The organism is Rhodovulum euryhalinum, assembly GCF_004342445.1.
GTDB lineage: Bacteria > Pseudomonadota > Alphaproteobacteria > Rhodobacterales > Rhodobacteraceae > Rhodovulum > Rhodovulum euryhalinum.
The window spans coordinates 55,220-167,400 of sequence record NZ_SLWW01000005.1; the positions used below are offsets into that span (position 1 = coordinate 55,220).

General features: G+C 67.7%; 106 protein-coding genes, 1 tRNA gene and 1 other RNA gene (2 of these 108 running past the window's edge). 58 read left to right on the plus strand and 50 right to left on the minus strand.

Translation table 11 applies throughout. The features are described from left to right. On the minus strand, nt 1–186 hold the 5' portion of the coding sequence (gene rpsU, locus EV655_RS07340) for a 30S ribosomal protein S21 (RefSeq protein WP_005614280.1). 21 nt of this gene lie to the left of the window's left edge; 186 of the gene's 207 nt are visible here — the first part of the coding sequence; its start codon is at nt 184–186; the stop codon falls past the left edge of the window. A gap of 111 nt (nt 187–297) precedes the next feature. On the opposite strand from rpsU, the gene EV655_RS07345 reads away from it, so the two are divergent. The 3 genes from EV655_RS07345 (at nt 298) to EV655_RS07355 (ending at nt 2,772) form a co-directional block, all read left to right on the plus strand. Further along, complete coding sequence (locus EV655_RS07345) at nt 298–1,005, plus strand: COQ9 family protein (RefSeq protein ID WP_243645022.1); 708 nt, start codon at nt 298–300, stop codon at nt 1,003–1,005. A 2-nt stretch (nt 1,006–1,007) separates the two neighbouring features. Then, nucleotides 1,008–1,997 carry an NAD(P)H-quinone oxidoreductase gene (locus EV655_RS07350; protein ID WP_132543364.1) on the plus strand — a complete coding sequence of 330 codons (990 nt, stop codon included), beginning with the start codon at nt 1,008–1,010 and terminating at the stop codon, nt 1,995–1,997. Nucleotides 1,998–2,124: 127 nt separating this feature from the next. Further along, nucleotides 2,125–2,772, plus strand: a complete 648-nt coding sequence (locus EV655_RS07355; protein ID WP_132543366.1) for a PEP-CTERM sorting domain-containing protein — start codon at nt 2,125–2,127, stop codon at nt 2,770–2,772. Nucleotides 2,773–2,923: 151 nt separating this feature from the next. Here EV655_RS07355 and EV655_RS07360 read toward each other — a convergent pair whose 3' ends face one another. After that, nucleotides 2,924–3,553, minus strand: coding sequence for a ribonuclease T2 family protein (locus tag EV655_RS07360; protein ID WP_132543368.1), 630 nt, complete (start codon nt 3,551–3,553; stop codon nt 2,924–2,926). 132 nt (nt 3,554–3,685) lie between these two features. Between EV655_RS07360 and EV655_RS07365 the strand changes: the two genes are divergently transcribed. Next, nucleotides 3,686–4,450, plus strand: coding sequence for a DUF1013 domain-containing protein (locus EV655_RS07365; protein ID WP_132543370.1), 765 nt, complete (start codon nt 3,686–3,688; stop codon nt 4,448–4,450). On the opposite strand, the gene EV655_RS07370 is transcribed toward EV655_RS07365, so the two are convergent. After that, nucleotides 4,447–5,628 carry a glycosyltransferase family 87 protein gene (locus tag EV655_RS07370; RefSeq protein ID WP_132543372.1) on the minus strand — a complete coding sequence of 394 codons (1,182 nt, stop codon included), beginning with the start codon at nt 5,626–5,628 and terminating at the stop codon, nt 4,447–4,449. The genes EV655_RS07365 and EV655_RS07370 overlap by 4 nt on opposite strands. Before the next feature lie 160 nt (nt 5,629–5,788). Further along, complete coding sequence (locus tag EV655_RS07375) at nt 5,789–6,295, minus strand: c-type cytochrome (RefSeq protein WP_165905295.1); 507 nt, start codon at nt 6,293–6,295, stop codon at nt 5,789–5,791. 108 nt (nt 6,296–6,403) lie between these two features. Here EV655_RS07375 and EV655_RS07380 point away from each other — a divergent pair, with 108 nt between their 5' ends. Next, nucleotides 6,404–7,237, plus strand: a complete 834-nt coding sequence (locus tag EV655_RS07380) for a prephenate dehydratase (protein ID WP_132543376.1) — start codon at nt 6,404–6,406, stop codon at nt 7,235–7,237. 7 nt (nt 7,238–7,244) lie between these two features. Here the strand turns inward: EV655_RS07380 and EV655_RS07385 are convergent, their stop codons facing one another. Beyond that, nucleotides 7,245–7,718 (minus strand): SRPBCC family protein, encoded by a 474-nt coding sequence (locus EV655_RS07385; RefSeq protein WP_165905296.1) that lies wholly within the window; start codon nt 7,716–7,718, stop codon nt 7,245–7,247. Between the two features lie 40 nt (nt 7,719–7,758). Next, entirely contained in the window at nt 7,759–8,718 is a 960-nt protein-coding gene (nudC, locus tag EV655_RS07390; RefSeq protein WP_132543380.1) for an NAD(+) diphosphatase, read from the minus strand. 240 nt (nt 8,719–8,958) lie between these two features. On the opposite strand from nudC, the gene EV655_RS07395 reads away from it, so the two are divergent. The 10 genes from EV655_RS07395 to EV655_RS07440 all read left to right on the plus strand — a co-directional run bounded on the left by EV655_RS07395 (nt 8,959) and on the right by EV655_RS07440 (nt 20,629). Next, a complete protein-coding gene (locus tag EV655_RS07395; protein ID WP_243645023.1) occupies nt 8,959–10,869 on the plus strand; it encodes a bifunctional 2',3'-cyclic-nucleotide 2'-phosphodiesterase/3'-nucleotidase in 1,911 nt (636 codons plus the stop codon). Between the two features lie 166 nt (nt 10,870–11,035). Further along, nucleotides 11,036–11,803, plus strand: a complete 768-nt coding sequence (locus EV655_RS07400; protein ID WP_165905297.1) for a VPLPA-CTERM sorting domain-containing protein — start codon at nt 11,036–11,038, stop codon at nt 11,801–11,803. Nucleotides 11,804–11,896: 93 nt separating this feature from the next. Further along, an RNA gene (gene ffs, locus EV655_RS07405) (signal recognition particle sRNA small type) lies at nt 11,897–11,993 on the plus strand. Between the two features lie 72 nt (nt 11,994–12,065). Beyond that, entirely contained in the window at nt 12,066–13,811 is a 1,746-nt protein-coding gene (locus EV655_RS07410) for a DNA polymerase III subunit gamma/tau (RefSeq protein WP_132543386.1), read from the plus strand. Between the two features lie 17 nt (nt 13,812–13,828). Beyond that, the gene (locus EV655_RS07415) at nt 13,829–14,173 is read left to right on the plus strand and encodes a YbaB/EbfC family nucleoid-associated protein (RefSeq protein WP_132543388.1); all 345 of its coding nucleotides are present in this window, start codon (nt 13,829–13,831) and stop codon (nt 14,171–14,173) included. A 5-nt stretch (nt 14,174–14,178) separates the two neighbouring features. Continuing rightward, a complete protein-coding gene (recR, locus tag EV655_RS07420; protein WP_132543390.1) occupies nt 14,179–14,778 on the plus strand; it encodes a recombination mediator RecR in 600 nt (199 codons plus the stop codon). Between the two features lie 114 nt (nt 14,779–14,892). Beyond that, complete coding sequence (locus tag EV655_RS07425; RefSeq protein WP_132543392.1) at nt 14,893–16,797, plus strand: extracellular solute-binding protein; 1,905 nt, start codon at nt 14,893–14,895, stop codon at nt 16,795–16,797. Between the two features lie 16 nt (nt 16,798–16,813). Further along, on the plus strand, nt 16,814–17,896 hold the full coding sequence (locus EV655_RS07430; protein ID WP_132543393.1) for a microcin C ABC transporter permease YejB: 1,083 nt from the start codon (nt 16,814–16,816) through the stop codon (nt 17,894–17,896). Nucleotide 17,897: 1 nt separating this feature from the next. Beyond that, nucleotides 17,898–19,007: an ABC transporter permease gene (locus EV655_RS07435; protein WP_132543394.1), complete on the plus strand. Its 1,110-nt coding sequence runs from the start codon at nt 17,898–17,900 to the stop codon at nt 19,005–19,007. After that, a complete protein-coding gene (locus tag EV655_RS07440) occupies nt 19,004–20,629 on the plus strand; it encodes an ABC transporter ATP-binding protein (RefSeq protein WP_132543396.1) in 1,626 nt (541 codons plus the stop codon). Before EV655_RS07435 ends, EV655_RS07440 begins: the two co-directional genes overlap by 4 nt. A gap of 120 nt (nt 20,630–20,749) precedes the next feature. On the opposite strand, the gene hemN is transcribed toward EV655_RS07440, so the two are convergent. Next, nucleotides 20,750–22,105, minus strand: coding sequence for an oxygen-independent coproporphyrinogen III oxidase (gene hemN / locus EV655_RS07445; protein WP_132543398.1), 1,356 nt, complete (start codon nt 22,103–22,105; stop codon nt 20,750–20,752). Between the two features lie 62 nt (nt 22,106–22,167). On the opposite strand from hemN, the gene fnrL reads away from it, so the two are divergent. After that, nucleotides 22,168–22,914: a transcriptional regulator FnrL gene (gene fnrL, locus EV655_RS07450; protein WP_132543400.1), complete on the plus strand. Its 747-nt coding sequence runs from the start codon at nt 22,168–22,170 to the stop codon at nt 22,912–22,914. Nucleotides 22,915–22,959: 45 nt separating this feature from the next. On the opposite strand, the gene EV655_RS07455 is transcribed toward fnrL, so the two are convergent. Then, entirely contained in the window at nt 22,960–23,799 is an 840-nt protein-coding gene (locus tag EV655_RS07455) for a universal stress protein (protein ID WP_132543402.1), read from the minus strand. Nucleotides 23,800–24,012: 213 nt separating this feature from the next. Here EV655_RS07455 and ccoN point away from each other — a divergent pair, with 213 nt between their 5' ends. The 8 genes from ccoN to ccoS all read left to right on the plus strand — a co-directional run bounded on the left by ccoN (nt 24,013) and on the right by ccoS (nt 32,060). Beyond that, a complete protein-coding gene (ccoN, locus tag EV655_RS07460) occupies nt 24,013–25,611 on the plus strand; it encodes a cytochrome-c oxidase, cbb3-type subunit I (protein WP_132543404.1) in 1,599 nt (532 codons plus the stop codon). An 11-nt stretch (nt 25,612–25,622) separates the two neighbouring features. Further along, on the plus strand, nt 25,623–26,348 hold the full coding sequence (gene ccoO / locus EV655_RS07465; protein ID WP_132543406.1) for a cytochrome-c oxidase, cbb3-type subunit II: 726 nt from the start codon (nt 25,623–25,625) through the stop codon (nt 26,346–26,348). Between the two features lie 10 nt (nt 26,349–26,358). After that, nucleotides 26,359–26,568 carry a cbb3-type cytochrome c oxidase subunit 3 gene (locus tag EV655_RS07470; protein ID WP_132543408.1) on the plus strand — a complete coding sequence of 70 codons (210 nt, stop codon included), beginning with the start codon at nt 26,359–26,361 and terminating at the stop codon, nt 26,566–26,568. Further along, on the plus strand, nt 26,565–27,452 hold the full coding sequence (gene ccoP, locus EV655_RS07475) for a cytochrome-c oxidase, cbb3-type subunit III (protein ID WP_424511306.1): 888 nt from the start codon (nt 26,565–26,567) through the stop codon (nt 27,450–27,452). Before EV655_RS07470 ends, ccoP begins: the two co-directional genes overlap by 4 nt. Before the next feature lie 353 nt (nt 27,453–27,805). Continuing rightward, on the plus strand, nt 27,806–29,239 hold the full coding sequence (gene ccoG / locus EV655_RS07480; RefSeq protein ID WP_132543410.1) for a cytochrome c oxidase accessory protein CcoG: 1,434 nt from the start codon (nt 27,806–27,808) through the stop codon (nt 29,237–29,239). Continuing rightward, complete coding sequence (locus tag EV655_RS07485; protein WP_132543412.1) at nt 29,236–29,700, plus strand: FixH family protein; 465 nt, start codon at nt 29,236–29,238, stop codon at nt 29,698–29,700. Before ccoG ends, EV655_RS07485 begins: the two co-directional genes overlap by 4 nt. Nucleotides 29,701–29,703: 3 nt before the next feature. Beyond that, nucleotides 29,704–31,896 carry a heavy metal translocating P-type ATPase gene (locus EV655_RS07490; protein WP_132543414.1) on the plus strand — a complete coding sequence of 731 codons (2,193 nt, stop codon included), beginning with the start codon at nt 29,704–29,706 and terminating at the stop codon, nt 31,894–31,896. A gap of 5 nt (nt 31,897–31,901) precedes the next feature. Continuing rightward, a complete protein-coding gene (ccoS, locus tag EV655_RS07495) occupies nt 31,902–32,060 on the plus strand; it encodes a cbb3-type cytochrome oxidase assembly protein CcoS (protein ID WP_132543416.1) in 159 nt (52 codons plus the stop codon). Nucleotides 32,061–32,082: 22 nt separating this feature from the next. On the opposite strand, the gene EV655_RS07500 is transcribed toward ccoS, so the two are convergent. Further along, complete coding sequence (locus EV655_RS07500) at nt 32,083–33,531, minus strand: D-alanyl-D-alanine carboxypeptidase family protein (protein ID WP_132543418.1); 1,449 nt, start codon at nt 33,529–33,531, stop codon at nt 32,083–32,085. 225 nt (nt 33,532–33,756) lie between these two features. Further along, entirely contained in the window at nt 33,757–34,464 is a 708-nt protein-coding gene (locus EV655_RS07505; RefSeq protein ID WP_132543420.1) for an HAD family hydrolase, read from the minus strand. A gap of 123 nt (nt 34,465–34,587) precedes the next feature. On the opposite strand from EV655_RS07505, the gene clpS reads away from it, so the two are divergent. The 3 genes from clpS to EV655_RS07520 are packed head-to-tail and all read left to right on the plus strand — an operon-like array spanning nt 34,588 to nt 36,785. Then, nucleotides 34,588–34,908 carry an ATP-dependent Clp protease adapter ClpS gene (clpS, locus tag EV655_RS07510; protein ID WP_132543737.1) on the plus strand — a complete coding sequence of 107 codons (321 nt, stop codon included), beginning with the start codon at nt 34,588–34,590 and terminating at the stop codon, nt 34,906–34,908. A 16-nt stretch (nt 34,909–34,924) separates the two neighbouring features. Continuing rightward, nucleotides 34,925–35,935, plus strand: coding sequence for a class I SAM-dependent methyltransferase (locus tag EV655_RS07515; RefSeq protein WP_132543422.1), 1,011 nt, complete (start codon nt 34,925–34,927; stop codon nt 35,933–35,935). A gap of 40 nt (nt 35,936–35,975) precedes the next feature. After that, complete coding sequence (locus EV655_RS07520; RefSeq protein ID WP_132543424.1) at nt 35,976–36,785, plus strand: SDR family NAD(P)-dependent oxidoreductase; 810 nt, start codon at nt 35,976–35,978, stop codon at nt 36,783–36,785. Between the two features lie 584 nt (nt 36,786–37,369). Here the strand turns inward: EV655_RS07520 and EV655_RS07525 are convergent. Continuing rightward, complete coding sequence (locus tag EV655_RS07525) at nt 37,370–37,762, minus strand: hypothetical protein (protein ID WP_132543426.1); 393 nt, start codon at nt 37,760–37,762, stop codon at nt 37,370–37,372. 120 nt (nt 37,763–37,882) lie between these two features. On the opposite strand from EV655_RS07525, the gene hemF reads away from it, so the two are divergent. Then, nucleotides 37,883–38,776 (plus strand): oxygen-dependent coproporphyrinogen oxidase, encoded by an 894-nt coding sequence (hemF, locus tag EV655_RS07530; protein WP_132543427.1) that lies wholly within the window; start codon nt 37,883–37,885, stop codon nt 38,774–38,776. Between the two features lie 107 nt (nt 38,777–38,883). On the opposite strand, the gene hemE is transcribed toward hemF, so the two are convergent. After that, nucleotides 38,884–39,915 (minus strand): uroporphyrinogen decarboxylase, encoded by a 1,032-nt coding sequence (gene hemE, locus EV655_RS07535; protein WP_132543429.1) that lies wholly within the window; start codon nt 39,913–39,915, stop codon nt 38,884–38,886. 104 nt (nt 39,916–40,019) lie between these two features. On the opposite strand from hemE, the gene hemC reads away from it, so the two are divergent. Then, complete coding sequence (gene hemC, locus EV655_RS07540) at nt 40,020–40,964, plus strand: hydroxymethylbilane synthase (protein WP_132543431.1); 945 nt, start codon at nt 40,020–40,022, stop codon at nt 40,962–40,964. Nucleotides 40,965–41,212: 248 nt separating this feature from the next. Beyond that, the gene (locus EV655_RS07545; RefSeq protein WP_132543433.1) at nt 41,213–41,581 is read left to right on the plus strand and encodes a hypothetical protein; all 369 of its coding nucleotides are present in this window, start codon (nt 41,213–41,215) and stop codon (nt 41,579–41,581) included. Nucleotides 41,582–41,593: 12 nt separating this feature from the next. Here the strand turns inward: EV655_RS07545 and EV655_RS07550 are convergent, their stop codons facing one another. After that, the gene (locus EV655_RS07550) at nt 41,594–42,580 is read right to left on the minus strand and encodes a magnesium transporter (RefSeq protein WP_132543435.1); all 987 of its coding nucleotides are present in this window, start codon (nt 42,578–42,580) and stop codon (nt 41,594–41,596) included. Between the two features lie 96 nt (nt 42,581–42,676). Continuing rightward, nucleotides 42,677–43,375 (minus strand): arylesterase, encoded by a 699-nt coding sequence (locus EV655_RS07555; protein WP_132543437.1) that lies wholly within the window; start codon nt 43,373–43,375, stop codon nt 42,677–42,679. Between EV655_RS07555 and EV655_RS07560 the strand changes: the two genes are divergently transcribed. Both EV655_RS07560 and EV655_RS07565 read left to right on the plus strand, forming a co-directional pair. Next, nucleotides 43,374–44,069, plus strand: a complete 696-nt coding sequence (locus tag EV655_RS07560; protein ID WP_132543439.1) for an ABC transporter ATP-binding protein — start codon at nt 43,374–43,376, stop codon at nt 44,067–44,069. The two genes, EV655_RS07555 and EV655_RS07560, sit on opposite strands and share 2 nt — an antisense overlap. Further along, nucleotides 44,066–46,588 (plus strand): ABC transporter permease, encoded by a 2,523-nt coding sequence (locus EV655_RS07565; RefSeq protein ID WP_132543441.1) that lies wholly within the window; start codon nt 44,066–44,068, stop codon nt 46,586–46,588. The genes EV655_RS07560 and EV655_RS07565 overlap by 4 nt, the downstream gene beginning before the upstream one ends. A 93-nt stretch (nt 46,589–46,681) precedes the next feature. Here the strand turns inward: EV655_RS07565 and EV655_RS07570 are convergent, their stop codons facing one another. Further along, entirely contained in the window at nt 46,682–48,151 is a 1,470-nt protein-coding gene (locus EV655_RS07570) for an ABC transporter substrate-binding protein (RefSeq protein ID WP_132543443.1), read from the minus strand. Nucleotides 48,152–48,293: 142 nt separating this feature from the next. On the opposite strand from EV655_RS07570, the gene panB reads away from it, so the two are divergent. Together panB and panC are read left to right on the plus strand one after the other, a co-directional pair. Then, nucleotides 48,294–49,112: a 3-methyl-2-oxobutanoate hydroxymethyltransferase gene (gene panB, locus EV655_RS07575; RefSeq protein ID WP_132543445.1), complete on the plus strand. Its 819-nt coding sequence runs from the start codon at nt 48,294–48,296 to the stop codon at nt 49,110–49,112. Then, nucleotides 49,109–49,972, plus strand: a complete 864-nt coding sequence (panC, locus tag EV655_RS07580) for a pantoate--beta-alanine ligase (RefSeq protein ID WP_132543447.1) — start codon at nt 49,109–49,111, stop codon at nt 49,970–49,972. Before panB ends, panC begins: the two co-directional genes overlap by 4 nt. A gap of 37 nt (nt 49,973–50,009) precedes the next feature. On the opposite strand, the gene EV655_RS07585 is transcribed toward panC, so the two are convergent. Then, complete coding sequence (locus EV655_RS07585) at nt 50,010–51,299, minus strand: acetylornithine deacetylase/succinyl-diaminopimelate desuccinylase family protein (RefSeq protein ID WP_132543449.1); 1,290 nt, start codon at nt 51,297–51,299, stop codon at nt 50,010–50,012. A 157-nt stretch (nt 51,300–51,456) separates the two neighbouring features. Between EV655_RS07585 and EV655_RS07590 the strand changes: the two genes are divergently transcribed. Both EV655_RS07590 and EV655_RS07595 read left to right on the plus strand, forming a co-directional pair. Beyond that, nucleotides 51,457–51,720, plus strand: a complete 264-nt coding sequence (locus EV655_RS07590; protein ID WP_132543451.1) for a hypothetical protein — start codon at nt 51,457–51,459, stop codon at nt 51,718–51,720. 10 nt (nt 51,721–51,730) lie between these two features. Beyond that, nucleotides 51,731–52,357, plus strand: coding sequence for a DUF1523 family protein (locus EV655_RS07595; protein ID WP_132543453.1), 627 nt, complete (start codon nt 51,731–51,733; stop codon nt 52,355–52,357). A 7-nt stretch (nt 52,358–52,364) separates the two neighbouring features. Here the strand turns inward: EV655_RS07595 and EV655_RS07600 are convergent, their stop codons facing one another. The 3 genes from EV655_RS07600 to EV655_RS07610 form a co-directional block, all read right to left on the minus strand. Continuing rightward, on the minus strand, nt 52,365–54,728 hold the full coding sequence (locus EV655_RS07600) for an aldehyde dehydrogenase family protein (protein ID WP_132543455.1): 2,364 nt from the start codon (nt 54,726–54,728) through the stop codon (nt 52,365–52,367). A 4-nt stretch (nt 54,729–54,732) separates the two neighbouring features. Further along, a complete protein-coding gene (gene deoC / locus EV655_RS07605) occupies nt 54,733–55,743 on the minus strand; it encodes a deoxyribose-phosphate aldolase (RefSeq protein WP_243645024.1) in 1,011 nt (336 codons plus the stop codon). 89 nt (nt 55,744–55,832) lie between these two features. Further along, nucleotides 55,833–56,216 carry a hypothetical protein gene (locus EV655_RS07610; RefSeq protein WP_132543457.1) on the minus strand — a complete coding sequence of 128 codons (384 nt, stop codon included), beginning with the start codon at nt 56,214–56,216 and terminating at the stop codon, nt 55,833–55,835. An 814-nt stretch (nt 56,217–57,030) separates the two neighbouring features. Here EV655_RS07610 and EV655_RS07615 point away from each other — a divergent pair. Together EV655_RS07615 and EV655_RS07620 are read left to right on the plus strand one after the other, a co-directional pair. After that, nucleotides 57,031–58,005, plus strand: coding sequence for an efflux RND transporter periplasmic adaptor subunit (locus tag EV655_RS07615; RefSeq protein ID WP_132543459.1), 975 nt, complete (start codon nt 57,031–57,033; stop codon nt 58,003–58,005). Continuing rightward, on the plus strand, nt 57,998–61,222 hold the full coding sequence (locus EV655_RS07620) for an efflux RND transporter permease subunit (RefSeq protein ID WP_132543461.1): 3,225 nt from the start codon (nt 57,998–58,000) through the stop codon (nt 61,220–61,222). Before EV655_RS07615 ends, EV655_RS07620 begins: the two co-directional genes overlap by 8 nt. A 37-nt stretch (nt 61,223–61,259) precedes the next feature. On the opposite strand, the gene urtE is transcribed toward EV655_RS07620, so the two are convergent. Genes urtE through urtA form a run of 5 tightly spaced genes read right to left on the minus strand, consistent with a single transcriptional unit; the run spans nt 61,260 to nt 67,223 of the window. After that, nucleotides 61,260–61,955 (minus strand): urea ABC transporter ATP-binding subunit UrtE, encoded by a 696-nt coding sequence (urtE, locus tag EV655_RS07625; protein ID WP_132543463.1) that lies wholly within the window; start codon nt 61,953–61,955, stop codon nt 61,260–61,262. Between the two features lie 3 nt (nt 61,956–61,958). Further along, nucleotides 61,959–62,699: an urea ABC transporter ATP-binding protein UrtD gene (urtD, locus tag EV655_RS07630; protein WP_132543465.1), complete on the minus strand. Its 741-nt coding sequence runs from the start codon at nt 62,697–62,699 to the stop codon at nt 61,959–61,961. Continuing rightward, nucleotides 62,696–63,928, minus strand: a complete 1,233-nt coding sequence (gene urtC / locus EV655_RS07635; RefSeq protein WP_132543467.1) for an urea ABC transporter permease subunit UrtC — start codon at nt 63,926–63,928, stop codon at nt 62,696–62,698. Before urtC ends, urtD begins: the two co-directional genes overlap by 4 nt. 3 nt (nt 63,929–63,931) lie before the next feature. Continuing rightward, a complete protein-coding gene (gene urtB / locus EV655_RS07640; RefSeq protein WP_132543469.1) occupies nt 63,932–65,884 on the minus strand; it encodes an urea ABC transporter permease subunit UrtB in 1,953 nt (650 codons plus the stop codon). A 58-nt stretch (nt 65,885–65,942) separates the two neighbouring features. Continuing rightward, nucleotides 65,943–67,223 carry an urea ABC transporter substrate-binding protein gene (urtA, locus tag EV655_RS07645; RefSeq protein WP_132543471.1) on the minus strand — a complete coding sequence of 427 codons (1,281 nt, stop codon included), beginning with the start codon at nt 67,221–67,223 and terminating at the stop codon, nt 65,943–65,945. A 463-nt stretch (nt 67,224–67,686) separates the two neighbouring features. On the opposite strand from urtA, the gene EV655_RS07650 reads away from it, so the two are divergent. The 10 genes from EV655_RS07650 (at nt 67,687) to EV655_RS07695 (ending at nt 75,465) form a co-directional block, all read left to right on the plus strand. Next, nucleotides 67,687–68,460 (plus strand): urease accessory protein UreD, encoded by a 774-nt coding sequence (locus tag EV655_RS07650; RefSeq protein WP_132543473.1) that lies wholly within the window; start codon nt 67,687–67,689, stop codon nt 68,458–68,460. 1 nt (nt 68,461) lies between these two features. After that, nucleotides 68,462–68,764, plus strand: a complete 303-nt coding sequence (locus tag EV655_RS07655; RefSeq protein ID WP_132543475.1) for an urease subunit gamma — start codon at nt 68,462–68,464, stop codon at nt 68,762–68,764. A gap of 21 nt (nt 68,765–68,785) precedes the next feature. After that, nucleotides 68,786–69,355, plus strand: a complete 570-nt coding sequence (locus EV655_RS07660) for a HupE/UreJ family protein (protein ID WP_132543477.1) — start codon at nt 68,786–68,788, stop codon at nt 69,353–69,355. Nucleotides 69,356–69,363: 8 nt separating this feature from the next. Further along, nucleotides 69,364–69,669, plus strand: coding sequence for an urease subunit beta (locus EV655_RS07665; RefSeq protein WP_132543479.1), 306 nt, complete (start codon nt 69,364–69,366; stop codon nt 69,667–69,669). Beyond that, the gene (ureC, locus tag EV655_RS07670) at nt 69,669–71,378 is read left to right on the plus strand and encodes an urease subunit alpha (RefSeq protein ID WP_132543481.1); all 1,710 of its coding nucleotides are present in this window, start codon (nt 69,669–69,671) and stop codon (nt 71,376–71,378) included. The genes EV655_RS07665 and ureC overlap by 1 nt, the downstream gene beginning before the upstream one ends. 146 nt (nt 71,379–71,524) lie before the next feature. After that, on the plus strand, nt 71,525–71,749 hold the full coding sequence (locus EV655_RS07675; protein ID WP_132543483.1) for a DUF1127 domain-containing protein: 225 nt from the start codon (nt 71,525–71,527) through the stop codon (nt 71,747–71,749). Nucleotides 71,750–71,774: 25 nt separating this feature from the next. Then, a complete protein-coding gene (ureE, locus tag EV655_RS07680) occupies nt 71,775–72,293 on the plus strand; it encodes an urease accessory protein UreE (RefSeq protein ID WP_132543485.1) in 519 nt (172 codons plus the stop codon). Beyond that, a complete protein-coding gene (locus EV655_RS07685) occupies nt 72,283–72,930 on the plus strand; it encodes an urease accessory protein UreF (protein ID WP_132543741.1) in 648 nt (215 codons plus the stop codon). The genes ureE and EV655_RS07685 overlap by 11 nt, the downstream gene beginning before the upstream one ends. Then, nucleotides 72,927–73,550 (plus strand): urease accessory protein UreG, encoded by a 624-nt coding sequence (ureG, locus tag EV655_RS07690; protein ID WP_132543487.1) that lies wholly within the window; start codon nt 72,927–72,929, stop codon nt 73,548–73,550. The genes EV655_RS07685 and ureG overlap by 4 nt, the downstream gene beginning before the upstream one ends. Nucleotides 73,551–73,665: 115 nt before the next feature. Continuing rightward, the gene (locus EV655_RS07695; protein WP_132543489.1) at nt 73,666–75,465 is read left to right on the plus strand and encodes an NAD(P)/FAD-dependent oxidoreductase; all 1,800 of its coding nucleotides are present in this window, start codon (nt 73,666–73,668) and stop codon (nt 75,463–75,465) included. A gap of 287 nt (nt 75,466–75,752) precedes the next feature. On the opposite strand, the gene EV655_RS07700 is transcribed toward EV655_RS07695, so the two are convergent. The 7 genes from EV655_RS07700 to EV655_RS07730 form a co-directional block, all read right to left on the minus strand. Further along, complete coding sequence (locus EV655_RS07700; RefSeq protein ID WP_132543491.1) at nt 75,753–76,577, minus strand: XdhC family protein; 825 nt, start codon at nt 76,575–76,577, stop codon at nt 75,753–75,755. A gap of 5 nt (nt 76,578–76,582) precedes the next feature. Next, entirely contained in the window at nt 76,583–77,767 is a 1,185-nt protein-coding gene (locus EV655_RS07705) for a vWA domain-containing protein (protein WP_132543493.1), read from the minus strand. Further along, on the minus strand, nt 77,764–78,642 hold the full coding sequence (locus EV655_RS07710) for an AAA family ATPase (RefSeq protein WP_132543495.1): 879 nt from the start codon (nt 78,640–78,642) through the stop codon (nt 77,764–77,766). The genes EV655_RS07705 and EV655_RS07710 overlap by 4 nt, the downstream gene beginning before the upstream one ends. Nucleotides 78,643–78,691: 49 nt before the next feature. Next, nucleotides 78,692–81,109 (minus strand): aerobic carbon-monoxide dehydrogenase large subunit, encoded by a 2,418-nt coding sequence (locus tag EV655_RS07715; protein WP_132543497.1) that lies wholly within the window; start codon nt 81,107–81,109, stop codon nt 78,692–78,694. Further along, nucleotides 81,106–81,597 carry a (2Fe-2S)-binding protein gene (locus EV655_RS07720; RefSeq protein WP_132543499.1) on the minus strand — a complete coding sequence of 164 codons (492 nt, stop codon included), beginning with the start codon at nt 81,595–81,597 and terminating at the stop codon, nt 81,106–81,108. The genes EV655_RS07715 and EV655_RS07720 overlap by 4 nt, the downstream gene beginning before the upstream one ends. Nucleotides 81,598–81,608: 11 nt before the next feature. Then, nucleotides 81,609–82,460 (minus strand): FAD binding domain-containing protein, encoded by an 852-nt coding sequence (locus tag EV655_RS07725; RefSeq protein ID WP_132543501.1) that lies wholly within the window; start codon nt 82,458–82,460, stop codon nt 81,609–81,611. A 159-nt stretch (nt 82,461–82,619) separates the two neighbouring features. Then, nucleotides 82,620–83,753: an MHYT domain-containing protein gene (locus tag EV655_RS07730; RefSeq protein ID WP_132543503.1), complete on the minus strand. Its 1,134-nt coding sequence runs from the start codon at nt 83,751–83,753 to the stop codon at nt 82,620–82,622. Between the two features lie 170 nt (nt 83,754–83,923). On the opposite strand from EV655_RS07730, the gene EV655_RS07735 reads away from it, so the two are divergent. After that, complete coding sequence (locus EV655_RS07735) at nt 83,924–84,148, plus strand: histone H1 (protein WP_132543505.1); 225 nt, start codon at nt 83,924–83,926, stop codon at nt 84,146–84,148. On the opposite strand, the gene EV655_RS07740 is transcribed toward EV655_RS07735, so the two are convergent. Genes EV655_RS07740 through EV655_RS07750 form a run of 3 tightly spaced genes read right to left on the minus strand, consistent with a single transcriptional unit; the run spans nt 84,145 to nt 86,079 of the window. Next, nucleotides 84,145–84,618 (minus strand): hypothetical protein, encoded by a 474-nt coding sequence (locus EV655_RS07740; RefSeq protein ID WP_132543507.1) that lies wholly within the window; start codon nt 84,616–84,618, stop codon nt 84,145–84,147. The genes EV655_RS07735 and EV655_RS07740 overlap by 4 nt on opposite strands. An 11-nt stretch (nt 84,619–84,629) precedes the next feature. Further along, the gene (locus EV655_RS07745; protein ID WP_207901942.1) at nt 84,630–85,799 is read right to left on the minus strand and encodes a HigA family addiction module antitoxin; all 1,170 of its coding nucleotides are present in this window, start codon (nt 85,797–85,799) and stop codon (nt 84,630–84,632) included. Further along, nucleotides 85,783–86,079, minus strand: a complete 297-nt coding sequence (locus tag EV655_RS07750) for a type II toxin-antitoxin system RelE/ParE family toxin (RefSeq protein WP_132543509.1) — start codon at nt 86,077–86,079, stop codon at nt 85,783–85,785. Before EV655_RS07750 ends, EV655_RS07745 begins: the two co-directional genes overlap by 17 nt. Before the next feature lie 113 nt (nt 86,080–86,192). Between EV655_RS07750 and EV655_RS07755 the strand changes: the two genes are divergently transcribed. Then, nucleotides 86,193–87,086, plus strand: coding sequence for an IS1 family transposase (locus EV655_RS07755; protein ID WP_132543511.1), 894 nt, complete (start codon nt 86,193–86,195; stop codon nt 87,084–87,086). Here EV655_RS07755 and EV655_RS07760 read toward each other — a convergent pair. From EV655_RS07760 to EV655_RS07795, 8 genes are all read right to left on the minus strand, one after another. Beyond that, complete coding sequence (locus EV655_RS07760) at nt 87,071–87,565, minus strand: ImmA/IrrE family metallo-endopeptidase (protein ID WP_132543513.1); 495 nt, start codon at nt 87,563–87,565, stop codon at nt 87,071–87,073. The two genes, EV655_RS07755 and EV655_RS07760, sit on opposite strands and share 16 nt — an antisense overlap. Beyond that, nucleotides 87,562–87,900 carry a hypothetical protein gene (locus EV655_RS07765; protein WP_132543515.1) on the minus strand — a complete coding sequence of 113 codons (339 nt, stop codon included), beginning with the start codon at nt 87,898–87,900 and terminating at the stop codon, nt 87,562–87,564. The genes EV655_RS07760 and EV655_RS07765 overlap by 4 nt, the downstream gene beginning before the upstream one ends. Before the next feature lie 88 nt (nt 87,901–87,988). Further along, a complete protein-coding gene (locus EV655_RS07770; RefSeq protein WP_132543517.1) occupies nt 87,989–91,093 on the minus strand; it encodes an efflux RND transporter permease subunit in 3,105 nt (1,034 codons plus the stop codon). Nucleotides 91,094–91,108: 15 nt separating this feature from the next. After that, nucleotides 91,109–92,257, minus strand: coding sequence for an efflux RND transporter periplasmic adaptor subunit (locus tag EV655_RS07775; protein WP_132543519.1), 1,149 nt, complete (start codon nt 92,255–92,257; stop codon nt 91,109–91,111). Between the two features lie 136 nt (nt 92,258–92,393). Beyond that, the gene (locus EV655_RS07780; protein WP_132543521.1) at nt 92,394–92,909 is read right to left on the minus strand and encodes a DUF2478 domain-containing protein; all 516 of its coding nucleotides are present in this window, start codon (nt 92,907–92,909) and stop codon (nt 92,394–92,396) included. Nucleotides 92,910–93,047: 138 nt separating this feature from the next. After that, on the minus strand, nt 93,048–93,878 hold the full coding sequence (locus EV655_RS07785; RefSeq protein ID WP_132543523.1) for a hypothetical protein: 831 nt from the start codon (nt 93,876–93,878) through the stop codon (nt 93,048–93,050). Further along, on the minus strand, nt 93,875–95,164 hold the full coding sequence (locus EV655_RS07790; protein WP_165905298.1) for a galactosyltransferase-related protein: 1,290 nt from the start codon (nt 95,162–95,164) through the stop codon (nt 93,875–93,877). Before EV655_RS07790 ends, EV655_RS07785 begins: the two co-directional genes overlap by 4 nt. After that, nucleotides 95,164–96,156 (minus strand): radical SAM protein, encoded by a 993-nt coding sequence (locus EV655_RS07795; protein ID WP_165905299.1) that lies wholly within the window; start codon nt 96,154–96,156, stop codon nt 95,164–95,166. The genes EV655_RS07790 and EV655_RS07795 overlap by 1 nt, the downstream gene beginning before the upstream one ends. Nucleotides 96,157–96,358: 202 nt before the next feature. On the opposite strand from EV655_RS07795, the gene EV655_RS07800 reads away from it, so the two are divergent. Genes EV655_RS07800 through EV655_RS07810 form a run of 3 tightly spaced genes read left to right on the plus strand, consistent with a single transcriptional unit; the run spans nt 96,359 to nt 100,649 of the window. Next, entirely contained in the window at nt 96,359–98,464 is a 2,106-nt protein-coding gene (locus tag EV655_RS07800) for a caspase family protein (protein WP_165905300.1), read from the plus strand. Then, nucleotides 98,461–99,795 carry a tetratricopeptide repeat protein gene (locus tag EV655_RS07805; RefSeq protein ID WP_132543531.1) on the plus strand — a complete coding sequence of 445 codons (1,335 nt, stop codon included), beginning with the start codon at nt 98,461–98,463 and terminating at the stop codon, nt 99,793–99,795. The genes EV655_RS07800 and EV655_RS07805 overlap by 4 nt, the downstream gene beginning before the upstream one ends. Further along, a complete protein-coding gene (locus EV655_RS07810; RefSeq protein ID WP_132543533.1) occupies nt 99,792–100,649 on the plus strand; it encodes a hypothetical protein in 858 nt (285 codons plus the stop codon). Before EV655_RS07805 ends, EV655_RS07810 begins: the two co-directional genes overlap by 4 nt. Before the next feature lie 6 nt (nt 100,650–100,655). Here the strand turns inward: EV655_RS07810 and EV655_RS07815 are convergent, their stop codons facing one another. The 3 genes from EV655_RS07815 to EV655_RS07825 all read right to left on the minus strand — a co-directional run bounded on the left by EV655_RS07815 (nt 100,656) and on the right by EV655_RS07825 (nt 102,141). Next, the gene (locus EV655_RS07815; RefSeq protein ID WP_165905301.1) at nt 100,656–101,270 is read right to left on the minus strand and encodes a hypothetical protein; all 615 of its coding nucleotides are present in this window, start codon (nt 101,268–101,270) and stop codon (nt 100,656–100,658) included. Continuing rightward, on the minus strand, nt 101,270–101,578 hold the full coding sequence (locus EV655_RS07820; protein WP_132543537.1) for a hypothetical protein: 309 nt from the start codon (nt 101,576–101,578) through the stop codon (nt 101,270–101,272). The genes EV655_RS07815 and EV655_RS07820 overlap by 1 nt, the downstream gene beginning before the upstream one ends. A 77-nt stretch (nt 101,579–101,655) precedes the next feature. Continuing rightward, nucleotides 101,656–102,141: a hypothetical protein gene (locus EV655_RS07825; protein WP_132543539.1), complete on the minus strand. Its 486-nt coding sequence runs from the start codon at nt 102,139–102,141 to the stop codon at nt 101,656–101,658. A 102-nt stretch (nt 102,142–102,243) separates the two neighbouring features. On the opposite strand from EV655_RS07825, the gene EV655_RS07830 reads away from it, so the two are divergent. The 3 genes from EV655_RS07830 to EV655_RS07840 are packed head-to-tail and all read left to right on the plus strand — an operon-like array spanning nt 102,244 to nt 107,021. Continuing rightward, nucleotides 102,244–104,460 carry a hypothetical protein gene (locus EV655_RS07830; RefSeq protein ID WP_132543541.1) on the plus strand — a complete coding sequence of 739 codons (2,217 nt, stop codon included), beginning with the start codon at nt 102,244–102,246 and terminating at the stop codon, nt 104,458–104,460. 3 nt (nt 104,461–104,463) lie between these two features. Next, nucleotides 104,464–105,723 carry a glycosyltransferase family 2 protein gene (locus EV655_RS07835; RefSeq protein ID WP_132543543.1) on the plus strand — a complete coding sequence of 420 codons (1,260 nt, stop codon included), beginning with the start codon at nt 104,464–104,466 and terminating at the stop codon, nt 105,721–105,723. After that, nucleotides 105,720–107,021, plus strand: a complete 1,302-nt coding sequence (locus tag EV655_RS07840) for a glycosyltransferase family 2 protein (RefSeq protein WP_165905303.1) — start codon at nt 105,720–105,722, stop codon at nt 107,019–107,021. The genes EV655_RS07835 and EV655_RS07840 overlap by 4 nt, the downstream gene beginning before the upstream one ends. On the opposite strand, the gene EV655_RS07845 is transcribed toward EV655_RS07840, so the two are convergent. The 3 genes from EV655_RS07845 to EV655_RS07855 form a co-directional block, all read right to left on the minus strand. Further along, the gene (locus EV655_RS07845; protein WP_165905304.1) at nt 107,012–108,106 is read right to left on the minus strand and encodes a radical SAM/SPASM domain-containing protein; all 1,095 of its coding nucleotides are present in this window, start codon (nt 108,104–108,106) and stop codon (nt 107,012–107,014) included. The two genes, EV655_RS07840 and EV655_RS07845, sit on opposite strands and share 10 nt — an antisense overlap. A gap of 241 nt (nt 108,107–108,347) precedes the next feature. Continuing rightward, nucleotides 108,348–108,423, minus strand: a tRNA-Ala gene (locus EV655_RS07850). Between the two features lie 87 nt (nt 108,424–108,510). Continuing rightward, on the minus strand, nt 108,511–108,849 hold the full coding sequence (locus EV655_RS07855; protein WP_132543549.1) for a TIGR02300 family protein: 339 nt from the start codon (nt 108,847–108,849) through the stop codon (nt 108,511–108,513). Nucleotides 108,850–108,962: 113 nt separating this feature from the next. Here EV655_RS07855 and EV655_RS07860 point away from each other — a divergent pair, with 113 nt between their 5' ends. Both EV655_RS07860 and EV655_RS07865 read left to right on the plus strand, forming a co-directional pair. Continuing rightward, nucleotides 108,963–109,655: a M48 family metallopeptidase gene (locus EV655_RS07860; RefSeq protein WP_132543551.1), complete on the plus strand. Its 693-nt coding sequence runs from the start codon at nt 108,963–108,965 to the stop codon at nt 109,653–109,655. Between the two features lie 31 nt (nt 109,656–109,686). Then, on the plus strand, nt 109,687–110,337 hold the full coding sequence (locus EV655_RS07865) for a GntR family transcriptional regulator (RefSeq protein ID WP_132543553.1): 651 nt from the start codon (nt 109,687–109,689) through the stop codon (nt 110,335–110,337). Between the two features lie 171 nt (nt 110,338–110,508). On the opposite strand, the gene lpdA is transcribed toward EV655_RS07865, so the two are convergent. Next, a complete protein-coding gene (gene lpdA / locus EV655_RS07870) occupies nt 110,509–111,897 on the minus strand; it encodes a dihydrolipoyl dehydrogenase (RefSeq protein WP_132543555.1) in 1,389 nt (462 codons plus the stop codon). 148 nt (nt 111,898–112,045) lie between these two features. Beyond that, nucleotides 112,046–112,181: the final stretch of an MAPEG family protein gene (locus EV655_RS07875; protein WP_132543557.1), read on the minus strand. 260 nt of this gene lie beyond the right edge of the window; 136 of the gene's 396 nt are visible here — the last part of the coding sequence; its start codon lies off the right edge, out of view; it ends in the stop codon at nt 112,046–112,048.

The window sequence follows — 112,181 nt, forward strand, 5'->3', positions numbered from 1 at the left end:
CGCTTTCTTCCGCGCCAGCTTGCGGGCACGGCGGATGGCCTCGGCCTTCTCGCGCGCCTTCTTCTCGGACGGCTTCTCGAAATGCTGCTTGAGCTTCATCTCGCGAAACACGCCCTCGCGCTGAAGCTTTTTCTTCAACGCGCGAAGCGCCTGGTCGACATTGTTGTCGCGAACACTGACCTGCATGTGGGTGTCACCACCTTTCCTGTTAGAGTTTCGATTACAGGCAGGAGGTGGCCGTATAGCAAAGCCCCGCTAACTTGTCTATACAGCGACCCGACAACAGGAGGGCACGGAATGACCGACACGCCGACCGGCATGGATCATGTCAAGGAACAGCTTCTCGATGCGGCCATGCTGCATGTGCCCTTCGACGGCTGGAGCGAGGCCGCCTTTCGCGCGGCGGTGGCCGATTCGGGTGTCGAGCTACAGCTTGCGCGCGCCGCCTGCCCGCGCGGCGGGGTGGATCTTGCCGTGGCCTACCACCGGCGTGGCGACGACGAGATGGCGCGCCGCCTGAACGCCGTCGATCTGGCCGAGATGCGCATCCGGGACAAGGTGGCGCTGGCGATCCGCTACCGGATCGAGGCGGTGGACGACAAGGAGGTGGTCCGCCGCGGCGCGACGCTCTTTGCCCTGCCGCAATACGCCTCTGATGGCTCGCGCCTTGTCTGGGGCACCGCGGACCGGATCTGGATGGCCCTTGGTGACAGCTCGGATGACGTGAACTGGTACACCAAGCGCGCCTCGCTGTCCGCGGTCTATGGTGCGACGGTCCTGTACTGGCTGGGCGACGAGACGCCCGGTCACCAGGCCACGTGGGAGTTCCTGGACCGCCGCATCGAGAACGTGATGCAGTTCGAGAAGGCCAAGGCGCAGGCGCGGAAGAACTGGCTGCTCAAGCCGCTGCTCTTCGGTCCGAACCTGATCGCCAGCCAGATCAGGCCGCCCCACGCCCGGCCCCGCCTTCGCATGCCGGGCTCGCTGACGCCGCGCACGGAGTGAGCATGACCCTTTCCGCAACGATGCGCGCGGTGGAAATCACCGAGGCCGGTGGCCCCGACGTTCTGCGCCCGGCCGAGCGGCCGGTGCCCGTGCCCGGCGCGGGCGAGATCCTGATCCGGCTGGCCTATGCCGGCGTGAACCGGCCCGATGCACTGCAGCGGGCCGGGCTCTACGCGCCGCCGTCCTGGGCCTCGGACCTGCCGGGACTGGAAGGCGCGGGCGAGGTCGTCGCGCTGGGGCCTGACGTGTCCGGGCCGGCGGTCGGCGATCTGGTCTGTGCGCTGTTGCCGGGCGGTGGCTATGCGGAATACGTGGTTACCCCCGCGGCGCATGCGCTGCCGGTGCCCGAGGGACTGGACCTGAAACAGGCCGCCTGCCTGCCCGAGACCTTCTTTACTGTCTGGTCGAACGTCTTCCAGCGCGGCGGGCTGGTGGCGGGCGAGCGGTTCCTGGTCCATGGCGGGTCGTCGGGCATCGGCACCACCGCGATCCAGCTGGCCCATGTCTTCGGCGCGCGGGTCTTTGCGACCGCGGGCAGCCCCGAGAAATGCGCGGCCTGCGTGGCGCTGGGGGCAGAGCGCGCCATCGACTACCGCGAAGAGGATTTCGTCGAGGTGCTGCGCGCCGAGGGCGGGGCCGATCTGATCCTCGACATGGTGGGCGGTGACTACTTGCCCAGGAATGTTCGCGCTCTGGCCGACGAAGGGCGGCTGGTGCAGATCGCCTTTCTCAAGGGGCCGAAGGTGGAACTGAACTTCGCCCAGGTGATGATGCGGCGGCTGACGATCACGGGTTCGACCCTGCGCCCGCAATCGGACCTTGCCAAGGCGCGGATCGCGGCGGACCTGCGCGAGAAGGTGTGGCCTCTGATCGCCGCGGGGCGCGTGCTGCCGGTGATGGACAGCGAATTCCCGCTGGCTGACGCCACTGCCGCCCACGCCCGCATGGAATCGAGCGCCCATGTCGGAAAGATCGTCCTGAAGGTGGCCTGACAGCGACCGGCCTGCGAAACGCATTGTTTCGATCCTGCTTCTGGCCATCTTCCTGCCACAGAATTACCTTGATGGAACTGGCCGCGACCTGCGGCCGGACCTGTAAACGGTGGTCCTGGTGGTGAATATGCGCGTTTTTGGTGTGGCCGGTCTGGCCCTTGTCGGCTCGCTGGCCGTTGCGTCGGCCTCGACGATCGATCTCGACTATGTCGGGCAGGAAAAAGGGGCGGTGAATACCTATTTCCGCTTCCTGGGAAAGAACATGGGGGCCAGTGCGGGCGGGTTCACCTTTGACGTGGCCGGCACGGGCGACCGGCTGCTGGGCTGGTGCGTCGATATCGACCATGTCCTGATCCAGAGCGCGACGCCCTACACGCCCAATCCCGGCCTTTTCGGCAGCGAGGTGGTCACCAATCTCGACCGGCTGTTCACCCAGCACTACGCCGACGTGGTGGATGCGGTCAGTTCGGCGGCGTTCCAGGTGGCGATCTGGGAACTGGTCTATGATGGCGGCAATGTCAGCCTTGGCGGGGGTGCGTTCTCGCTGCGCGGCGCGACGCCCGACAGCGTCGAGGACAAGGCTGCCGATTTCCTGGTGCTCGACGAACGGGCAGGGGGGTATCTCCTGACCTTCCTCGACTCGCAGGCGAGCCCGGTCAAGAGCCAGAACCTCGTGACGGCCGCACCGGCCCCGGTTCCGCTGCCGGCCTCGGCGGCGCTGATGCTTGCCGGTCTGGCCGCGTTCGCATTTGCACGGCAGGGCCGCCGCGCCTGATCGGCGCGCAGGCGGCCCGGGCCGGCAAAAGGCCGCCGCCCGCTCTCGATCCCGGGCGTGTTTGGGGGAACGCGCTCGTGGCGTCGGCGGGACAAGGCGGCCGGCCCCGCCCTGATCGGGCGGGGCCGGCGAGTTTCGCGCCGGGCGTTTCCTAGTGGATTGCCTCCATCAGCGCGTCACGCAGGTCGCAATCCTCGATCACGTCATCGCCGCAGAGCCGGGGCTTTAGATCGCGGGTCAGGCAAAGCCGCGCCTCCTGGATGCGGCCGGCCTTGCAGGTGATCGTCAGCATGTCGGGCCGCCACCCGGGGTTGGCCTGCAGGAACGCCTCTTCCACCACGGCGGCGGGCAGGCGCACGCCATCGGGCAGCTTGCCGAAAACGTCGGGCCGATTGACCGTGTCGTAGGCGCGCCGGGAAAGCGCGAAATATTCTGCCGAGGACAGACCGGAACAGCGCCCGTGCTTGTTCCACTGGTGCCAGGCGGCGCCGGGGCTGCCCATGATGTCGGCCATTGCGCGGGTTTCGCGTCGCGAGGGCCTGGGCTTCGTTGTCGGGCAGTTGCTGGGCCAGCCGCGTTCGTATTGCGGCCAAAGCCCGTGCAAGACCCAGCCGCGGCTGGCGCCATCGTCGCATTGCGGACTGTCGCGGCGCTCGCCTTCGAGCGTGCACCATGTCGGGGACCAGCTGAGCGACAGCACGTAGTAATCGAATGCCCCGGCCGTTTCACCTTCGGCGCGGGCGATCGTGGCAGTCAGAACCAGCAGGACGAGCCAGCGCATTTTCTCTTTTCTCCGGACCCGTTGCCGACTATATACGCGGTCAATCTCCCCGAAAACGAGGATTGGCGCCACACCGGCGCAGCCGTTTTCCCGGCTGGGGAGCCTTTTGTTTGTTCGAGAGGAGTTTCACCCATGAACAAGCCGATCATGGCCAAGGCCACCGCAGTCTGGCTGGTAGACAACACGACGCTGAGTTTCAAGCAGATCGCCGAATTCTGCGGCATGCATGAACTCGAGGTCCAGGGGATCGCCGATGGCGATGTCGCCACGGGCGTCAAGGGCTTTGACCCGATCGCCAACAGCCAGCTTGACCCGGTCGAGATCCGCAAGGGCGAGGCCGATCCGCTCTACCGGCTCAAGCTCAAGTTCAATCCCGCCGCCGTCGGCGAGGAGAAGCGGCGCGGGCCCCGCTATACCCCGCTGTCCAAGCGTCAGGACCGGCCTGCGGCGATACTGTGGCTGGTCAAGTTCCATCCCGAACTGTCGGACGGCCAGATCTCCAAGCTGGTCGGCACCACCAAGCCGACGATCCAGTCGATTCGCGAACGGACCCACTGGAACATCTCGAACATCCAGCCGATCGACCCCGTGGCGCTGGGGCTCTGCCGGCAGAGCGAGCTTGACGCCGCCGTGCAGAAGGCGGCCAAGGCCAGGGCGGCCGACGGCGCGCTGATGTCGGACGACGAGCGGCGCAAGCTGGTGTCGACCGAACAATCGCTCGGGATGGATCCCGAGCCGCGCCTTCCGACCGCGATCTCGGGGCTTGAGACCTTCACGCTGTCGGGTGCGCGGGACGACGACGAGGAAGACGACACGATCCCCGACGCGGACAGCTTCTTCAACCTGCCCGATGCGGACGATGACGAGGACGACGAGGACGACGAGGACCGGCGCTAGGCGAGGTCCCGGTCAGGATCGCGCGCCCGGACCGCCCGGCGCGCGATCACGGCCATCAGCGCCAGGGGAACCACCACGCCCGGCGACATCGTCATGCCGATCGGCAGGCTGCCAAGCGGCAGGGCGGCGATGAAAACGGCCAGCATGACCGCCTTTTCGAACGCCAGCGCGCCCGTGCGTTCGATCTCGCGGAACAGCACCAGCATCGGCACCACCAGAACCGTCCAGTCGTAAAGGAAGTTGTGCGGCGAAGCGGGCACCATCGCGGCCACCGTGAACGCGAACAGCAGCGGGAGCGGTACCCGCCGGCGCGCCATCAGCAGGATCGCCGCGGCCACGGCCGCGATGAAGCCAAGCTGCACCAGCCGGGCGGTTCCGGCCCCGGCCCCCATCCCGAGTACCAGCGCATGGGGCGAGGCGATCCGCGCCATCGGAAAGCTGCCCGCCGTGCCGTGGAACTGCGAGAGATTGCGCAGGTTCTCGGCGAAGAAGGCCTGCCAGGGGGCGACGCCGTAGGCGACCAGCGACAGGCCAACCGCTACGGCGACGGTCGCGGCGGCGGCGCCGATCGCCCGCCACTGGCCAAGAGCCGCCAGGAGCACCGGGAACAGGATGGCGAGGTGCGGCTTGTAGCACAGGCAGCCCAATGCGACGCCGGCCAGCGCGGGGCGGACGGCCAGCGCGCGGAAGGCCCAGATGACCAGCGCCGCCGTCAGAAATCCGTTCTGTCCGTCGAAGAGGTTGTAGAACACCGGGGCCGAGGCCGCGATCGCCCAGGCCTCGTCCCGATGGCGGATCAGCGGGCGCACAGCCAGCGCGAACAGGGCCGCCGTGACGGTGGTCCAGGCCGCAAGCGCGGCGAAATAGGGCAAGTGCGCCAGAGGTTCCAGCGGCAGGAAAAAGACTGGCGGGTAGTACCAGCCCAGGAGGTTGTCCATGCCCGGCAGGATCGTCGAATAGACCTGCTTCAGCGCGTCCGGATCATAGGCCTGGGCCGCGGCACCGCTGGCGGCCATCCGGGCGGCGGCGTGGAAGACGATGAAATCCCCGCCCGGGTTCGCCACGCCCGACAAGGGCCGCGCGAGCCAGTAGCCGATGGTCAGCACGGCCGAAACGAGATAGCCCAGCACGATGATGCGCGGATAGGTGCGCAGGCGGTCTTCGTTGAAAAAGGCCAATGGCAAACTCGTCCGGGAAATCCGACCTGATGACAGGCTGCCCGCTGCGGCCCATGCAAGTCAACGGCGGGAATGACGCGCGCCACCCGACTGTCGGACACCCGTTTGCGGGCGCCGTCGTCCGGCCCCGCACTGCTGCCCGCCAGCCGAGGCGCCGCGATCACATGCCGAGGCTTTGCAGGTAGGCAATCACCGCCGCACGATCCGCCGCCTTGTCAAGGCCGGCGAAGGTCATTGCCGTGCCCGGGGCGTAGTCCCGGGGATTGGTGATGAACGCGTCGATCCGCTCGGGCGTCCATTCGCCGTCGAGACCTGTCATCGCATCAGAGTACTTGAACTCCGACACCGACGCCACCGCGCGGCCCACCACGTTGTAGAGCGATGGGCCAACCATGTGGACCCCTTCCTCGACCCTGTGGCAGGCGCGACATTCCTTGAAAACCCGTTCTCCCGCCGCGGGGTCGGCTGCGGCCAGCAACTCTTCGAAGCTCTGTTCCTCGGCCGGGGCTGCGGGCGCCTCTTCCTCGTCCCGCAGGATCACATAGGCTGGTTCCTCGAGGTCCCGGTTGGTGAAAAGACCGCCGCTTGCCAGGTTGACGACGAAGAAGATCGCCAGGGCAAGGCACAAGGCGGCCGCGAATTTGATGAAGCCCAAGATGGCCGACATGTCGATTTCCCGTTTTTCCCGGGTCTTTCCTATGCGCTTCAACTCTGCCATTGCAAGGTTTATCAACCCGCGCACAGCCCGAAGACCCGGCCAAGGAGGGCCCGCCCCATGACCCGACGCATCGCCTTCCAGGGAGAGCCCGGCGCCTATTCGCACCAGGCCTGCCGCGACGCCCGCCCGCAGATGGAGGCCGTGCCCTGCCGGACCTTCGAGGACGTGATCGATGCCGTGCGGAACGGCGAGGCGGACCTTGCGATGCTGCCGGTCGAGAACTCGACCTACGGGCGGGTGGCCGACATCCACCAGCTCTTGCCCGACTCCGGACTGCACATCGTCGAAGAGGCCTTCGTTCGGGTGCATATCAACCTCCTGGGCGTGCCGGGGGCGCGGCTGGACGAGATCCGCCGGGCGATGAGCCACACGGTGCTGCTGGGCCAGTGCCGCGACTTCCTGCAGGCGCGCGGAATTCACCGGGTGACGGGGGCCGATACCGCGGGGTCGGCCCGGCATGTCGCCGAGGAGGGCGACCGGGCGCTGGCGGCGCTGGCGGGCGACCTTGCGGCCGAGATCTACGGGCTGGATGTTCTTGCCCGGCATATCGAGGATCACGACAAGAACACCACGCGGTTCCTGCTGATGGCGCGCAAGCCCGACTGGTCGCGGCGCGGCGATCTGGGGATGATGACGACCTTCGTGTTCCAGGTGCGCAATATCCCGGCCGCGCTTTACAAGGCGATGGGGGGCTTTGCCACCAACGGCGTGAACATGACCAAGCTGGAAAGCTACATGGTCGACGGGTCATTCACCGCGACCCAGTTCTATGCCGATATCGAGGGCCACCCCGAGGATCCGAATGTCAGGCTGGCGCTTGAGGAACTGGACTATTTCACCACCAAGACCGAGATCCTGGGGGTTTACCCGGCGGATCGCAAACGCCACTAGGACGGGGCTAGAAGTCGGTTCCGTGGAAGGTGCCGGCCTCGAGTTCGCGGGCAAAGCGGGCGACGCCCGACTTGAATCGCTCTGACATCCGGCCTTTTGCCAGGTGCAGGGTCTGCAGCAGCAGCCGCGCCTGAAACGATTGCGGGCGCAGGTCGACCGCGACCGCCAGCCGGGTCCGCTGCGGTGCCAGGCGCAAGAGGTCGAGCGTGCTGACGCCGGTCAGGTCGTTGACCGTCGATTGCACGACCAGGTTCTCGGGCGGCAGGAATGTCGTCAACTCGCTGTGCAGCGCGCGGCGCTTGCCACGGAAGGTAAACCGGGCGGTCCAGGCCATGCCCGGCCCCGGTGCCTCAAGCGAGTCAAGGCGGGTGATCTCGGCGCCCCGGCGCATCGCGGCGCGCTCCAGCCGGTCGAAATCCGAGATCACCGCGAAGACCTCCTCGATGGGGAGCCCGATATCCTCTCGTGTGGAAAACTTCATCGTGCCATCGCCCGTTTCGCCGTTCCCATCAGATCTTGCGTCAATCCAGCCGGTCCGCAAGCCACAATCCGAGGATGAAATGGGCGATCGCGCCTTTTCGCGCAGGCAGGATGTCATCGCGCTCGCCGGCGAAGGCGGCCAGCAGGTCTTCGCGCGTGATCCAGCGGGCGGCTTCGAGTTCGACGGGATCCAGCGTTATCTCGCGGGCGGTCGCGTGCCCGTGGCAACCGATCATCAGAGAGGCCGGAAAGGGCCATGGCTGGCTGGCGAGGTAGGAAACCGGGCCGACCGGGATGCCGGCCTCTTCCATCACCTCGCGGCGGACCGCCGCCTCGATGGTCTCGCCCGGTTCGACAAAGCCTGCCAGCAGCGAGAACATCCCCTCGGGCCAGCCCGGCGACCGGCCCAGAAGAACGGAATTGCCGTGCGTGATCAGCATGATGACCACCGGATCGGTGCGCGGGAAGTGCTGGCCGCCGCAGGACGGGCAGTCGCGTTGCCAGCCCGCCTGGATGACGCGGCTTTCAGCCCCGCAACGGGCGCAGAACCGGTGGGTGGCATGCCAGCCGAGGATGGCCCTCGCCGTGGCGGCAAACTCGGCGTCCAGCGCCGACAACCGCGTCATCTCGCGGCGCAGTTCCGCGAAGACGTGGTCTTCGGGCAGATCCGGGTGGCGCTGTTCGGACGGATCGGCAAAGGCGCCAAGCGTTCCAGGCAGGTCGGCTGGCTGCCAGTCGGACAGATCCACCGCGAACCGGGCGTGACCCCCGGCAAGACCCAGGAACACCGCGTCGGTGCCCTGGCTGGCGAGTACCGGATGGTCCGCCGCAAGCCATCCGAGCCCGTCGGCACAGACCAGCGGCTTGCCCTGCCAGAGCGGCAGAGCCCGCGCCGCCCCGTTGCTGCGCAGGTCTGCCAGCGCGGCGCGGTCGGAACGCAGATGCGCCGCCCGGTCGAGCCCGCCGCCCCCGCCGAATGTCACCCGCTCTGCCAGCCGCATCCACGTTCTCCACGGTCAGATCCGTGCCTGCCATGTCACGTCTTTGGGCGCGATGGAAGCGTGCTCGCCTTTAGCGCGAGTTTGTGCTCGCGTTCCACCGTCATGGGTTATAGTGTTCAAGATCGGTGGTGGCATTCCTGTCCGGCTTCGGGACTAGCGACGGGGCTTTGGACGGTGCGACCGCCGAGATGCGACCTGAATCGCCGTGCCTTGCTGGCCGGCACTGCTGCGGGGGCGACGTTGATCGCACTGCATCCCTTTTCGGCCAAGGCCGCCGTCAATCAGGCGCATCTGCGCCTGATGGAGACGACGGACCTGCATGTTCACATCTACCCCTACGACTACTATTCCGACCGGCCGGTCGATACCGTCGGTCTTGCCCGAACCGCCGCCCATATCGCCGAAATCCGCGCCGAAGCCACGAATGCGCTGCTGTTCGACAATGGCGATTTCCTGCAGGGCAACCCGATGGGCGACTACATCGCCTACGAACGGGGCATGAAGGACGGCGACATGCACCCGATCATCCAGGCGATGAACGCGGTCGGCTTCGACGCCTCGACGCTGGGCAATCACGAGTTCAACTATGGGCTCGACTTCGTCATGCGGTCGATTGCGGGGGCCGTGTTCCCGGTGATCTCGGCCAATATCGTCCGCACGCTGGGTGCGCGGCCGACCGAGGATTCGACCCTTGTGCCGCCCTACGTGATCCTGGAACGGACGTTGATCGACGGGGCGGGCGTCGCGTATCCGATCCGCGTGGGTGTGATCGGCTTCATGCCGCCGCAGGTGATGACCTGGGACCGCCGGCACCTCGAAGGCAAGGTCGCCGTCCGCGACATCGTCGAGACCGCCCGCGCCTGGGTGCCGGTGATCAAGCAGGAAGGCGCCGACATCGTCGTGGCACTGAATCATTCCGGCATCGGCGAGGCCGACCATGTCGAAGGGCAGGAGAACGCGAGCGTGCCGCTGGCCGCGGTCGAGGGGATCGACGTGGTGATGACGGGCCACCAGCACCTTTTCTTCCCGGGGCCGGCCTTCGAGGGGATCGCGGGCGTCGATGCCGAACGGGGCACGATCCACGGCAAGCCCGCGGTGATGGGCGGGTTCTGGGGATCGCATCTGGGCCTGATCGACCTCATGCTCGAGCGGACCGGCGACGGCTGGCGCATCATCGGCCATGAAAGCGCCCTGCGCGCCATATCGCGCCGGAACGACGACCGGACAGTGACGCCTCTGGTGACGAGCGAGCGCCATGTGCTCGACTCGGTGGCCAGGGAGCATAACGAGACCCTGTCCTACATCCGCCGCGCCGTGGGGCGGACCTCTGCCCCGCTGTACAGCTATTTCGCACTGGTGGCCGATGATCCCTCGGTGCAGATCGTCGCGAACGCGCAGCTTTGGTACGTGGCCGAGATGCTGGCCGGAACGCCGCATGCGGGTCTGCCGCTGTTGTCGGCCGCGGCCCCCTTCAAGGCGGGCGGGCGTTCGGGCCCCGACTACTATACCGACGTTCCCGCGGGTGATATCGCGATCATGCACGTCGCCGATCTTTACCTTTTTCCCAACACGGTTCGCGCGGTGCGGGTCACGGGCGCCCAGCTTCGGGGCTGGCTCGAACGCTCGGCGGGGATGTTCAACCGGATCGTGCCTGGGACGCAGGATCAGGTGCTTCTGAACCCCGATTTCCCCAGCTACAACTTCGACGTGATCGACGGGGTGGACTACCGGATCGACCTTTCCCAACCCTCGCGTTTCGATCCCAAGGGCAAGCTTGTCGATCCCGGTGCCGCCCGGATCGTCGACCTGGCCTTGAAGGGGCGGGCGGTGACCGACGACATGGAGTTCGTGGTCGCGACGAACAATTACCGCGCGGGGGGCGGGGGGGATTTCCCCGGGGCGGACGGCAGCACGATCATCCTTGAGGCGCCGGACACAAATCGCGACGTGATCGTGCGCTATATCGCCGAGCAGGGCACGATCGACCCCACCGCCGACAACAACTGGCGTTTCGCCCCTATGCCCGGAACCACGGTGCTGTTCGACACAGGGCCGCGGGCGATGGCCTATCTCGATCAGATGACCGCGCTCGACGTCGAGCCCGCCGGGGATGGGCCGGACGGGTTCATCCGTTTCCGGATCGCCCTATAGGCGTTTGCGCCCGCCCGATCCCCATCATTCTTGCCCAAACGGAAATGTAGCGGTTCCGCAACGGAAACGGCGCCTTCGCGGATCCGAATTGTCATGGCAAGACCGCCATGCTAAACCCAAGCGTGCAATTTTATGGCGAAATCTTGACTTTTTGGAGGCCGGAAATATGAAATCTGTCGCTATCCCGCTGATGTTGGCCTCGCTGTCCTGTGCCTCGGCTGCACAGGCGACGACGATTTCCCTGCCGCAGTCGGGCGGAACGCTCAACGTAACGGTTTCTGCCCGGGCAGCCGATGCCTGGGCCGCGGTCGACCAGTCCCGCAGCGGCGATTTGCCGGCGGGTTCGGCGTGGCAGGCGGGCTCGACGATCGAGCAGCTTCCGACCACCACCTACCCGATCGACCTCGGCACCGATCCCGCGAACCCGCTTGATCCCTGCCGGAATGCGTGTTCGCCTTTCTATGGCGGCGTCTACAATGAACCGCCCTTTGCCTCTACCGGCGCGCCCGGATGGGAAACCGCTTCGTTCTGGACGGTCTTCGCGCCGGATGCCGGGTCCGCTGCGTTGATGAACCAGGCCGTGCTCGAATTCGATACCTCCCGGTCCAGCATTTCTCTGCTTTGGGGATCGGCCGACAATACCAACGGTCTTGAATTCCTGCTGGGGGGTGCGGTCGTCGGCGAGTTCTGGGGGGTGGAATTCAGCCGGTTCGGTACGCCCGATATCGTGATGCACCCCGGTCAGAGCGCCGTTCTCACGTCCTTCGACGGGATCGAGTTCGACGCACTGCGGTTTACGGCCTACCAGTCCGGCGGGTCGTTCGAGTTCAGCAATGTCGTGGCGCCGGTTCCGTTGCCGGCGGGAATGGTGCTGTTGCTGACCGGTCTCGGCGCGGTCGCCGTGGCGGGCCGGTCGCGCAAGGCGCGCGCCTGATACATGCCGCCCAAGGCCCGGGGCCGGGTTATGCCCCGGGCCCTGGGCCTTGGAGGCTTGCGAATCCTGTCCCGGGCGCCTATGTCCTAGCCCGAGAGGTTGGCGCGGGCGGACGCCTCGCCAACCCGGTCAGGTCCGGAAGGAAGCAGCCGTAACGAGTCCGGTTCGGGTCGCTGTCCAACCTCTCACCCATCCCCGATCCGCTGGACGTCACGGGTAGGCGCCCGTAGGCTTGCACGCGCCCGCGAATCCACGAGGACCCATGGCCGAGACCCAAGGCACCGCCTACCAGGTGCTCGCCCGCAAGTATCGCCCCGCCACCTTTGCCGACCTGATCGGTCAGGATGCGATGGTGCGCACGCTGCGGAACGCCTTTGCCGCCGACCGGATCGCGCAGGCTTTCGTGATGACGGGCATCCGCGGCACCGGCAAGACCACCACCGCCCGGATCATCGCCAAGGGGATGAACTGCATCGGCCCCGACGGGCAGGGGGGGGCGACGACGGACCCGTGCGGGGTGTGCGAGCATTGCGTGGCGATCGCCGAGGGCCGCCATGTCGACGTGATGGAGATGGATGCCGCCAGCCGGACGGGCGTGGGCGACATCCGCGAGATCATCGACAGCGTGGCCTATCGCGCGGCGTCGGCGCGCTACAAGATCTACATCATCGACGAGGTTCACATGCTGTCCAACAACGCGTTCAACGCGTTGCTGAAGACGCTCGAGGAACCGCCCGCCCATGTGAAGTTCATCTTTGCCACCACGGAAATCCGCAAGGTGCCGGTCACGGTCCTGAGCCGTTGCCAACGGTTCGACCTGCGTCGGATCGAGCCCGAGGTGATGATCGCGCATCTGCGCCGGATCGCCGGGCTGGAAGGCGCGCCGATCACCGACGAGGCGCTGGGGCTGATCACGCGGGCCGCCGAGGGCTCGGTGCGGGACGCGATGAGCCTGCTCGACCAGGCGATTTCCCACGGCGCGGGCGAAACCACCGCCGAAGAAGTGCGCGCCATGCTGGGACTCGCCGACCGTGGGCGCGTTCTCGACCTTTTCGACCTGATCGTGTCGGGCGATGCGGCGGGTGCGCTGGCCGAGCTTGCCGCGCAATATGCCGACGGCGCAGATCCCATGGCGGTATTACGCGATCTGGCCGAGATCACCCATTGGCTGAGCGTCATCAAGATCACGCCCGAAGCCGCCGACGACCCCACCGTGGGCCCCGACGAACGCGCGCGGGGCCGCGACATGGCCGAGCGTCTGCCCATGCGGGTGCTGACGCGGATGTGGCAGATGCTGCTCAAGGCGCTGGAAGAGGTGGCGCAGGCGCCGAACGCGATGATGGCGGCCGAGATGGCGGTGATCCGTCTGACCCATGTCTCGACCCTGCCCGCGCCCGAGGACCTCGTCCGGCAGTTGCGCGACACGCCGCCCGCAGGCCCCGCGCCCACGGGTGGGGGCACGCCGTCAGGTACGGGGCAGGGGGCGCGCGCGCAAGCGGTCAGCGCGCCACGTCCGGCGTCCGGCGGCGGCGGGGCGGCCACCGCGCTTGCCCGGGCTCCCGAGACGACGCTGGCGGCCTATGCCGCGTTTGACCAGGTGGTCGAACTGATCCGCGCCAATCGCGACATGAAGCTGTTGTTCGAGGTGGAATCCTGCCTGCGCCTTGTCAGCTATGCCCCCGGCCGGATCGAGTTCGAGCCGACCGCGGACGCGCCCCGCGATCTCGCCGCGCGCCTTGGCCAACGGCTTCAGGACTGGACCGGCGCCCGCTGGGGCGTGTCGGTCGTGGGGTCGGGCGGCGCCCCGACCCTTGCCGAAACCCGCGCGGCCGAGGAGGACCGGCTGGCGATCGCCGCGAAGGCGCATCCCCTGGTCAGGGCCGTATTTGACGCCTTTCCAGAGGCGCAGATCATCGACATAAGGGCTCCGGACCTTCCCGCCGAAGCGGCCGCCCTCGAGGCGCTGCCCGAGGTCGAGGACGAGTGGGACCCCTTCGAGGACGACTGAACGAAAGGAGAGACGGGATGTTCAAGGGATTGGGCGGGCTTGGCGACATGGCCAAGATGATGAAGGCCGCGCAGGAAATGCAGGGCAAGCTGGCCGCCTTGCAGCAGCAACTGGCTACAACGCTGGTGACCGGCGAAAGCGGCGCTGGACTGGTCAAGGCCACCGCGACGGCCAAGGGCACGCTGACCGCGCTGGACATCGACCCCTCGATCTTCAACGCCGAGGAGAAGGAGGTCGTCGAGGACCTGATCCTCGCCGCGATCAAGGACGCCCAGGAAAAGGCGCAGGAGAAGACCCAGGAAGAGACCCGCAAGCTCTCCGAGGAACTGGGTCTGCCCGCGGGGATGGGCCTGCCGGTCTGATCCCCATGGGCGACCGCCCGCGCGAGATCGAGACGCTGATCGAGATGATGGCACGGCTACCGGGGCTTGGTCCCCGGTCGGCCCGCCGTGCCGTGCTGCATCTGGTCAGAAAGCGCGCGGTGCTGCTTGTGCCGCTGGCCGAGGCGCTGCGCCGCGTCGGCGAGACGGTGCATGAATGTCCCCGCTGCGGCAACCTTACCACGGCCGAATTCTGCGAGATCTGTTCGGACGACAAGCGCGCCAATGGCGAACTTTGCGTGGTCGAGGACGTGGCCGACCTGTGGGCGATGGAACGCGGTGGCGCGTTCACGGGGCGCTATCACGTGCTGGGCGGCACGCTGTCGGCGCTGGATTCCGTGGGGCCGGAAGAGTTGCGCATCCCTGTGCTGGTGGCCCGGGTGCGCGACGAAGGGATCGCCGAGGTGATCCTTGCGCTGAACGCCACCGTCGACGGCCAGACCACCGCGCATTACATCGCCGAGGAACTGGCGGGTGCGGGGGTCGCGATCACCTCGCTTGCCCAGGGCGTGCCGATCGGGGGTGAGCTTGATTATCTGGACGATGGCACGATCAGCGCCGCGCTGAAGGCGCGCAAGGGCTTCTGAATCCCGCCTCGCGCCATTCTCACGCAATCTCAACTTGAACAGCCGGCAAGCGGGCCCTTAGCCTTGCGCAAGCGGTGCGCTAGATGCTCCGTCGAAACAGGGAGGTTTCCAAAGATGCCCACGCCCCGTCCGGCCCGTGCCGCCGTCCTGGCCCGCGCCCTGCCGCACCGGTTCTGGCTGACAGCGGGGGCGGTGGCGCTTGCGCTCGCGCTCTGGGCGCATCAGACGCTGGCCGACGAGAACGTGACCGTGGCGCATGGCATCTCGACCTTCGGCACGCTGAAGTATCCCGCCGATTTTCCGCATCTCGACTACGTGAACCCCGGGGCGCCCAAGGGGGGCGAGATCTCGGTCTGGGGCTTCGGATCCTTCGATTCGATGCATCCCTACACCACCAAGGGCCGCGCAGGCGCGCTGTCGAACGGGTTCTTCGAGTCGCTTCTGACCGGTACCGCCGACGAGGCCGGATCGGCCTATGGGTTGCTGGCGGAAAGCGTCGAATATCCCGAGGACCGGTCCTGGGCGGTCTTCACGCTGCGGCCCGAGGCACGGTTCTCGGACGGCAGCCCGGTGACGGCTGAGGATGTGGTCTTTTCCTTCGAGCTTTTCCGCGACAAGGGCCTGCCAAGCTTTCGCGTCCAGCTTTCGCGCCAGGTTGAAAGCGCCGAGGTGCTGGAGGACGGAAGGGTGAAGTTCACCTTCAAGGCCGACGCGCCCAAGCGCGACCTGCCGCAACTTGTCGGCGGGTTGCCGGTGTTCTCGAAGGCACATTACGAGTCCACCGGCCGCGATTTCGAGGAATCGAGCCTCGAACCGCTGTTGGGCTCGGGACCCTACGTGCTCAAGGAACTCGATGTCGGCCAGACCATCGTCTACGAGCGCGACCCGGACTATTGGGGGGCGAGCCTGCCGATCAACGTGGGGCGGAACAATTTCGACCGTATCCGGATCGAATACTACGCCGACTACAACGCCGCCTTCGAGGGGTTCAAGGGCGGCACCTACACGTTCCGCAACGAGGCCTCGTCCAAGAGCTGGGCCACCGGCTACGACTTTCCGGCGGTGCAGAACGGCTGGATCAAGAAGGTGGAACTGCCCGACGGCAATCTCGCGACCGGGCAGAGCTTTGCCTTCAACCTGCGCCGCCCGCAGTTCCAGGATCCCAGGGTGCGCGAGGCGATCGGGCTGATGTTCAACTTCGAATGGTCGAACGAGACGCTGTTCTACGGGATTTACGCGCGGATCAACTCGTTCTGGGAAAACAGCTATCTGGCCGCGGAGGGGATGCCGACCGAGGGCGAACGCGCGCTGCTGGAACCGCTGGTGGCGGACGGACTTTTGCCCGGAACGATCCTGACCGAACCCGCGATTATGGCACCGACCTCAGGCAACCGCCAGCTCGACCGGGGCAACCTGCGCGCGGCCTCGGCGCTGCTGGACGAGGCGGGCTGGATCGTGGGCGAGGACGGGATGCGCCGGAAGGACGGCCAGACCCTGCGCGTCGAGTTCCTGAACGACAGCCAGACCTTCGACCGGGTGATCAACCCTTATGTCGAGAACCTGCGGCGGCTTGGGGTCGATGCGGTGCACACGCGCGTGGACAACGCCCAGGCCACCAACCGCGAGCGTTCTTACGATTTCGACGTGATCACCGCACAGTTCCCGATGGACTATATCCCCGGCTCGGGCCTGCGGCAGTATTTCGGGTCGGAAACCGCCGACAGTTCGGTGTTCAACAGCATGGGCTTGAAAAGCGAGGCTGTGGACCGGCTGATCGAGAACGTGCTTGCCGCCCAGTCCGATGCCGAACTGACCACCGCGGTCAAGGCGCTGGACCGGGTGCTGCGCGCTGAACGCTTCTGGGTGCCGCAATGGTACAAGAACACCCACACCGTCGCATATTACGACATGTACGAGCATCCCGATCCCCTGCCGCCCTATGCCTTGGGCAATCTCGACTTCTGGTGGTATAACGCCGAGAAGGCCCAGAAGCTCCGCGCCGCCGGGGCCATCAGATAACGAGGCAGAGCAGCCCATGGGCGCCTATATCCTGAGGCGATTGTTGCTGATCGTCCCGACGCTGATCGGGATCATGGTCATCAACTTCACCCTGACGCAATTCGTGCCCGGCGGCCCGATCGAGCAGATCATCGCCCAGATGGAGGGTCAGGGCGATGTCTTTCAGGGCATCGCCGGCGGCGGCGACGTGGGCGGCGGGATGCAGGGCGGCGACGAGCGCTATGTCGGTGCGCGCGGCCTGCCGCCCGAATTCATCGCGGAACTGGAGCGGGAATTCGGCTTCGACAAGCCGCCGCTGGAGCGGTTCCTGACGATGATGTGGAACTATCTGCGGTTCGATTTCGGCGACAGCTATTTCCGCTCGGTCTCGGTGATCGACCTGGTGCTGGAGAAGATGCCGGTCTCGATCACGCTGGGCCTGTGGTCGACGCTGATCGCCTATCTCGTGTCGATCCCGCTGGGGATTCGCAAGGCGGTGAAGGACGGCTCGCCGTTCGACACATGGACCTCGGGGGCGATCATCATCGCCTATGCGATCCCGGGCTTCCTGTTCGCGGTGCTTCTGCTGGTGGTCTTCGCGGGAGGGTCCTATTTCCAGTGGTTCCCGCTGCGGGGACTGACGTCGGACAACTGGGACGAACTCAGCCTGATGGGCAAGGTGGGCGACTACTTCTGGCACATCACCCTGCCGGTGCTGGCCACCACGATCTCCAGCTTCGCCACGCTGACGCTGCTTACCAAGAATTCCTTCCTCGACGAGATCAAGAAGCAATACGTCATCACCGCCAAGGCCAAGGGGCTGAGCGAGTCCCGCGTGCTCTATGGCCATGTCTTCCGCAATGCGATGCTGATCGTGATCGCGGGGTTCCCGGGGATGTTCATCGGTGTCTTCTTCGGTGCATCGATCATCATCGAGACGATCTTCTCGCTGGACGGGCTGGGGCGGCTGGGGTTCGAGGCGGCAGTGGCGCGGGACTATCCGGTGATCTTCGCCACGCTCTACGTCTTCGGACTGATCGGGCTGCTGGTGGGGCTGTTGTCGGATCTGATGTATGTGCTGGTCGACCCCCGGATCGACTTCGAGAGCCGGGAGACCTGAGATGCTCGCACTCTCGCCTCTCAACCAACGCCGCTGGCGCAACTTCAAGCGCAACCGCCGGGCCTACTGGTCGCTGATCATCTTTTCGGTGCTGTTCGGCCTGTCGCTGTTCGCCGAGGTCATCGCCAACGACAAGCCGATCTACGTGCGCTTCCAGGGCGAAAGCCATTTCCCGATCTACCGCTTCTACCCCGAGACCGCCTTTGGCGGCGACCTGCGCACGGAAGCCGTTTATCGCGACATCGAGGTGCAATGCCTGATCGTCACCGGCGGGATGGAGGAGTGCTGGGACATGCCCGAAGACTTGATCGAGGACGCCCGGGACGGGGTGATCGGCGGGCAACAGATCGACAGGGGGACGGTGATCTGGCCGCTGATCCCCTACAGTTACAAGACGATTTCCGACATCACGGGCACCGCGCCGTCGCCGCCCAACGAACACCACCTGCTCGGCACTGACGACACGGCGCGGGACGTGCTGGCGCGCGTGATCTACGGATTCCGGCTGTCCATCTTCTTCACCCTGATCGTGACGGGGATTGCCACGGTGATCGGCGTCGTTGCAGGGGCGGTCCAGGGGTTTTTCGGGGGGATCACCGACCTGATTTTTCAGCGCGTGATCGAGATCTGGACCTCGACCCCGCAGCTTTACATCATCATCATCCTGTTCGCGGTCTTGGGGCGTAGCTTCTGGCTTTTGGTGTTCCTGACGGCGCTGTTCGGCTGGCCGGCGCTGGTGGGGGTGGTGCGGGCGGAATTCCTGCGGGCGCGGAACTTCGAATATGTCCGCGCGGCCCGCGCGCTGGGCGTGTCGAACTGGAAGATCATGTTCCGCCACATGCTGCCCAACGCCATGGTTGCGACGCTGACCATGTTGCCCTTCATCATCACCGGCACCATCGCCACGCTGGCCAGCCTTGATTTCCTCGGCTTCGGCCTGCCGTCATCCGCCCCTTCGCTGGGCGAACTGACCTTGCAGGCCAAGCAGAACCTCCAGGCGCCCTGGCTGGCCTTCACCGCCTTCTTCACCTTCGCGATCATGCTGTCGCTGCTGGTGTTCATCTTCGAGGGTGTGCGCGATGCCTTCGACCCGAGAAAGACCTTTCGATGAGCGGGGTCCTGAAGGTCGAGAACCTGTCCGTTAGCTTCCGGCAGGACGGGCGCGATATTCCTGCCGTCCGGGGTGTCAGCTTCGAGGTGGGGCGCGGCGAGACGGTGGCGCTGGTGGGCGAATCCGGATCGGGCAAGTCGGTGACCGCGCTGTCCACGGTGTCTCTGCTGCCCGGCAGCGCGACCGTCACCGGGTCCATCACCTACGAGGGCGAGGAGATGGTCGGCGCCTCCGAGGACCGGCTGAGGGGGGTGCGCGGCAACGACATCAGCTTCATCTTCCAGGAGCCGATGACCTCGCTGAACCCGCTGCACACACTGGAAAAGCAGCTTTCCGAAAGCCTCGCGCTGCACCAGGGGCTGACCGGCGGTGCGGCGCGCAAGCGCATCCTCGACCTGCTGCACCGGGTGGGCATCCGCGATCCCGAAAGCCGGCTCAAGGACTATCCTCACCAGCTCTCGGGCGGGCAGCGCCAGCGGGTGATGATCGCCATGGCGCTGGCCAACGGCCCGGACCTGCTGATCGCGGACGAGCCCACCACGGCGCTGGACGTCACCATCGAGGCGCAGATCCTCGAATTGCTGGCCGAACTCAAGCGCGACGAGAATCTCAGCCTGCTGTTCATCACCCATGACCTTGGCATCGTGCGCCGGATCGCCGACCGGGTCTGCGTGATGAAGGACGGCCAGATCGTCGAGACCGGCCGGACCGAGGACATCTTCCGCGCGCCCCAGCACCCCTATACGCAGAAACTGCTGGCCGCCGCCGCCGTGGGCAGCCCCGATCCGGTGAAGCCCGACGCGGCCGAGATCGTGCGAACCGACGCGCTGAAGGTCTGGTTCCCCGTTCAGCGCGGCTTCCTTCGCCGCACGGTCGGCCACATCAAGGCGGTCAATGCCGCCGACATCTCGGTGCGCGCGGGCGAGACGCTGGGCGTCGTGGGCGAGTCGGGCTCGGGCAAGACCACGCTGGCGCTGGCGATCATGCGGCTGATCTCGTCCGAGGGGCGGATCATCTTTCAGGGGCGCAACATCGACGGGCTGAAGTCGCGCCAGATGCGGCCGCTGCGGCGCGACATGCAGATCGTGTTCCAGGACCCCTACGGCAGCCTCAGCCCGCGGATGACGGTCGAACAGATCGTGGCCGAAGGCCTGGGCGTGCACGGGGTGGAGCCCGGCCATTCCAAGCGCGAAGAAGTGGCGCAGATGCTGACCGAGGTGGGGCTCGACCCTGCGATGATGCACCGCTACCCGCACGAGTTCTCGGGCGGGCAGCGCCAGCGCATCGCGATCGCCCGGGCGATGATCCTGCGGCCGCGGCTGCTGGTGCTGGACGAACCCACCTCGGCGCTGGACATGACGGTTCAGGTCCAGATCGTCGGGCTGCTGCGCGAGTTGCAGCGCAAGTATGACCTTGCCTATCTCTTCATCAGCCACGACCTGCGGGTGGTGCGGGCGCTGTCCCACAAGGTGGTGGTGATGAGGCAGGGCGATATCGTCGAGGCCGGATCCGTCCACGAGATCTTTGATGCGCCGCGGACCGAGTATACCCGCACGCTCATGCGTGCCGCCTTTGGCGCCCCCGTGGCCCCGGCGGGGCCTGGGGCCGCCATCATCCGTTAACGGCCTGGGTGTCACCGGGAAAAGGAAACGCCCGCCGCAGGGGAGGCGGCGGGCGTATCACGGGGCGTAATTGCCCCGGGGGTCGGTCGGGGCCGCGGGGGGGCGGCCCGGCCGGTGGGGTCAGATCGCCGAACTGTGCCCGGCTTTCGACAGGTCGTAGGCGTCGAAGCCGCGCGCAATCATCCGGGTCAGCGGCTTGCCGTGCTCAGGCACGACCAGCCCGTCGTTCGTCACGTCCACGAAGCCCGCAAAGCGGTCCGCGACCTCGGCGAACATCCGGTTCAACTCGGTCCTGGAGATCCCGAAGGTCTCGGTAATCTCGGCGGTCGAGATGCGGAACTCGCACATCAGTTGCTCGATCATCCGGCTGCGCATGTTGTCCTCGGGGGTGAAGACATGGCCGCGGCCGGTGGCGAAACGCCCGTCGCGGATCCGCGCGGTATAGTCCGACGTGCCGGACAGGTTCTGCGCGAAACCCTGCGGGAATTTCGAGATCGAGGACGCCCCCAGCCCGATGAGCGCGGGCGAGGGATCGTCGGTATAGCCCTGGAAGTTGCGGCGCAGCTGGCCCGCGGCAAGCGCGCGCGCCAGACCGTCCTCGGGCCGGGCAAAGTGGTCGATGCCGATCTCGCGGTAGCCGTCCCACAGGAACAACTCTTTCGCGGTCTCGAACAGCTTGAGCCGCGCCTCGGGGCTGGGCAGCGCCTCGGCCGGGATCATCGACTGGCGGCGCGACATCCACGGCACGTGGGCATACCCGTAAAGCGCCACCCGGTCCGGCGAAAGCGACAGCAGCTTCTGCACCGATTCGGCGATCCGCTCGTTCGACTGGTGCGGCAGGCCATACAGGATGTCGGCGTTCAGGCTGGCGATGCCACGGGCGCGGACCATGTCCACGGCGTCGCGGGTCACGTCATAGCTCTGGATGCGGCCGATCACCGACTGGATCTGCGGGTCGAAATCCTGGATGCCGATCGAGGCGCGGTTCATCCCCGCCGCCGCCAGCACGTCAAGCCGGGCCTCGTCGATCTCGTTCGGGTCGATCTCGACCGAGAACTCGCCGGTTTCGTGCATCGGCGCGATGGCGAAGATCGCCTCGCTGAGTTCCTTCATCATGTCCGGCGTCAGCAGCGTCGGCGTGCCGCCGCCCCAGTGCAACCGCGCCAGGGTCACGCCCGAAGGCAGCCGCCGGCCCAGCATCGCCACCTCGTCCTTCAGCGTGTCGAGATAGGCGCGCACGGGCGAGTCGGAGCGCGTGCCCTGCGTCCGACAGGCGCAGAACCAGCACAGCCGCCGGCAGAACGGCACGTGAATATAAAGGGATACCTGCGAACCGGGCTCGATCTGGTCGATCCAGCCGGCAAAGTCTCCGTCGTCTACCGATGCGTTGAAGTGCGGTGCCGTCGGGTAACTGGTGTAGCGGGGCACTTTCGCATCGAATAGACCGAGACGCGTGAGTTGCGATTCGGTGCTCATTGCACTAGCGTTATTTTCACCCAAGGGTTTGCTCCTTGATCGAAGTCAAAAATGGAAACGGAATGGCCGTTGCCGACTCTTCCCTGACCCACACGGACTGTGTCGACTGCCCGATCCGGCATCGCGCCGTCTGTGCCCGCTGCGAGGGCGACGAACTCGCACAACTGGAATCGATTAAGTACTACCGGACCTACGATGCCGGGCAGACGGTGATCTGGTCGGGCGACCGGATGGATTTCGTGGCTTCGGTGATCGAGGGGATCGCGACCCTCAGCCAGACGATGGAGGACGGGCGCACCCAGATGGTCGGCCTTTTGCTGCCGTCGGATTTCGTGGGCCGTCCCGGCCGAGAGACGGCGGCCTACGACGTGGTGGCGACGACGCAGCTGACCATGTGCTGCTTCCGCAAGAAGCCGTTCGAAGAGCTGATGATCCGCACGCCCCATATCGGACAGCGCCTTCTGGAAATGACGCTGGACGAACTGGATGCGGCGCGGGAATGGATGCTGCTGCTGGGGCGCAAGACCGCGCGCGAAAAGATCGCCAGCCTGCTGGCGATCATCGCCCGGCGCGACGCCTCGCTGAAATTCGCGCCGATGCAGAGCCGGATCGTGTTCGACCTGCCGCTGACGCGCGAGGCGATGGCCGACTACCTGGGTCTGACGCTGGAAACTGTCAGTCGGCAGATGTCGGCGCTGAAGCGCGACGGCGTGATCGTTCTCGAAGGCAAGCGTCACGTGACTGTTCCCGATTTCGACCGTCTGCTTGGCGAGACGGGCGATGACAACGATGGTGGGATGCCGGCCTGAGGCGAGGGCAGGTGGTGCGAGGCCGGACAGCCCCGCACACACCTTTCAATGCGCCATCAGGACAGGAACCCCGGTCTTCTCGAGCATGTCGCGGGTCGCTCCACCCAGGATCGCCTCGCGAAAGCGCGAATGGCCGTAGGCGCCCATGATCATCATGTCGGCCTCGATGTCCTGGACATGGCGCTGCAACACGTCCGAGATGCGCGGCATCGTCTTGGCCAGTACCGAGATTTCGGCCTTGACCCCGTGGCGCGACAGCATCTGAGACAGCGCGCCGCCCGGGTCCGACCGGTCAGAGCCGTGCTTGGGCGGGTCGACGATGGCGATGTTGACCAGTTCGGCGGCCTGCATCAGCGGCATCGCCTGCTTGATTGCTGCCATCGCCTCGTGGCTCTGGTTCCAGGCGATGACGATCTTCTGGCCGATCACGGCCGTGTCGGCCCCCTCGGGCACGATCAGAAGCGGCGCATGCCCGTCGAACAGGACCGCCTCGGTCGCCGCCTCGTCCTCGATGCCGCGCCCTTCGCCATAGGGCCGGGGCATCACGACGAGGTCCGAGAACCGGGCGCGCTGCGCGACCAGATGGCTAAGACCGGCGATCTGCGCAACCGCCGCCTCGCTTGCCCAGGCGATGCCTTCGCGGCCCATCCGCCCCTTGACCGCCGTCTCGATCGCGGTGGCATCCTCCTGCGCCTTGTGCAGGGTCTCCTGCTGGATGAAGGCGTTGGTGCCAGCGTAGTAATAGCCCGTCTGGGTGCGGTCGACCCCAAGGCAGAGGATGTCGAGATGGGCATCCTCGCGGCTGGCGAGCGTGATCGCGGGCTCCAGCGCCGAGTCGGCGATCTCGGTGTCCGTGATGATCGTGAGAATGGTCTTGTAAGCCACCAGAACTGCTCCTTACGGTCGGACGTGACGTCAGGCCCAAGTCTAGGGCCGCGTCCGGCGATCGGGCTTTGACAAGGATCAATCAGAGTCTGGAACTATTCGAAGATGCCTTGACATGGATCAATGCATATCTTTGCATACGACGGGATACGTCACGGTATCGTGAGGGAGTCGGCTGGTGGGAATCGGCCGGAAGAGACAAAGGGACTTCCAATGTGGGACTACGTTAAGATCGCCGTTTACGGCGTGATCGCGGTATGCGCCGCGATCGCGGCGAGTTACGCGCGCGATTTCCCCTACCAGGTGCATGCGGTGATCGTCATGCTGGTGGCGGCGGGGCTTTTCCTGCTGACCGTCCGCCGGACCGGTGACCCGAAGCCGGTTCCGGACACGGGCTACATGGACGATGTCGTCCGCGCGGGCGTCATCGCGACAGCCTTCTGGGGCGTTGTGGGTTTTGCCGCGGGCACGTTCATCGCCAGTCAACTGGCCTTTCCCTGGCTCAACTTCGACTGGGCCAACGGCTATCTGAATTTCGGCCGGCTCAGGCCGCTGCACACCTCGGCGGTGATCTTCGCCTTCGGCGGCAACGCCTTGATCGCGACATCGTTCTATGTGGTCCAGCGCACGAGCGCCGCGCGGCTGTGGGGCGGCAATGCCGCCTGGTTCGTGTTCTGGGGCTATCAGCTTTTCATCGTTCTGGCCGCGACCGGCTATGTCCTGGGCGCGACGCAGTCCAAGGAATACGCCGAGCCCGAGTGGTACGTCGACTGGTGGCTGACGATCATCTGGGTGGTCTACCTGATGATCTTCATGGGCACGATCTTCCGGCGCAAGGAACCCCACATCTACGTGGCGAACTGGTTCTACCTGTCCTTCATCGTGACCGTGGCGATGCTGCACATCGTCAACAACCTCTCGATCCCGGTCTCGATCTTCGGGTCGAAGTCGGTGCAGGTCTTCGCCGGCGTGCAGGACGCGATGACCCAGTGGTGGTATGGCCACAACGCGGTCGGCTTCTTCCTCACGGCGGGCTTCCTGGGCATGATGTACTATTTCGTGCCCAAGCAGGCCGAGCGGCCGGTGTTCAGCTACAAGCTGTCGATCATCCACTTCTGGGCGCTGATCTTCCTGTATATCTGGGCGGGGCCGCACCACCTGCACTACACCGCGCTGCCCGACTGGGCCGGCACGCTGGGCATGGTGTTCTCGATCATGCTGTGGATGCCGTCCTGGGGCGGCATGATCAACGGCCTGATGACGCTGTCGGGGGCCTGGGACAAGCTGCGCACCGATCCGATCATCCGGATGATGGTGGTGGCCGTCGGTTTCTACGGGATGTCGACCTTCGAAGGCCCGATGATGTCGATCCGCGCGGTCAACTCGCTGTCTCACTACACCGACTGGACGATCGGCCACGTTCATTCCGGCGCGCTGGGCTGGAACGGCATGATCACCTTCGGCGCGCTCTACTTCCTGGCGCCGCGGCTCTGGGGCAAGGAGCGGCTCTATTCGACCGCGCTTGTCTCCTGGCACTTCTGGCTCGCCACCATCGGGATCGTGCTTTACGCCGCCTCGATGTGGGTCAGCGGCATCATGGAAGGCCTGATGTGGCGCGAAGTCGACGACCAGGGCTTCCTCGTGAACTCCTTCGCCGACACCGTCGCCGCCAAGTACCCGATGTATGTCGTGCGCGCGATCGGGGGCGGACTCTTCGTCCTTGGCGGGCTGATCATGTGCTTCAACATCTGGAAGACCGCGACCTCTGCGCCCGCCCGTCGGGCGGCGCCAGTCGCGGCCCCCGCTGAATAAGGATCGAAGCCATGGCAATTCTCGAAAAGCACAAGATCCTTGAGAAGAACGCCTCGCTGCTTCTGGTGTTCAGCTTCTTGGTGGTGACCATCGGCGGCCTGGTCGAGATCGCACCCCTGTTCTACCTCGAGAACACGATCGAGGAGGTGGAGGGGGTGCGTCCCTATTCGCCGATGGAACTGGAAGGGCGCGACATCTACGTGCGCGAAGGCTGCTACGTGTGCCACAGCCAGATGATCCGCCCGATGCGCGACGAGGTCGAACGCTACGGTCACTACTCGCTGGCAGCGGAGTCGATGTACGACCATCCGTTCCAGTGGGGCTCCAAGCGGACGGGGCCCGACCTCGCCCGCCTGGGCGGACGCTATTCGGACGACTGGCACGTGCAGCACCTGCGCAACCCGCAATCGGTGGTGCCGGAATCGGTGATGCCGAAATACGCCTTCCTCGAGAACCGGATGGTCGATCCCGAGCACATCGCCGACAAGCTGCGCGTCCACCGGGCGGTCGGCGTGCCCTATACCGACGAGATGATCGAGGCCGCGGTCGCGGATTTCAATGCGCAGATCGACCCCGACGGCGACTATGACGCGCTGCTGGAACGCTATCCGGGTGCGCAGGTGCGGAACTTCGACGGGAGCCCCGGCATCTCGGAGATGGACGCGCTGATTGCCTACCTTCAGATGCTCGGCACGCTGGTCGATTTCTCGACCTTCGAGCCGGACGCAAGCCGCTGAGGGGGAGGGGATGGATACCTATTCCGTCATGCGCGAATTCGCCGACAGCTGGATGCTTCTGTTCCTGACGCTGTTCTTCGTCGGCGTGATCGTCTGGGTCCTGCGCCCGGGCAGCACGAAGGCGCATCGTGACAGCGCCAGCATCCCGTTCCGGCATGAAGACGAACCCGCAGGCGCCGAAGATGACGGTGCCACGTGCCGAAAGGAGGCGCGGACATGAGCATGGACGACAAGAAACCCCTGCCGGAGGACGAGGTCGGCACCACCGGCCACAGTTGGGATGGCATCGAGGAGTTGAACAACCCCCTGCCACGCTGGTGGCTCTGGACCTTCTATGGCTGCATCGCCTTCGCGCTGATCTACGCCGTTCTCTATCCCGCGGTGCCCCTGGTCAGCGGGGCCACGCCCGGTCTGCTGGGCTATTCGACGCGCGCGGCGGTCGTGGAGGACATCGCGGAATACGAGTCCCGGAACGCCGACCTGATCGCCAAGCTGACCGAGGTTCCGTTGGAAGTTGATGCGATCAAGGCCGATCCGGCGCTCTACAACTATGCGGTGCAGGGCGGCGCATCCGTCTTCAACGCGTATTGCGTGCAGTGCCACGGACGCGAGGGGGGCGGTGTCCAGGCCAACGGCTATCCGACCCTGTCGGATGACGACTGGCTCTGGGGCGGGACGATCGAGGAGATCCACTATACCGTCACGAACGGCATCCGGAACGAGGACAACCCCGATGCCCGCTGGTCGCAGATGCCGGCCTTCGGGGCTGACGAACTGCTCTCGGAAGAGGAGATTTCGCAGGTCGTCCAGTATGTTCGGAGAATTTCCGGGCAGGAACACGATGCCGCATTGGCAAGTGCAGGGGAAACGGTGTTTCTTGATAACTGTGCTGCATGTCACATGGAGGACGGCACCGGCGACCGCTACCAGGGAGCGCCCAATCTTACGGACGCGATCTGGCTGTATGGCGGGGATGTCGAGACGCTGACCCACACGGTGACATATGCTCGGTTCGGGGTCATGCCGACCCATGCCGAGCGGTTGAGCGAAGCGGAGCGTCGGGCCGTTGCGGTCTACGTCCACCAGCTTGGCGGCGGCGAGTGACAAAACGGCTTCCGGGGGCCGCAAGGCCCCCGGTCGATGGCACCGGCCCCCATCCTGTTCGCGCGTTTCCACGGGGGTCGGTGTCTATCATCGCCGAACCCGTATCTCCCGTCCAGCGCGCCACCTGAGACTGCCGTGTGCATCCGTGCACATAATTAGAACTTTTCCAGTTCTTGTTTGTCCGGGCTATCGATTCGATGCCGCCCCGGCAACCCGCCCGACCGCATGCGGCCCAAGATGTGAAGGCCCGAAGGCTTTCAATCGCCCGCCGCAAGGTTTAGCTAGTCCAGTTGCAGGGTTCCGCGTCGCGCCGCGGCCGGCCGGCTTGACACCTGCCCGAACGGAGTGAGCCCGTGAGCTCGACAGATCAGACCCCCGACCGCCTCTACACCGCCCGTGAACCGATCTTTCCGCGGCGGGTCTCGGGCAAGTTCCGCACCATAAGGTGGTGGCTTCTGGCCATCTGCCTGGGCATCTATTACCTGCTGCCCTGGATTCGCTGGGACCGGGGGCCGAACCTGCCCGACCAGGCGGTGCTGATCGACCTTGCCAACCGGCGCTTCTTCTTCTTCTGGATCGAGATCTGGCCGCACGAGTTCTATTTCGTCGCGGGCCTGCTGATCATGGCCGGGCTGGGGCTCTTCCTGTTCACCTCGGCGCTGGGGCGGGTCTGGTGCGGCTATTTCTGCCCGCAGACCGTCTGGACCGATCTGTTCATCCTTACCGAGCGCTGGATCGAGGGCGACCGGAACAAGCGGGTCAAGCTGTGGAACGCGAAGTGGGATTTCCACAAGACGCGCCTGCGGCTGACCAAGTGGACGCTCTGGCTGGCGATCTCGGTGGCCACGGGCGGGGCCTGGGTGTTCTACTTCGCCGATGCGCCGACGCTGTTGTGGAACCTGTTCACGCTGCAGGCCCATCCGGTGGCTTATTCCACGATCCTGGTGCTGACGCTGACCACGCTGATCCTGGGCGGATTCATGCGCGAACAGGTCTGCATCTACATGTGCCCCTGGCCGCGCATCCAGGCTGCGATGATGGACGAGGACACGATCACCATCGGCTACCGCGACTGGCGGGGCGAGCCGCGCGGCAAGCACCGCAAGGCCGAGGGCGCCGAAGCGCTGGGGGATTGCATAGACTGCTTTGCCTGTGTGAACGTCTGTCCCATGGGCATCGACATCCGCGACGGCCAGCAACTGGCCTGCATCACCTGCGGGCTGTGCATCGATGCCTGCGACGAGGTGATGGAGAAGATCGGCAAGCCGCGCGGCCTGATCGACTACATGGCGCTGTCCGACGAGACGCGGGAACGCGCGGGCGCCGCACCCCGGTCGATCTGGACCCATGTGTTCCGGGTGCGCACGATCCTTTACACCGCGCTCTGGTCGGCGGTGGGCGTCGGGCTTGTCGTGGCGCTGTTCATCCGTTCCGAGATCGACATGACGGTGTCACCGATCCGCAACCCGATCTTCGTCACCCTGTCGGACGGCTCGATCCGCAACTCGTATGAGGTGCGGGTGCGCAACATGCATGGCGAGGCGCGCGACTTCGCGATCAGCGTCACGCCCGATGACATCTTCAAGCTGGAGGTCGAGGGCGCCGAAAGCGGGGTCTTCACCGTCCCGCCCGACGCGACCGAGCTCAAGCGCGTCTATGTCGTCGCGCCGCCCGGCACCGATCCTGCCGAGGCCCAGAGCACCGGGCTGCGGCTCTGGCTCAAGGATATCGCGGCGGATGAGCAGGCCTTTACCGACACGGTCTTCAACGGGAAATCGCTGCGATGAGTGAACGGGAACTGACCGGCCGAACGGTTCTGATCATCGTCGTTTCCGCCTTTGCGGTGGTGATCGGCGTGAATCTCCTGCTCGCCTTCCAGGCCGTCCATACCTTCCCCGGTCTCGAGGTCGACAACTCCTACGTGGCAAGCCAGGAGTTCGACGCCGCCCGTGATGCGCAAGAGGCGCTGGGGTGGACCGCGGCGGCCGATTACGACAGCGTGGCCGGCCTGTTCGTGGTGCGCGTGACCGGCCGGGACGGTCTGCCGGTCAAGGTGTCCGAGATCGCGGTGACGATCGGCCGGGCCACCAGCAAGCGCGACGACCACACGCCCGCGATGGAGTATTTCGGGGGCAGCTATTCGGCCCCGGTCGCGCTTGGTCCCGGCTACTGGACCGTACGGTTCGAGGCGCGGGCCGAAGATGGCACGCCGTTCCGCCAGCGGCTGCAGCTTTTCGTAAGGGGCTAGGGGATGGGCGCGGCGCTTCAGTCCCGGCCCGCAGCCTGTCCGGCCTGCGCCGTTGCCCCCTCAGCCGAAAGGCTGGCCGAGGCGGTGGCGCCAAAGGAGGCACGGCTGTTCCTGTCGCTGCCCACGATCCATTGCGCAGGCTGCATCTCGGCCGTCGAACGGGCGCTGAACGCCACCCCCGGCGTGCGCGCGGCGCGGGTGAACCTGACGCTGAAGCGTGTCGCGGTCGAGGCCGATCCGGACGTCACCGCCGACGGCCTGATCCGCGTGCTGGACGGCATCGGCTACGAGGCGCACGAACTGGACGCGGGCGTGATCGCGGCGACCGCGACCGACAAGGCGGGCCGCGATCTGTTGATGCGGATCGCCGTGTCGGGCTTTGCGATGATGAACGTGATGCTGTTGTCGGTCGCGGTCTGGTCGGGGGCCACGGACTTCACCCGCGACATGTTCCACTGGATCTCCGCGATGATCGCGCTGCCGACCATCGCCTTTGCGGCGCAGCCCTTCTTTCGCAATGCGGCCAGGGTGCTGCGGCATGGCCGGCTGAACATGGATGTGCCGATCTCGCTGGCGATCCTTCTGGCGGCCGGCATGTCGCTATACGAAACCGCGCAGCATGGGCCGCATGCCTATTTCGATGCGGCGTTGTCGCTCACCTTCTTCCTGTTGGCGGGGCGCTATCTCGACCACCGCACCCGGGCGGTGGCGCGCTCCGCCGCCGAGGAACTGGCCGCGCTCGAGGTTCCGCGCGCGATCCGGCTGCGCGCTGACGGCACCGAGGAGATCGTTCCCATCGCCGGGATCGCGGTGGGCGACACGGTGCGGGTCAAGCCCGGCGCGCGGGTTCCCGTCGACGGTGTGATCGCCGAGGGCCGGTCCGAGATCGACCGCTCGTTGCTGACGGGCGAGACGCTGCCGGCCTTCGCGGGGCCGGGCATGGCGTTGAGCGCGGGCGAGGTGAACCTGACCGGGCCGCTGGCCGTCACCGTGACCGCGGCGGGCGAGGATAGTTCGCTGCACCGGATGGCCGACCTGGTCGCCGTCGCCGAAAGCGCAAGGAACCGCTATACCTCGCTCGCCGATCGCGCCGCGCGCATCTATGCGCCGGGGGTGCACCTGCTGGCTTTGGCGGCCTTCTTGGCGTGGCTGTGGATCTCGGGCGGCGACATTCGGCTGGCGCTGAACATCGCGGTGGCGGTGCTGATCATCACCTGTCCCTGCGCGCTTGGCCTCGCCGTGCCCGCGGTGACCACCGCCGCGTCGGGGCGGCTGTTCAAGCGCGGGATGCTGATCAAGGACGGCACCGCGCTGGAACGCCTGGCCGAGGTCGACACCGTGATCTTCGACAAGACCGGCACGCTGACGCTGGGCATGCCCGAGTCCACCAATCTGGGCGAGCATGCCCGCGGCGACCTGGAAATCGCGCTGGCGCTGGCCGAGGGGTCGGGCCACCCGCTGGCCCGCGCGCTGGCCGAAGGCGCGCGCAAGGCCGGTCTGGTTCCTGCGCGGCTGTCCGAGATCCGCGAGGTGCCCGGATACGGGGTCGAGGGGCAACTGGGCGGCGAGACGGTGCGGTTCGGCCGCGCGGCCTGGGTGGGCGCCGAGGCGGGGGACCAGACGGCGGCCTGGCTGCGCGTCGGCCAGAACCCGGCCGTCGCCTTCACCTTCGCCGACCGGCTGCGGCCGGGGGCGGAGGAGGCCATAGCCCGGCTGCGGGCGCAGGGTCTGGATGTCCGGATGGTCTCGGGCGACGCGCCCGCGCCGGTCGCCGATCTTGCGGCGCGGCTGGGGATCGCGGACTGGACGGCCGAGGCGCTTCCCGGTGACAAGGCGGCGCTGGTGCAGGCGCTGGGGGACCGGGGCGCCAGGGTGCTGATGGTGGGCGACGGGCTGAACGACACCGCCGCGCTGGCCGCGGCGCATGTGTCGATCTCGCCCGCGACCGCGCTCGACGCGGCCCGAGTCGCGTCCGACATCGTGCTGTTGGGCACCGATCTCGCGCCGCTGGGCGAGGCGGTGAGAACCGCCCGCAAGGCGGTGCGCCGGATCAACGAGAATTTCGCGATCTCGGCGGTCTACAACCTGGTCGCCGTTCCGGTTGCACTGCTCGGTTTTGCCACGCCGCTGGCCGCGGCGCTGGCAATGTCGGCCTCGTCGATCACCGTGTCGCTCAACGCGCTGCGGCTGAGGTAAGGGCCATGGAGGTGCTCGCCTTCCTCATCCCGATTGCGCTGTTCCTGGGGGGGCTGGGGCTTGCGGCCTTTTTCTGGGCGCTGAGATCCCGGCAGTTCGACGACCCCGAGGGCGATTCCCGGCGTATCCTGACCGACGACTGGGACGATCAGCCGAAACCGTAAGGGCGGATCGCCCGTCGCCTGTTCACGAGCGCGGGCCGATCGTCATGCACTCGGTGCCGTGGGATTGCAGCCGCCGGCAGGCGAGTGCGGCCTCATCTTCGGTCATGCCGATGAAATGCGCCTCGAAGCCGCGCGGACCCTGGACCACCTTGCGCAATGCGCTGTCCAGCGTGCCCAGTTCCTGTAACGCGGTCTGCAAGAGAACCTGCTCGGCCTTGTACTGCGAGCCGTAGCGGCCGACGTTGATACCCCAGTAGCGGCCGCCCGAGGATGACAGGCGCGTGACGATCTCTTGCCCGGTCTCGGCCGGGGCGCTGCGAACCGCAGGCTTGGGCGCGGGGGCCGCATTGGCGACGGCTGCGACCTGCATGTGTTCGGGGCGCGGGCGCGGGGTTACCGTGGGCATGGCAGCGGCCGGGGGCTGGGGGGGCTGGGGCGTGGTCGCTGCGCTGGCCGAGGCGGCAAGTTCGACCTGTGCCGCCTCAAGCGCGTTTTCCACGCTTTCCGTGACGGCGGCAAGCAACGCGGCGGGCGGCTGCACGGCCGGTTCCGCGCCCGGCCGCCGTGCGGGGCGCGGCGACGCCTTGATCTGCATAGAGACGCGGATCGTCTTGGCAGCGGTGCCGGGAATCGCTGTCCCGGTCGAGGCCTCGGCCACGTAGACGGGTCTCTGGGGCTTGCGGACCGCGACGCGGGTCGGCGCCTTGCGGAAGCCGAAGTCGAGCAGTTCCGCCACCTTGGCGTTGCGCACGGCCGTCGAGGTGCCGCCGAACACCGTCGCGATGATCCGTTCGCTGCCGCGTTCGGCCGACGCCACCAGATTGAAGCCAGCCGCGCGCGTGTAGCCGGTCTTGATGCCGTCGGCGCCGCGATAGCTCGCCAGGAACCTCCGGTTGGTGTTCGACACGGTGCGACCGCCCGCATCCGCCGTCTGTCGCGAGAACAGGTTGTAGTATTGCGGGTAGTCGTAGAACAGGTGGCGGCCAAGGGTGGTCATGTCCCGCGCCGTCGAAAGATGCCCCTCTTCGGTCAGGCCATGGGCGTTCCGGAACGTCGTGCGCGTCATGCCCAGCGCCTTGGCGGTGCGGTTCATCCGCCGGGCAAAGGCGGCTTCGGACCCTCCTACCGCCTCGGCCAATGCCGTGGCCGCGTCGTTGGCCGATTTCACGGCGGCGCCGCGGATCAGGTGGCGCAACTTGATTTTCTGGCCAGGCCTCAGGCCCAGCTTGGACGGCGGCTCGGCCGCTGCCTTCTTGGAGACGGTCACGTAGTCATCAAGCCCGATCTCGCCATGCTCGATCGCCTCGAAGACGATATAGAGCGTCATCATCTTGGTCAGCGAGGCCGGGTGCAGGCGCGTATCGGCGTTCTGCGCATGCAGCACCTCGCCCGACCGGGCATCGACAACGATCGCCGCGAAGGGGGCGGCGCGAACCCCCGAGGTCATGAACGCCATCATGACCGCGATCATGGATATGAATAGTACGCGCCGGACGTACTGCCCCGAACGTTCCACGGCACCTGCCTTTTCACTGCCTCTCGTCGCCCGGTTTTTGAAGATGGGCGATCGTTTTCGAGCCGAGCGTAGCACAGCCTGCAGGGCGGGAAAACACCCCGATTATGGGGAGTTTTGCAGTGAAACGAAGGTTAACCGAGATATCGCGTCCTGGCCTTCCCAGACAACAAATCCTGCGATTCAGGCCCCGTCGAGCGAGGCGATCAGCGCGGGCAAATCGCCGAGGTGTTGCAGTTCGGCAAAACGTGCGTGGTGCCGTGGCGGTTCGGCATGCTCCAGCTCCCAAGTCAGGTCATGGGGCACGAAAACGCCCCAGGCGCCGGCCTCGATCGCGGGGATCACGTCGGATCTCAGCGAGTTGCCCACCATCATCGCCCGCTCTGCGCCCTCGCCATGGCGGGCGAAGATCGCGCCGTAGCGCGGGGCGGTCTTGTCGGACACGATCTCGACTCCATCGAACACCTCGCCCAGGCCCGACTGGGCCAGCTTGCGTTCCTGATCCAGCAGATCGCCCTTGGTGATCAGCAGGATACGGTAATCAGCGGCCAGCGCCTCGACCGCCTCACGCGCCTGGGGCATCAACTCGATCGGGTGGCGCAGCATCTCCTGGCCTGCCGCCAGCAAGTCGCGGATCACGCTGGCGGGCACACGCTCTTCGGTCACGTCGATCGCGGTCTCGATCATCGACAGGACGAATCCCTTGATGCCGAATCCGTACTGCCCGAGGTTCCGCCGCTCGGCCTCGAGCAGGCGCTCCATCAGGTGGTCGGGATCGGCGAATTCGGCCAACAGGTCGGCGAATCGCGCCTGGGTCATGCGGAAAAACCGCTCGTTCTGCCACAGCGTGTCGTCGGCATCGAAGCCGATGGTGGTGATCGTCCCGGCCATGACGCCTGTCTCCGTCCCGCTCGGCCCTTTCCAGAAGGGCCGGACCGCATATATAAAGGCGGTCGAGCCGAACACCACCCGAATTGCCGGAGACGGGCAGCCGTGACCACCGACCCTCGCATGATGGCCGACAAGCGCGACGACCCCGCGGACGAAACCGGGGTCATCACCAAGACCAAGCCCAAGACCCAGCGGCCGCCGCTTTACAAGGTGCTGCTGTTGAACGACGACTACACGCCGATGGAATTCGTCGTGCACGTGCTGGAACGATTCTTCGGGATGACCCATGCGCAGGCCTTCGAACTGATGCTGGTCGTCCACAAGAAGGGGGTTGCCGTGGTGGGCGTGTTCAGCTTCGAGGTGGCCGAGACCAAGGTGGCGCAGGTGATGGATTTCGCCCGCCGTCACCAGCACCCGCTGCAATGCACCATGGAAAAGGAATAGGGCCCCGCGCCCGCCCATGTCCGACAGCCGTCTGACCCTTGCGCTGGAAAGCGGCGCGGTTGCGTCGCCCGAAACCGGCAGGATAGCCGTTTTCGGCCCCGGGTCGGCTGCGGATCTGTCCGCGTTGCCGAAGGAGCGGGTGCAGATCGTGCAGGGCTTTGCGCCCGATCACGACGCCTGGGTGCGGCGGGGCTGGGATGTGGCGGTCGCGCCGTCGGGCGATTTCGCCGCGGCTGTGCTGGTCGTGCCGCGGGCCAAGGCGCTGGCGCGGGCCTGGATGGCCGAGGCGCTGGCGCTGACCGGGGGCGGCCCGGTGATCGTCGACGGCGAAAAGACCGACGGGGTGGACAGTCTCCTGAAGGCCTGCCGGGGGCAGGGGGCCGATGTCTCGGCACCCTTCGCCAAGGCCCATGGCAAGGTCTTCACCGTGACGGCGGACCCCGGTGCCTTTGCCGGCTGGCGCCCGGGCGAGGGGGCGCTGATCGCGGGGCGCTACCACACCGCGCCGGGCGTGTTCTCGGCCGACGGGATCGACCGGGGCTCGGCACTGCTGCTGGCGGCGCTGCCCGCGAAACTGAAGGGCCGCGTCGCGGATCTGGGCGCGGGCTGGGGCTATCTCGCGGGCGAGACGCTGGCCGCCCATCCGGAGATCGCCGAGATGCACCTGGTCGAGGCCGATCACGCCGCGCTGACCTGCGCCCGGGCCAACGTCACCGACCCGCGCGCCCGGTTTCACTGGGCAGACGCCACGACCTTTGCGTCCGGTACGCCGTTCGACATCGTGCTGGCAAATCCGCCCTTCCACGCCTCGCGCGCGGCCGATCCCGGGCTTGGCCGCAGCTTTCTTGCCGCCGCGGCCCGACTGCTTGCCCCGCATGGGCAGGCCTTTGTCGTCGCGAACCGCCACCTGCCCTATGAACGTGACCTCGCGGCTCTCTTCACCGAAATCCACGAGATCGGCGGCGATACGGGGTTCAAGGTTCTGCATGGCCAAAGGCCCCGGCGCTCCGCTCGCAGCGGGCGGTGAAATCGCCTAACTTGGGCGCCCGAATCAGGAGACGCGTCGAATGTCCTTCTCGATCGCAGGCAAGACGGCCATCGTGACCGGCGCGGCGAATGGCGTGGGGCTGGCCATCGCGCGGCATTTCGTGGACCGCGGCGCCAAGGTGATGCTGGCTGATATCGACGAGGACCGGCTTGTCGACGAATGTGGCAAGGATACCGAGGGTGACGGCACGATGCGCTATTTCGCCGGTGACCTGCGCGAGAGGCTGACGGTCGCGAACCTGTTGTCGGCGACCATCGACGCCTTCGACCGGATCGACATCCTGGTGAATGCAAGCCGCCAGATGGTCGTGTCCGATCCGCTCGACCCTGACCAGGATGCGGTCGACTCGCTGTTGCAGCAGAACCTGATGACCAGCCTGCGGCTGACCCAATGCGTGGCGCGGCGGATGATCCGGCAGGCCGAGGACGACGGGCTGGAAGAGGGGTCGGCGGGCGCCATCGTGAACCTGTCCTCCATCGCCGCGCGGCGCACGCATCCCGAACTGCTTGGCTATTCGGTGAGTTGTGCCGCGCTCGAGCAGATGACCCGCTCGATGGCAGTGGCGCTGGCGCCCCACCGGATCCGGGTCAACGCGGTCGCCTTCGGTTCGGTGTTGTCGGCAAGCCTGCAGGGGGTGCTGAAGGACCATCCCGGGTATCGCGACGAGATCCGCGACCACACGCCGCTCGGCCGCATCGCCAAACCTGCCGAGCTTGCCGAGGCGGTGCAGTTCCTGGCCTCGGACGGGGCACAATTCGTCACCGGCCAGATCGTGACGGTGGATGGCGGGCGCACTTTGATCGACCCGGTTGACGCGCCGGCGCACTAGGAGCGGAGCCTGAGCGACCAGCCTCTGACCCGACGTTTGGTTTCGAAGGATCCGCGGGCCACCGGGTTACGTAGTTGCAGGTGGTTCTGAAAGGGGGATTACAGGGGTTTTGATACCGGAAGCGGCCCCAAGTGTCCGGACTGCCTCGGATGGTTTTTCCGCCACCAGGCGTTGATTGCGGACCGGCCGACGCTTCGGTCTGGTGGGAATGCCTTGGCCGCCGCCTCCTTCGCGACCTGCCGATGGGCGTGCTTCAAGGGGAAACCGGCAGCAGGCCAGGCCGCACAACCCGGTGGCGGCCCGTTCGGCCCCTGAAAAGCCCCTAGGCTGTCAAAATCCTGCAACGCGCCACCCGCTAACCTATTGATTTCCAAAGTCGCGAAAATCCCAGGTTGTCAAAAACCTCCTGCCGCCGCTCATGGGTTTCGCCCTGGCTGACGCCGGGGCGACCCGCGCGGGGGCGCTGCCCCCCGCGACCCCCCGGAGCATTTCCGCCAAGAGGAAGATCGCGGTTACGTTGGCTCGGAAATGTCTGGGGGCAGCCCGAAGGACAGGCGCGTCCCAGACTGTACGCCTCGGCGTGCTTACGGCTGGGGATAGCGCGCCGCGCAGGCCGAAAGTGCCCGCGCGGCGGTACGGGCCACGTCCTTGCGTTTCGACTTGAGCTCGGCCAGCGCCGCACGTTCGGCGCGCAGGTCCACCGCGACCGGGCGTTCGCGGAAGCCGATTTCGGGGCGGTTGCACCAGACGAAGCCGACCCCGCCATCGTGGCCCACGCGGTTGGCATAGCAAAGCTCGAGTGAACTGCGCCGGTAGGGTTCGCGTTCAAGTGCATAGCCGCGCGCGATCGTCTGCTCGGTCTCGCGGATCAACAGGTCGATCATCCGCAGGTCGTAGAGCGCGTTTCGCTCGCAGGCCTGGCGCGGTGTGGCACAGGCGGCAAGCGTCACAAGGCAGATCAGGGCGAGTGTGCGCATCGGGCGATTCCTCTCCTCCTTCCGCCATGATAGGCGCGCCTGCCCGCATTCCAAAGCCCGTGGCATGGTGGCGCGGCGGGCGCAAAGCTGCTAGGCAATCGCCAGCAGGGGAGACGCGACATGACCGAGCATTTCGACGAGCACAAGACGCGGGCCGCGGCCTGGTTCCGGGCGCTGCGCGACGAGATCGTGGCCGCCTTCGAGGCGCTGGAAGATGCGCAGACCACCGGCCCGTTCAGGGATGTGCCTGCGGGCCGCTTCGAGGTGACCGAGACCCGGCGCCAGTCCGAGGACGGGTCGGACGCGGGTGGCGGGCACAAGAGCATCCTGCGCGGCGGCCGGGTGTTCGAGAAGATGGGCGTGGCGGTCTCGACCGTCTACGGCAAGCTGAACCCGCGGGCCCGCGCCGCGATGGCCGCGCGCAAGGACTTTCCCGGCATGGAGGACGACCCGCGCTTCTGGGCGTCGGGGATCAGCCTGGTGGCACACATGCAGAACCCGCACACACCGGCGGTGCACCTGAACACCCGGATGTTCTGGACGCCGCATGGCTGGTGGTTCGGGGGCGGGACCGATCTCAATCCCTGCCTGCCCTATGACGAGGATACGGCGGCGTTTCACGGCGTGCTGAAGGAGCGGTGCGATCGTCACGATCCGGATCACTACCCGCGCTTCAAGGCCTGGGCGGACGAATATTTCTACGTGCCGCATCGCGGCCGGGCCAGGGGCGTGGGCGGCATCTTCTTCGACGACCTGAACACGGGCGACTGGGAGGTGGACTTCGCCTTTACCCAGGATGTGGGCCGGGCGTTCCTGCCGGCCTTTCTGCCGCTGGTGGAACGGCGCCGGGATACGCCCTGGACCGACGCGGACCGGGCGGCGCAGCTGGCCCATCGGGGGCTTTATGCGGAATACAACCTGCTCTACGACCGCGGCACGAGATTCGGTCTGGAAACCGGCCATGACCCCGAGGCGGTGCTGATGACCATGCCGCCGCTTGCAAGCTGGCCGTAGGGGCGCGGGCGCCCCGTCACATCGGGACCGGTGGAATGGCAACGCCCCGGAGGATCGCTCCGGGGCGGGGTTGTGCGGCGTGTTGGCTGGCGAAACGCGGCCGGGTGTCAGCCCCGCAGCGCCTCGAGCATGACATGCACGTTCTCGGGGTCGGCATCCGGCGTGATGCCGTGGCCGAGATTGAAGATATGCGGCCCCTTGGAGAACGCGGCCTTGATGCGCTTTGTCTCGTCGATCAGCGCCTGGCCGCCGGTGACCATCAGGTCGGGCGCCATGTTGCCCTGCACGCAGCCGTCGACCTGCACCTTCGCCGCCGCCCAGTCGGCATCGACCGAGTTGTCCAGCGCCACGCAGTCGGCGCCGGTCGCCCTGGCGAAGCCGATGTAGTTCTCGCCCGCCTCGCGCGGGAAGGCGATGCAGGGCAGGCCCGGGTGACGCTGCTTGAGCGCGGCGATGATCCGGCGGGCGGGTTCCAGCGCGTAGCGGGTGAAATCCTCGCCTTTCAGCGAACCGGCCCAGCTGTCGAAGATCTTGACCACCTCGGCGCCGGCCTCGACCTGCTTGGACAGGTATTCGATGGTCGACTCGGTCAGCAGGTCGATCAGCGCCTCGAACGTCGCGCGATCCCCGGCCTTCAGCGCATGGGCGGGGGCCTGGTCGGGCGTGCCGCGGCCCGCGATCATGTAGGTCGCCACCGTCCAGGGCGCGCCCGCGAATCCGATCAGCGTGGTTTCCTTCGGCAGTTCGCGCGCCAGGATTCGCACCGTTTCATAGACCGGCGCCATGTGGTCGTGGATGTCGTCCTTGCCCTTGAGCGCCTTGAGCCCCTCGGCCCCGGTGATCGTGGACAGCCGTGGCCCCTCGCCGGTTTCGAACCACAGCTCGGCGCCCAGCGCCTGGGGCAGCAGCAGGATGTCGGCAAACAGGATGGCGGCGTCGAAGCCGTAGCGGCGGATCGGTTGCAGCGTCACCTCGGCGGCGAGGTCGGAATTGTAGCACAGCGACAGGAAATCCCCCGCCTCGGCCCGCGTGGCCCGGTATTCGGGCAGGTAGCGGCCCGCCTGGCGCATCAGCCATACGGGCGGCACGTCCAGCGTTTCACCCGCCAGCGACCGAAGTAGTTTTTTGGTTTCCGCCATCGTCTTCCCCGTTTATTGGTGCGGCCTGTCGTCCCCTGCTTGCGTCAGCATGTCAAGTCGGGCCGAGTTGTCAGGACGACGTGACGCGATTAGAGGTTTGGCGCATGGCTATCACACTTCCTTCCCCCGCTTCACCCCTCAAGATCGGCACCCGCGGCTCTCCGCTGGCGCTGGCCCAGGCCCATGAAACCCGTGCGCTGCTGATGGCGGCCTTCGATCTGCCCGAGGAGGCGTTCGAGATCGTGGTGATCCAGACCATCGCCGACCGGGTGCTGGACCGGGCGCTGAAGGAGATCGGCGGCAAGGGGCTCTTCACCAAGGAGATCGAGGAGGCCATGATCGAGGGCCGCATCGACATTGCGGTGCACTCGACCAAGGACATGGGCATTGAACAGCCCGAGGGGCTGGTGCTGGACACGTTCCTGCCGCGCGAGGATTTCCGCGACGCCTTCATCTCACATTCCGTCAAGGGGATTGCCGATCTGGGAGAGGGGGCCGTGGTCGGCACCTCTTCGCTGCGGCGCAAGGCGCAGCTGTTGAACCGCCGCCCCGACCTTCAGGTGGTCGAGTTCCGCGGCAATGTGCAGACGCGGCTGAAGAAGCTGGAGGACGGCGTGGCGGTGGCCAGCTTCCTCGCCATGGCGGGGCTGAACCGGCTGAACATGCAGCACGTCGCGCAATCGGCCATCGAGGCAGAGGAGATGCTGCCTGCCGTGGCCCAGGGCGCTATCGGCATCGAAAGGCGCAAGGACGACGCGCAGGCCGCGCATATGGTGGCTGCGCTGCACCACAAGGCGACGGGCGAGCAGATGGCCGCCGAACGGTCCTTCCTCGCTGCGCTGGACGGGTCCTGCGAGACGCCGATCGGCGGGCTTGCGCAGCACGAGGGCGGCACGATCTGGCTGCGCGGCGAGATCCTGCGCCCCGATGGCAGCGAAAGCATCAAGGGCGAGGCGCGCGCGCCGATCGAGGACGCCGCCGAGATGGGCTGGAAGCTGGGCAAGGACCTGCGCGCCCAGGCTGGCGAAGGCTTTTTCGACTGGGATTGAGACCATTTGCGCCGGTCCGTGTGGCCAGTTGCGATCCTTCAGCGCCGGTCCGGGGCCTTCCCGGTCCGGCGCTGTCGTTTCTGGCGCCAACCGCCCTGCACGACCCCGCCCACCGCGCTTTCGCCAAGGCGATGGAGGGCCGGGGCATCAGCGGATCTTGGCCGACGACCCGGCGGTGGCGCAGCGGATGCAGGCGGCAGGGCTGATTCCACACGAGATCCCGAAGACTGAAACGCCCCACCGGGCAGATGAAGCGGTTGATCGTCGGCCCGCGCCGCCGCGAGATGGCCGGGATCGTCGACTGGCAACTGGCGGAACTTGACCGGCTGCGCGTCGAGATCCGTCAAAACATCGGGACCGAGGCTGAACACGCGCCGGCGCTGGCGCCCGAGGTCGAGCATGGCACGGCCACCCTCGGCGACCTCTGTCACGGCCTCAAGGCCGACAGCATCACCCTCGGGTCCATCGACTGCGGGACGCTCATCGGCCATTCCAACCCGTTCCCTTGGGGCAATCCGGCGGGGCGCGTCCTGCTCTGCCGGATCGGCGATGCCATCGCGTCCCGCAACATCCATGCCGGGATCTGCGCCACGCTGCGCCATGGTTTGCGGTGGTAGGGGGCGGCTCGGCTAGAGAATCAGCAGGCTGACGGCCGCGAAATAGATCAGCAGGCTCGAGGCGTCCTGGATCACGGTACAGATCGGCCCGCTGCCAAGTGCCGGGTCCGAACCCAGCCGCTGGAACACCCATGGCAGCGCGAAGCCCACAAGGGATGAAATGGCGCCCCCGCAGAGAACCGCCAGCCCGACCGCAAGCGACAGCCGTGCATCGCCAAACCCGATCAGGACGCCCAGACCGGAAAGCACCCCCAGCGCCGCCCCGATGCCAAGCCCGATCACGATCTCGTCGCGCAACAGGGCGCTGATCGACACGTCATGCGTCGCCAGGCCGCGCACCGCGACCGAAACCGCCTGCGAGCCGATCGCGCCAGCGATATAGACCAGTGCCGGCACGAAGAAGGCGACCGTGACATGTGATGCCAAGGTCTCTTCGAAGCGCACCATCACCAGCGTGACCAGGGTGGAGGCAAGCAGCCCGAAGACCAGCCAGGGCAGGCGCCGCGCAAGGCGGTTGCGGATCGGGGCGTCCAGCGCGGCATCCGGGCCCGCGTGATGGGCGCCGATGCCGGCCAGCCGCTGAAGGTCTTCCATGTGTTCGTCCCGCAGGATTCGGAACAGCGCCTCGGGTGGCACGGCACCGATCAGGCGGCCCGCGTCATCCACCACCGGAACGACGATCATGTTCAGCCGGATCGCCAGTTTCGCGATATCCTCCTGATCCGCCCCGCGGCTCACCGCCTCGTGCTCTGGCTCCATGATCTCGGCGACGGTGCGCGTGCCGTGGGCGAGCAGATCGTTGATCCGGACAATTCCTTCGAGCCGGCCTGCCGCATCGGTCACGAAGACCGTGTCCGCACAGTCGAAGATCTGTCCCGAAAGCTGGGTGATCACCTCGCTGACCGGGGTCTCGGGCCGGGCGGTCGGAATGGCGCGAACCAGGTGTGCGCCTGCGGTGTCCTTGTGCTGGAAATCCTGCGCGTCAGGTTGGGTATTCATGGCGCCCCCGTCTTCTGGCGTTCGGCATCTGGCCCCTATCCCTAGGCCAGCCGCAGCGTACGGCCCAGTGAAATTGGCGCGTCCGTGGGCTCTGGTTCAATGCGCCGCCGTCACCCGCGAGACCAGATCCAGCACGGTGGGCCCCATCGCCTCGACGATCAGCGACACGCCCTTGGCCGAGGGGTGGATGCCGTCCTCCTGCATGTAGTCGCGCATTGCCGCGCCGCGGTCGGGAAGGTCTGTCAATCCCTTGAGAAAGCTTTCAAAATGCATTGCCCCGTATTCCGCAGCCAGTTCGGGATACATCGCATCGAAGGCGGACTTGAAGTCGGGGCCGTAGTTTCCGGGCGCGCTCAGCCCCACCAGCATCACCTCGACCCCGGCCTCTTGCGCCGCCTTGAGGATGCCCGCCAGATTGGCGCGCGAGGCGGCCGGGTCGATGCCGCGCAACAGGTCGTTGCCGCCCAGCGCCACGATCATCGCGTCGACCTCTGGCGTCAGCGTCCAAGCAACGCGCGAAAGCCCCCCGGCCGTGGTGTCGCCCGAAACGCCCGCGTTCAGCACCGTCACCTCGGCACCCTGCGCCCGCAGCCACGCCTCAAGCTGGGGCACGAAGCCTTCACCCTGGGGCAGGCCGTAGCCCTGGGTCAGGCTGTCGCCCAATGCGGCGATCGTGACCTCTTCGGCCAGCGCCCCGCCGGGAGCGACGGCCAGAACCATGGCCACCGCAAGCTTGAGCGCGCGGGTCCGCGCCCCATATGCAAGGGCAACCCGCATGCTCAGAAGGCCCTTCATGGCAGATTCGATCCTCTCCCTCGCCGATGTCACACTGACCCTCGCCGGAAATGCCGGTCCCGTCGAGATCCTGCACGGGATCACGCTGGATGTGCACCGGGGCGAGACGCTGGGGCTGGTCGGGCCGTCGGGGTCGGGCAAGTCCTCTCTCCTCATGCTGATGGGCGGGCTGGAGCGCGCCACCTCGGGCCGGGTCACGGCGCTGGGCCATGATCTGACCGCGATGAACGAGGACCAGCTCGCCCGGTTCCGCAGGCAGCATATGGGCGTTGTGTTCCAGTCTTTCCACCTGATCCCGACGATGACGGCGCTGGAAAACGTCGCGACGCCGCTGGAACTTGCGGGCCATCGCGATGCCTTTGACCGCGCCGCCGAGGAACTGCGCGCCGTGGGGCTTGGCCCGCGGATGGACCACTACCCCAGCCAGATGTCGGGCGGCGAGCAGCAGCGCGTGGCGCTGGCCCGTGCCGCCGCGCCGCGGCCGCATGTCCTGCTGGCGGACGAGCCCACGGGGAACCTGGACGGGGCGAACGGGGCCGCGATCATGGACCTGCTGTTCGGCCTGCGCGACCGGCATGGCGCGACGCTGGTGCTGGTGACGCATGCGCCAGACCTTGCTGCGCGCTGCGACCGGGTGGTGCGGCTCGCGGACGGGCGGATCGCGAGCGATGAACTCAGGAGGGCGGCGGAATGACGCTGGCCGTCGCGGCCCGGATCGCCCGGCGCGAGTTGCGCGGCGGGCTGCGGGGCTTTTACGTCTTCCTCGCCTGCCTCGCGCTGGGCGTGGCGGCGATCGCCGCCGTGGGGTCGGTGCGCCAGAGCATCGAGGGTGGGCTCAAGCGCGAGGGCGCGGTGCTTCTGGGCGGCGACGCCGAGATGTCGCTGACCTACCGCTATGCCGAACCGGACGAGCGCGCCTGGATGGAGGATGTGGCGACCCGTGTCTCGGAGATCGTCGATTTCCGCTCGATGGTCGTGGTCGAACGCGATGGGGTGACGGAACGCGGCCTGACCCAGGTCAAGGGCGTGGACGGCGCCTATCCGTTGTACGGCACGGTGGAACTGGACCCCCCGATGCCGCTGGACACCGCGCTTGCGGGCGACGGCGCGGTGATGGAACGGGTCCTGGCCGACCGGCTGGGGCTGCGCCCGGGCGACCGGTTCCGGCTGGGCACGGCGGATTACACGCTCAGCGCCGTGCTGCTGCGCGAGCCGGACGGGGCAGGCGACGGTTTCGGCCTTGGCCCGCGGCTGATCCTGAGAACCGCGGCGCTCGAGGGGTCGGGTCTGCTGGCGCCTGGTACGCTTTACGAGACGAAATACCGTCTGGCGCTGCCCGTGGGGTCGGACATGGCCGCGCTGGAAACCAGGGCCGATGCCCGCTTTGCCGACAAGGGCATGCGCTGGCGCGACGCGCGGAACGGGGCGCCGGGCATGACGCGATTCGTGGACCGTATGGGATCGTTCCTGGTGCTGGTGGGCCTTGCGGGGTTGGCCGTCGGGGGCGTGGGCGTGTCGGCGGCGGTGCGGGCCTATCTCGACGGCAAGACCGAGGTCATCGCGATCCTCAAGACGCTGGGCGCCGAGGGGCGGACGATCCTTCTTGCCTACCTGATGCAGATCGGGACGCTGGCTGGGCTGGGGATCGTGCTGGGCCTGGCGCTTGGGGCGCTTGCGCCGATGGTGGCGGCCCCGTTCATCCAGGCGCAACTGCCCGTGCCGGTCCAGGTGTCGCTCCATCCCGGCCCCTTGGCCGAGGCGGCGCTGTATGGTGTTCTCACGGCGTTGCTGTTCACGCTCTGGCCGCTGGCGCGGACCGAGGAAGTGCGCGCGGCTGCGCTCTTCCGCGATGCCTCGGGGCAGGTCCGGGCCTGGCCGCGGCCGGTCTACATGGGGGTGACCGTCGCTCTTGCGGCGGCCCTGATCTGGATCGCGGCGTGGTTCTCGGGGGTGCCACAACTGGCGCTCTGGGCGGCTTTCGGGATCGTTGCGGCGCTGGGCCTGTTGGCGCTGGCCGCAGTGGGGCTCAGGCGCCTGGCGCGACGGCTTGCCCGGGCGCGGGCGGTGCGCGGGCGAACGGCGTTGCGTCTGGCGCTGGGCGCGGTGGGCGGCCCGGGGGGCGAGACCGTGTCGGTGGTTCTGTCGCTGGGGCTGGGCCTGTCGATCCTGGCCGCGATCGGCCAGATCGACGCCAACCTGCGCAGCGCGATCCAGCAGGAACTGCCCGAGCGCGCCCCTTCGTATTTCGTGGTCGACATCCAGCCCGACCAGCTGGACGGCTTTCTCGCGCGGCTGACCGGCGATCCGGGCGTCAGCAAGGTCGAGACCGCGCCGATGCTGCGGGGCGTCATCACCCGGATCAACGACCGGCCGGCCAAGGAGGTTGCGGGCGATCACTGGGTGATCCGCGGCGACCGCGGCGTGACCTATGCCGCGACGCCACCCGAGGGGACCATCGTGAACGCCGGCGCATGGTGGCCCGCCGATTATGACGGCCCCCCGGTGATGAGCTTTGCCGACGAGGAGGCCGGGGAGATCGGGTTGAAGCTTGGCGATGCGGTCACCGTGAACATCCTCGGGCGCGACATCACTGCGACCGTCACCAGCTTTCGCGAGGTCGATTTCTCGACCGCGGGCATCGGCTTTGTGGTGACGATGAACCCCGCGGCGCTGATGGGGGCCCCGCATACCCATATTGCGACGGTCTATGCCGAGCCTGAGGCCGAGGCGGCGATCCTGCGCGACCTTGCCGAGGCCTATCCGAACATCACCGCGATCAGGGTGCGCGACGCGGTGGACCGCGTGGCCGAGGTGCTGTCCTCGCTGGCCGCGGCGATCGCCTATGGCGCATCGGCGACGCTGGTGACCGGCGTCATCGTGCTGATCGGTGCTGCGGCGGCGGGCGAACGGACACGGGTCTTCGAATCGGCGGTGCTGAAGACCGTGGGCGCGGTGCGGGGCCAGGTGCTGGCCTATTTCGCGCTGCGATCGGCGATGCTGGGGGCGGCGGCGGGCACGGTCGCCATCGTCGCGGGCGGGGTCGCGGGCTGGGCGGTGATGGAATTCGTGATGATGGGCGGCTACGAATTCGAGCCGGTCTCGGCGCTGGCCATCGTGCTGGGCGGGGCTGCGGCGACGCTTCTGGCCGGGCTCGCCTTCGCCTGGCGGCCGCTTGCGGCACGCCCCGCCCGGGTATTGCGCGCAAGGGAATAGGATGCACTCCCGGGGCTTGCGCACCGCTTTCCAGCGTTGGGCGTGGCCAGCGCCCCTCGCGGGGCGCGGACGCATGCACGTTCTGACCGCCGCTCAGTCGATCCAGCGCACCGCCGTCAGGTCGTTGGCCTGGGTGGGTGCGTTTTCCCAAAGCCCGTCGATCCGGGCGTTTGCGACCCCTGTCTTGGCAAGCTGGAAGAGGTAGCCGTTGACGTGATCCTCGGCGATCATCCGCTGCGCCGCCTTGAGGATCTCCGAGCGCGCCGCCGGATCGGTCGTGCCGGTCAGCCGCTCCATCAGCGCCACGAACTCGGGCTTGCCGTATCCGAAATAGTAGTCCGGCCGCGCATATATGTTGATGTCCATCGGTTCGGTATGGCTGACGATGGTCAGGTCGAAATCCCGGCCCTTGAACACCTGTTCCAGCCATTGCGCCCATTCGAGATTGGTGATCTCGGTTTCGATCCCGACCGCGCGCAGCTGGGCCGCGACGATCTCGCCACCGCGCCGCGCATAGGCGGGGGGCGGCAGGGCGAGCCGCAGCTTCAGCGCCGTCTGCCCGGCCTCGGCCAGCAAGGTCCGGGCCCTGTCCGGATCGTGGGCCGAAAGCCCGGTCAGATCCACGTAGTCGGGATTGTGCGGCGCGAAATGGGTGCCGATGGGGGTGCCATAGCCGAACATCGCCCCGTCGATGATGTCCTGCCGGTCGATCGCATGCGCGATCGCCGCGCGCACCCGCATGTCGTCCAGCGGGGCCGCGCGGTTGTTCATCGCGAGGATCGTCTCTCCTTCGGTCGAGCCGACGATCACCGTGAACCGGGGGTCGGCCTCGAACTGGGCCAGCGTCTCGGGCGCGGGAAAGTTCGGGAAGGCGTCGACATCGCCCGCCATCATCGCCGCGAAGGCCGCGCTGGGGTCCGAGATGAACTTGAACGTGGCCTTGTCCAGCGCGGGCGCCGCGCCCCAGTAGGCGTCGTTCCGGGCGATCTCGACGCGGTCGCCCTGCACCCAGCGGTCGAACCGGAACGGGCCGGTGCCCACGGGGGCGGTGGCCGCCTTGTCCACGCTTTCGGGGGCCACGATCACCGCATCGCCCCAGGCCATGTTGAACGGAAAGCTGCCGTCCGGCGCCTTGAGCGTGACCCGCACGGTCAGCGGGTCCACCACCTCGACGCGCTCGATTCCCGAGAACAGGGCCTTCTGCGCGTTGGTGCTGTCCTCGGCTCGGGCGCGGTCCAGGCTGAAGCGGACATCCTCGGCATCCATCGCGGTGCCGTCATGGAAGGTCACGCCGTCCCGCAGGTGGAAGGTGTAGACTGTCGCCTCGGTGTTCGCCTCCCACCGCTGGGCAAGGCCGGGTACGACGGACCCGTCCGGGGCAAATCGGGTCAGCCCCTCGAAGACGTTGGCATAGACCACCTCGTCGATGGCGGCGGCCGCGCCGCTCGTGGGGTCGAGGTTCGGCGGTTCCAGCACCATGCCGATGGTGATCCTGTCCCCGGCGGCGAGGGCCTGGCCCGCGGCAAGCGCGAGGCAGAGGGCGGCGGTCGGAACGAGGTTCATTCGTCGGTCTCCCTTACGACTCCTGTGTCCATCTGACGGCGCGGTTGCGTCCAAGGCAAGTGCGCGGCGACTCGATCTGCTGGATTCTGCGCTGCAGCATCGTATAAGCTGTCTCACCCGGGACGAACCGAGGGAGGAGCGGATGAGCGCAAGTGGACAGCAACGCCAGATGACGGCGTCCGAGGTGCGGGCGCGCAAGGGCGGCACGCCGCTGGTATGCCTGACAGCCTATACGACGCCGGTGGCGCGGCTGGTCGATGCGGAGTGTGACATCGTTCTGGTGGGCGACAGCGTCGGCATGGTGCTGCACGGGTTGCCGTCCACGCTGGGTGTGACGATGGAGATGATGGTCCTGCACGGCCAGGCTGTGGCCCGCGGGTTGAGCCGCGCGCTGATGGTGATCGACATGCCCTTCGGCAGCTACGAGGAGGGCCCCGAACAGGCCTTTCGCAATGCCGCCCGCCTGATGGCCGAGACCGGGGCGGGCGCGGTCAAGCTGGAAGGCGGCATTGCGATGGCCGACACGATCCGCTTCCTGACCGCCCGGTCGATCCCGGTGATGGCCCATGTCGGGCTGACGCCGCAGGCGATCAACACGCTGGGCGGCTACAAGGTGCAGGGCCGGGGCGAGGATGCCCACCGCGTGCTGGCCGATGCCCGTGCCGTGGCCGACGCGGGCGCCTTCGCAGTGGTGCTGGAAAAGGTGCCCGCGGCGCTGGCCGACCGGATCACCGCAGAGGTGCCGGTTCCCACCATCGGGATCGGCGCATCGGCGGGCTGCGACGGACAGGTGCTGGTGGTGGACGACATGCTGGGATTGTTCACCGATTTCAAACCGAAATTCGTCAGGCGCTATGCCGAACTGGGGCACGCTGCCGGTGCGGCGATCGCGGCCTATGCCGAGGAGGTGCGCGCGCGCCGCTTTCCCGGCCCCGGCCATGTCTTCGGAGAGGCGCCGTGACTGCCCCGATCCTGCGGCGGCTGGCCGATCTGCGTGCCCTGACCGCGCGCTGGCGCGCCGAGGGTGCACGGGTGGCCGTGGTGCCGACGATGGGGGCGCTGCATGCGGGCCACCTGAGCCTGGTCGAGGCGGCCAAGGCCGGCTGTGACCGGGTGATCGTGACGATCTTCGTGAACCCCCGGCAGTTCGACAACCCGGACGACCTGGCGAAATACCCCCGCACCGAGCACGGCGATGCCGCGAAACTGGCGCCGCTAGCGGTCGATGCGATCTACGCCCCCGACCCCGATCAGGTCTATCCCGAGGGGTTCGCGACCACGGTCTCGGTTTCGGGGGTCAGTGCGGGGCTGTGTGGTGCCCACCGGCCCGGCCATTTCGACGGGGTGGCGACCGTGGTCACCAAGCTGTTCCTTCAGACGCAGGCCGATCAGGCGTTCTTCGGCGAGAAGGACTATCAGCAACTGATGGTGGTCCGGCGGCTGGTCCGGGACCTCGACATCCCCATCGGGATCGTCGGCTGCGCCACCGTGCGCGAGGTGGACGGGCTGGCATTGTCCTCGCGCAACGTGCGCCTTTCGGCAAGGGCGCGGGCGCAGGCGCCGGCGCTTTTCCAGACGCTGACAGAGGCATCCCGGGCCCTTCGGGCGGGTGTTCCGGTGGCCCAGGCGCTTTCGGCTGCGCGGGCGGCGATCCTGGCGGGCGGCTTTTCCGAGGTGGAGTACCTCGAGTTGCGGTCGGCCGCGACGCTTGTGCCGCTTGACGCGGTGACGGTTCCCGCGCGGTTGCTGGTGGCGGCGCATCTCGACGGCGTGCGCCTGATCGACAACGTACCAATCGTACCGGAACGCGCCGCAAGCTGAACCCGCGGGGCGCGAGGGCGCCGGGGGCCGTCGGCCGCTAGCCGGTCAGCAAATCCCCCAGCGTCCGCGCCATCACGCGGGCCGCGTCCACCATGTCGTCGATGCCGACCCATTCGTCGGGCTGGTGGGCGAGGTCCAGGATGCCGGGGCCATAGGCGATGCAGTTCTTCAGCCTGCCGATCCGGTCGATATGCTTCTGGTCGTAGGTGCCCGGCGACACCACGAAATCGGGCGGCCGGCCCAGCACCGTCTCGATCGCCCGGGCCACGGCCTGCACCACGGGCGCGTCAGGCTCGGCCATCGTGGGCAGCACCTCGAAGAGTTCGCGGATCTCGTAGTCGAAGCCGGGGCGGCCGGCCCTGACCCGTTCCATCATCGCCCGGACCTCGGCCTTGACCTCGCCGATGTCCTCCTCGATCAGGAAGCGGCGGTCGATGGTGATGCGGCAGCGGTCTGGCACGCAAGGCGCGGGCAGGCCGGTGTAGTCTGGGGCCTGTTCCGGCGCGCCGCCGTGGATCGCGTTGATGTTCAACGTGGAATTCCGGGCGCCGTCAGGGACCACCGGCATCTCGGTATGCTTGCCCGCCAACAGCGGGAACAGCGTGGCCTCCATCTCGGCCAGCACCGCGCCCATGTGGCGCACGGCGCAGTCGCCGAGAAACGGCATCGAGCCGTGCGCGATTCGGCCCTTGGTCTCGATCTCGGCCCACCAGACGCCGCGATGGCCGAGGCAGATGCGGTCCTTGTTCAGGGGCTCTGGGATGATGACGTGCTGGACGCGCGTGGGATCGAACCAGCCGCGTTCGGCCAGCCAGGCAACTCCGCCATAGCCGCCCGATTCCTCGTCCGCTGTCGCGCTGATCTCGACCGCGCCGCGGTAGTCGGGGCAGGTCTCGACGAAGGCCTCGGCGGCGATGATCGCGGCCGCCAGCCCGCCCTTCATGTCGCAGGCCCCGCGGCCATAGACGCGGCCATCCCGCACCTCGCCGCCAAAGGGATCGACCGACCAGCCATGGCCCACCTCGACCACGTCGTGATGGCCGTTGAAATGCACGCATTCACCGGGGCCGCCCGCGCCCTCGTGCCGGGCCACGAGGTTCCAGCGCGGATGCGCCTCGCTGTCGGCCGGCGCGCCGGTTGCGCGGATCAATTCGACCCCGAAGCCCCCGGCCGCCAGCCGCGCGGCGAGGTAGTCGCAGATCTCGCGGTACTGCCGCCCCGGGGGGTTCAGCGTGGGAAAGCGGATCAGGTCCTGCGTCAACGCCACCAGATCGCCGCGCCGCCCGGCCACCGCCGCCTCGAGCCTCTGCCATGTCGCCTCGTCCATGCCGGCAAGCCTAGCCTGCCCCGATTGCCGCGGCAATCGCGCCGCGGCGTCGGGTCGGGGTGCAAATCGACCCCGATGTGCCTATATCAGGTGCCAATAGACAGATGCGAGGCGCCATGACCGAGATGCCCCGTTCCGCGGCCCGCGAGGACCCTAGATGATCGCCCTGCTTCGCTTCATGTTGCTGGCGTTCGTTGTTCTTACAGTCGTCTATGTCTGCGTCTCGCTCTATTCCCGCGCGGTCCGGCGCGGCAAGCTGGAACGCGAATGGGACGAGGAGATTCGCGTCGGCGACCGCAAGGCCTATGTCCGCGAGGGGCTTGAGGCCTACGACCAATCGCTCAGGCGCCGGCTGATCGCTGGCGTCTACATCATCCCGATGATCGTCATCGGCACGATCATCTACATCGTGAACTATTAGCGAGGCTGCGATGGCATATGTGAAATGGACCTTTCTTGCGGTGCTGGCCGCGCTGGTCATATCGTTCCTGCATTACACGCTGCCACAGCACGAGGTGGTGCGGATCAACCGGGTTTTCGAAAGCCAGGTGACGGTCGGTGACAATGCGATCTTCTGGCAGGGTCCGGCGGCAGGCGAAGGCGAGCAGGGCAATGCGCGTTTCGTCAATTTCCTCGAGACCTTCACCCCCGAGGGCAAGGCGGTGGTGTTCCGCAACGAGGATACCGGCTGGGGCTGGCCGCCCTATTTCAAGTTTGACACCTCGAACCTGCAGGCCGAGGCGGGCGACCTGACCTCGACCAAGGACAACCCGGAATGGGTGGTCATTACCCATTACGGCTGGCGCAACGAATATCTCTCGATCTATCCCAACGCCATCTCGGCGCGGCCGGTGGACGGGCCCGACGTGACCATCATCCCGTGGTTCAACATCGTCTTCCTGTTCGGCTTCGGGGTGTTCGTGCTGTGGATCTGGACGCTGGTCGCGCGATTCAAGGAAGACCGGATCGAGCCGCTGCTCGACGAGGCGGGCGAGATGATCGACAGCGTCGAGGATCGCACCAGCAGCCTGTGGCGGCGGCTTTTCGGCCGCAGGTGACGCGGGCTCAGGCGCCCCAGGGAATCCAGACCGTCCTGACCTCGGTGGCCGCGCGGATGAACGCGCGGCCTTCGCCTGCGGGGCCTGTCCAGTCACGCGCGCGGCCGTGGTTCACCCACGTCCGTTTCAGGTTCCCCGCGGCGGCGTGTTCGATGGTCGCTGACAGGTCAGAGGACGAGAACGACCAGACCGCGTCAACGTCCATATGGGCGGCCAGCGGGTCGGCCAGCGTGGGATGGGCGCCGGTCACGATGTTCACGACGCCCCCCGGCACGTCCGACGTGTCGAGCACCTGGTACAGGTCCGTTGCGGCCAGCGGGTGGGTCTCGGATGGCACCAGCACGCAGGCATTGCCCATCGCGATCGCGGGCCCCATGACCGATACGAGGCCCAGAAGCGGCGCCTCGTCCGGGCAGAGCACGCCGATCACGCCGGCCGGCACGTTCATCGCCAGCGCCGTGCCGCGGATCGGAACGGCCTTGATCTCGCCCGCGGCCTTGTCGGCCCAGGCGGCCCAGGTGAAAAGCCGGTCGATGCTGGCCTCGACCTCGGCGGTCGCCGCCGCTTTCTGCCCGCCGGTCATGGCATGCAGTCGTCCGGCGAATTCACCCGCCCGTGCGGACAGGTTCTCGGCGATGTAGTAGAGCACCTGCGCGCGGTTGTGCGCGCTTGCCGCGGCCCAGCCCGGTTGTGCCTTGCGCGCGGCCTCGACCGCGTTCCGGATGTCCTTGCGATTGCCCAGACTCACATGGCCGAGACGCCGCCCCCTGGCCCCGTGGACGGCCCGGGAATAGCCCCCGTCGGACCGCACCTGTTTGCCGCCGACATACAGCTTGGCGGTCCGGTCCAGCGGGTCGGCCGGTTCGGGCGCGTTCGCGTTGGCGGGCGCGACCAGCGGCTTCAAGGGCTTGGGTGTCCCGGCGGGACGCAGGTATTCCACCAGCCCCTCCCATCCGCCCTCGCGTCCGAAGCCGCTTTCGCGCAGCCCCCCGAAGCCTGCCGCCGCGTCGAACATGTTCGCGCCGTTCACCCAGACCACCCCCGCGGCGAGCTTTGGCGCCACGTCCAGCGCGACGTCGATGGACTGGCTCCAGACGCTGGCGGCAAGCCCGTAACGCGTGTCGTTTGCCAGTTGCACTGCCTCGGCGGGCGTGCGGAAGGTGGTCGAGACGAGGACCGGGCCGAAGATCTCTTCCTGCATCAGCCTGGACGCGGGCGACAGGCCGGTGATCAGCGTCGGCGGATACCAGCAGCCCCGTTCGGGCAAGGCGCAGTCAGGCTGGAACAGCGCGCCCTCGGCCGCGCCGCCTGCCACCATCGCGGCGATCCGGTCGCGCTGGCCTTCGTTGATGATCGCGCCGATGTCGATGCACTTGTCCATCGGGTCGCCGATGCGCAAACCCGTCATCCGGGCCTTGAGCCGGGCGTGGAACGTCTCGGCGATGCCCTCCTGCACGATCAGCCGCGATCCTGCGCAGCAGACCTGGCCCTGGTTGAGCCAGATCGCGTCCACCAGCCCCTCGGCTGCCCCATCGAGATCGGCGTCCTCGAAGACGAGATAGGGCGACTTGCCGCCCAGTTCGAGCGACAGCGCCTTGCCGCTGCCCGCGGTCGCGATCCGGATCGCCCGCCCCACCTCGGTCGAGCCGGTGAACGCGATCTTGTCGATCCCGGGATGGGCCACGATCCGCTCGCCCACCGCGCCGTCACCGGTCAGGATGTTGACCACCCCCCTGGGCAGCCCGGCCTCGCGGGTCAGGTCCGCGAACAGCAGTGCGGTCAGCGAGGTCTGTTCCGCGGGTTTCAGCACCACGGTATTGCCCGCGGCCAGCGCGGGTGCGATCTTCCAGGCCAGCATCAGGAACGGGAAGTTCCACGGGATGATCTGGCCGCATACCCCGTGCGGCACATGGCCTGGCAATTCCCTGGCCAGAAGCTGCGCGAGGCCTGCGTGGTAATAGAAATGCCGTGCGGCCAGGGGCACGTCGATGTCGCGGCTTTCCCGGATCGGCTTGCCGTTGTCGAGTGTCTCCAGAACCGCGATCAGGCGCGCGTGCTTCTGGATCAGGCGCGCCAGCGCATAGAGGTGGCGTGCCCGCGCATGACCCGAAAGCCGCGCCCATTTCGGCTGCGCCTTGCGGGCGGCGGCCACGGCGGCGTCGACGTCCCCGGCCGTGGCTTGCGTCAGTGTCGCCAGTCCTTCGCCGGTCGCCGGGTTCTTCGCCTCGAACCCGTCGCGGGGGTCGGTAAAGCTGCCGTCGATGAAATGGCCGAACCGGCCGCCCCGGTCGGCAAGCCAGGCCAGCGCCTCGGCTGCGCTTTCGGGGGCGGGGCCGTAGTCCATCGACTGCATCAGGTCGGAAACAGTCATGCGGTTACCCCAACGGATGCCGCCACGCGGCCGAATAGGCCCCCGTGACGTGGTGTTCGATCTGCCGCTCGATATCGGCCAGCAGTGATGACGCGCCGAAACGGAAAAGGTCGGGTGAAAGCCAGCGATCCCCCAGTTCGTCCTTGATCAGCGCAAGCCAGACCAGCGCGTCCTTCGCCGTTGAAATTCCCCCCGCAGGCTTGAAGCCGACGCGGTGGCCGGTAACGGCATGATACTCGCGGATCGCGCGGACCATGGTCAGCCCCACCGGAAGCGTGGCGTTCACGGGCTCCTTGCCGGTCGAGGTCTTGATGAAATCCGCCCCTGCCATCATGCAGACAAGGCTTGCCCGGGCGACATTCGTCAGCGTCCCCAACTCGCCCGTGGCGAGGATGGTCTTGAGATGTGCTGGCCCCGCGGCGGCGCGAAAGGCGCGCACCTCGTCGTAAAGCGCGGCCCAGTCACCGGTCAGCACGTGGCGGCGCGAGATCACGATGTCGATCTCGGAGGCGCCCGCGGCGACCGACGCCTCGATCTCGGCAAGCCTGGTGGCAAAGGGCGTCAGCCCTGCGGGAAAACCTGTGGACACGGCGGCCACCGGGATGTCCGAGCCCGCAAGCGCATCAAGCGCGGGCGCGATCATCTCGTGGTAGACGCAGACCGCACCCGTGGTCAGCCCGCTGACCCCCAGCGCGTCCAGCAGGTCCGCCCGCACCGGCTGGCGCGCCTTGGCACACAGGCGGCGGACGCGGCCGGGCGTGTCATCGCCCGCCAGCGTCGTCAGGTCGATCAGGCTGACCGCCTTGAGCAGCCATGCCGCCTGGATGGAACCCTTGACCGAGCGGCGGCCGGGCAGGGTGGCACAGCGCCGCTCGGCCGCCGAGCGGTTCACGGCGGCCCGGCGAACCCAACCCGGATCAAGCGGTATCCCCAGGTTGCGAGGGTGGGCAAGCTGCGGCAGCGCGGCGGGGGCGGTGCACAGATTTGCGGGGTCTTCGGTATGGGTTCGGGGCACGGTGGTCGGGCACCTGTCGCGGGGGTATCCGCCCTTGGTGACATGGCGGCAGCGTTCTTGGCAAGCGCGGGCGCGGAACGCCCGGCCTGTCAGAGCGTCAGGAAATAATCGTCATGGGCACGCCAGTAGGCGGTCAGGTCTGCCGCCCGCGCCCGCGGCAGCCCGAGGGTTTCCATCGCATAGAGATCAGCCGAGATAAGTCCCGCCACGCGGAATCCGCTTTGGGCGGCGATGCGCGCGGGGCTGCCTTCGCCAAAGATCGCCTCGATCTGGGCCGAGGCATTGACCAGCGCGAACACGATGGCCAGAGGCGGGGTCGCGGGCCAGCGCGCGGCCGCGTCTCGGGCGAATCTGCGCCAGCCCTCGGGGCTGGACAAAAGCATCTCGAGCGCGAACTCGGTCAGCCCGTCGGAGTCGTCCTCGGATCCCGAGGTGCCGTCGCGCTGGTAGATTACAGCTGTCGGCTGGGCCATGAAAAACCTTTGACTCGATGCCGGACGACTGGGTCCGGCGGAAAAAACACTCGGAAATCGGCGCTCGCCTGCACCTACGTGGCAGGTGCAGCATGTGGCAATACACGATAGGCTGATGAGGCAGTTCCGACAAGAAGTTCGAACGGCGCTTTAGGCGGAGACCCGCTCTTGTCCTCTCTTTTTTTGCGGCGGTGCCGTATTGGGCCAGAGAACGGGATGGCCCCGCCCGGGCACGGCGCGGCGAGCCGCCGCTGCTGCGTGTACGGCGATCCCGTGCCGCGCGGGGCTGACGGCATGCCTTCGGGCATGGCGACGATCGTGGGCGGGGATATTGGGCAAGCGCAGCCACCAGCCTGAAATCACGACCAGAGTCCGGGACAATCCAGCCGGGATCACGCCCCGGCGACCCGAAATGACCCGATCGGCAGGGGCCATCTCGCGCCCTTGGCATCCCGCCGGTTCCTCGGACCGGCGAACCGACCTGTGCGCGCAACTTGGTGCAAAATCCGGAACGAACTGTTTCCAGTTAGGGGACATTACCGGAAGATCCGGGTCCGCTGGCGCGGAGACCGATCGGCGCGCCCGTGGACAGGATCAAGGCGGGGGCGCAGCCTGCGAACAGGGGTGGCGTTTCAGATGCCGCGTGTCGTGACATCGCCCTTGCAATTTCTTCGGCATGGTTCATATATTCAAAAAATTGCATGTGATGCGCAAGCGGCCGCAAGCCGTCGGCTGCATCCAGTGGTAAGGGCAGGGGCAGGCATCCGTCGCGCGACGGTGTGGGAGAGCCTCTGGGCCCAGGAGGACGGACAGGATGTCGAGACTCTTCCTTGCGATGCTGGTGTCGTGGATTGCCGCCGTTCCGACGGTGGCGGCCGAACTGGTGCTTGAGCCGGTCGAGATCACCGAGTGGAAGGCCGTCTACGGCCAGGTCGAGACCCGCGACCGGGTGCCGGCGCGCGCCCGGATCGGCGGCACGCTGGTCGAGTTGCAGGTGACCGAGGGCGACCGGGTCGAGGCCGGGCAGCGGATCGCGCGGGTCGAGGACGACAAGCTGACCTTTCAGCTGCGCGCCATCGACGCGCAACTGTCCTCGCTCGAAACCCAGCTTGAGACCGCGACGACCGATCTTGAGCGTGGCGAGGCGCTGCGCGAGCGGGGCGTGATCACCCAGCAGCGGCTGGACCAGTTGCGCACCCAGGTGGACGTGCTGGTGGGACAGACCGGTACCGCCCAGGCCGAACGCCGGGTGATCGAACAGCAGGTGACCGAGGGGGCGATCCTGTCACCCGATGCGGGGGTGGTGTTGTCGGTGCCGGTCTCGCTCGGCTCGGTCATCACGCCGGGCGAGGCAGTGGCCGAGATCGGCGGCGGCGGGGTGTTCCTGCGGCTTTCGGTGCCCGAGCGCCATGCGACCGCGCTGGCCGAGGGCGACGCGATCGCGCTGGGTGCGGGCATGGATGGGCAGACCGGGCGGCTGGCCAAGGTCTATCCGCAGATCGAGGGCGGCCGGGTGGTGGCCGATGTCGAGGTCGAGGGGCTGGACGGCCGCTTTGTCGGGCGGCGCCTGCCGGTCCGCCTGCCGGTCGGCACGCGCCGGGCGATCCTGGTGCCGGTGGCGGCGCTGGTGCGCGCGGGCGGGCTCGATTTCGTGACGGTGAAGGGGGCCGACGGGCCTTTGCGCCGCACCGTGGTGCCCGGAGAGATCCTGCGCCGCGACGGGGCGGACTGGGTGGAAATCCTCTCGGGCCTTGCCGCGGGCGACATCGTGGTGACCGCCGATGAGTGACGCGCCCCAGTCCCCGAAGGCGCCCCGCAAGACGCCATTGGGCATCGCGGGGAACCTGACGCGCGGCTTCATTGCCTCGCCGCTGACCCCGCTTCTGCTGCTGGCCGCGCTGGCCGTGGGTCTGATCGCGCTGATGAGCCTGCCGCGCGAGGAAGAGCCCCAGATTTCCGTGCCGCTGGTGGACATCCATGTGCGGGCCGACGGGCTGCGGGCCGTGGACGCCGTCAAGCTGGTGACCGAGCCGCTGGAAACCATCGTCAAGGGCATCGACGAGGTCGAGCACGTCTATTCCCAGACCTCGGACGACCAGGTGATGGTCACCGCGCGCTTCGAGGTGGGCCTCAGCCAGGACACCGCGATCCTGCGGGTGCGCGACAGGATCCTTGCCAATCTCGACCGCATCCCCGTCGGCATCCCCGAGCCGCTGGTGGTGGGCCGTGGCATCAACGACGTGGCCATCGTCGCGCTGACCTTCGCGCCTGCACCGGGGCAGGACGCGATCACCGCCGCCGACCTGACCCGCATCGCCCGCGAGGTCGAGACCGAACTGGTCAAGATCGAGGATGTCGGCCTGACCTATCTGGTGGGCGCGACCGACGAGGCGCTGCGGGTCGCCCCCGACCCCGAGAAGCTGGCGCTATACGGCATCACGCTGCAACAACTGGCGGGCAAGGTCCAAAGCGCCAATTCCGCCACGCCCGCCGGGCTGGTGCGCGACGCGGGCCAGCAGGTCGGGCTGGTGCTGGGCCGCACGCTGGCCACGCCCGCCGAGATCGGCACCCTGGAACTGACCGCGCGCGACGGGCGCACCGTCTATGTCCGCGACGTGGCCGAGGTGGGCTTTGTCCACGATCTGGACGAACACCACGTCGCCACGCTGTCCCGGGGCGCGGACGGCGAGATCGCGCGCCGCCCGGCGGTCACGCTGGCGCTGGCCAAGCGGGCCGGGGCCAACGCGGTCGTCGTGGCCGAGGAGGTGCTGCACCGCCTGCACGAGATGGAGGGCAGCCTGATCCCCGATACGGTCGAGGTCGAGATCACGCGGGACTACGGCGAGACGGCCAGCGAGAAGGCCAACGAACTGCTGTTCCACCTCGGCCTTGCGACGGTGTCCATCGTGGCGCTGGTGCTGTTCGCCATCGGCTGGCGCGAGGCGGTGGTGGTGGCCATCGTGATCCCGGTCACGATCCTGCTGACGCTGTTCGCGGCCTACATCATGGGCTACACGCTGAACCGGGTGTCGCTGTTCGCGCTGATCTTCTCCATCGGTATCCTTGTGGACGACGCCATCGTGGTGATCGAGAACATCGCGCGCCACTGGGGGATGATGAAACCGGGCCAGAGCCGGGCGCAGGCCGCCATCGAGGCCGTGGCCGAGGTCGGCAACCCGACCATCGTGGCGACACTTACCGTGGTGGTGGCGCTGTTGCCGATGCTCTTCGTGTCGGGCCTCATGGGCCCCTACATGAGCCCGATTCCGGCGAACGCGTCGGCCGCGATGATCTTTTCCTTCTTCGTCGCGGTGATGATCACGCCTTGGCTGATGCTCAGGATCGCTGGCCGCGCGCCCCTGCATGGCGAGGGCGGCCACGGCCACCCCGGCGGGCGGCTGGGACGTCTCTATGCCGCGGTCGTGCGCCCGATCCTCGCGCGCAAGTGGATCAGCCTGACGTTCCTTCTGGCGGTGGTCGTCGTGTCGTTCGGCTCGATGGGGGCGCTTTACACCAAGGACGTGACCGTCAAGCTCCTGCCCTTCGACAACAAGCCCGAACTGTCGGTCGTGATCGACCTGCCCGAGGGCGCGTCGGTCGAGGCGACCGATGCCGTGGCGCAGGACGTGGCGCGGATTGCGCTGGAGATGCCCGAGACGATCTCGGCCCAGACCTATGCGGGCACGGCGCAGCCCTTCAACTTCAACGGCCTGGTGCGCCACTATTTCCTGCGCGCCAGCCCGCATCTCGGCGACGTGCAGGTGAACCTGACGGGCCGCCACGACCGCGCGCGCACCAGCCACGCCATCGCGCTCGACCTGCGCGCGCGGCTGGGCGTGCTCGCCCTGCCCGAAGGCACGGTGGTCAAGGTGGTCGAACCGCCCCCGGGCCCGCCGGTGATCGCGACGCTTCTCGCCGAAATCTACGGCCCCGACGGCGAGACCCGCCGCGCGGTCGCGGCCAGGGTGCGGCAGGCCTTCGAGGACGTGCCCTTCATCGTCGATGTCGACGACAGCTTTGGCCAGCAGCCCGTCCGCATCCGGGCGGAACTCGACCCCTCGGACCTGGCCTTCTTCAACGTGCAGGAGGCCGACGCGCTGGAAACCCTGCGCCTGCTGAACGGCGAGACCATTGTCGGCTATTCCCATCGCGGCGAGGGCCGCGCGCCGATCCCGATCGTGGTCGGCCGCGACCGCGCCGACCGGGTGATGGACGAACGCGCGCTGGCCACGCCCGTGCCCGCCAATGCGCTGCCCGGCGGGCGGGGCGTGGTGGAACTGGGCGACGTGGTGCGGCTGTCCGACGAACAGGCCTCCTACCCGGTCTTCCGCCACAACGGCCGCTATGCCGAGATGGTGACCGCCGAACTGGCCGGCGACTTCGAGGCGCCGCTTTACGGCATGCTGGCGGTGCAGGAGCGGCTGGACGCGATCGACTGGGGCGACCTGCCCAAGCCCATGATCAGCCTGCACGGCCAGCCCCTGTCCGAGGCCAAGCCTGTGCTGCTGTGGGATGGCGAATGGGAGGTGACCTACGTCACCTTCCGCGACATGGGCGCGGCCTTCGGGGTGGCGCTGGTGGGGATCTACATCCTTGTGGTGGCGCAGTTCGGGTCGTTCAAGCTGCCGCTGGTGGTGCTGACGCCGGTGCCCCTGACCTTCCTCGGCATCATGCTGGGGCACTGGCTGTTCTCGGCCCCCTTCACCGCCACCTCGATGATCGGCTTCATCGCGCTGGCCGGCATCATCGTCCGGAACTCGATCCTGCTGGTTGATTTCATCCGCCATTCCGGCGGGCCCGTCACGGTGGAAACCCTGGTCGAGGCCGGTGCCACGCGGTTCAAGCCGATCCTGCTGACGGCGCTGGCGGCGATGATCGGGGCTGCGGTGATCCTGGCCGACCCGATCTTCCAGGGGCTGGCGCTGTCGCTGCTGTTCGGGCTTGCGTCCTCGACCGCGCTGACGGTGCTGGTGATCCCGGCGATCTACCGCATCTTCCGGACCTGAGGACGGTGCCACCCGCGATCCGTGCGGGTGGCGGGCGTCAGACCGAGACGGCCCGGATCAGGCGTTCCTTGGGCAAGTCTGCCTTGCTGCCCGTGACTGTCACCGCGCCGCGTTCCATGACGTAGAACCGGTCGGCAAGCGCATAGGCGAACTCGAAATACTGCTCGACCAGGATGATCGCCATGCGGCCCTGATCGCGCAGATACTCGATCACCCGGCCGATCTGCTGGATGATGTTGGGCTGGATCCCCTCGGTCGGTTCGTCCAGCAGCAGGAGCTTGGGCTTGGTGATCATCGCCCGCGCGATGGCCAACTGCTGCTGCTGCCCGCCCGACAGATCGCCGCCCCGGCGGCTGCCCATGTCTTTCAGCACGGGGAAAAGGTCGTAAATCTCGTCCGGAACAAAGCGTTCGGATCTGGGCAGGCAGGCAAAGCCGGTCTCCAGGTTCTCGCGCACCGTCAGCAGCGGAAAGATCATCCGCCCCTGCGGCACATATCCCACGCCGCGATGGGCCATGCCCTGTGCGGGCACGCGCGGCACCTCCTCGCCGTCCAGCTCCACCCGGCCGCCCGAGCGCAGGTGCGTGCCCGAGATGGCCTTCAGCAGGCTGGTCTTGCCCACGCCATTGGTGCCCATCACGCAGGTCACCTCGCCCGCCCGCGCCACCAGGTCGATCCCGTTCAGGATCTGTGAACCCCCGTAATGCAGGGTCAGCCCTTCGGTTCTCAGCATCTTTCAGCGCCCCAGATAGACATCGATCACCTGCTGGTTCCTCGTGACGAAATCGAGGCTGCCCTCGGCCAGCACCGACCCCTCGTGCAGCACCGTCACCCGGCACTCCAGCCGCCGCACGAACTCCATGTCGTGTTCCACGACCACCACGGCGCGGGTTTTCGCGGCCTCCTTCAACAGTTCGGTGGTGTGTTCGCGTTCGGCCAGCGTCATGCCCGCCGCCGGTTCGTCCACCAGCAGCAGGCGCGGTTCCTGCGCCAGCAGCATGCCGATTTCCAGCCATTGCTTCTGGCCGTGGCTCAGTTCCCCCGACTTGCGCTGCAACTGGTCCGCTAGCCCGATCTCTTCGGCCAACTCGCCCACGCGGGTACGATCGGCGGCGGTTTCGCGGTAGAACAGCACGCGCCAAGGCGCGCGGTCCTTCTTCAGTGCCATCAGCAGATTGTCGAATACCGACTGGTCCTCGAACACGGTCGGACGCTGGAACTTGCGGCCGACGCCTTCGCGCGCGATCTTGCTTTCGCTGAGCTTGAGCAGCGAGATCGACCGTTCGCCCCACAGCACCTGTCCCGCGTCGGGCCTGGTCTTGCCGGTAACGATATCCATGAAGGTGGTCTTGCCCGCGCCGTTCGGCCCGATGATCGCGCGCAGTTCCGCCGGGCCGATCTCGAAGCTGAGATTGTTGATCGCGCGGAACCCGTCGAAGGTGACGGAAACGCCCGAGACCTCCAGAAGCGTGCTCATTGCTCGGCCTCCTTTTCGCGGAAGGACCCGGCGCCGGGGCCGAGGTCGGCGCCATGACGGTCGGGGCCGCGGCGGCCGGTGAGCAGATCGAACAGCCCGCCGATCCCCTTGGGCGCGAACAGGGTGACAAGGACGAAGCTGAGCCCCAGAAGCACCTGCCACCAGTCCACCCATTTCACCGTGTAGAAGCCGACGTTCAGATCGGGCGCCTGCCCGCCGGTGAACCATGTGGACAGGAGCGACACGAAACCCGCGCCGATCACCGCGCCGTAAAGCCGCCCGCGCCCGCCGATGGCGACCCAGACGGCCAGGTAGATCGACGCGATGGGCGCGATCTCGGCGGGGTTGATGATGCCGGCCTGCGGGTAGTAGAGCGCGCCCGCGATGCCTGCGATCACGGCGGTCAAGGTGAAGACAAACAGCTTGTAGCCCTCGACCGAATAGCCGAGGAACCGCACCCGCGCCTCGTCGTCGCGGATCCCGCGGATGACGCTGCCGAACTTGCCCGAGACAACGAAGGCAGCGACGACGTAGCCGATGGCGAGTGCGGCCGCCGAGGCCCAGAAGAACCGGATCGACATCAGGGATTGCGGAACATCGCCCGCGCCGGGGATGTTCTGCAGGCCGGAAAGCCCGTTGTTGCCGCGAAGGCCGCTGTCGTTCTGGAACAGGTAAAGGGCAAGGGCCAGCGTCATGGCCTGCGTCAGGATCGAGAGATAGACGCCTGTCACGCGCGAGCGGAAGGCAAGCCAGCCGAAGACCAGCGCCAGAAGGCCCGGCACCAGCACCACCAGCGCCAGTTGCAGCGGCAGCGAATGGGCGAAGGCCCAGACCAGCGGGAAGTCCGATCCCCCCACCACGCCGAAGATCTGGGTGCCGATGGCATCGCGGATTTCATCCGGCGTCGGTGGGATCTCGGCCTGGGCGAGCGATTCCACCACGATCAGCTCGGTCCGGGCATACATCAGCCACATGCCGATCATGTAGCCGCCCAGCCCGAAGAAGGCGAAATGGCCCAAGGACAGGATGCCCGCATAGCCCCAGACCAGATCCATCGCGATGGCAACGAGGCACAGGCAGAGTGTCTTGCCCAGCGTCTTGACGAAGCTGGTGGAGATCAGGCCGATCCCCAGTCCCTCGCCGAGGATCGTCACCGCAAGGGTGAAGAGGCCCAGCAGCGCAAGGAAGATCAGCACCGAGGGGTTTTTCGCGATGAAGCTTTGCCGCATGGCTCAATCCCCCGCCGCGCGGCCCCTGAGGGCGATGATGCCCCGCGGCCGGAACTGGATGAACAGGATGATGAAAAGGATCATGTAGGTCTGCGCCGCCAGCGTGTTCGACGGATTGAACCACTCGATCCCCTTTTGCAGGAACCCGATCAGCGTGGCGCCCAGAAGCGTGCCCCAGATGTTGCCGACGCCGCCCACGACCACGGTCATGAAACTCTGGACGATGTAGTCCTGGCCAAGCTCGGACGTGACCTTGGCATAGAGCCCGATGGCGACGCCCGCGACGCCGGCGATGCCCGAGCCCAGCCCGAAGGTCAGCATGTTGATCCGGTCGGGGTTGATCCCCATCGATGCCGCCATGCGCGGGTTCTGGGTCACCGCGCGCACCTCCAGCCCCAGCCGCGTCCGCCGCATGATGAAGAGGAAAAGGCCCAGAAAGATCAGCGCGAGGACGAAGATCGCGATGCGGATGTAGCTGATCGACACGATGTCGTTGACGACCAGCGATCCATCCAGCCAGCCGGGCGAGGTCAGCGGGCGGGCCTGCGTGCCGAAGATGTTCTTGGCCAGTTGTTGCAGCGCGATGGATATGCCGAAGGTTGCCAGCAGCGTTTCCAGCGGCCGGTTGTAGAGCCAGCGGATCACCAGCCGCTCCATCGCGACGCCCGCGGCGAACGTGATGGCGAAGGCCAGCGGCAGCGCGATCAGGATCGACAGCGTGTAGTCGGGCACGAATTGCTGCACGACATAGCCCGTATAGGCGCCCATCATGATGAACTCGCCATGGGCCATGTTGATGACCCCCATCACCCCGAAGGTGATGGCAAGACCGATGGCCGCGAGGAAATAGATCGAGGCCAGTGACAGCGCGTCCAGCGTCAGGTCAGCGGCCTGGTTCATCCCCACCTTCAGCGCGATGGCGTCGAGCGCCGCATTGGCGGCCTCGGTCACGCGCGGGTCGGTCTCGGCGTAGCGTTCGTAGAAGACATGGGAGGAAAGCGCCTCGGCGACCTCGGCCGAGGTCGCGGTTGCAGGGACGAGGCCCGCTGCGGCCAGTGCCGCATAGGCCCGCTCGCGGGCGGCATCGGTGTCGAGTTCCGCCACCGGGACACCGCCGACTTGGCCGTTCTCGACATGCGCGGCCAGCGCGGCGCGAATGTCGCTGGCACTGATCCGGGGTGCAACCAGACCGGCCTCGACCAGCAGCGCGTGGGCCGCGGCCTCGGACAGGACGTCGCTGCCCGGGGCAAGGCGGCGCGCGACATTCTCGGTCGCTGGAGGGTCGCCCGCCGTGACGGCGCGGGTGGTGGCCACCAGCGGGTTCAGGGCGGCGCGGGCATCGACGCCCAGATCGCCCGCGAAACTCTCGATCGCAGCGATGCGGGCGTCGGGCTCGTCGTCATAGGAAATCGTCAGCAGGCGCTCCAGCCGCGCCTTGCGGGACGTCAGCGCCGGGTCGGTCTCGGTCGCAATGCTGGCGCGAAGCGGGGCCAGGTGCGCGGCCTCGGCGTTGCGCGCGATCGCGTCCAGCGCGGCCATCCGCCGGGCCGGGTCGGGGTCGGTCAGCTGGAACTGGACGAGGGCCACGCCGATCAACGCACGGATGCCGCTGTTGGGCTTGAGCTGCTCGATCTCGCCGCCCGTTGCGCTTCCCACGTCGGCGCCCGTGGCGATGTCGATCAGCCGATAGCCGTCGCCCGTACGTTCGGCGAAGAAGAAAAGCCCGTCCGACTTGCGCTGCCACAGCTCCCTGGCCTGCCATTTCTCCAGCACGGCCTGCGCCGCGGGCAGCCCGCTGTCACGCAGCGCGTCGATCGCCGGGCCGATGGTGCGGCGCGAGCTTTGCTCGATCAGCGTGCGGTTCTCCTGCAGAAGCTGCTGGATCGGGCTGTCCTGCGCCGAGACGGGCAGGGCGATCAGGCAAATAAAGGATAGTGCGGCGACAAGGATGCGCATCGTGACGGGGCCTGTCTTGGGAAAGGGGGGCGGGCGCACCCGCCCCCGATAGCCGGGTTCAGTAGTTCGACTTGATCTGGACGCAGCTGTTGGTCTCGGTGTTGTACATGCCGCAGCCGAGGTCCTTCCAGTCCGCGGTCAGCACCGCCGAGGCAGGCAGGAAATCGGTCCAGGCGTCGCCCGGCACCGGATCGGTTTCCGAGATGATGTCGAACTGGCCGTCCTCGAGGATCTCGCCGATCAGCACGGGCTTGGACAGGTGGTGGTTGGTGCCCATCACCGCCATGCCGCCGGTGAGGTTCGGGAATTCCTGGCCCCACATCGCCTCGCGCACGGCGTCGACATCGGTGGTGCCGGCCTGCTCGACCGCGTTCACCCACATGTTGAAGCCGATGTAATGGGCCTCCATCGGGTCGTTGGTCACGCGCTTTTCGTCGCCGATGAAGGCGTGCCAGGCCTCGATGAAGGCGGCGTTCTCGGGGGTGTCGGCGGACATGAAGTAGTTCCAGGCCGCCAGGTGCCCGACGAGGTTGGTGGTGTCGAGACCCGACAACTCCTCCTCGCCGACCGAGAAGGCCACCACGGGAATGTCCTCGGCCGAGACGCCTTGCGCGGCCAGTTCCTTGTAGAAGCCGATATTGGCGTCGCCGTTGATGGTGGAAATCACGCCCACCTTCTTGCCGTCCGCGCCCAGCGCCACGACGTCCGACACGATCTTGGACCAGTCGGAATGGCCGAAGGGCGTGTAGTTCACGAAGATGTCCGCCTCGGCGATGCCCTTGGACTTGAGGTAGGCATCAAGGATGTTGTTCGTGGTGCGCGGATAGACGTAGTCGGTGCCGAGCAGCGCGAATTTCTCGACGCCCAGTTCGTCGAGGAAATAGTCCACCGCCGGGATCGCCTGCTGGTTCGGCGCGGCACCGGTGTAGAAGACGTTCTTCGAGCTTTCCTCGCCCTCGTACTGCACCGGATAGAACAGCAGGCCGTTCAGTTCCTCGATCACCGGCAGCACCGACTTGCGGCTGACCGAGGTCCAGCAGCCGAACATCACGTCGACATCCTGCACCGTCAGCAGTTCGCGCGCCTTTTCGGCGAAGAGCGGCCAGTCCGAGGCCGGGTCGACCACGACCGCCTCGAGCTGCTTGCCCAGCACGCCGCCCTTCTTGTTCTGCTCGTCGATGAGCATCAGCATGGTATCTTTCAGCGTCGTCTCGGAAATCGCCATCGTGCCCGAGAGCGAGTGCAGAACGCCCACCTTGATCGTGTCCTGCGCCCAGGCCGGCAGGCACAGCGCCGAAAATGCGACCGCGCTGGCCAGAATCGTCTTGATCGATGTCATGTGTTCCCTCCGCGCAAGGCGCCGGGCCAGGCGTTGCGCGGACGCGCCGCGCAGCCTACCCTCGGGCCCTGCAACATCTTCGTTGCAACCCGTGTGGCGGCCCGATGCGAGGTTCAATTCGCGGGTCGCCACACACCCCCTGATGGTCCGGTTGTCCCGGTGTGGGCAGGCGCAGGGTTTCTGCGCTGCGGCGGCGAGGCAATTCCGGGGCGGCGGATCTGGCACGATTTCTGCTTTCCTCCCCGAGTTCGCGCAGTTTTTCATCATGCCCCTGGGTGGCTGCTGAATATTTGTTCGTATTGCCGCCGAATCCCCGGGTGAACTGCCGAAAATCCGTGCAGGCCCCCAGGGGCTGCGGGAAAACGGGGCGGCAAGATGCCTTCCGGGGGACGGACCGATCACCTGCCAGACCTGCCAAGATGCCGCATGCCGACCGGCCGCCCAGCCGCGGGCGCTGGGCCAGATGCGGCTGGCCGCCAAGGCCCGTGCGGATGGCTCGGCGCTGGCCGACCTGCGCCAGAGCGGGGCGTTCAAGGCGCTGTTCCCGCGGCCGCGGGACGGTGCGGTGGATGCGATCCTGGTCAACACGGCAGGTGGGATAACCGGCGGCGACCGGTTCGAGGCACAGGTCGAGGCGCGGGCAGGCAGCCATCTGCGCGTCACCACGCAGGCCGCCGAACGTGCCTATCGCGCCCAGCCGGGCGAGCGGGGCCGGGTCCGGAACCGGCTGGCGGTGGGGCCCGGCGCGCGGCTCGACTGGCTGCCGCAGGAAACGATCCTGTTCGAAGGCTCGGCACTCGAACGCACGCTGATGGCTGATCTCGCGGCCGACGCGCGGCTCTTGCTGGTCGAGCCGCTGGTGTTCGGCCGGGCCGCGATGGGCGAGGTGGTGCACGACGCCCTGTTCCGTGACCGGATCGAGATCCGCCGAGAGGGGGTGCCGCTCTATCTCGACGCGCTGCGCCTTCACGGCGATGTGGCCGCCGATCTGGCCAGGCCAGCCGTTGCGGGGGGGGCGGGTGCGATGGCGAGCCTCGTTTTCGCCGACCCCGGGGCCGAGGCCCATCTGGGCCCGCTGCGCGCGCTGATGCCTGCCACCGGCGGGGCAAGTCTTCTCCGCAAGGACGTGCTGGTGATGCGGCTGCTTGCGCCCGACAGTTTCGCGCTGCGCCGGGTCCTGGTCCCGGTGCTGATGCGCCTTACCGGCAATTCCCTGCCAAGATCATGGATGACGTGACATGCAACTGACCCCCCGCGAGAAGGACAAGCTGTTGATCGCGATGGCCGCCGAGGTCGCCCGCAAGCGGCTGGCCCGTGGCGTCAAGCTGAACTATCCCGAGGCGATCGCGCTGATCACCGATGCGGTGGTCGAGGGCGCCCGCGACGGGCGCAGCGTCGCCGACATGATGGAGGCGGGCGCGCAGGTCATCACCCGCGACCAATGCATGGAAGGGATCCCCGAGATGATCCACGAGGTGCAGGTCGAGGCCACCTTTCCCGACGGCACCAAGCTCGTCACCGTCCACAACCCGATCCGCTGACATCCGCCAAGGAGAGCCCCGATGAAACGCCTTGTCCTTCTGCCCGCCCTGTTCGCCGCCAGCCCCGCACTGGCTCATCTCGACCCGCTGGAGCATGGCTCGTTCGCGGCCGGGTTCAGCCATCCGATGTTCGGGGCCGACCATATCCTGGCCATGGTGGCGGTCGGGCTGTGGGCCGTCACGCTGGGGGGGCGCGCGCTCTGGGCGCTGCCTGCGGCCTTCGTGGGGGCGATGTCGCTTGGCTTCGGACTGGCGCTGGCCGGGGCGCCGCTGCCGATGGTCGAGCCGATGATCCTGGCCTCGGTGCTGGTGCTGGGGGTGCTGGTGGCGCTGGCGGTGCGGCTGCCGCTGGCGGCGGGGGCCGCGGTGGTGGGCGCGCTCGCGCTGTTCCACGGCCATGCCCACGGGGCCGAGATGGGGGGGGCTGCGGCGCTGGCCTATCTGGGCGGCTTCGCGCTGGCCACCGCGCTGCTGCATGGCGCGGGCGTTCTGGGCGGCTGGGCGCTGGCACGGTTCGGCGGGCCGCTGGTGGCGCGCGGCGCGGGCGTGCTGGTGGCGGGCCTCGGCTCGGCGCTGGTGCTGGCCGGGTGAGGCGCGCCATGATCCCCGGAGAGCTTTTCCCCGCCCCAGGCACGATCACCCTGAACGAGGGGCGTGCGGCGATCACGCTGATGGTGGCCAACACCGGCGACCGGCCGGTGCAGGTCGGCAGCCACTACCATTTCGCCGAGACCAACCCCGCGCTCGACTTCGACCGGGGCGCGGCACGGGGGATGCGGCTGGACATCGCCGCGGGCACAGCGGTGCGGTTCGAGCCCGGCCAGCGGCGCGAGGTGCAGTTGATCCCGATCGCGGGCGCCCGCCGCGTCTATGGCTTCAACCAGCAGGTGATGGGGGAGCTCTGATGCCCAGGAAAATCGCACGCGCCGACTATGCCGCGATGTTCGGCCCCACCACCGGCGACCGGCTGCGGCTGGCCGATACCGAGCTGATCATCGAGGTCGAACGCGACCTGACCACCTACGGCGAAGAGGTCAAGTTCGGCGGCGGCAAGGTGATCCGCGACGGGATGGGGCAATCCCAGGCGACGCGCGCCGAGGGGGCGGTGGATACCGTCATCACCAACGCGCTGATCGTGGACCATACCGGCATCTACAAGGCCGATGTGGGGATCAGGGACGGGCGGATCGCCAGGATTGGCAAGGCGGGCAATCCCGACACCCAGCCCGGCGTCGACATCATCGTGGGCCCGGGGACCGAGGCGATTGCAGGCGAAGGGAAAATCCTCACCGCGGGCGGCTTCGACAGCCATATCCATTTCATCTGCCCGCAACAGATCGAGGATGCGCTCCATTCGGGGCTGACCACCATGCTCGGCGGCGGCACGGGGCCCGCGCATGGGACTTTGGCCACGACCTGCACGCCGGGGCCCTGGCATATCGGGCGCATGTTGCAGGCCGCCGACGCCTTCCCGATGAACCTGGCCTTCGCGGGGAAGGGCAATGCGTCCCTGCCCGGCGCGCTGGTCGAACAGATCGAGGCCGGGGCCTGCGCGCTGAAGCTGCACGAGGACTGGGGGACGACGCCGGCCGCCATCGACTGCTGCCTGTCGGTGGCCGACGACATGGATATCCAGGTGATGATCCACACCGACACGCTGAACGAAAGCGGGTTCGTGGAACACACGATCAAGGCCATGAAAGGCCGCACGATCCACGCCTTCCACACCGAGGGCGCGGGGGGTGGCCACGCGCCGGACATCATCAAGGTCTGCGGCGAGGAGTACGTGCTACCGTCCTCGACCAACCCCACGCGGCCCTTCACCGTGAACACGCTGGAAGAGCATCTCGACATGCTGATGGTGTGCCACCACCTCGACAAGTCGATCCCCGAGGACGTGGCCTTTGCCGAAAGCCGTATCCGGCGCGAGACCATCGCCGCCGAGGACATCCTGCACGATATGGGGGCCTTTTCCATCATCGCCTCGGACAGCCAGGCGATGGGCCGGGTGGGCGAGGTCATCATCCGCACCTGGCAGACCGCCGACAAGATGAGGAAGCAGCGGGGCCGGCTGGCGGAAGAAAGCGGCGACAACGACAATTTCCGCGTCCGCCGCTATGTCGCGAAATACACGATCAACCCGGCGATCGCGCATGGCATCGCGCACGAGATCGGCAGCATCGAGGTGGGCAAGCGGGCCGATCTGGTGCTGTGGCACCCGGCGTTCTTCGGGGTCAAACCGGAAATGGTGCTGATCGGCGGCACCATCGTCTGCGCGCAGATGGGCGACCCCAACGCCTCGATCCCGACGCCGCAGCCGGTCTATACGCGGCCGATGTGGGGCGCCTATGGCCGGTCGGTCGAGAATTCGGCGGTGATCTTCGTCTCGGCGGCGGCCGAGGCCGAGGGCGTGCGCGAGAAGCTGGGGCTGGCCAAGCGGACGCTCGCGGTCCGCAATACCCGCAGCATCGGCAAGAAGGACCTGATCCTGAACGACGCGACGCCCCGGATCGAGGTCCATCCCGAAACCTACGAGGTGCGTGCCGATGGCGAGCTGCTGACCTGCCAGCCGGCCGAGGTGTTGCCCATGGCGCAGCGGTACTTCCTGTTCTGAGGGAAAAATGAGAGAGATGCACAAATATGCTGCATTGCAGCAACGGGGTAGCCGCCATGTCCTGCCGGCGTTTGGCCGAAAGCGTGGCAGTACCTATGTTCACCACCATGGGAGGAAACTTCTTGTGACCCACGAGGAGATTTCCGATGGCGACGCCAAGCATGACGGTCAAATATGTTCCGGGCGGAATGTCCGAACGGCTGGACCTGTTCTTCGCGGGGCTGGGTATGGGGGTCAACGCCTACACCCTGCGCCGATCGCGGATGCGCGAGATCCAGACCCTCAACGCCTGTTCCGACGCCCAGCTTGCCCGGCTGGGGATCACGCGCGACGACATCCCGCGCTATGTCTTTCGCGACCTGTTCAACTGAAGGCCATCGCGGCCGGGGGGCGGGCATGAGCGCGCTGCCCGTGGCCCGCGAGCTGCGCCCGCGTGTGGACGGGCGGGCCGACGATTGTGTGACGCTCACCTATGATGAGCGGTTCCTGCGGCGCAAGCGGCTGGTCACCGACGCGGGGCTTGCCTTTCTGGTGGATCTGCCAAGGACGACCTCGCTGAACGAGGGAGACGTGCTGTATCTGGACGACGGGCTGACGATCAAGGTCCGGGCCGCCGACGAGCCGCTGCTCGAGGTCCGGGGGGCCGAACTGGTGCGTCTGGCCTGGCATGTCGGCAACCGCCACACGCCCTGCCAGATCGACCCGGGGCGGCTGTTGATCCAGCGTGACCACGTGATCCGCGACATGCTGGAACGTCTGGGCGCCGAGATCGAGGAGGTCGAGGAACCCTTCCTGCCCGAGGGCGGTGCCTATGGACATGGGCGGACCCATTCGCATGCGCATGGCCATTCCCACGGGCATGACCATTCCCATGGTGAGCATGATCACGTGCACGACCACGACCATGCCCACTGACGCCCAGGTGATGAAGCTGGCGCAATGGCTGTCCCCGGCCTATCCGGTCGGGGCCTTTGCCTACAGCCACGGGCTGGAAAGCGCGGTGGCCATGGGCACGGTTCCGGATGCGGCGGCGCTGCGCGAGTGGCTGGGCGATATCCTGTTTCAAGGCGCCGGGCGGGCGGATGCGATCTTCCTCGCCGCCGCCTATCGCGCCCCCGATGCCGCCGCGCTGGCCGAACTCGACGCGACCGCGCGGGCCTTCCAGCCTTCGGCCGAGCGGCTTCTGGAGACGACCGCCCAGGGTGCGGCCTTCGCGCGGATCACGGGTGCGGTCTGGCCCGCCGACCTGCCCGACCTGACTTATCCTGTCGCGCTGGGCCGGGCGGCGCGGCTGCACGACTTGCCGCTCTTGCTGACCGCGCGGATGTACCTGCATGCCTTCGCATCTAACCTGGTCTCGGCAGGGATCCGGTTGATCCCCATCGGCCAGACCGACGGGCAGAAGGTGCTGACGGCGCTGACGCCGCTTTGCGAACGCGTTGCCGAAGAAGCCATGGCCGAAACCCTCGACGAGCTGTCCAGCACCGCCTTTCTTGCCGACATCGCGTCGATGACCCACGAAACCCAATATTCGAGGCTGTTCCGCACATGACATCCCCCAACGGCCCCCTCCGCATCGGCATCGGCGGCCCCGTGGGCGCGGGCAAGACGACGCTGACCGCGGCCCTTGCCCGCGCGCTTGCCCCGCGCTTTTCCGTCGCCGTCGTGACCAATGACATCTACACGCAAGAGGATGCCGAGGCGCTGATGCGCATGCAGGTGCTGCCTGCCGAGCGCATCAAGGGCGTGGAAACGGGGGGCTGCCCGCACACCGCGATCCGCGAGGATGCCTCGATCAACCTTGCCGCCATCGCCGATCTGACCGCGCGCTTTCCCGATCTCGACGTGGTGCTGATCGAGTCGGGTGGCGACAACCTGTCGGCCACCTTCAGCCCGGAACTGGCCGATATCACCGTCTACGTGATCGACGTGGCGGCGGGTGAGGAAATCCCGCGCAAGGGCGGCCCCGCGATCACGAAGTCCGACCTTCTGGTCATCAACAAGACCGACCTCGCCCCGCATGTCGGGGCCGATCTTTCGGTGATGGAGCGCGACGCAAAGCGGATGCGCGGCACGGGCCGGTTCATCTTTGCCGCGCTGCGCCACGGGCAGGGGACAGGCGACATCGTGGAGCATCTCTGCCTGATCGGCGGACTGGCCGAGACCGCCTGAAACCCGGCCGCGCCCGCACGCGATTGCGCCTGCGGGCCGCGCCGCCCCAATCAACGCTTGGCAGACTGCCCTGCCTTGGGGCACCCTTCCCGCGGGAACCAAAGGGAGGAGACCCATGCTCGACACCACCACTGTCGATACGGTGACGGCTGTCCTGTCGGACTTCGGAAACGCGCTTGAACAGGGCGATATCGACCGCGCGATCGGCCATTTCCAGGACGAATGTTACTGGCGCGACCTCGTCACCTTCACCTGGAACATCGCCACGATGGAGGGCAAGGACGCGATCCGCGACATGCTGGTCAGCCAGCTTGCCGCGATACGGCCGACCGGCTGGCATGTCGCCGAGGGCGAGGTGCCGACCGAAGAGGGCGGCATCATCACCGCCTGGATCACGTTCGAGACGGATGCTGCCCGCGGCTATGGGCTGGTGCGGTTGAAGGAGGGCAAGATCTGGACCCTCCTGACCTCGATGACCGAGATCAAGGGGCATGAGGAACCGCTGGGTTTCGAACGCCCGTTGGGGGCCAGGCACGGGGCCGCGAAGAACCGCAAGACCTGGGCGGAGGAGCGCGAGGAGGAGGCGCGCACCCTCGGCTATTCGGAACAGCCCTATGTACTGATCGTCGGCGGCGGGCAGGGCGGCATCGCGCTGGGCGCGCGGCTGCGCCAGCTTGGCGTGCCCACGATCATCGTGGAACGGAACGACCGCCCGGGTGACAGCTGGCGCAAGCGCTACAAGTCGCTCTGCCTGCACGACCCGGTCTGGTACGACCACCTGCCCTATCTGCCCTTCCCGCCGAACTGGCCTGTCTTCAGCCCCAAGGACAAGATCGGCGACTGGCTGGAGATGTATACGAAGGTCATGGAACTGAACTACTGGACGCGCACCACCTGCAAGTCCGCGACATACGACGAGGCCAGGAAGGAATGGACCGTCGTCGTGGACCGCGACGGTGAAGAGGTCGTTCTGAAGCCCAGGCAACTGGTGCTGGCCACCGGCATGTCGGGCAAGGCCAACATGCCCCACATCCCCGGCATGGAGAAATTCAGGGGTGACCAGCACCATTCCTCGAAACACCCCGGCCCCGATGCCTACAAGGGCAAGAAGGCCGTGGTCGTGGGGTCCAACAACTCGGCCCACGACATCGCGGCGGCGCTGTGGGAGGCGGGCGCGGACGTGACCATGGTGCAGCGCTCGACCACCCATATCGTGCGCTCGGACACGCTGATGGAGGTGGGGCTGGGCGCGCTTTACTCCGAACAGGCGGTGCGGAACGGCATGACGACCCAGAAGGCCGACATGATCTTCGCCTCGATCCCCTACGCCATCCTGCACGAGTTCCAGATCCCGCTCTACGAGCAGATGAAGGAACGCGACAAGGACTTCTACGAGGGGCTGGAAAAGGCGGGCTTCCGGCTCGACTGGGGCGATGACGGCTCTGGGCTCTTCATGAAGTATCTCCGCCGCGGCTCGGGCTATTATATCGACGTGGGTGCCAGCCAGCTCATCATCGACGGCGAGATCAAGCTTGCCCATGGGCAGGTCACCGAGGTCGACGAGGATGGCGTGATCCTGGAGGACGGCACCAAACTGCCGGCCGATGTCATCGTCTGGGCCACGGGCTATGGGTCGATGAACGGCTGGGCGGCCGACCTGATCGGACAGGACGTGGCCGACAAGGTGGGCAAGTGCTGGGGGCTCGGTTCCGACACCACCAAGGACCCCGGCCCATGGGAGGGCGAACAGCGCAACATGTGGAAGCCGACCTGCCAGGAGGCGCTTTGGTTCCACGGCGGCAACCTGCACCAGTCGCGACACTACTCGCAGTACCTGTCGCTGCAACTGAAGGCCCGGATGGAGGGGATCGACACGCCGGTCTACGGCCTGCACCCACCCCATCACCTGAGCTGAAACGACACGCGGCCCGCCCGTCGGGGCGGGCCGTTCAGCGGCCGTCGCTTTCGGGTCGGTCTCGACCATGACCGCCGCGGCCGCGCGCACGGGGGTGTTGCGCCACACGCCATCGGCGTTTGCCGGATCTGGCGGCGCGGTACGCGCCCGCGTCCGCGTTGCGGTAAAGCCGGTGCGCGGGATGCGTGACACTTGTCCGCTGGCAGCAGGGAAACCTGATCGTCGTCCGAACGGTTGCCTGTTCCGGCATGGCTTTTGCGTGGGCGACCTGCGGCGAGGCGTGGGCGTCACGCCTGCCCGGTGTCGCGCTGGCCCGACCGGCGGATCGCCGTCATCTGCGCGAGGATCGACAGCGCGATCTCCTCGGGGGTGATCGCGCCGAGGTCCAGTCCCGCGGGCGCGTTCAGCCCGGCGAATGCCGCATCGGGCACGCCCGACGCGGTCAGCTTGGCCCGCAGGGCCTCGGTCTTGGCGCGGCTGCCGACGAAGGCGACATAGGCCGAGGGCACCGACAGCGCGGCCCTCAGAGCGGCCTCGTCGCCCTTGCCTTGCGTCGCCACAACGACGAAGCGCTGGCCCGCGGGCGCGACCTCCAGCGCATAGCCCTCGATCCGCCGGTCGGGCGCAGCGAAGGCGGGCTGTTCGTCGGCGGGCGCGCAGGCGGTGACGGTGAAGCCGAGTCGCGGGGCAAGCTCGGCCAGCGCCACCGCTACCGGCGAGGTGCCGCAGATCACGCAATCGGGGGCGGGCATGACGGCCTCGATGAAGATGTCCATCGTGCCCTGGCTCGGGCACATGTTGCGGGCGAACCTTATGCCGTCGCGGGTGTCGCCGGGGGCCAGTCCGCCTTCCGCCAGCGCCGCCTCGGGCTGGACCGAGATAAGCCGCGGCGCGCCGTCCGCCAGCGCCTCGCGCGCGGCGCGGATCACCGCGCCCCGCGCACAGCCGCCGCCGATCCAGCCGGCCTGCACCGTGCCGTCGGGCAGGATCACCGCCTTGGCGCCCGCCTTGGCCGCGGTCGCCCGCACCGTGCGCACCACGGTCGCCACGGCGAAGGGCGTGCCTGTGCGCTTCAGATCGGCGATGCGGTCGAGGATGTCGTCCTGTCTCATGGGATTCATAGCCGCGAAAGCTCCGGTTCGAGGGCGGCGAGCGCGTCGAGCGTGTTCGCCGCCGCGAAATGGTCGAGATGGGGCAGGGCGGCCGCCATGCCGCGCGCGACGGGTGCGTAGTCTCGCCAGCCCTTCAAGGGGTTCAGCCAGACGATCCGGCAGCCGCGCTTCTTGAGTTGCGCGAGTTCCCGCGCGATCAGGTCTGGTGGGTCGGTGTCGTAGCCGTCCGACAGCACGATCACCACCGACCGGCCATTGACCCGCGCCTTGGCATAGCCCCGGTTGAAGGCCGCCAGCGCCCCGCCGATCTTCGTTCCGCCGCCGAAGCCCTGCGCCATCAGGCCCAGGCGGTTCACGGCGCGCAGCGGGTCGGGGTCGCGAAGCGCGTCGGTGATCCGCACGAGCCGGGTGTGGAACAGGTAGGCGTCGGCCCTGAGATTCGCCCCGATCAGCCCCTTGAGAAAGGACAGGAACACGCGGGCATAGACCGTCATCGAGCCCGAGACATCGCACAGCGCCACGATACTGGCGGGACGGTCGGGTCGGCTGCGGCGGTACAGGCGCAGCGGTTCGCCCCCCGTGGCGACCGAATCGCGCGCGATACGGCGCAGGTCGAGACGCGCGCCCCGCCGGTCGGCCTTCAGCCTGCGCGAACGGCGGTCGCGGATCGCTTGCGCGATGCGGCGGGCGGTGTCTTCGGCCGCGACGATGTCCTCGGGGCTGACCAGTTCGCGCAGGTCGGTGCGGTTCAGCCGCGCGATGCGCGAGCCCACCAGCCGCCCCTCGCCCGACTGCTCTGCCGCGCCCTCGCCGCCCTCGGGCCGGTCGGCTTGGCCCCGGCCCAGCGCCGACAGCGCCTCGGTGACGAAGGGCGAATGGCGATGCTCGGGGCGGCCCGGTGTTGCGGACGTTTGCGCCTCGCCCGGACGTTCCCGCCCGCGGTTCAGCCACCAGGCGGCAAAGAGGTCGTCGAACAAGGCGGTTTCCTCGCGGGTGCCCGCGCAAACCGCCTTCAGCGCCAGCCGCATCTCGGCCGCGTCGGTCGGGTTCACCACCGCAGCCGCCGCCAGCGCGGTCGCGGTCTCGTTCACCCCCAGGGCCAGCCCGTTCAGCCGCAGATGCGCCATGAAGCCCGCCATCCTGTCGGCAGGCCCCGTCGCCCGGGCCGGAAAGCGTGTGACGCCGCTCATGCCGCCTTGCCCGCCAGCCGCTGCGCCACCTCGGTCGGCACCCGCGCGCGGTCGCCCTGCGTCTTAAGCAGCGTGACCAGCGCCGCTTTCAAGGCCACCGGATCGTCGGTCAGGTCGGCCACGCCCAGCCCCGCGACGGCCGCCGCGAAATCCAGCGTCTCGGCCACGCCCGGCGTCTTGTCGAGATCCTCGCGCCGCAGCGCCTGCACGAACCCCACGATCTGGGCGGCCAGACGCGGCTCCAGCCCCGGGTGCCGCTTGGCCAGGATCGCCAGTTCCGTGGCGCGGTCGGGGTAATCGACATGGACGAACAGGCAGCGCCGGCGCAGCGCGTCCGACAGATCGCGCGTGCCGTTCGAGGTCAGGATCACGTGGGGTTTGGCGGTCGCGTGGATCGTGCCGAGTTCGGGGATCGAGATCGTGAAATCCGACAGGATCTCCAGCAGATACGCCTCGAATTCCTCGTCCGCGCGGTCGATCTCGTCGATCAGCAGGACGGGCGGCCTGTCTTGCCGGATCGCCTGCAACAGAGGCCGTTCCAGCAGGTAGTCCTCGGAAAAGATGCGCGCCTCCAGCCCCGGCCCGGTCTCGCCGCGTTCCCCCGCCGCGCGGATCGCCAGCAATTGCCGCTGATAGTTCCATTCGTAGATCGCATGGCCCGCATCCAGCCCCTCGTAGCATTGCAGCCGGATCAGGGGGGCCTCCTTGAGAATGGCCAGCACCTTTGCGATCTCGGTCTTGCCCACGCCTGCCGCCCCCTCCAGCAGCAGCGGCCGTTCCAGCGTCAGCGCGAGGTATAGCGCCATGGCGAGGTCGTCCCCCGCAACGTAACCCTGGTCCGAAAGCCGGTCCTGAAGCATGCGCCAATCGGACATCCGATCCTCCCGTGCGGCCCGCCCCGGATGTCCCGGGGCGGGCAGGGGTTCATCCGTGCAGCCCCAGATCGCGTGCCGTCCGCCAGATCCGCCAATGATCGTGCGGCATGTGCGTCTGGGTCAGGCCGAAGGCGCGGAACGCGTCGTGGACGGCGTTCGAGAACGCCGGCACGCCCCCCACATTGGGGCTTTCGCCCACGCCCTTGGCCCCGATCGGGTGATGCGGGCTGGGGGTCTCGGTCCAGTCGGTCTGGTAGTTGGGCGTCTCCCACGCGGTCGGCAGGAAGAAGTCCATCAGCGTTCCGGTCCGGACGTTGCCCATGTCGTCATAGGCAATCTCCTGGCCCATGGCGATCGCCAGCGCCTCGGTCAGCCCGCCATGGACCTGCCCCTCGATGATCATCGGGTTGATCCGCGTGCCGCAATCGTCCAGCGCGTAGAACTGGCGGATTTCGTGCTCGCCGGTATCCACGTCAATTTCCATCACGCAGACATAGGCGCCGAAGGGATAGGTCATGTTGGGCGGGTCGTAATAGCTGACCGCCTCCAGCCCCGGCTCGACGCCCGGGATCGCCTGATTGTAGGCGGCATAGGCGATCTCGGCCATGGTCTTGAACCGTTCGGGCGCGCCCTTGACCACGAACCGGTCGATGTCCCATTCGAGGTCGTTATCGTGGACTTCCAAAAGGTAGGCCGCGATCATCTGCGCCTTGGCGCGGATCTTTCGTCCGGCCATGGCGGTGGCAGCCCCCGCCACCGGGGTCGAGCGCGAGCCGTAGGTCCCGAGGCCGTAGGGCGCGGTGTCGGTGTCCCCTTCCTCGATGGTGATCTTGTCGGCGGGGATGCCGGTTTCGCTGGCGAGGATCTGGGCGAAGGTGGTCGCATGCCCCTGGCCCTGGCTGATCGTGCCGAGCCGCGCGATGGCGCTGCCCGTGGGGTGGATGCGGATCTCGCAGGAATCGAACATGCCCATCCCGAGGATGTCGCAGTTCTTCACGGGGCCTGCGCCAACGATTTCCGTGAAATGAGTCAGCCCGATGCCCAGCAGTCTCCGGGTCTCGCCGCGCTTGAACGCCTCGACCCGCGCGGCCTGCTCGCGCCGGAGCCCTGCGTAGTCGACCGCCTTCAGCGCCTTGTCCCAGGCGGTGTGGTAGTCGCCCGAGTCGTATTCCCAACCGAGCGCCGAGGTATAGGGGAACTGGTCCGCCCTGATGAAGTTGATGCGCCGCAGCTCGGCGGCATCCATCCCCAGCTTGATGGCGAGGATCTCGATCATGCGCTCGATGAAATAGGCCGCTTCGGTCACCCTGAAGGAACAGCGATAGGCCACGCCGCCGGGCGCCTTGTTGGTGTAGATGCCATCGACCGCGCAATAGGCCACGGGGATGTCATAGCTGCCGGTGCAGATGTGGAAGAAGCCCGCCGGGAACTTGGTGGGGTCGGCGCAGGCGTCGAACGCGCCATGGTCAGCGGTGACATGGGCATGCAGGCCGGTGATGCGGCCGTCCTTGGTGGCCCCGATCCGGCCCTTCATCCAGTAGTCGCGGGCAAAGGCCGTGGCCATCATGTTCTCCATCCGGTCCTCGACCCATTTCACCGGCTTGCCGGTGACGATGGTCGCCACGATGGAGCAGACGTAACCGGGGTAGACGCCCACCTTGTTGCCGAAGCCGCCGCCGATATCGGGCGAGACCACGCGGATGTTGTGTTCGTCGATCCCCGAGAGCAGCGAGGCCACGGTGCGCACCACATGCGGCGCCTGGAATGTGCCGTAGACGGTGAGCTTGCCGTTGATCTTGTCCATCGACGCCACGCAGCCGCAGGTTTCCAGCGGGCAGGGATGGGTGCGGTGGTAGTAGATGGTTTCCTCGGCGATCACTTCCGAGGCGTCGATGGCGGCGGTGGTCCCTGCCGCGTCGCCCTGTTCCCAGGTGAAGATATGGTTGTGGTGGCGGCGGGGGCCGTGGGCGCCCTCGGTCACTCCCTCCAGGTCCTCGCGCAGCACGGGCGCGTCCGGCTCCTGCGCCTTGAACGGGTCGACGACCACCGGCAGGTCCTCGTAATCGACCTCCACCAGTTCGACCGCGTCGGCGGCGATGTAGCGGTCGGTGGCGACGACAAAGGCGACCTCCTGGCCCTGGAACAGCACCTTGCCATCGGCCAGCACCATCTGCTTGTCGCCCGCGAGCGTCGGCATCCAGTGCAGGCCAAGGGGTTCAAGATCCTTCGCCGTCAGCACCGCCACCACGCCGGGCAGGGCCAGCGCCGCCGCGGCGTCGATGGATTTCACACGGGCATGGGCATAGGGCGAGCGAACGAAATCGCCGAACAGCATGCCGGGCAGCTTGATGTCGTCGACATAGTTGCCCTTGCCCTGGGTAAAGCGCGCATCCTCCACACGCTTGCGGGCGCAGCCCAGCCCCTTGAGATTGGCACGCCGCTCTTCGCTGTCGGGAAGGTCCTTCATTCCGCGGCCTCCTTGACGGTGTTCAGTTCATTGGCAGCGGCTAGCACCGACTTGACGATGTTCTGATAGCCGGTGCAGCGGCACAGGTTCCCGGCCATGCCGAAGCGCACCTCCTCCTCGCTGGGCGTCGGATTCTCCTTCAACAGACGCCAGGCGCGCGTGATCATCCCCGGCGTGCAGAAGCCGCATTGCAGCCCGTGATGCTCGCGGAACATCTCCTGCAGCACGTGCAGGCTGTCGGGGGTGCCGATCCCCTCGATGGTGGTGATCTCGGCCCCCTGCGCCTGGGCGGCGAAGATCGTGCAGGCCTTGACCGATTTCCCGTCCATGTCGACGGTGCAGGCCCCGCAATGGCTGGTCTCGCAGCCGATATGGGGGCCGGTGATCCCCAGCCGCTCGCGCAGCACGTGGATCAGCAATTCACGCGGCTCGGCCAGCGTTTCCACCGCCTCGCCGTTCACCGTCAGCGTCAGGTGCATCTTGGTCATTCTTCCCTCCTTCAGGCGCGCGACCAGGCGCGGGCGATGGCGCGGGCCAGGATCACGCCGGCCACGTGGCGCTTGAACTCCACGGGGCCGCGGTTGTCCTCGACCGGGTCGATGTCGCCCTGCATGGCGGCAACCGCGGTGCGCACGGCGTCCGGTCCGCAGTCGGTGCCGACGAGCGCCGCGCCCGCCGCGGCGCTGAAGACCGGCACATCGGCAAGGTTCGTCATCGCGACGCTGGCCGACGTCACCCGGCCGCCGTCGGCCGCGATCAGCACCGCGGCGGCCGCGGTCGCGTAATCGCCGATCTTGCGCTTCTGCTTTTCGTACGCATGGCCGCGCGGCGGGCGGGCAAAGCTGACCGCGGTCAGGATTTCCTCTTCCTCGCGGGCGGTGACATAGGGCGCCTCGTAGAACTCGCGCGCGGCCACCTCGCGGGTGCCGTCGGGACCGGCCAGGGCAAAGCTTGCATCGAGGCACATCATCAGCGCGGGCATGTCGTTGCCCGGATCGCCGTTGGCGACGTTGCCGCCCAGTGTGCCGAGGTTGCGCACCTGCGGGTCGGCGATCTGGCGCGCCGCCTCGATCAGGATCGGCGCGGCTTCCGCCAGCCCGGCATGGGCAAGGATTTCGGACTGGGTGGTCAGCGCGCCGATCCGGATCGTGTCGCCCACTTCGACACCCCGGAGATCCGCAATGCCCTGCAGGTCGATCAGATGGCCGGGCGCGGCCATTCTCAGCTTCATCATCGGGATCAGGCTGTGCCCGCCGGCGACGACGCGGGCATCGTCGCCATGTTGCTGCAGCAACGATATGGCACCCGGGACGGAGTCCGGCCGGTGATATTCGAATGTCGCTGGGATCATCTCCCGCTCCTCCCTTGGTCTTCACGCGCCCCCGCTCGTGCATCGGCGGGGTGTCGCGTCCTTGGGGAACGGTAGGAAGACGGCGGCCTGGAGCGATGGAATGACGCACCACGGGCCGGGACGTTTTCACGAACTGCGAAATGCCCGCACGAACGGCGATCAAAGGCCCAGATGCGCGCGCAAGCCGGGTACGCGCGAGCGGCTGACCGGCACATGGTCAAGGTTCGGGATGTCCCCGAACAGGCAAATGCCGTTGTCCTTGCGCCGGTCGAATCCAGAGACTTTGGCGGTATTCACCAGATAGCTGCGATGCACCCGGAAGAACCCTGCCTCGGACAGCCGCCGCTCGGCCTCGCTGATCGACCAGGGGCAGAAGACCCGGCCCTCGGCGGTATAGGCGATGGTGTAGTGGCCCTCGGCGCGGATTGCGGCCACCTCGGCGGCTGGCAGGAAATAGGTGACCCCCTCGCGTTCATAGGGCAGCCGCAGGCCGGGCGCGGGCGGGGTGGCGGGTGGCTCGGCGTCGGCGGGCGCGGCTGGCCGGTCGGACGGTGGCCCGGCGGCTGCGGCCGGCTGGGGCCCGGGAAAGGCGGACAGGAAGGACGCGCCCGACATCAGGAACGCACCCGAGATCACGAAGGCGGTGACAAGCACGATCAGCGCGAGGTGGGAATTGCCGATCGCGGGCCCCTCGGCCGCAGCCGCCACGGTGCGGGCGAAATCGGTCCAGTACATCGCGGTGAAATGCACGATGGCGACCGAAAGACCGAAGACCGCCGTGGCTGCCAGAATGTCCACCGCCCTCCGCCGCCGGTAGGCGACCCGGATCGCCAGTACCCCCATCGCCACCGCCAGCCCGCCCGCCGCCGCGAACCCGAGCGGGCGGTGGACCGGCTGGCAGCCCTCGATGGCCGAGAGACCGGTGTAATGCATGATGACGATCCCAAGCCCCAGCACCGTCCCCGACAGCACCATCCGCGGCCCGGTGCGCCGCCCGAAATGCATCAGGATCAGCGCGAGCCCGGCCAGCAGGATCGCGATCAGCACCGAGGCGACCGTGGGCAACGCGCGATAGTAGACCGCCACCTCGAACCGCATAGCCAGCATGGCGACGAAATGCATCGTCCAGATGCCCCCGCCCAGCGCGATCGCCGCCATCGCGATGCGCATGTGGCGCACGCCTTCGGACACGCCCGACAGCCCGCGGGTCAGCGCAAGCCCGGTGAAGGCGGCCATCATCGAGATGACGATGGAGGCCAGGATCAGCCTGTAATCGTAGACATACAGAAGCATGGGGGCGAACCGCTCCTCCCCTCGCGGCCCTTGGGTGGAGTGTCCCACCCCGCTCGCCGGTGTGTCAACAGGCGTGGGCCGTCAGGTAGTGGGTCAGTTTGAAATCGGAAAGTTCCCGAGCGCGTGAGGTGGGGTTTGCGCCCAGCGCAGCCAGGGCTTATCTTCGTGACATGACAGACAAACCCAAACGACCCCGTGACGCCAACCAGCTTGCCAAGTTCATCGTGGATGTGGCGACTGGGGATGCTGATGCTGAGACACCGCTGGAAAAGTCGGCGACCCAACGCAAGGGTGGGTTGAAGGGTGGCGCAGCCAGGGCTGCATCGCTCACGCCCGAGCAGCGCGCAGAGATTGCCAGAACAGCGGCGCAGGCCAGGTGGAAGAAGGGCAGTTAGGCTGCCTTGTCTTTGTCCCAAGAACGGCGCTCTTCGACGTCGTCTCTGAAGTCGAAGATCATTTGGATTGCCTTTTGTTCAGGCTTCATCGCATTGTAGGCTTCGACATCAGTTGCGAGCTGGACGCAGTCGCCCACGATTTGCTCCCGGCGTTGAATGAATGCCTTCTGCATGTGCTCTCTCGGCGCGTCTTGCATAACGCCCCACAAGGTTAGTTGCACGCCGCCCTTGGAAACCCTGACAGCGTGATTGACCCGGTAGCGTCGCCCGCTATCGTCGGTCGCATACTCTTCACGAAGTGCGGTCGACATGTCCTCTGCGAGCTTGTCCAGCGGATCAATCTCAGGAGGAACGATCATGCCCTTCGACACGCCCCACTGCACCGCCTCGCGAGCGGTCGCGGGGACGGTTCCATGCTCTGCCGTAAAGGCATGCCACACGCGTTGCAGTTGTTCCTTATAGGCAGCCATGAGCGTCCCTCCTAAAGTGAAAGCGGCACGGACTCGCCCCAGCCGTCAATGATCGCGCTCCCCTGCAAGAAGGATCGAACTTTGACCTTGTGGCGAGTAAGCCAGTCGTATCGTCCCATCTTCCGCTGAAGCTGACCGACTACGATCCCAGGGTGCCGCTGAATGCGCTTTGCGAACGCCAGCGTATCCCGCTCCGAGATGTAGGGGTATTTCCGCAGGAAAAACGATTCCAATTGTTCGGCTGGCACGCAGAAGTTGGCAGCCGCCTCATTGGCCTGCTTTTCCTCGGCGCTCTGGGGTTCAGAGTCGGCCTCCTCGCGCTGCAAATCGACGTCCACAAACTCAGGCGAGACAGGTTGGCTCTTCCCATGACCGCAGAGCAGGTGCTCGATTTCGTGCCGGAGCACAAACCAGAAGTTGTCGATCCGATCCATTCGCATGGTCATCCCGATGACCGGCGACGCATCGTCCAACCAGAAGCACACCCCGTCGATCTTCGCCTTCGGCAAAGACTCCACGATCACGAAGCGCACACCGCACTCCGCAAGCGCCCTCGGCACATGGCGAATTTCTTCGGGGTCGAAGGTCAACCTTTGGAAGTCAGAGACAGCCTCCTGCAGCTTCTTGGCCGAATAGCGGCCAACGACCATTTCACTGGCGATCTGATTGACCCGATAAAGCCAAGCCCATTGTTCAGGCGTCGTCTCGGAATAGTCCGCCTTCTTCGCCGCATGGGCGAGGCATGGAACTTCATCTAGGGTGTTCTTCCTGAAGAAGCGCATTACCTGCACCTCGAGCAGCTCGATGTCTGTGTCTTTCAGCCAGCCGCGCTTGATCATCTCCCTAATTGGATAGGTTGCCTGCAGGCGCGCTCGCCGCTCGACCGCCGGGTCGGGTGCTTTGGCGATCGACATCTCGTATACCTTCTGGAGGTTGGCGAAATAGTCCGCAGAGACGTCAAACGCTGCGCTCAGGGCCTTGGCCATTTCCGGAGTGACGTTCCGCTTGCCCGTCATGATCGGGCTGACGCTCTGCTCGGGCACGCCCAGAATGAACGCCAGATCGCGCTGGCTCCAGCCGCGCGCTTCCATTTCCTCTTTGATCAACTCTCCCGGATGAGGAACATCCGCAAAGCAAGAAGCCAAACTCAATACGAAGCCCTCCTTAGTGCGGGTCGCCAATCTCAGTGATCGTGGCGACGGTTACTGATCCCGAATCGCTAATTGTGAAGAAGATTCGATATTGATCGTTCACCCGGATTGACCTTGTTTCATCGCTTCCTCCCTTGCGTTTCTTGTAGTTCAAGCTCTTCAGGTTGCGCAGGTCGCGCTCATTTATGGCCGCCTCGATTTGAACAAGCCGACGCCGTGCCGCGACGATGACGGCGACAGGCAAGCCCATCTTGTGGGCTTCTTCTGTGCAGATGCGCGCGAGAGCAGCATTGGCGAACTCGACCTTCATGCGGAATCCTATTAACCCGTGAACCCGAGTAGGTCAACACGCGACTTAACGACAGGCGTTAAGTTTGTCATTTTTATGCTTGACCAAAGATCATTTTGAAATATGGTCAGGCCATGAACAAGCTCGACACCAAAACTCGCGCCCTGATCCTCCGCCTTCTGGTGGAAGGCAACTCCATCCGCGCCACCACGCGCATCGCGGACGTGTCGAAAAACACAGTCACGAAGCTTCTGAAAGACGCTGGGAAAGCCTGCGCCGCTTACCACGATGGACACGTTCGTGGCGTCAAGGCCTCGCATGTGCAGGCCGATGAAATCTGGTCGTTCTGCTATGCCAAGGAGCGCAACGTCGCGGAAGCTAAGGCCGCTCCGGCAGACGCTGGCGATATCTGGACTTGGACCGCCATGGACCGCGATAGCAAGCTGATGATCAGCTACACCGTAGGCGACCGCTCCGCCGCTACCGCGCGCGAGTTCATGTTTGATCTGGCTGACCGTCTAGCTACCCGCGTCCAACTGACCACGGACGGGCATGGAGCCTACCTCAAGGCAGTGGCCGATGCCTTCTCCGGTGAAGTGGATTATGCGATGCTTATCAAGCAGTATGGCGACCCGACCGGCACCAAGGGCCATGAGCGCAAGTATAGCCCCGCCGAATGCACTGGCACCATTAAGGAAGCGATCTTCGGTAAGCCCGACATGGCGCAAGTCGGAACGTCGCATTTAGAGCGCCAAAACCTGACCATGCGCATGGGTATGCGCCGCTTCACCCGACTGACTAACGCCTTCTCCAAGAAGGCAGAGAACCACGCCTATGCCGTGGCCCTGCACTTTATGCACTACAACTTCTGCCGCACGCACAAGACGCTGCGCATGACGCCTGCTATGGCTGCTGGCGTGACTGACCGCCTGTGGGATGTTGAGGATCTGGTGGCGCTGGTGGAAGCGGCAGAACTCGCACCCAAAAAGCGCGGGCCGTACAAGAAGCGAAATCAGGCCCGAGGGTAAGGCACCCCAAGCCTGATTGACATGGCGTGCTCTGAGACCCCAAAAAGATTAGCCATTTTTGAGACGTCGTTCCCAAGTCTCTCCCGCTCTCGGGCGATTGCTTCACGAGGCATCAGTAGGTTGGCAGCGAACTTGTTCGCCTCTGTTTCTTCTTTCGGCCCGATAAGCGTATTGTGATACTTTCCGACCTCAGTGCTGCGGTAGGCTCGGTCGTCGTCAAGGCCGTCTCCTATAAGGTGTCGATGCAGCATGTAGTGCCCAAGCTCATGCGCCAAAGTGAACCTTTGACGAGTGTCTGGGTCAGCAGCGTTTATTGTGACCAAGAAGCTTTCACCATTCTTTTCGAGCATGCCAGATATGCCTGACGGCAGGAAAGCCGGCTTCATCTTGATCCCAAGCATCGCTGGCAGCGACTTCACAGGAACGGGCAACGTTCTACGAGCCTCCGTCAGTACATCCCACTGGTCAGACAGGTTCATTCGACTTTGCCTCCGTTGTCTTGCGCACCAGCCATCTGGTCTGCGGCTTCGTTGCTCACATCGTCAGAGTCCAGAAAAGACCTGTATGCCTTTAGCAAATCAGGTAACTCTCGCTGCAAATATTCGTTGGTAACGCGCTCCGCGGTAGCCTCGGCTGTTTCTTTGGCTTGCACGATAGCATGTGCCTTCGCGATGGAGCGAAAGTTCAAAAAAGCAAAGACACCACCCAGTACCAATATAGTGCTGACTATCGCCAAAAGCAACGATACTAGGTCCAGGCGCCCCGTCTGGGCCGCAAACTCCACCACACTTCTGGTAACTTCCTCAGAACCCATGTCCGCCAGCCTCCCCCAAGACGGCTTACCGACTGCCGATGCGCCCAGCAACTATTTTTCTGATTTCAAACTGACCCACTACCGGCCGTCAGCCCGCCAGCGCCTCTTCCAGTTCGCGGGCGAGACGGCGGGTTTCCTCGGCCCGGGGGGTCGAGAACCGGGCGAGCAGCAGGTAGGCGACCGGCGTCAGGTAAAGCGTCGAGATCGTCGCAAGCCCCAGACCGCCCACGATCACCCAGCCCAGCGCCTCGCGCGCCTCGGCCCCCGCGCCCGACGACAGGATCAGGGGCACGCCGCCCAGCACGGTCGAGGTCATCGTCATCATCACCGGGCGCAGGCGGATCGTGGCCGCATCGAACGCCGCCTGTGCGACACTCGTCCCGCCATCGCGCAGCTGGTTCGCGAATTCCACGATCAGGATGCCGTTCTTGGCCATGATCCCGATCAGCATGACCAACCCGATCTGTGAATAGACGTTCAGGCTGAGCCCGGTGAACAGCATCGCGAAGACCGCGCAGGCCAGCCCCAGCGGAACGGTCGCCATGACCACGATCGCCGAGATGAAGCTTTCGAACTGGGCGGACAGCACCAGGAATACCACTGCGATGGCAAAGCCGAAGATTATGAGAAGCCCCGCATTGGTCTGGTTCAGCGTCGCCGCCTCGCCCAGCGGCACGATGCGGTTCTGTTCGTCCAGCAGGTCCGCAGCCAGCGCCTCGACGCGGGCCAGGGCGTCGCCCAGCGCCAGGTCGGGCGTCAGGCCGGCCGAGATCTCCACCGACCGGCTCTGGTTCTCGCGGTCAAGCTCGGGCGCGACGGCGCGTTCCTCGAGCCGCACGAAGCTCGACATCGGCACCATCTGGCCGTCAGAGGTCTGGACGAAGACGTTCTGCAGGTCGGACGGATCGTCGACGGGGGTCGAGGTGGACAGCAACTGGATGTCGAAGCTCTGGTCGCCGATGAAGACCGATCCGACCGTGCGCCCGTTCAGCACCGCGCGCAGCGCCTCGCCCAGCCCGGTGATGTCGATGCCCAGGTCCGCGGCGCGGGTGCGGTCGATCTCGACGAAAAGCTGGGGCTGGGTCGTCTCGTATTCCAGTTGCACCTCGCCGAAGGCCGGTTCCTGCTCCATCCGTTCGACCAGCGACTCGGAGATTTCGGCCAGGCGGTCATAGCTTTCGCCGGTGATCGCGAAACTCAGGCCGCGGCCCGCGCCGCGGATGCCCAGCGAATTCGGCTGGATCGCAAAGGCGCGCACGCCGACGATCTGCCGCAGCTTGCCGTTGATCTCGGAGACGATCTCGTCCTGGCTGCGCGCGCGGTCGCCCCAGTCCGCCAGCCGGAACACCATGAACCCGCGATTGTCCGCGCCGAACCCCGCGATCGAGAAGACGCTGACGATCTCGCCCGCCTCGCGCAGGGGCGTCACCGCGTCCTCGATCGCGCGCATCTTGGATTGGGTGTAATCCAGCGAAACGCCCTGGGGCGCCGTGATCCGCAGCAACGCCACGGCGCGGTCCTCGCGCGGGGTCAGTTCCTGCCGGATGCCGCCCGCGACCAGCAGCGCGGTCAGGGCGAACAGCCCCGCGGCCACCACCACCACAAGAGGCGCTGCAAGCGCCCAGCTTAGCGTGCGGGCGTACAGCGCGGCCAGCGCCGCGCCCAGCCAGGCAAGCGGCCCGCGCCCCGGCCCGCCCGTATCGGCCCTCAGCATCCGGCTGGCCAGCACCGGGCAGAGCGTCAGCGCCACGACCGAAGATATCGCGACCGCGATGGCCAGGGTGAATCCGAACTCGCGGAACAGCCCGCCCGCCTGTCCGGGCAGGAACGACAGCGGTACGAACACCGCGGCCAGCGTCGCGGTGGTGGTGACGACGGCGAAGAACACCTGCTTGGTTCCCAGCACGGCCGCGGCGCGCGGCCCCATGCCTTCGGACCGCCGGCGGACGATGTTCTCCAGCACCACGATCGCGTCGTCCACCACCAGCCCGGTGGCCAGCACCAGCGCCAGAAGCGTCAGGATATTGACCGAGAAGCCCACCATGTAGATCGCCGCCAGCGTGCCGATCAGCGCCACGGGCATGGTCAGCCCCGGGATCAGCGTCGCGCGCACGTCGCGCAGGAACAGGAAGATCACCAGGACGACGATTGCCGTGGCAAGGCCCAGTGTCTTCAGCACCTCGATGATGGCGCCGTTGACGAAGACCGCGTCGTCCGAGGTGACGAAGATGTTGATGTCCTCGGGCAGCGTCCGGTCCAGTTCGGCCACCACGGCGCGGACATTGCGCGAGATGTCCAGCGTGTTGCTGCCCGCCTGCCGGACCACGCCCATGCCGATCCCGGTCTGGCCGTCGGCGCGCAGCATCGTCTCGTCCGGCGCGGGGCCAAGCGTCACGCGGGCCACGTCGCGCACCTCGACATCCGGGGCGATGCGCAGGTCCTCGAATGCCTCGGCCGAGGCAACCATTGCGGTCGTGCGCACGTTGATCGACTGCCGGTCGCCCTCCAGGTCGCCCGCGGCGGCGTTGAAGCCCGCATCCGCCAGCGCGCGCGCCACATCGGCCAGCGTCAGCCCGCGGCTGGCGAGCGCGGCCTGGTCTATATCGACGCGGAAGATCGGCTCGCGGTCGCCATAGATGCGCAGGTCGGCCACGCCCTCGACCGAGACCAGCCGGTCCTCGATCCGGTCCTGAACGATCTGGGTCAGATCCTGCGCGGTGCGCTGCGACGAGGTGACAGCGACCCGCATCACCGGTTCGGCATCGGCATCCGCCTTGACGATCTCGGGATCCTCGGCGCCTTCGGGCAACTGGCCCTCGATCCGGGCAACCGCGTCGCGTGTGTCGGTAGCGGCCACGTCGATATCGATGCTCTCGCTGAATTCCAGCGTGACCCGGCTGCGCCCGAAGCGCGAGTTCGACGAGATCGAGCGGATGCCCGCGACCCGCCCGACGGCGCCCTCGATCCGGCTGGTGATCTCCTGGTCGATGGTCTCGGGCGAAGCGCCGGGAAAATCGGTTGTGACGGTGACCACGGGGCGGTCGACATTCGGCAATTCGCGGATTTCCACGCCGAACAGCGCGGCAAAGCCCGCCAGCACGATCAGCGCGCTGACCACCAGCGCCAGGATCGGGCGGCGGACAAACAGCGCGGGGCCACCCCCTTCGGCTGCGCGCGTGGCTTCCTCCAGCATCGGGTTCGCCCTCCGTCAGAGCCGGTCCGGGCCAGAGCCCGTGGCAAGTGCCGCCTGCGGCGCCACGATCCTGACCTCGATGCCCTGGCGCAGCGTCTGGACGCCCTCGGTCACCAGCGGCTCGCCGATTTCCAGATCGGCTTCGACAATCACGCTGTCGGCGTTGCGCTGGCGGATCGTTACCGGCACGCGGGCCGCCTTGCCCTCGCGCACGGCCCAGACATAGGCGCCCTCGGCCGACCATTGCACCGACAGCGGGTCGACCGAGGTCAGCGCCTCGCCCGGAAAGCGCAGGATCACCTCGAAGGCCATCCCCGCGCGCAGCCGGTCCGCGTCATTGGCCAGCCGCCCCTGTACTCTCAGCGTGCGGCTGGCGGGGTCCACCACGTTGTCGATGGCATGCACCGTTCCCTTGAGCACCGTGTCGGGCATCGCCAGCGGGCGTGCCTCGAGCGGCATCCCCTGCGTGATCTGGCCCACCACGCGTTCCGGGACGCGGAAATCGATCAGGATCTGCGACCGGTCGGTGATCGTCACCAGCATGTCCTGCGCCGAGACGCTGTCGCCCACGGCCAGGTCGACCACCCCCGCCCAGCCCGAGATCGGGGCGAACACGCTGCGCCGGTCGAGGTCGAATTGCGCCTCGCGCAGCGCCAGTTCCGCGGTGCGCAGCGCAAGGTCCGCCGCGCGGCGGCTGACCTCGGTCACCGCGCCGGTATTCTCCAGCCGGGCAAGGCGCCGGGCCTCGTCGCGGGCGTCCTCCAGCATCAGCCGGGCGCGTTCCACGGCAATCCTCTCGGCCTCGTCCTCCAGCCGCAGGATCAGGCTGTCCGCCTCGATATGGGCGCCGTCCTCGAAGCCAAGCTCCATCACCTCGCCGGCGGCCTTGGCACGGACGTTGACGGTCCTCAGCGCCTTGCCGTCGCCGATCGAGGCCACCCGGTCGCTGATCCGGCCCTCGGCCACCTCCTCGACGACCACCGCCGTGGCGCCTCCGCGCCGCGGTTGCCCGGTGTCCCCGGCGCCGGGTGCCGTTGCCTCGATCCCGAACATGTCCAGCACGCCCATCCGGTCGAGCACCGGCTTGGCCGAGGGGACATAGGCGACCCAGAGGGCAAGCGTGCCCAGCACGACAAGGGCTGAAAGGGCGAGTTGCCGGAGCATCGGGCGTTCCATCCACAGGGCGCCGCGCGCTGCGGCTTGTCAAAAGATTATAGCGCGTGTCGTGCGATGTCACTTTCCGCAACGCTCACGGGTCGGAGAGCGGGCCGTGAGCCGTACCGCCCGCAGGCAGCCGCGGTCACCGGTGGGAAAGCCCCAGCACCGCGCGGCACCAGGCACGGACCGCCCGGATATCCGCCGGCAGCGTCTCGGCCAGGCCGCCTGCGAAGGCGTCGAACGCCGCGCCGCTGAACGTGCCGACGCCCACCAGCACGGGCAGGTCACGCTCAAGCGCAAGGGCGATCGTCCCGCGGAAGCCGTGGCCTTCGGCTTCCTGCCGCCCGAACTTGTTCAAAAGGAAGATGTCCGCCGGCCGGGCGAGGCGACGTTCAGTTTCGGCCGCTGCGCGTTCAAGCGCATCGGCGTCCAGCCGGCAGCCGCGTGCGCCGGGTCCGAGCGGCTGGTCGAGGCCGATCCGCGGGCCATCCGGCAGCACCCGCAGACGCATCTCGCACGGATGCGCCCCCGCCAGCGGCGCGGCATCGCGCACGGCGCCCACGGGCACGCGCCCCTCGGCCAGAAGCCAATCGGCCGTGTCGCGCATCATCTGGTCGACAAGGCCGCCGCTCGGGTCCCTGAGCGCTGCAAGCCGCATATGATCCTCCCCCGGCGCGGGTGTCCGCCGCCCACCCAGTCCATGCCGCCACCGAAAGGCGGTCGGGGCAGGGAAGTCAAGGCCGTGCCTGCCGGGGCTGCCCGCCCCGCCCGCGCCGCGCGCGTCATGCCGCCGTGGTCAGCGGGCCATATCGCGGTAGTGGCAAAACAGCGCCTCGATCCGGTTCCGGTCGGGTCCGGCGCGGTCCCATCGGGCGAAGGCGCGCGTGCCGGGCTTGCGGGGGCTGCTGAAATGCAGCACGCGGATCTGCTCGAACGGCACCTGCACGGTCGGGTCGGTGAAGAAGGGCGTCTGGAAGTTCCAGCGAAAGTCCCGCGACGGGCGCAGCCCCTGCGCGGACAGCCAGAGCGAGAGCAGGCTCTGGTCGGCATAGGCAAACCAGCGGGCGTAGCGTTCGGCAAGCCGGGCAAGCCCGGCCAGGTGTGCGCGGGTCCGGAACGCGGCGGGCAGGGCGAAGAACCCGGCGTTCGCCATGTCGTCGGGCCCCTCGGGGAAGGGCAGGCCGTCTTCGGCCAGGCGGGCGTTCAGAACCGGGTCGTCGCGCCAGCGCGACTCGAAGACCCGCACCGCCGGATCGGCCTCGTGGTTTGCCACGAAGACGGGCTGCCGGGCGGCGAACGGCGCGTAGAGCGGGCCGAGCACCAGCATGTCGGCATCCAGATGCAGGATCGTTCCATATCCGTCGAAGGCGCGGCGCCACAGACCGAACCGGTGCCGCGCGCAATCGCGCCCGCGGGTGGGGCGCAGCAGGGCGGTGAATTCCGGCGGCGCCACTGCGGGCAGGCGCGTGGCGCCCCGTTCTGCCAGAAGCCGCAGCATCCCCGCATCGGCGCCCCGGTAATCGACCAGAAGCGGCGGGTGGCCGGGGGCGTTTTGCGCAAGGCTGTTCAGGCAGGCGCGCGCACAGGGCAGGGCGCCATCATCGAAGCAGAGATAGATCGCGTTCACGCCGCGCCAGCCCCGGCTGCGCTGGGGGCGAAAACCTCGGCGGGCGGCGTACCGGCCCGCACCCGGTCGAACAGCGCGGTCACCCGCTGCAATTGCGCCGCCGCCTCGGGCACAAGCCGCAGCCTGTAGACCAGCGGCCGCCCGGTCTCGGTCAGGATCGCGGCCAGCGCGGCGGCGTCGAAGCCCGCCGGAGAGCTGCGGTAGACGATGTTCAGCTTGCTGTGGATATGCCTGAAATCGGTGCCGCCCGTCTCGCAAAGCCGGACCTCGTAGTTGCGAAATCCGGTTTCGAGATCGTCCAGGACGTCCCGAAGGCAGGAGTCCCAATAGCGCACCACACGCGCATCGGCGAGCACCAGGATGACAAGGTCGGACAGGTCGATCCCCCGGGGTGCGCGCCTGCGCCAGCTTTCCTCGTCGGCGGTGCTGACGCGGTCATAATCGTGCCGGTGGTCGAACGACAGCGCGCGGAAGCCCGCATCGACATAGGTCCGCAGCGCCTCGGGGCTCATGGCGGCGACGCGCTCGAATTCTGCCTCGTTCAGGCGGCAGAAGGCCGAGGCATAGCGGCTGTCGATGCCGCGGGCATGGTCGAGATGGTAGAGGTTCCAGCCCTCGACCCGTGCGACGGCATGGCCAAGTCGTCGCAGCCGCAGATCGAATTCGCGATCCTCATGGCCGTAGCCGACGAAATTCTCGTTCCAGCCGCCTGCCGTGAAGAATGCCGCGCGCGTGCACAAGATCGCCCCGCCGACGGCGCGGTAACGGTCGTCGCCATAAAGCGGGTAGAGGTCGGGATCGGGGCAGGCGTTCCGGTGATCGACGGTCTCGGGCGCGACGGTCCGGACGGAATCGAAGAACGCAGCCCAGCCGGTCAGGGCAGCGGCCCGGCGGCGCGAGATGTTCATCACGATCCCGTTGTGAACATGGGCGGCATCCGCGCCTGCGCCAAGCCGCGCCATCCCCTCGGCCAGCGCGGCGGGGTGCGGAACCGTGTCGCAATCGGACAGCAGCAGATACGGCCGCGCCGAGACCGCAGCGCCTAGGTTCATGTTGCGCGTCTTCCAGTGGCATCCGTCGTCCCGGCGGAACAGCAGCCGCAGATCATCCCCGACCGGCAGGTCCAGCGCCGGCTGCGCGCCCTGCTCGACCACCACCAGTTCGGCGCCCGTGGTCATCGCGGCATAATAGTCCCGCAGCCGGGCCAGGTTGGCCACCCGGTCGGGCGAGTCGGGCTTGACCGACACGATCACCGCGACATGCGAAAGATCGACCGGCCTTGCCATCATGCCAGCCCGGTTGCGCGATTCAGCGCGCCAATGTCCCGCTTGGTGATCAGGATATCGGCCACGCAGCCGCATGCGTCGCGGTCGCACAGCACCGGTGAAAGCGGCAGGTCGACCGGCCCGCCAAGCCTTCCCAGGGTGCCGCCGACGCCGCAGGTTGCGCGCAGGATCCGGCCGTCGGCGTGGACCCGCAGTGATTCGATGCCCGCCTCGCAGAGATAGCCGTGCCAGCGATTGCGGCCGGTCAGCAGGAAGGCGGCGGCCTTCTGCACGGCATGGCGCCCATCCTCGGCGATGGCGCACATCACGCCCCGGGGCGCGGTGGTGCCGCGCGGCCCCGCGCCCCTGCTTGCCGCCTGCATGCGGGCGCGCTGGTCGTCGGTATAGGCATAGGGATCGGTGCCAAAGCCGATCCGCAGGGGCTTGAGAGAGATCGAGGCCAGCGGCACCGTCTCCGAGATCTCCAGCGCGCGGGCGAGGATCGCATCGAACCGGTCGGGGTGGATGGTGATGTTGATGTGCAGCGGCATCGCCTCGGCCAGCAGTACGGCGAGGTCGAGGAACCGGGCGTGGTCGGCGAACTCGTCGTGATAGGTCAGGATCATGCCATCCAGAAGCGGTGCGATCCTGTCCCAGAACCGCAGCGTCCGCCCGCCATTGCTGATCAGGCTGGACCGGAAGCCGCGGGCGCGCGCCTCGGCCAGGATCGTGTCGATCCGCGGATGCTGGCTGGGTTCGCCACCGGTGAATTGCAGCCAGACCTGACGGCCAAGCGTGCCGCAGTAATGCCGCCGCAGCACATCGAGAAAGCGCAGGATGTCGGTCGCCGCCTGCCAGCGGATCGACCCGTCATGCAGCGCCGACGGGCAATAGCTGCAGGCATAGTTGCAGGAATTGCCCAGCATCCAGTCGACCAGCACGACGCCCGCATGCTCGGGCTCGGCATGGCGGACCGTCGCGGGTCGGTCGAGAGCGGACAGATCCTCGGGCAAAGCCTCACCTCGCGTTCCGGCCGGACTGACACCATGGAAGCGCGTCCCGGGCCCCCAGGGCAATCCCCAATCGCACCGGGCCCCAATCGCACCGGGGCAGGATGCAGGTTTTGCCACGGCACCCCCGCTTGGCGTATACTTGGCGGTGCCGTGCCGCCGGAACGATCGGCCGCGCGACCGCATGACCGATGGGAAACCCGCCATGTCCAGCGCCACGCCTCCGACCACGCCCCGCCGCCCGCGCCGCATGGCGGGGCCGGTTCGACGCCTCCCGGCGCTTTGCCTCGGGATCTGGGCGGCATTGGCGGGGGCGGGGCTTGCGGATGAACGTTGGGCGCTGGTGCTTGGGGTGTCGCGCTATGACGACCCGGCAATCCCGCACCTGCCGAACACGGTGAACGACGCGCGCACCATGGCGGGGGCGCTGAACCAGATGGGGTTCGAGGTCTATTACCTCGAGAACCCGGACCTTGCCGAGATCGAGGCGACACGGCGCCGGATCGCGGCCGAGCAGCGGGACAGCGAGCTAGGCCTTTTCTATTTCGCGGGGCACGGGGTGCAGCTAGGCGGGGTCAACTATGCGCTGCCCTCGAACCTCCGGACCGGCGACGCGGCGCATCTGGCGCGCAGCGCGGTATCGGTCAATGCGCTGATCGGCGAGATGCGGGGGATGGGCACCGAGACGCTGGTGGTAATCCTGGATTCCTGCCGCAACTCGCCCTTCCCGGGGCAGGCCGCGATCGGCACCGGCCTTGCGCTGGTCGATGCGCCGGACAACACGATCATCGCCTATTCCACAGCGCCGGGCGAGATCGCCCTGGATGGGTCTGGTGCCAACAGCCCCTATACGGCCGCACTGGCCTCGGCGCTCGACGGGCCGGAACAGGACATCCGCGACGTGCTGCGGCTGGTTCGGGCGCAGGTGCGGCTGGCCACGGGGGGCAACCAGACCCCCTGGTTCATCGACAATTCCGCCCGCCCGATCATGATCCAGCCCCGCCGGTCTGCTGGCGCCGCCGCCGCCCTGCCGGGTCTTGGCCATGGCCAGGTCTCGCTGGCCGCGACGGCCTGGTGGACCATCGTCAACAGTGCCGATCCCCGCGATTTCGAGACCTTCATCGACCTCTTTCCCGAAACCGAACAGGCCTCGGCCGCCCGGCGCCAGCTCGAGGATTTCGGTGCAGGCGGCGCGCCGGGATTTCCGCTGATGGACCTGGGGCTGCCCGAGGCCAATCCCGAGGTGCCCGGCGGGCTGCGCTCGATCATCACCGAATGTGACGTGCTGGCGACCGGGGTCGAGGGCGGGCTGAGCCTGGTCGAGCCGGTGCCGCACGACCTGGTGAACACGCGCGCCGCGCTGCGCGCCTGCATCGGGGCGGTGCGCAACGATCCCGAGAACCCGCGGCTGCTGGGCCTGCTTGCGCGAGTCCTGTTCCTGGAACACCGCTTTCCCGAGGCTCTGCATTTCTCCCACGAGGCGGCGCGGCGCGGCAGCGCCGCCGCCTATGGCGGCATCGCCGAGATTCACCGGCTGGGGCTGGATGTTCCGGTGGACCTGAAGGCAGCGGCTGATGCGGTGCGCCTGGGGGCGCTGGCGGGGTCCGAGCAGATGCGCGTGACGATGGGTATCTATTACCGCGAGGGCTGGGGCGTGCCGCAAAGCCATACCGAGGCACGGCGCTGGTTCGAACTGGCGGAAATGTCGGACAATGCCTCGGCGATGAGCGCGCTGGGGGACATGTATCGCCGCGGCCAGCTTGGCCCCGCCAACCCCGCCAGGGCGGTCGATTACTATCTCAAGGCGGCGACCCTGGGCCATACCGACGCGATGTCCGCCGTGGGACTGGCCTACATGAAGGCCGACGGGGTCGAGCGCGATCTGGAACGCGGCCTGACCTGGCTCAGCCATGCCAGCGAGCAGGGCAATCCCTATGCCGCCTTCCACCTTGGCCGGGCCTTCCTGACCGGCTGGGGCGTGGACCGGAACCCGGCCCAGGCGCTGGCCTATTTCCGCCTGTCCGCGCAGCGCAGCTTTCTGCAGGCCTACACCTATATCGGCGACATCCTGGCGGGGGTCGAGGGAATCGCGCCCGACCTGCCCGAGGCGCTGGCCAACTACATCATCGCGCGCGATGCCGGGCTGCTGAAGGACACCGCCAAGTCGCGCGAAGAGGCCGCCGACGCGCAGTCCAGGATGGACGCGCTGCTGCCGCGGATGACCGCCGAACAGCGGGCGGAGGGCGAACGGATCGCCGCCGACTGGATCGCTGAATTCGGACTTCTGGATTTCAACCTGGTGCATGAATGACCGGACCGGCGCCGGGGCGGGGCGGGCTGCGGCTGGCCGATGTGCCGGTGGTCCTGATGTCCTACGACGAGCCCTGGGCCGACGAGACATGGGCGGCGCTACGGGCGCTGCGCCCGGATGCCTTGCGGGTTCACGGTGTGAAGGGGTTGAACGCCTGCCATGTCGCCGCAGCCGAGGCCGCTGGCACCGACTGGTTCCTGACCGTCGATGCCGACAGTGTGGTCGCGCCCGGCTTTTTCGATCTGTCGGTGCCCGGGCTTTACCTGAATCCCGCCTTCCGCATCGACTGGCTTGGGCGGAATGCGGTCAACGGGCTGGTCTCGGGCAATGGCTGCGTCAAGCTCTGGCCGCGCGACCTGGTTCTGGCGATGCGCTCGCACGAGGCCGCACCGCGGGGGCGGGTCTCGCTGGACGCCGATATCGGGCGCATCCGGGCGGGGGTCACGCGCAACATCCCGATGCCGGGCTGCCATGTCGAGACCGACCCGGCGCGCACGCCCTTCCACGCCTTTCGCGCCGGGTTCCGCGAGGCGGCGTTCCTTGCCCATCTGCGCGCCGAGGAGAGCGCGCGACCGGCCCCCGCCGTCCGGCCCTTCGACGATGCGCTGGGCCGGACCCTGTGTGTCTGGGGCTCGGTCGGTGCCCATGCAAGGCACGGGGCCTGGGTGATCTACGGGGCACGGCTTGCGCTATGGATGCGGCTTGCATGGTGGTGCTGGGACGTGACCGAGATCAACGATCACGACCGGATGCGGCGGTTCTGGCAGGGACAGGTGCTGGCGCGGATCGGGCCGGGCGGCAGCCGCTGCCCCCTGACCGGCGTGACCTGGGACGCGGCGCGGCTGGCGGCCGAGACGGAGGCGCTGGGCGAGGCGATCGAGGGGATCGACGATCGGCTGGCGCTGGCGACGCTTGGGCCTGCGGAAAGCGCGGTGGTGGCCAGCGCTGGCCTGTTTCCCGCCGCACGCTCGGTTGCGGCCATCGACGGGCTGGGGCGCGCCTTCCAGAAGGGCCGGGGCGTGCCCGCCGATATCGGCGCGGCGCGCGCGTGTTTCGAGATCGCCGCGGTCCTGGGCCATCCGTCCGGCTTTGCCAATCTCGGGCGATTGCACGAACTGGGCCTTGGCGGCGCGCCCGATCCGGCCGAGGCCGAGCGCCATTACCTTGCGGCCACCGCGCTTGGCAGCCGCCATGCACCCTATCACCTGGCGCAGATGCTGAAGGCCCGGGGGCCGGGCGATGCGGCGGCCGCGGCGCGGATCGAGGCGCTGCTCGATCTGGCGGCGGAACGGGGCTATGCCGGGCCGGACGTGGCGGGAAGCGCGGCATGATCCTGCTGGGCGACGTGCCCGCGCTGCGGATCGCGGCGCCGGGGCAGATGGCCCCGCTGCCCCGGGCCCAGGGCTTTGCCGATGCGCCCGTCGTGTCGGCCGAAGACATCGCCGAGGCCGCGCGTGCGGCAAGTGCGGCGGCGGGGTCGGACCTCGTGGCGGTGATCGACGCCGATGTGCTGCCCGCGCCCGCGGCCGAGGCGGTGATGCCCGAGCGCGCGTTTGTCGAGGCGCGGCTCTGCCTTGCCTATCCAAGCCGCGGCGTCATCACCGGGCTGATGGTGCCGCGCGGGCTGCGGCTGATCCCGGTCGAACGGTTGCGGGATGGCGCGCCGCTGCCCGAACCGGGGTTGCTGGTGCCGCAGGGGGTGGGCGATTTCACCGCCAACGATGCGCCCCAGCGGGCCTTTCAAGCGGGATTTGGCCTGACAGCCGGGCAGCCGCTGCCGCCGCCGGGGGCCACGGCCGCCCGGGCCCGCGCGGCGCTGGGCGCCTCGCTGGGGGCGGATGCGCTGAACGGGGTGTGGTGGGTGCTGGGAGCGTTGCACGCGCTTTTGGGACGCGGCAGCGTGCAGGCATGCTGGGCCGAGGCCGCGCCGCTGATGTCCGACCAGGCCGCGCCGGCCCGCCGCATCCGCGAACTGGCGCGCCTTGTCCGGGCCGAAACCGGGCTGCCGGTTCAGGCCCTGGACCGGCGGCAAAGCCGGGCGATCAAGGCGATGCTGTCGCCCTGGGCGCCACCCGGGATGTGGCAGGATTTCATCCGGGATGCCGGTGATCTGGGGGCGCAGGGCGCTGCTGTTTCCGATCGCTACAGCCGTGCGGCCGCAATGATCTGGCCTTCAGACTCCTGAACGCGTTCAGCGCAACAGCGCGGCGACCCGGCCCGAGGACAGGCATGTGGTTCCGTCCGAGAACCGCACCGGCCCGGACTCTGTGAAGTCGCGGGTTTCCGACCACAGCACCCGCCCGCCGTCGGCGGAAAGCTGGCGCAGGGTGACGCGGTGCCGCTCGGCGATCCGCACGGAACCGTCGCCGGTCGAAAGGTGGACCCGGCTTGCCACGCGGGCCTCGCGGCGGACCATGCCGCCGGGCTGGTCGTCGGCAAACACCACGGCCAGCGGCGCAGTCGCCGCAAAGCGCGAGGTGTTGCCGTAAGCCCGTTGCAGGAAGCTGCCGCAATCGACGAGGCTGGCATCGCTCGCCCGCGCAGCGACCCGGCCGCTGGCGGGACGGACCGAGGTGACGGTCAGCCCGCCCGCGCGCAGCCGCTCGGCGACAAGGCGCGCGGCCTCCGCGGGGGACTGTGCCTCGATCCCCACGCCAGATGTATCGGATGCCCTGGGTGCAACATAGCCGAGCCGGCCATCCCCGGGCCCCATTGCGCAGGCCGAAAGGCCGAACGCCAGAACCAGCGCCACGGCCGCCGTTGCAGGGCGGGGGGTGTTGCGGAAGGGGGAACCGGCGCTGCGCATCAATAGACACTCCGCGGCGAATCGGCTTCCCGGACGCCCTGCCTGTCCTGTGCGGGCATTTGCCGGGTGGCGGGTGGCGTGCGCAGCGCGCCCATCCGCTCCAGCGAGTCGATCGCCTCCTGAACGTAGCTGCCGGCGGGGTACCTGCTGAGATATTCGTAATAGGCCTGCGCGGTATTCTGGCTCTGCGCCTGCCGCCATGCCTGGTCCTCGCCGGGCGAGGCACCGCCGGCGCGGCTTGGCTGGACCGCGATGAAGGCCATCAGGAACGCCCTCATGAAGATCGCCCAACGGCTGAGTCTGGCCATGCTGTCCCCCCTTGCGTCTCGAATCGCCGACATGCGGGGCCGTCGCATTACAGGATCGCAGATACTCTGCAATTTTCCTAATGGTTAACGGCGGTTCCCCCACTCCGGCCGCCAGGGGCGGGAAGAAAGCGGATTGGCCGCAACCTCGGGTCGCGCTCCGGCGACCAGGCTGCGACCAGGTCGGCCGCGCTGTCGCCGGCCCAGCGACACTCCTGTACGCCCCATTTGTCCAGGATCAGCCGAAGCCGGTTCTGCCGGTAAAGCGCGATCGCCCCGGGGCCGTCGCCGGTGGTTCGCGCCAGATCCTCGGGCAGCGGCAGGAATTCGCAGAGCAGGCCCGCGCCGGCGAAGTCCCGGGCCGAGTGCGGGCTGAGCACGAACAGCGCGCGGGCACCGATTGCGCGCGCCGCGGCAAGGTGGCGGTCGCGCATCCCCTCGACCCAGCGGCCGGTCTCGTCCAGCGCAAGCAATGCCAGCACCGGCTGCGGTGCGGGGTCAGAGGGCCCGGTCTCGGCGACAGCGCGCCGTCCGGCCGCGAGGGCCTGCCTGAACCGTCCGATCATGCCTGCACAGTGGCCCCCGTGGGTCTGGGTTGCGAAACGATTGGACTCGATTGCCCGGATATTCCAAGATTCCCCGAGGCTTTGCCAGAGGGGAGGCGCAAGGTGGCGATCGTCGAGACGGACGTCCTGGTCGTCGGCGATTTCCGTTTCCCCGGCGGCACCTCGACCAGCACCGCGGCCGAGATCGCGGCGCTGGCCGAAGCGGGCTACAGCGTGCTGCTCTTGCCCGTCGAGGCGCCGTTCCTCGCACGGCACCGCGCCTTCCACCCCGAGATCGCCGGACTGATCGAGGCCGGCCAGGTGGCGCTGGTCCCTCCCGAAGAACGGATCCGGGCGCGCCTTGCCTGCCTGCACCATCCGGCCTGTTTCGCGCGCCATCCCTCGCAGCCCCTGCATGTCGAGGCGGGCGCGGCGGTCCTCGTCGTCCATCATCCGCCGGTCGACGCCCAGGGCGTGCCGCAATACGACATCGCTGCGGTCCGTGCGGTCACGGGGGCATTGCTCGGCACAGAGCCCGACTGGGCACCGGTCGGCCCCAAGGTGCGGGCGGCCTTCGCCGGGCTGGACGCGGCGCCGCCCCTCGCCGCCGAGGACTGGGTCGGGGTGCTGGCGCCGGGCCGTATCGGGCGGCCACGCCCCGGCCCGCTGGGCGGGCGCCCCGTTCTGGGCCGCCACAGCCGCCCCGACCCGGTGAAATGGCCCGGGAGCCGCGCCGATTTCCTGTCTGCCTACCCGGACGCCCCGGATATCGAGGTGCGCCTGCTTGGCTTTGGCCCCGCGCTGGCACAGGTCGTGGGGCCCTTGCCGCGGAACTGGCAGGTACTGCCCTTTGGTGCGGTTCCGGTCGGGCGGTTCCTCGCCGGTATCGACTATTTCGGCTATTTCCATGGCAGCGCATGGATCGAGGCGTTCGGCCGGTCGATCCTCGAGGCGATGGGGGCGGGTCTCGTCTGCCTTCTGCCGCCGGACTTCGAACCGCTTTTCGCCGAGGGCGCGATCTATTGTGCGCCCGGAGACGTGGCCGCGCGCGTCCGGGCGCTGCACGCAAACCCCGCTGACTATGCCCGGCAGTCCGAGCAGGCCATCGCCGTCCTGCGCGAACGTTTTGCGCCCGAGGTCGCGGTGGCGCGTGTCGCGGCCCGGATCGGCCCACCCACAGCCAGCCCGCCCACAGCCAGCCTGCCCGCGCCCGCCACAGGCCGCGGGCACCGGCTGCCGCGGATCCTGCATGTCACCTCGAACGGAATCGGCATGGGCCACCTGACCCGGGCGCTGGCGCTGGCGCGGCGTCACCGCGACCGTGCCGAGCCGGTGATCGCCACCATGTCGCGCGCCTTTTCCGTCGTGCGGGACGAAGGGATCATGGCCGAATACGTCCCCTTCTTTCGCGGCACCGGCATGGCGCAGGAGGTGTGGCATCCCAACCTGCGTGCAGAACTGACCGAGATGATCCGCTTTTACCGCCCCCGCGTTGTCGTGCTGGACGCCAACGTCCCCTACGAGGGCGTGACCGGCGCAGTCGAGCAGTTCCCCGGGCTCTGGTCGGTCTGGCTTCGCCGGGCGATGTGGCCGCCGGGCGCGGGGCAGGGTTTCGTCGCGCGGCAGGACAGGTTCGACGCGGTCCTGGAGCCGGGCGAGATCGCCGCGCCGTTCGATCGGGGCCCGACCCGGGGCAGCGGGGGCCATGTGCTGCAGGTGGCACCGGTGCGCTACCTGCGCGAGGACGAGGCGTTGGCGCGGCAGGCCGCGCGGGTGGTGCTGGGGCTCGATCCCGACCGGCCGGCGGTGTTCCTGCAGCTTGGCGCCGGCAACAACATCCGCACCGACGGGCTGCGCGCGCTGATCGCCGGGACATTGGCGGAAACCGGGCCGCCGCCGCAGATCGTGCTGGGCCAGTGGCAGATCGGCCGCGATGAGGGCGACGCGCCCGAGGGCATGATCGGGCTGCGCAGCTTTCCCTTTGCGCGATTCCTCAACGCCTTCGACTTTGCGGTGGCGATGGCGGGCTACAACACCTTCCACGAGAACCTGGCCGCCTGCCTGCCCACGCTTTTCCTGTCGAACGAGCATCACGAGCAGGACGAGCAATGGCTGAGGGCGGATTACGCGCGGATATGCGGGCTTGCGCTGGCGGCAAGGACGGCGAATTCCTGTGACATCGTTCGCGGGCTGGAAGAAATCGCCCGCCCAGACCGGCAGGCGGCCCTGCGCCGGGCCTGCGCACGGTTGCCCCGCACGAACGGCGCCGATGAGGCCGCGCGCTACCTTGCCGACCTCGCCCATATCCGGCGGCCCCATCCCGCCGATTGCGGCGGCTAGGCCATGCAGGGGCAACCGCCATCGCCGGGCACGCCGCCGCGGTCCCCGCGTGTCACCATCTGCATGCCCGCCTGCGAGGCCGCCGCGACCCTGGAACGGGCCGTCGCCTCGGTGCGGGCGCAGACCGTCCCCGACTGGCGCCTGATCATCGCCGATGACGCCTCGACCGACGCGACCTGGCCGCTCGCGCGCGCCGCGGCCGCCGCCGATCCGCGGATCGAGGCGATCCGACAGCCCGCGCGCCTGGGATCGCAGAATTTCGCAACCGGGCTCGACCGGGCCGAGACGCCCTTCTTCGTCTGGCTGGCGGCCGACGACTACTGGGCGCCGCGTTTTCTTGAGGCCAGCCTCGCAGTGCTTGAGGCGGCGCCCGCCGCGGTCTCGGCCCTGCCGCGCGTCCGCTGGACCGGCCGCATCGACGGACCCCGAACCGACACGCTGGCGGGCCCCGCGGTGCAGCGCCTGCGCCGCTACCTGGCCGCGCCAGGAGGCACGCGGATGTACGGCCTGATGCGCACCGGAGTGGTTCGTGCCGCTTTTCCGCGGCAGGCCATGAACGCCTATGACTGGGTCCTGATGACCGGCGTGTTGCGCGCGGGTGCCCAGATCGAGGTGCCCGAGCCGCTGTTGTTCCGCGAGCGAACCGACCCCTTGCGCTATGCCGAGGCGGTCGATGCGCTGCACCGGGCGCGTCTCTTCCGCCGGTTCCCGGTGCTCGCCATGAGCCTTGCCGCGCTCCGCGCAGGCCACATCCCACTGGCCAATCTGGGCGATCTGGCCGCGCTGAACCTGCGCAAGCATGAGGAATACCTGGCCGTGATGCGCCCCGGACAATTCGCCCGGAGGTTGCGGTTGTTCCGCGCGCTTGGCCTGCCGATCGCGGCGACGCCCGGCCGCGCGGCGGATATCGCCGGGCAGATCGCCCGCGCCGATCCCGGGCGCCGGTCCGGGGCCGGCCGGGTTCTGGTGCGGCTTGCGCGGCTGGGCGATGGCGCCGCGGCGCTGGAGCTTGGGCATCTGCGGCGCGCAGGGCTGTTGCCCGGGGATGCGGCCGCGGCCTATCGCCGGGCCGGGGAACTGGGGCTGGCCGATGGCTGGTTTCACGAGGCGCTGGCCGGCGGCACCGCCCAATGGCCCCGGATCGTCGGCGCCGCCCATCGCGGATCGGTGGCGGCGCGCACCCATCTGGCGCGCTGCCGGGACGAGGGCCGCCTGCCGGAGGCGCTGGCCGATGTCACCGCCTACCTGCTGGCCCCGCGATGACCGCCGCCGCGCGCCCCGGCCAGCCGCCGCGCCTGACCGCGATCCTGGCCTGCCGGAACGCGGCACCAACGCTCGGCCGCCTGCTTGAGCACCTTGCGCGGCAGGGGGCCGAGACCATCGTCATGGATCACGGATCGACCGATGACACCCCGGCCATTGCCCGGGCGCATCTGGGCGCACCGGTGACGCGGATCGTCGATCACCCGTTCGACGGCGTGTTCGACCTGACCCGCCAGCTTCGCCTGAAGCGCGAGATCATCCGGGGGCTCGGCGGCGAGGGCTGGGTGCTGCATGCCGATGCCGACGAGTTCCTCGACAGCCCGGACGGCACGCCCCTGCGCGAATATCTCGCCCTCTGGGATGAGTCCGGGGTTCTTGCCTTCGACTGCGCCGAATACATGTTCCTGCCCCGCAACGAGGGCGAGGCGCATGATCCCGCGCGGTTCGAGACCACAATGCGCCACTACCTCCCGTTCCGCGAGCGCGACCCCAAGCAACGCCTGTTCCGCGCCGATGCGCCGCTTGGGATGTGGATGCGGACGGGCGGGCACAGCATCAGCGCCGCGCCGTCGCGGATCGCGCCTGTGGCGCTGCGGCTCAGGCACTATTTCGCCCTGTCGCTCGACCAGGTGCGGGCCGAATACCTGTCGCGGGTCTTTGCCCCGGGCGATATCGCGCGGCGCTGGCACGGCTCGCGCATGGGGGCGGTGCGTTACCAGGTGGTCGCGCCGGCCGGTGCCGGTTTCCGGTCGATCGATGCCGGCTGGTCGCATGATGGCGCGGTGACCGAACTGCCCCTGTTCCGCCCCCTGCGAGCCGAACTGGCGCCGCCGGATAGCGGCACGCAGACCGATCTTGGCCTGGTCGCGGGGCCGGAAGCGGTGGCCGAGATGGCGGCCGCGCATCTCGCGCGGGGCCTGCCTGGCCTGCGCATCGCGCGTGTTGCGGCGCCAGCGGCTGGCGGACCGCCCGTGCTGCACCTTCTGGCCCACCCGGCCTGCGGGGCGCCCGTGGATGGCGCGGGCCAGCGGGACCATTCCGAAGCATGGCTGCGCCGCATCGCCTTTGCGCGTCAGGCCGCGCTTGCGCCGGGTGCGCGCTACGCCGAGCTGCGGGCCGAGGATGTCGAGGCGGACCCCGAGGCGCTGATCGCGGCGGTGCGGGGGGTGATGCTGGCGCCGCCCGCCCATGCGGCCGGGTTCCTCGCGCGGCCCGCGCGACCGGTGCGGGCCGAACCGTTCCCGGCCGCTATCCGCGCGATCACCGGCGCACTTGCGCGCGATCTCGGCTATGTCTGAGCCAGTCCGGCGGCCGCATCATAGCTGGCCAGGTCGGAACAGCCCGCGAGACAACCGGGGCAATCGCCGGCACGCCCGCGCGCCTGCATGCGGCGCTGGACCGGGCCGTGCCAGATGTCGCGCAGGCGAACGCCCTGCATCACGTTGCCCATCGACTGGCCGCGCATGAAGAAGCAGGGATAGGTCTCGCCCCGCCCGTCGATCAGGACGAACCGCGCGGGCAGCGCACAGCCGCCGGGCGGCACCGGCCGCACGCCGTCGAAGAGATAGGGCAGGATCGCCGGGAACACCGCCTCGGTCGCGATCCGGACGCCCGCCTGCCGCGCCTTGTCGAGCAACGCCGCCAGCGTGGCCGAAACAGCCTGCCGATCTTCCGGGCCGAACAGCCAGCGGCTGTGGTCGGGCTGGTCCCAGGCGATTTCGGGCTGGAACGGCTGATACGATACGGAGGCGAGGCCCAGGTCGACCGCAAGGTCGATCAGGTGATCCGCGGTGGACAGCGTCGGCCGCATCAGCACGCCCTTCAGGGTCACCGGGACGCCGCGCGCGCGCACCGCGTGCAGACCGGCGAGTGCCTCGCGGTACATCCCGGCACCCCGCAGCGCGTCATGCACCGCTTCGGGCCCGTCGATGCTGATCCCGAGGCTTAGCCCCGGAATCGCGGCAAGCCGCTCGGCATGGCGGGCGATCAGCGTGCCGTTCGTGACCACCGAGATGCGCCCATAGCCCAGTCGCGCGGCCTCGGCGAGGATCGGGACGGTGTCCTTTCGCATGAACGGCTCTGCGCCGGTGGCGGTAAAGACCTGCGCGCCAAGCGCACGCGCCTCGGCCAGCAACTCGCGAATACGGTCCTGCCCCGGCCCGTCGCGCCCGCCTTTCCAGACGCTGCACATCTCGCATGTGAGATTGCACTTGCCGGTCAGCTCGATGGCGATCTCGTGCAGGGGAACCGGGCGAAGCCGCGGCGCGGGGGCCACGTCCTGCCGCGCCTCGACGCGCGCGACCTCGTGCAGGGCCGACCGGTGCGCAGCACGCACCCGTTGGCGCAGCCGCTCCAGAATGTCACCCCTGCCGTTTCCCGTCATGCCAGCCATCCCCGCAGCCGCGCCCGGGACGCACGCGTCCCGGCCCGGACCTGGCCCAGTGTAGATGCCGCGCGGCCTTGACGTAACCCCGCCGCTCGCAGGACGCACCCGGGTGGGCAATGGACAGCCCGCACCACGCCTCGGGCGCGCGAAAAGGGGGCGCATGACGGAGTTTCAGAGGATATGCGAGGGTTGGCCGCTTCCGGCCGATCTACCTGTAATTTCTCTGAAATTCAGGATTTGGTGGAGCCAAGGGGGATCGAACCCCTGACCTCTTGCATGCCATGCAAGCGCTCTCCCAGCTGAGCTATGGCCCCGGTACGTTGGCGGCCCCTTCGGACCGCCCGCGTGTATCTATGAAAGGCCGGGGGCGAGATCAAGCGGAAAAATGCCCCCGTCCTGCGTCACGTCTCGTCGTCGTCGTCGGACGACATGTCGGCGATGTCGTCGAGCGAAACGCTGTCATCATCGTCATCGTCCAGGACGTCATCGCCCAGGTCGACCTCGGTCCCCTCTTCGTCGTCGATCACCGCATCATCGTCTTCGACCAGGTCATCTTCGACGACGGCCTTGGCCGGTGCCGCCCGCTCGGACAGCATGGACCGCCCCTTGACCGAGGTCAGGCTTTCCACCGTGAAGCTGTTGCCGCAGGACGGGCAGGTCATCGGGTCGCGCTGAAGGTCATAGAAGCGGGTCGCACAACTTGGGCAAACGCGCTTTACACCCCATTCGTCCTTGGGCATGGAGGTCCTCTCACGGGTCAGGTCTCTTGCGGTTGCAGCCACCTGCCACAAGTCCCCGGACGTGTCAAAGCCCTTTTGGGCTGCTATAGACAGGCCAAAAGCACGAGTCAGCGATGGGCACGACGCGACTTCCCGGAAACCCGCCGCTCGAGGTGGCACTGCGCCGGTCGGCGCGGGCGCGGCGGTATTCGCTGCGGGTGTCGCAGCTTGACGGCCGGGTGACGCTGACACTGCCGCACCGGGCGCCGCTGGCCGAGGGGCTGGCCTTCCTGCGCGAGAAGGAGGGTTGGATTCGCGGCCACCTCGCCGCGCGCATCGACGATCATGCCGTGATGCTTGGCGGGACGGTGCCGTTCCGGGGGCGGGCGCTGCCGATCGTGGCCGGGACGGGGCGTGCGCCCCGGCTGGCGGACGAGGCGCTGGCGGTGCCGGGGGGCGCCGGGGCCGTCGGACCCCGGATCCAGGGCTTTCTCAAGACAGAGGCGCGGCGGGCACTGGCCGAGGCCGCCGACCGGCACGCCGCGGCGCTGGGCCGGGGCTATGGCAGCCTGACACTCCGGGATACGCGGTCGCGCTGGGGGTCGTGTTCGTCGCGGGGCGATCTGATGTTCTCGTGGCGGCTGATCATGGCGCCGCCGCAGGTGCTGGACTATGTCGCCGCGCACGAGGTCGCGCATCTGGCCGAGATGAACCATTCGCCCGCCTTTTGGGCGGTGGTGGCGCGGCTGATGCCCGACTATGCCGCACCGCGTGCCTGGCTGCGCGCCAACGGCGCGGCGTTGCACCGTGTGCGGTTCAACGATTGACGAATGGCGCCACCGTGATCACAGTCGGCCCATGCTGATCCAGACCCGGCCGGGCGAGACGGGCACCGCGGCCCATGACCGGCTGTACCGAACACTCAGAACCCAGATCATGCACGGCGAACTGACGCCGGGTGCCGCGCTGACCCTGCGCGGCATCGGCCGACAGTTCGGCGTGTCGATGACGCCTGCGCGCGAGGCAGTGCGGCGGCTGGTCGCCGAAGGCGCGCTGACGATGTCCTCGTCGGGCCGGGTCTCGACGCCCGAGCTTTCGAATGAACGGATCGAGGAACTGGCGGCGCTGCGCGCGCTGCTGGAACCGGAACTGGCCAGCCGGGCACTGCCGCGCGCGCACATGGCGCTGATCGAGCGGATGCAGAAGATCAACGCCGAGATCGGCGAAACCGTGGCGCGGGGCGATGCGGTGGCTTTCATCCGCACGAACCTGGAGTTCCACCGGGCGCTTTACCTGCGCGCCCAGGCTCCCGCGATGCTTGCCATGGCCGAAACCGTCTGGCTGCAACTCGGCCCCACGATGCGCGCGCTCTACGGCCGCCTCGGCCGGACGGAACCACCCCAGCACCACCGGATGATCCTGGCCGCGCTGCGGGCCGGCGACGAACCCGCGCTGCGGCTGGCGGTGCGTACGGACGTCACCCAGGGGCTGAGGATGCTGGCCACCTGAGCCCGGCGTGATCACAACTGCTTGTCGCGGGGGCGACGCGCGCGCCGCCCGTCCCATATGCAGGACAGGTGGGGTGGTCGGTTCCCCCAAGGCCGTCCTGCCCGCCGCGTCCGCTCGGGCGTGGCAGGGGGCGGCGGGCATTTCCGCCGCCGTCCCCATGCCGGGCGCGCCTCAGCTGTGGATCGCTCCGTCGCCGCAGGCCAGCGCCGCCTCGCGCACCGCTTCGGAACAGGTGGGATGGGCGTGGCAGGTGCGGGCCAGATCCTCGGCCGCGGCGCCGAATTCCATCGCGACGCAGATCTCGTGAATCAGGTCGCCCGCGCCGGGGCCGATGATATGGGCGCCGAGGATGCGGTCGGTTTCCGCGTCCGCCAGGATCTTGACGAAACCGTCGGCCGCGAACATCGCCTTGGCCCGGCCGTTGCCCATGAAGGAGAACTTGCCGACCTTGTAGGCGCGGCCTGCTTCCTTCAGGCTTTCTTCGGTCGCGCCGACCGCCGCCACCTCGGGCGCGGTATAGATTACGCCGGGGATAACCCCATAATTCACATGGCCTTTTTGCCCCGCAAGGATTTCCGCGACGGCCATGCCCTCGTCCTCGGCCTTGTGGGCGAGCATGGGGCCCTCGATGGCGTCGCCGATGGCGTAAAGGCCGGGGACCGAGGTTCGGTACTGGCCGTCCGTCGCGATCTGGCCGCGCTTGGTCAGGTCCACCCCCAGCGCGTTGAGGCCCAGGCCCTGGGTGAAGGGTTTGCGGCCCGTGGCGACGAGGACCACATCGGCGTCGATCTGGTGGGTGCTGTCATCCTTGCGCAGCGTATAATTGACCTTGGCCTTGGTCTTCAGCGCCTCGGCGGATTGGACGGCGGCGCCAGTGATGATCTCAAGCCCTTGTTTCTTCAGCAAGGATCGGAAGGTTCGGGCGATTTCGGCATCGAGGCCGGGGGTGATCTGGTCGAGATACTCCAGAACCGTCACCTGCGCGCCGAGCCGGGCATAGACGGATCCCAGTTCCAGCCCGATCACGCCTGCGCCGATCACGGCGAGTTTCTTGGGGATCTTCGGCAGCGACAGCGCGCCGGTGGACGAGACGATCATCTTTTCGTCGATCTCGACGCCGGGGAGGGTGGCGGGTTCGGAACCTGTTGCGATCACGATGTTTTTCGCCTTGTGGGTCTCGTCTCCGACCTTGACCAGCCCGGGTTCGGGGATCGTGGCCCAGCCTTTCAGCCAGTCCACCTTGTTCTTCTTGAACAGGAACTCGATGCCCTTGGTGTTCTGGGCAATAACCTCGTCCTTGTAGGCGAGCATCTGTTGCCAGTCGACCTTGGGTGCCGCGCCCTTGAGCCCCATCTTCTCGAAATTGTGTTGGCAGTCATGGAGTTGGTGGGAGGCGTGCAGCAGGGCCTTGGAGGGGATGCAGCCGACGTTGAGGCAGGTGCCGCCCAATGTCTCGCGGCCCTCGACGCAGGCGGTTTTCAGGCCGAGCTGGGCGCAGCGGATGGCGCAGACATAGCCGCCGGGTCCGGAGCCGATGATGATCACGTCATAGCTTGCCATGGGGTCTCCTTTGCCGGTTCGGGCGATCTGAATTCCATCGGATATTCATCGGACTTTTTTCCGGTCCTGACCGGGGGCAGGGGGGCTGTCTGCCCCCCGCCGCGCCTGCGGCGCGGCCCCCCCGAGGATATTTTCGGCCAGAAGAAGGTCACAGCAGTGCGGCCAGTGTCATCAGCAGCGTGGCGAGGAAGCCCACGCCCCAGAGGATCGAGCGGCCGGGCGACCAGCCGAGCGCGTAGGCGGGGATGTAGAGGATGCGCGCGCCGAGATAGGCGAAGGCGCAG

Excerpts from the sequence above, each read along its gene's own strand:
- ccoN (WP_132543404.1), top strand. The coding sequence starts at position 24,013 with ATGTGGGACTACGTTAAGATCGCCGTTTACGGCGTGATCGCGGTATGC.
- EV655_RS07500 (WP_132543418.1), bottom strand. The coding sequence starts at position 33,531 with ATGATCGCGGTCATGATGGCGTTCATGACCTCGGGGGTTCGCGCCGCC.
- EV655_RS07365 (WP_132543370.1), top strand. The coding sequence starts at position 3,686 with ATGAACAAGCCGATCATGGCCAAGGCCACCGCAGTCTGGCTGGTAGAC.
- urtC (WP_132543467.1), bottom strand. The coding sequence starts at position 63,928 with ATGCGGCAAAGCTTCATCGCGAAAAACCCCTCGGTGCTGATCTTCCTT.
- EV655_RS07545 (WP_132543433.1), top strand. The coding sequence starts at position 41,213 with ATGAAGCGGTTGATCGTCGGCCCGCGCCGCCGCGAGATGGCCGGGATC.
- EV655_RS07485 (WP_132543412.1), top strand. The coding sequence starts at position 29,236 with ATGAGTGAACGGGAACTGACCGGCCGAACGGTTCTGATCATCGTCGTT.
- EV655_RS07470 (WP_132543408.1), top strand. The coding sequence starts at position 26,359 with ATGGATACCTATTCCGTCATGCGCGAATTCGCCGACAGCTGGATGCTT.
- ureG (WP_132543487.1), top strand. The coding sequence starts at position 72,927 with ATGACATCCCCCAACGGCCCCCTCCGCATCGGCATCGGCGGCCCCGTG.
- EV655_RS07585 (WP_132543449.1), bottom strand. The coding sequence starts at position 51,299 with ATGGACGAGGCGACATGGCAGAGGCTCGAGGCGGCGGTGGCCGGGCGG.
- urtD (WP_132543465.1), bottom strand. The coding sequence starts at position 62,699 with ATGAGCACGCTTCTGGAGGTCTCGGGCGTTTCCGTCACCTTCGACGGG.
- EV655_RS07600 (WP_132543455.1), bottom strand. The coding sequence starts at position 54,728 with ATGACTGTTTCCGACCTGATGCAGTCGATGGACTACGGCCCCGCCCCC.
- EV655_RS07560 (WP_132543439.1), top strand. The coding sequence starts at position 43,374 with ATGGCAGATTCGATCCTCTCCCTCGCCGATGTCACACTGACCCTCGCC.
- EV655_RS07610 (WP_132543457.1), bottom strand. The coding sequence starts at position 56,216 with ATGGCCCAGCCGACAGCTGTAATCTACCAGCGCGACGGCACCTCGGGA.
- EV655_RS07550 (WP_132543435.1), bottom strand. The coding sequence starts at position 42,580 with ATGAATACCCAACCTGACGCGCAGGATTTCCAGCACAAGGACACCGCA.
- EV655_RS07750 (WP_132543509.1), bottom strand. The coding sequence starts at position 86,079 with ATGAAGGTCGAGTTCGCCAATGCTGCTCTCGCGCGCATCTGCACAGAA.
- ureC (WP_132543481.1), top strand. The coding sequence starts at position 69,669 with ATGCCCAGGAAAATCGCACGCGCCGACTATGCCGCGATGTTCGGCCCC.
- EV655_RS07800 (WP_165905300.1), top strand. The coding sequence starts at position 96,359 with ATGTCCAGCGCCACGCCTCCGACCACGCCCCGCCGCCCGCGCCGCATG.
- EV655_RS07410 (WP_132543386.1), top strand. The coding sequence starts at position 12,066 with ATGGCCGAGACCCAAGGCACCGCCTACCAGGTGCTCGCCCGCAAGTAT.
- hemC (WP_132543431.1), top strand. The coding sequence starts at position 40,020 with ATGGCTATCACACTTCCTTCCCCCGCTTCACCCCTCAAGATCGGCACC.
- EV655_RS07685 (WP_132543741.1), top strand. The coding sequence starts at position 72,283 with ATGCCCACTGACGCCCAGGTGATGAAGCTGGCGCAATGGCTGTCCCCG.
- EV655_RS07720 (WP_132543499.1), bottom strand. The coding sequence starts at position 81,597 with ATGACCAAGATGCACCTGACGCTGACGGTGAACGGCGAGGCGGTGGAA.
- EV655_RS07440 (WP_132543396.1), top strand. The coding sequence starts at position 19,004 with ATGAGCGGGGTCCTGAAGGTCGAGAACCTGTCCGTTAGCTTCCGGCAG.
- EV655_RS07805 (WP_132543531.1), top strand. The coding sequence starts at position 98,461 with ATGACCGGACCGGCGCCGGGGCGGGGCGGGCTGCGGCTGGCCGATGTG.
- EV655_RS07380 (WP_132543376.1), top strand. The coding sequence starts at position 6,404 with ATGACCCGACGCATCGCCTTCCAGGGAGAGCCCGGCGCCTATTCGCAC.
- EV655_RS07780 (WP_132543521.1), bottom strand. The coding sequence starts at position 92,909 with ATGCGGCTTGCAGCGCTCAGGGACCCGAGCGGCGGCCTTGTCGACCAG.
- EV655_RS07665 (WP_132543479.1), top strand. The coding sequence starts at position 69,364 with ATGATCCCCGGAGAGCTTTTCCCCGCCCCAGGCACGATCACCCTGAAC.
- EV655_RS07710 (WP_132543495.1), bottom strand. The coding sequence starts at position 78,642 with ATGTCCGATTGGCGCATGCTTCAGGACCGGCTTTCGGACCAGGGTTAC.
- ccoP (WP_424511306.1), top strand. The coding sequence starts at position 26,565 with ATGAGCATGGACGACAAGAAACCCCTGCCGGAGGACGAGGTCGGCACC.
- EV655_RS07350 (WP_132543364.1), top strand. The coding sequence starts at position 1,008 with ATGACCCTTTCCGCAACGATGCGCGCGGTGGAAATCACCGAGGCCGGT.
- EV655_RS07590 (WP_132543451.1), top strand. The coding sequence starts at position 51,457 with ATGATCGCCCTGCTTCGCTTCATGTTGCTGGCGTTCGTTGTTCTTACA.
- EV655_RS07855 (WP_132543549.1), bottom strand. The coding sequence starts at position 108,849 with ATGCCCAAGGACGAATGGGGTGTAAAGCGCGTTTGCCCAAGTTGTGCG.
- EV655_RS07660 (WP_132543477.1), top strand. The coding sequence starts at position 68,786 with ATGAAACGCCTTGTCCTTCTGCCCGCCCTGTTCGCCGCCAGCCCCGCA.
- EV655_RS07435 (WP_132543394.1), top strand. The coding sequence starts at position 17,898 with ATGCTCGCACTCTCGCCTCTCAACCAACGCCGCTGGCGCAACTTCAAG.
- EV655_RS07655 (WP_132543475.1), top strand. The coding sequence starts at position 68,462 with ATGCAACTGACCCCCCGCGAGAAGGACAAGCTGTTGATCGCGATGGCC.
- EV655_RS07430 (WP_132543393.1), top strand. The coding sequence starts at position 16,814 with ATGGGCGCCTATATCCTGAGGCGATTGTTGCTGATCGTCCCGACGCTG.
- EV655_RS07825 (WP_132543539.1), bottom strand. The coding sequence starts at position 102,141 with ATGATCGGACGGTTCAGGCAGGCCCTCGCGGCCGGACGGCGCGCTGTC.
- recR (WP_132543390.1), top strand. The coding sequence starts at position 14,179 with ATGGGCGACCGCCCGCGCGAGATCGAGACGCTGATCGAGATGATGGCA.
- panB (WP_132543445.1), top strand. The coding sequence starts at position 48,294 with ATGAGCGCAAGTGGACAGCAACGCCAGATGACGGCGTCCGAGGTGCGG.
- EV655_RS07375 (WP_165905295.1), bottom strand. The coding sequence starts at position 6,295 with ATGTCGGCCATCTTGGGCTTCATCAAATTCGCGGCCGCCTTGTGCCTT.
- EV655_RS07840 (WP_165905303.1), top strand. The coding sequence starts at position 105,720 with ATGACCGCCGCCGCGCGCCCCGGCCAGCCGCCGCGCCTGACCGCGATC.
- EV655_RS07740 (WP_132543507.1), bottom strand. The coding sequence starts at position 84,618 with ATGGCTGCCTATAAGGAACAACTGCAACGCGTGTGGCATGCCTTTACG.
- hemF (WP_132543427.1), top strand. The coding sequence starts at position 37,883 with ATGACCGAGCATTTCGACGAGCACAAGACGCGGGCCGCGGCCTGGTTC.
- EV655_RS07715 (WP_132543497.1), bottom strand. The coding sequence starts at position 81,109 with ATGAAGGACCTTCCCGACAGCGAAGAGCGGCGTGCCAATCTCAAGGGG.
- hemE (WP_132543429.1), bottom strand. The coding sequence starts at position 39,915 with ATGGCGGAAACCAAAAAACTACTTCGGTCGCTGGCGGGTGAAACGCTG.
- EV655_RS07845 (WP_165905304.1), bottom strand. The coding sequence starts at position 108,106 with ATGACGGGAAACGGCAGGGGTGACATTCTGGAGCGGCTGCGCCAACGG.
- EV655_RS07595 (WP_132543453.1), top strand. The coding sequence starts at position 51,731 with ATGGCATATGTGAAATGGACCTTTCTTGCGGTGCTGGCCGCGCTGGTC.
- ureE (WP_132543485.1), top strand. The coding sequence starts at position 71,775 with ATGAGCGCGCTGCCCGTGGCCCGCGAGCTGCGCCCGCGTGTGGACGGG.
- ccoO (WP_132543406.1), top strand. The coding sequence starts at position 25,623 with ATGGCAATTCTCGAAAAGCACAAGATCCTTGAGAAGAACGCCTCGCTG.
- EV655_RS07415 (WP_132543388.1), top strand. The coding sequence starts at position 13,829 with ATGTTCAAGGGATTGGGCGGGCTTGGCGACATGGCCAAGATGATGAAG.
- EV655_RS07735 (WP_132543505.1), top strand. The coding sequence starts at position 83,924 with ATGACAGACAAACCCAAACGACCCCGTGACGCCAACCAGCTTGCCAAG.
- EV655_RS07615 (WP_132543459.1), top strand. The coding sequence starts at position 57,031 with ATGTCGAGACTCTTCCTTGCGATGCTGGTGTCGTGGATTGCCGCCGTT.
- EV655_RS07765 (WP_132543515.1), bottom strand. The coding sequence starts at position 87,900 with ATGGGTTCTGAGGAAGTTACCAGAAGTGTGGTGGAGTTTGCGGCCCAG.
- EV655_RS07725 (WP_132543501.1), bottom strand. The coding sequence starts at position 82,460 with ATGATCCCAGCGACATTCGAATATCACCGGCCGGACTCCGTCCCGGGT.
- EV655_RS07730 (WP_132543503.1), bottom strand. The coding sequence starts at position 83,753 with ATGCTTCTGTATGTCTACGATTACAGGCTGATCCTGGCCTCCATCGTC.
- EV655_RS07355 (WP_132543366.1), top strand. The coding sequence starts at position 2,125 with ATGCGCGTTTTTGGTGTGGCCGGTCTGGCCCTTGTCGGCTCGCTGGCC.
- urtB (WP_132543469.1), bottom strand. The coding sequence starts at position 65,884 with ATGCGCATCCTTGTCGCCGCACTATCCTTTATTTGCCTGATCGCCCTG.
- EV655_RS07570 (WP_132543443.1), bottom strand. The coding sequence starts at position 48,151 with ATGAACCTCGTTCCGACCGCCGCCCTCTGCCTCGCGCTTGCCGCGGGC.
- EV655_RS07835 (WP_132543543.1), top strand. The coding sequence starts at position 104,464 with ATGCAGGGGCAACCGCCATCGCCGGGCACGCCGCCGCGGTCCCCGCGT.
- EV655_RS07675 (WP_132543483.1), top strand. The coding sequence starts at position 71,525 with ATGGCGACGCCAAGCATGACGGTCAAATATGTTCCGGGCGGAATGTCC.
- urtE (WP_132543463.1), bottom strand. The coding sequence starts at position 61,955 with ATGCTGAGAACCGAAGGGCTGACCCTGCATTACGGGGGTTCACAGATC.
- EV655_RS07515 (WP_132543422.1), top strand. The coding sequence starts at position 34,925 with ATGTCCGACAGCCGTCTGACCCTTGCGCTGGAAAGCGGCGCGGTTGCG.
- EV655_RS07815 (WP_165905301.1), bottom strand. The coding sequence starts at position 101,270 with ATGCGCAGCGCCGGTTCCCCCTTCCGCAACACCCCCCGCCCTGCAACG.
- EV655_RS07860 (WP_132543551.1), top strand. The coding sequence starts at position 108,963 with ATGGGCACGACGCGACTTCCCGGAAACCCGCCGCTCGAGGTGGCACTG.
- fnrL (WP_132543400.1), top strand. The coding sequence starts at position 22,168 with ATGGCCGTTGCCGACTCTTCCCTGACCCACACGGACTGTGTCGACTGC.
- lpdA (WP_132543555.1), bottom strand. The coding sequence starts at position 111,897 with ATGGCAAGCTATGACGTGATCATCATCGGCTCCGGACCCGGCGGCTAT.
- nudC (WP_132543380.1), bottom strand. The coding sequence starts at position 8,718 with ATGCGGCTGGCAGAGCGGGTGACATTCGGCGGGGGCGGCGGGCTCGAC.
- EV655_RS07775 (WP_132543519.1), bottom strand. The coding sequence starts at position 92,257 with ATGCTCCGGCAACTCGCCCTTTCAGCCCTTGTCGTGCTGGGCACGCTT.
- EV655_RS07650 (WP_132543473.1), top strand. The coding sequence starts at position 67,687 with ATGCGGCTGGCCGCCAAGGCCCGTGCGGATGGCTCGGCGCTGGCCGAC.
- clpS (WP_132543737.1), top strand. The coding sequence starts at position 34,588 with ATGGCCGACAAGCGCGACGACCCCGCGGACGAAACCGGGGTCATCACC.
- ccoS (WP_132543416.1), top strand. The coding sequence starts at position 31,902 with ATGGAGGTGCTCGCCTTCCTCATCCCGATTGCGCTGTTCCTGGGGGGG.
- EV655_RS07555 (WP_132543437.1), bottom strand. The coding sequence starts at position 43,375 with ATGAAGGGCCTTCTGAGCATGCGGGTTGCCCTTGCATATGGGGCGCGG.
- EV655_RS07360 (WP_132543368.1), bottom strand. The coding sequence starts at position 3,553 with ATGCGCTGGCTCGTCCTGCTGGTTCTGACTGCCACGATCGCCCGCGCC.
- EV655_RS07705 (WP_132543493.1), bottom strand. The coding sequence starts at position 77,767 with ATGAGCGGCGTCACACGCTTTCCGGCCCGGGCGACGGGGCCTGCCGAC.
- EV655_RS07770 (WP_132543517.1), bottom strand. The coding sequence starts at position 91,093 with ATGCTGGAGGAAGCCACGCGCGCAGCCGAAGGGGGTGGCCCCGCGCTG.
- EV655_RS07425 (WP_132543392.1), top strand. The coding sequence starts at position 14,893 with ATGCCCACGCCCCGTCCGGCCCGTGCCGCCGTCCTGGCCCGCGCCCTG.
- EV655_RS07565 (WP_132543441.1), top strand. The coding sequence starts at position 44,066 with ATGACGCTGGCCGTCGCGGCCCGGATCGCCCGGCGCGAGTTGCGCGGC.
- EV655_RS07505 (WP_132543420.1), bottom strand. The coding sequence starts at position 34,464 with ATGGCCGGGACGATCACCACCATCGGCTTCGATGCCGACGACACGCTG.
- EV655_RS07400 (WP_165905297.1), top strand. The coding sequence starts at position 11,036 with ATGAAATCTGTCGCTATCCCGCTGATGTTGGCCTCGCTGTCCTGTGCC.
- EV655_RS07700 (WP_132543491.1), bottom strand. The coding sequence starts at position 76,577 with ATGAGACAGGACGACATCCTCGACCGCATCGCCGATCTGAAGCGCACA.
- EV655_RS07755 (WP_132543511.1), top strand. The coding sequence starts at position 86,193 with ATGAACAAGCTCGACACCAAAACTCGCGCCCTGATCCTCCGCCTTCTG.
- EV655_RS07810 (WP_132543533.1), top strand. The coding sequence starts at position 99,792 with ATGATCCTGCTGGGCGACGTGCCCGCGCTGCGGATCGCGGCGCCGGGG.
- EV655_RS07490 (WP_132543414.1), top strand. The coding sequence starts at position 29,704 with ATGGGCGCGGCGCTTCAGTCCCGGCCCGCAGCCTGTCCGGCCTGCGCC.
- EV655_RS07760 (WP_132543513.1), bottom strand. The coding sequence starts at position 87,565 with ATGAACCTGTCTGACCAGTGGGATGTACTGACGGAGGCTCGTAGAACG.
- EV655_RS07345 (WP_243645022.1), top strand. The coding sequence starts at position 298 with ATGACCGACACGCCGACCGGCATGGATCATGTCAAGGAACAGCTTCTC.
- EV655_RS07865 (WP_132543553.1), top strand. The coding sequence starts at position 109,687 with ATGCTGATCCAGACCCGGCCGGGCGAGACGGGCACCGCGGCCCATGAC.
- EV655_RS07695 (WP_132543489.1), top strand. The coding sequence starts at position 73,666 with ATGCTCGACACCACCACTGTCGATACGGTGACGGCTGTCCTGTCGGAC.
- EV655_RS07520 (WP_132543424.1), top strand. The coding sequence starts at position 35,976 with ATGTCCTTCTCGATCGCAGGCAAGACGGCCATCGTGACCGGCGCGGCG.
- EV655_RS07525 (WP_132543426.1), bottom strand. The coding sequence starts at position 37,762 with ATGCGCACACTCGCCCTGATCTGCCTTGTGACGCTTGCCGCCTGTGCC.
- hemN (WP_132543398.1), bottom strand. The coding sequence starts at position 22,105 with ATGAGCACCGAATCGCAACTCACGCGTCTCGGTCTATTCGATGCGAAA.
- EV655_RS07620 (WP_132543461.1), top strand. The coding sequence starts at position 57,998 with ATGAGTGACGCGCCCCAGTCCCCGAAGGCGCCCCGCAAGACGCCATTG.
- EV655_RS07790 (WP_165905298.1), bottom strand. The coding sequence starts at position 95,164 with ATGGCAAGGCCGGTCGATCTTTCGCATGTCGCGGTGATCGTGTCGGTC.
- EV655_RS07385 (WP_165905296.1), bottom strand. The coding sequence starts at position 7,718 with ATGAAGTTTTCCACACGAGAGGATATCGGGCTCCCCATCGAGGAGGTC.
- EV655_RS07820 (WP_132543537.1), bottom strand. The coding sequence starts at position 101,578 with ATGGCCAGACTCAGCCGTTGGGCGATCTTCATGAGGGCGTTCCTGATG.
- urtA (WP_132543471.1), bottom strand. The coding sequence starts at position 67,223 with ATGACATCGATCAAGACGATTCTGGCCAGCGCGGTCGCATTTTCGGCG.